Annotated in this window: 77 protein-coding genes; 37 read left to right on the forward strand and 40 right to left on the reverse strand. The window is 74.4% G+C overall.

The window, feature by feature from the left end; all coding sequences use genetic code 11:
- Positions 1 to 103: 103 nt before the first annotated feature.
- From ACIOGZ_RS36880 to ACIOGZ_RS36890, 3 genes are all read right to left on the reverse strand, one after another.
- The gene (locus tag ACIOGZ_RS36880; protein ID WP_363588763.1) at positions 104 to 1,363 is read right to left on the reverse strand and encodes a hypothetical protein; all 1,260 of its coding nucleotides are present in this window, start codon (positions 1,361 to 1,363) and stop codon (positions 104 to 106) included.
- A 205-nt stretch (positions 1,364 to 1,568) separates the two neighbouring features.
- A complete protein-coding gene (locus ACIOGZ_RS36885; protein ID WP_350887852.1) occupies positions 1,569 to 2,339 on the reverse strand; it encodes a lysophospholipid acyltransferase family protein in 771 nt (256 codons plus the stop codon).
- A 266-nt stretch (positions 2,340 to 2,605) separates the two neighbouring features.
- Positions 2,606 to 3,031, reverse strand: a complete 426-nt coding sequence (locus ACIOGZ_RS36890; RefSeq protein WP_363588760.1) for a DUF4395 domain-containing protein — start codon at positions 3,029 to 3,031, stop codon at positions 2,606 to 2,608.
- Positions 3,032 to 3,245: 214 nt separating this feature from the next.
- Here ACIOGZ_RS36890 and ACIOGZ_RS36895 point away from each other — a divergent pair, with 214 nt between their 5' ends.
- From ACIOGZ_RS36895 to ACIOGZ_RS36915, 5 genes are all read left to right on the forward strand, one after another.
- Positions 3,246 to 3,647, forward strand: a complete 402-nt coding sequence (locus tag ACIOGZ_RS36895) for a thioredoxin family protein (protein WP_363588758.1) — start codon at positions 3,246 to 3,248, stop codon at positions 3,645 to 3,647.
- 264 nt (positions 3,648 to 3,911) lie between these two features.
- Positions 3,912 to 4,697 (forward strand): electron transfer flavoprotein subunit beta/FixA family protein, encoded by a 786-nt coding sequence (locus ACIOGZ_RS36900; RefSeq protein WP_363588756.1) that lies wholly within the window; start codon positions 3,912 to 3,914, stop codon positions 4,695 to 4,697.
- 44 nt (positions 4,698 to 4,741) lie between these two features.
- Entirely contained in the window at positions 4,742 to 5,704 is a 963-nt protein-coding gene (locus ACIOGZ_RS36905) for an electron transfer flavoprotein subunit alpha/FixB family protein (protein WP_400989149.1), read from the forward strand.
- A gap of 180 nt (positions 5,705 to 5,884) precedes the next feature.
- Entirely contained in the window at positions 5,885 to 7,303 is a 1,419-nt protein-coding gene (locus ACIOGZ_RS36910) for an acyl-CoA synthetase (protein ID WP_363631565.1), read from the forward strand.
- A gap of 311 nt (positions 7,304 to 7,614) precedes the next feature.
- Positions 7,615 to 8,559: a C40 family peptidase gene (locus ACIOGZ_RS36915; RefSeq protein ID WP_400989151.1), complete on the forward strand. Its 945-nt coding sequence runs from the start codon at positions 7,615 to 7,617 to the stop codon at positions 8,557 to 8,559.
- Positions 8,560 to 8,664: 105 nt separating this feature from the next.
- Here the strand turns inward: ACIOGZ_RS36915 and ACIOGZ_RS36920 are convergent, their stop codons facing one another.
- Positions 8,665 to 9,567 carry a PfkB family carbohydrate kinase gene (locus tag ACIOGZ_RS36920; protein ID WP_400989153.1) on the reverse strand — a complete coding sequence of 301 codons (903 nt, stop codon included), beginning with the start codon at positions 9,565 to 9,567 and terminating at the stop codon, positions 8,665 to 8,667.
- A gap of 465 nt (positions 9,568 to 10,032) precedes the next feature.
- Between ACIOGZ_RS36920 and ACIOGZ_RS36925 the strand changes: the two genes are divergently transcribed.
- Positions 10,033 to 11,100: an NUDIX domain-containing protein gene (locus ACIOGZ_RS36925; RefSeq protein WP_363588746.1), complete on the forward strand. Its 1,068-nt coding sequence runs from the start codon at positions 10,033 to 10,035 to the stop codon at positions 11,098 to 11,100.
- A 141-nt stretch (positions 11,101 to 11,241) separates the two neighbouring features.
- Complete coding sequence (locus ACIOGZ_RS36930; RefSeq protein ID WP_400989155.1) at positions 11,242 to 12,081, forward strand: DUF4184 family protein; 840 nt, start codon at positions 11,242 to 11,244, stop codon at positions 12,079 to 12,081.
- Here ACIOGZ_RS36930 and ACIOGZ_RS36935 read toward each other — a convergent pair.
- On the reverse strand, positions 12,057 to 13,421 hold the full coding sequence (locus ACIOGZ_RS36935) for a dipeptidase (protein ID WP_400989157.1): 1,365 nt from the start codon (positions 13,419 to 13,421) through the stop codon (positions 12,057 to 12,059). The genes ACIOGZ_RS36930 and ACIOGZ_RS36935 overlap by 25 nt on opposite strands.
- Positions 13,422 to 13,824: 403 nt before the next feature.
- On the opposite strand from ACIOGZ_RS36935, the gene ACIOGZ_RS36940 reads away from it, so the two are divergent.
- Positions 13,825 to 15,120 carry a geranylgeranyl reductase family protein gene (locus ACIOGZ_RS36940; RefSeq protein WP_400989158.1) on the forward strand — a complete coding sequence of 432 codons (1,296 nt, stop codon included), beginning with the start codon at positions 13,825 to 13,827 and terminating at the stop codon, positions 15,118 to 15,120.
- A 154-nt stretch (positions 15,121 to 15,274) separates the two neighbouring features.
- Here ACIOGZ_RS36940 and ACIOGZ_RS36945 read toward each other — a convergent pair whose 3' ends face one another.
- The 3 genes from ACIOGZ_RS36945 to ACIOGZ_RS36955 all read right to left on the reverse strand — a co-directional run bounded on the left by ACIOGZ_RS36945 (position 15,275) and on the right by ACIOGZ_RS36955 (position 19,052).
- Positions 15,275 to 17,578, reverse strand: a complete 2,304-nt coding sequence (locus tag ACIOGZ_RS36945; protein ID WP_400989160.1) for a glycosyl hydrolase family 18 protein — start codon at positions 17,576 to 17,578, stop codon at positions 15,275 to 15,277.
- 210 nt (positions 17,579 to 17,788) lie between these two features.
- Complete coding sequence (locus ACIOGZ_RS36950; RefSeq protein ID WP_400989162.1) at positions 17,789 to 18,775, reverse strand: ArsR/SmtB family transcription factor; 987 nt, start codon at positions 18,773 to 18,775, stop codon at positions 17,789 to 17,791.
- Between the two features lie 112 nt (positions 18,776 to 18,887).
- Positions 18,888 to 19,052: a hypothetical protein gene (locus ACIOGZ_RS36955; RefSeq protein ID WP_400989163.1), complete on the reverse strand. Its 165-nt coding sequence runs from the start codon at positions 19,050 to 19,052 to the stop codon at positions 18,888 to 18,890.
- A gap of 100 nt (positions 19,053 to 19,152) precedes the next feature.
- Here ACIOGZ_RS36955 and ACIOGZ_RS36960 point away from each other — a divergent pair, with 100 nt between their 5' ends.
- Positions 19,153 to 20,400, forward strand: a complete 1,248-nt coding sequence (locus ACIOGZ_RS36960; RefSeq protein ID WP_400989164.1) for an MFS transporter — start codon at positions 19,153 to 19,155, stop codon at positions 20,398 to 20,400.
- A 169-nt stretch (positions 20,401 to 20,569) separates the two neighbouring features.
- On the forward strand, positions 20,570 to 21,343 hold the full coding sequence (locus tag ACIOGZ_RS36965) for an enoyl-CoA hydratase family protein (RefSeq protein ID WP_063350153.1): 774 nt from the start codon (positions 20,570 to 20,572) through the stop codon (positions 21,341 to 21,343).
- Between the two features lie 212 nt (positions 21,344 to 21,555).
- Here the strand turns inward: ACIOGZ_RS36965 and ACIOGZ_RS36970 are convergent, their stop codons facing one another.
- Entirely contained in the window at positions 21,556 to 22,317 is a 762-nt protein-coding gene (locus ACIOGZ_RS36970; RefSeq protein WP_363631559.1) for a maleylpyruvate isomerase family mycothiol-dependent enzyme, read from the reverse strand.
- 168 nt (positions 22,318 to 22,485) lie between these two features.
- Here ACIOGZ_RS36970 and ACIOGZ_RS36975 point away from each other — a divergent pair, with 168 nt between their 5' ends.
- Positions 22,486 to 23,241, forward strand: coding sequence for a DapH/DapD/GlmU-related protein (locus tag ACIOGZ_RS36975; protein ID WP_363588732.1), 756 nt, complete (start codon positions 22,486 to 22,488; stop codon positions 23,239 to 23,241).
- A gap of 51 nt (positions 23,242 to 23,292) precedes the next feature.
- Here ACIOGZ_RS36975 and ACIOGZ_RS36980 read toward each other — a convergent pair whose 3' ends face one another.
- Positions 23,293 to 24,723 carry a PucR family transcriptional regulator gene (locus tag ACIOGZ_RS36980; RefSeq protein WP_400989166.1) on the reverse strand — a complete coding sequence of 477 codons (1,431 nt, stop codon included), beginning with the start codon at positions 24,721 to 24,723 and terminating at the stop codon, positions 23,293 to 23,295.
- A 114-nt stretch (positions 24,724 to 24,837) separates the two neighbouring features.
- Here ACIOGZ_RS36980 and ACIOGZ_RS36985 point away from each other — a divergent pair, with 114 nt between their 5' ends.
- On the forward strand, positions 24,838 to 25,824 hold the full coding sequence (locus ACIOGZ_RS36985) for an esterase/lipase family protein (RefSeq protein ID WP_400989168.1): 987 nt from the start codon (positions 24,838 to 24,840) through the stop codon (positions 25,822 to 25,824).
- A 94-nt stretch (positions 25,825 to 25,918) separates the two neighbouring features.
- Here the strand turns inward: ACIOGZ_RS36985 and ACIOGZ_RS36990 are convergent, their stop codons facing one another.
- Together ACIOGZ_RS36990 and ACIOGZ_RS36995 are read right to left on the reverse strand one after the other, a co-directional pair.
- Positions 25,919 to 26,500, reverse strand: a complete 582-nt coding sequence (locus ACIOGZ_RS36990) for a HutD family protein (protein ID WP_371521136.1) — start codon at positions 26,498 to 26,500, stop codon at positions 25,919 to 25,921.
- A gap of 108 nt (positions 26,501 to 26,608) precedes the next feature.
- A complete protein-coding gene (locus ACIOGZ_RS36995; protein WP_400989169.1) occupies positions 26,609 to 27,880 on the reverse strand; it encodes an MFS transporter in 1,272 nt (423 codons plus the stop codon).
- Between the two features lie 17 nt (positions 27,881 to 27,897).
- Here ACIOGZ_RS36995 and ACIOGZ_RS37000 point away from each other — a divergent pair, with 17 nt between their 5' ends.
- A complete protein-coding gene (locus ACIOGZ_RS37000) occupies positions 27,898 to 29,175 on the forward strand; it encodes an ROK family protein (RefSeq protein ID WP_371521142.1) in 1,278 nt (425 codons plus the stop codon).
- A gap of 141 nt (positions 29,176 to 29,316) precedes the next feature.
- Positions 29,317 to 30,516, forward strand: coding sequence for a PLP-dependent cysteine synthase family protein (locus ACIOGZ_RS37005; RefSeq protein ID WP_400989171.1), 1,200 nt, complete (start codon positions 29,317 to 29,319; stop codon positions 30,514 to 30,516).
- A 74-nt stretch (positions 30,517 to 30,590) separates the two neighbouring features.
- Here the strand turns inward: ACIOGZ_RS37005 and ACIOGZ_RS37010 are convergent, their stop codons facing one another.
- From ACIOGZ_RS37010 to ACIOGZ_RS37030, 5 genes are all read right to left on the reverse strand, one after another.
- Positions 30,591 to 33,044 carry a right-handed parallel beta-helix repeat-containing protein gene (locus tag ACIOGZ_RS37010; protein WP_400989173.1) on the reverse strand — a complete coding sequence of 818 codons (2,454 nt, stop codon included), beginning with the start codon at positions 33,042 to 33,044 and terminating at the stop codon, positions 30,591 to 30,593.
- A gap of 243 nt (positions 33,045 to 33,287) precedes the next feature.
- Positions 33,288 to 34,166 carry an MOSC N-terminal beta barrel domain-containing protein gene (locus ACIOGZ_RS37015; protein WP_363586879.1) on the reverse strand — a complete coding sequence of 293 codons (879 nt, stop codon included), beginning with the start codon at positions 34,164 to 34,166 and terminating at the stop codon, positions 33,288 to 33,290.
- A gap of 199 nt (positions 34,167 to 34,365) precedes the next feature.
- On the reverse strand, positions 34,366 to 35,157 hold the full coding sequence (locus tag ACIOGZ_RS37020; RefSeq protein ID WP_400335348.1) for a DUF6643 family protein: 792 nt from the start codon (positions 35,155 to 35,157) through the stop codon (positions 34,366 to 34,368).
- 345 nt (positions 35,158 to 35,502) lie between these two features.
- Positions 35,503 to 35,952: a large conductance mechanosensitive channel protein MscL gene (mscL, locus tag ACIOGZ_RS37025; RefSeq protein ID WP_363586878.1), complete on the reverse strand. Its 450-nt coding sequence runs from the start codon at positions 35,950 to 35,952 to the stop codon at positions 35,503 to 35,505.
- A gap of 206 nt (positions 35,953 to 36,158) precedes the next feature.
- Entirely contained in the window at positions 36,159 to 37,289 is a 1,131-nt protein-coding gene (locus ACIOGZ_RS37030; protein WP_363586877.1) for a glycosyltransferase family 4 protein, read from the reverse strand.
- A 318-nt stretch (positions 37,290 to 37,607) separates the two neighbouring features.
- On the opposite strand from ACIOGZ_RS37030, the gene ACIOGZ_RS37035 reads away from it, so the two are divergent.
- Positions 37,608 to 38,858, forward strand: a complete 1,251-nt coding sequence (locus ACIOGZ_RS37035; protein WP_400989176.1) for a glycosyltransferase family 4 protein — start codon at positions 37,608 to 37,610, stop codon at positions 38,856 to 38,858.
- 139 nt (positions 38,859 to 38,997) lie between these two features.
- Positions 38,998 to 39,672 carry a thiol:disulfide interchange protein DsbA/DsbL gene (locus ACIOGZ_RS37040; protein ID WP_363586875.1) on the forward strand — a complete coding sequence of 225 codons (675 nt, stop codon included), beginning with the start codon at positions 38,998 to 39,000 and terminating at the stop codon, positions 39,670 to 39,672.
- 54 nt (positions 39,673 to 39,726) lie between these two features.
- Here ACIOGZ_RS37040 and ACIOGZ_RS37045 read toward each other — a convergent pair whose 3' ends face one another.
- Positions 39,727 to 40,473: an SAM-dependent methyltransferase gene (locus ACIOGZ_RS37045; protein WP_400811656.1), complete on the reverse strand. Its 747-nt coding sequence runs from the start codon at positions 40,471 to 40,473 to the stop codon at positions 39,727 to 39,729.
- 57 nt (positions 40,474 to 40,530) lie between these two features.
- Positions 40,531 to 41,679, reverse strand: a complete 1,149-nt coding sequence (locus ACIOGZ_RS37050) for a glycosyltransferase (protein WP_400811653.1) — start codon at positions 41,677 to 41,679, stop codon at positions 40,531 to 40,533.
- A 57-nt stretch (positions 41,680 to 41,736) separates the two neighbouring features.
- On the opposite strand from ACIOGZ_RS37050, the gene ACIOGZ_RS37055 reads away from it, so the two are divergent.
- A complete protein-coding gene (locus tag ACIOGZ_RS37055; protein ID WP_400989177.1) occupies positions 41,737 to 42,522 on the forward strand; it encodes a glutamate racemase in 786 nt (261 codons plus the stop codon).
- 411 nt (positions 42,523 to 42,933) lie between these two features.
- On the opposite strand, the gene ACIOGZ_RS37060 is transcribed toward ACIOGZ_RS37055, so the two are convergent.
- The gene (locus ACIOGZ_RS37060; protein ID WP_363624803.1) at positions 42,934 to 43,959 is read right to left on the reverse strand and encodes a polysaccharide deacetylase family protein; all 1,026 of its coding nucleotides are present in this window, start codon (positions 43,957 to 43,959) and stop codon (positions 42,934 to 42,936) included.
- A gap of 372 nt (positions 43,960 to 44,331) precedes the next feature.
- Between ACIOGZ_RS37060 and ACIOGZ_RS37065 the strand changes: the two genes are divergently transcribed.
- The 3 genes from ACIOGZ_RS37065 to ACIOGZ_RS37075 all read left to right on the forward strand — a co-directional run bounded on the left by ACIOGZ_RS37065 (position 44,332) and on the right by ACIOGZ_RS37075 (position 45,999).
- Positions 44,332 to 44,604 (forward strand): hypothetical protein, encoded by a 273-nt coding sequence (locus ACIOGZ_RS37065; protein ID WP_400989179.1) that lies wholly within the window; start codon positions 44,332 to 44,334, stop codon positions 44,602 to 44,604.
- A 323-nt stretch (positions 44,605 to 44,927) separates the two neighbouring features.
- Positions 44,928 to 45,437, forward strand: a complete 510-nt coding sequence (locus ACIOGZ_RS37070) for a sugar transferase (protein ID WP_400811645.1) — start codon at positions 44,928 to 44,930, stop codon at positions 45,435 to 45,437.
- 73 nt (positions 45,438 to 45,510) lie between these two features.
- Entirely contained in the window at positions 45,511 to 45,999 is a 489-nt protein-coding gene (locus ACIOGZ_RS37075) for an NUDIX domain-containing protein (RefSeq protein ID WP_363586869.1), read from the forward strand.
- 119 nt (positions 46,000 to 46,118) lie between these two features.
- On the opposite strand, the gene ACIOGZ_RS37080 is transcribed toward ACIOGZ_RS37075, so the two are convergent.
- Complete coding sequence (locus ACIOGZ_RS37080) at positions 46,119 to 46,526, reverse strand: PTS fructose transporter subunit IIA (protein ID WP_363586889.1); 408 nt, start codon at positions 46,524 to 46,526, stop codon at positions 46,119 to 46,121.
- A gap of 443 nt (positions 46,527 to 46,969) precedes the next feature.
- Between ACIOGZ_RS37080 and ACIOGZ_RS37085 the strand changes: the two genes are divergently transcribed.
- The 3 genes from ACIOGZ_RS37085 (at position 46,970) to ACIOGZ_RS37095 (ending at position 50,049) form a co-directional block, all read left to right on the forward strand.
- A complete protein-coding gene (locus ACIOGZ_RS37085) occupies positions 46,970 to 47,233 on the forward strand; it encodes a DUF397 domain-containing protein (protein ID WP_400811641.1) in 264 nt (87 codons plus the stop codon).
- A gap of 718 nt (positions 47,234 to 47,951) precedes the next feature.
- A complete protein-coding gene (locus ACIOGZ_RS37090) occupies positions 47,952 to 48,446 on the forward strand; it encodes a hypothetical protein (RefSeq protein WP_063350170.1) in 495 nt (164 codons plus the stop codon).
- A gap of 319 nt (positions 48,447 to 48,765) precedes the next feature.
- Complete coding sequence (locus ACIOGZ_RS37095; RefSeq protein ID WP_400989180.1) at positions 48,766 to 50,049, forward strand: acyl-CoA dehydrogenase family protein; 1,284 nt, start codon at positions 48,766 to 48,768, stop codon at positions 50,047 to 50,049.
- Between the two features lie 36 nt (positions 50,050 to 50,085).
- On the opposite strand, the gene ACIOGZ_RS37100 is transcribed toward ACIOGZ_RS37095, so the two are convergent.
- Positions 50,086 to 51,303 (reverse strand): phosphotransferase, encoded by a 1,218-nt coding sequence (locus ACIOGZ_RS37100; protein ID WP_363586867.1) that lies wholly within the window; start codon positions 51,301 to 51,303, stop codon positions 50,086 to 50,088.
- Positions 51,304 to 51,776: 473 nt separating this feature from the next.
- Here ACIOGZ_RS37100 and ACIOGZ_RS37105 point away from each other — a divergent pair, with 473 nt between their 5' ends.
- Positions 51,777 to 53,258: a hypothetical protein gene (locus ACIOGZ_RS37105; protein WP_363586866.1), complete on the forward strand. Its 1,482-nt coding sequence runs from the start codon at positions 51,777 to 51,779 to the stop codon at positions 53,256 to 53,258.
- A gap of 97 nt (positions 53,259 to 53,355) precedes the next feature.
- Here ACIOGZ_RS37105 and ACIOGZ_RS37110 read toward each other — a convergent pair whose 3' ends face one another.
- The gene (locus ACIOGZ_RS37110) at positions 53,356 to 53,886 is read right to left on the reverse strand and encodes a hypothetical protein (RefSeq protein ID WP_363586865.1); all 531 of its coding nucleotides are present in this window, start codon (positions 53,884 to 53,886) and stop codon (positions 53,356 to 53,358) included.
- A 286-nt stretch (positions 53,887 to 54,172) separates the two neighbouring features.
- On the opposite strand from ACIOGZ_RS37110, the gene ACIOGZ_RS37115 reads away from it, so the two are divergent.
- Positions 54,173 to 55,684: a HEAT repeat domain-containing protein gene (locus tag ACIOGZ_RS37115; RefSeq protein ID WP_363631543.1), complete on the forward strand. Its 1,512-nt coding sequence runs from the start codon at positions 54,173 to 54,175 to the stop codon at positions 55,682 to 55,684.
- A 125-nt stretch (positions 55,685 to 55,809) separates the two neighbouring features.
- On the opposite strand, the gene ACIOGZ_RS37120 is transcribed toward ACIOGZ_RS37115, so the two are convergent.
- From ACIOGZ_RS37120 to ACIOGZ_RS37130, 3 genes are all read right to left on the reverse strand, one after another.
- Positions 55,810 to 56,652 (reverse strand): undecaprenyl-diphosphate phosphatase, encoded by an 843-nt coding sequence (locus tag ACIOGZ_RS37120; RefSeq protein ID WP_400811720.1) that lies wholly within the window; start codon positions 56,650 to 56,652, stop codon positions 55,810 to 55,812.
- A 262-nt stretch (positions 56,653 to 56,914) separates the two neighbouring features.
- Complete coding sequence (locus tag ACIOGZ_RS37125; RefSeq protein ID WP_363631541.1) at positions 56,915 to 57,628, reverse strand: class I SAM-dependent methyltransferase; 714 nt, start codon at positions 57,626 to 57,628, stop codon at positions 56,915 to 56,917.
- 130 nt (positions 57,629 to 57,758) lie between these two features.
- Entirely contained in the window at positions 57,759 to 58,295 is a 537-nt protein-coding gene (locus ACIOGZ_RS37130; protein ID WP_363586861.1) for a PadR family transcriptional regulator, read from the reverse strand.
- 145 nt (positions 58,296 to 58,440) lie between these two features.
- Between ACIOGZ_RS37130 and ACIOGZ_RS37135 the strand changes: the two genes are divergently transcribed.
- The 3 genes from ACIOGZ_RS37135 (at position 58,441) to rox (ending at position 61,809) form a co-directional block, all read left to right on the forward strand.
- Positions 58,441 to 59,205, forward strand: a complete 765-nt coding sequence (locus ACIOGZ_RS37135) for an alpha/beta fold hydrolase (protein WP_400989191.1) — start codon at positions 58,441 to 58,443, stop codon at positions 59,203 to 59,205.
- Positions 59,206 to 59,234: 29 nt separating this feature from the next.
- On the forward strand, positions 59,235 to 60,176 hold the full coding sequence (locus ACIOGZ_RS37140) for an aminoglycoside phosphotransferase family protein (RefSeq protein WP_363631540.1): 942 nt from the start codon (positions 59,235 to 59,237) through the stop codon (positions 60,174 to 60,176).
- A 205-nt stretch (positions 60,177 to 60,381) separates the two neighbouring features.
- Positions 60,382 to 61,809 (forward strand): rifampin monooxygenase, encoded by a 1,428-nt coding sequence (gene rox, locus ACIOGZ_RS37145; RefSeq protein ID WP_400989181.1) that lies wholly within the window; start codon positions 60,382 to 60,384, stop codon positions 61,807 to 61,809.
- Between the two features lie 74 nt (positions 61,810 to 61,883).
- On the opposite strand, the gene ACIOGZ_RS37150 is transcribed toward rox, so the two are convergent.
- The 5 genes from ACIOGZ_RS37150 to ACIOGZ_RS37170 form a co-directional block, all read right to left on the reverse strand.
- Positions 61,884 to 62,747, reverse strand: a complete 864-nt coding sequence (locus ACIOGZ_RS37150) for a biotin-dependent carboxyltransferase family protein (RefSeq protein WP_400989182.1) — start codon at positions 62,745 to 62,747, stop codon at positions 61,884 to 61,886.
- A gap of 73 nt (positions 62,748 to 62,820) precedes the next feature.
- Complete coding sequence (gene pxpB, locus ACIOGZ_RS37155) at positions 62,821 to 63,447, reverse strand: 5-oxoprolinase subunit PxpB (protein WP_363586857.1); 627 nt, start codon at positions 63,445 to 63,447, stop codon at positions 62,821 to 62,823.
- Entirely contained in the window at positions 63,444 to 64,220 is a 777-nt protein-coding gene (locus ACIOGZ_RS37160) for a 5-oxoprolinase subunit PxpA (RefSeq protein WP_363586856.1), read from the reverse strand. The genes pxpB and ACIOGZ_RS37160 overlap by 4 nt, the downstream gene beginning before the upstream one ends.
- A 140-nt stretch (positions 64,221 to 64,360) precedes the next feature.
- Positions 64,361 to 64,897, reverse strand: a complete 537-nt coding sequence (locus tag ACIOGZ_RS37165; protein WP_363586855.1) for a hypothetical protein — start codon at positions 64,895 to 64,897, stop codon at positions 64,361 to 64,363.
- Between the two features lie 234 nt (positions 64,898 to 65,131).
- A complete protein-coding gene (locus ACIOGZ_RS37170; RefSeq protein WP_400989183.1) occupies positions 65,132 to 66,172 on the reverse strand; it encodes an IPT/TIG domain-containing protein in 1,041 nt (346 codons plus the stop codon).
- Positions 66,173 to 66,366: 194 nt separating this feature from the next.
- On the opposite strand from ACIOGZ_RS37170, the gene ACIOGZ_RS37175 reads away from it, so the two are divergent.
- The 4 genes from ACIOGZ_RS37175 (at position 66,367) to ACIOGZ_RS37190 (ending at position 74,264) form a co-directional block, all read left to right on the forward strand.
- On the forward strand, positions 66,367 to 67,911 hold the full coding sequence (locus ACIOGZ_RS37175) for a hypothetical protein (RefSeq protein WP_400989193.1): 1,545 nt from the start codon (positions 66,367 to 66,369) through the stop codon (positions 67,909 to 67,911).
- A 66-nt stretch (positions 67,912 to 67,977) separates the two neighbouring features.
- Positions 67,978 to 68,853 carry a hypothetical protein gene (locus ACIOGZ_RS37180; protein ID WP_350884249.1) on the forward strand — a complete coding sequence of 292 codons (876 nt, stop codon included), beginning with the start codon at positions 67,978 to 67,980 and terminating at the stop codon, positions 68,851 to 68,853.
- 43 nt (positions 68,854 to 68,896) lie between these two features.
- Complete coding sequence (locus ACIOGZ_RS37185; RefSeq protein ID WP_400989185.1) at positions 68,897 to 73,489, forward strand: hypothetical protein; 4,593 nt, start codon at positions 68,897 to 68,899, stop codon at positions 73,487 to 73,489.
- Positions 73,490 to 73,499: 10 nt separating this feature from the next.
- Positions 73,500 to 74,264: a metallophosphoesterase gene (locus ACIOGZ_RS37190; protein ID WP_400989187.1), complete on the forward strand. Its 765-nt coding sequence runs from the start codon at positions 73,500 to 73,502 to the stop codon at positions 74,262 to 74,264.
- A 24-nt stretch (positions 74,265 to 74,288) separates the two neighbouring features.
- On the opposite strand, the gene ACIOGZ_RS37195 is transcribed toward ACIOGZ_RS37190, so the two are convergent.
- Positions 74,289 to 74,639: a hypothetical protein gene (locus ACIOGZ_RS37195; RefSeq protein ID WP_350884255.1), complete on the reverse strand. Its 351-nt coding sequence runs from the start codon at positions 74,637 to 74,639 to the stop codon at positions 74,289 to 74,291.
- Positions 74,640 to 74,813: 174 nt separating this feature from the next.
- A complete protein-coding gene (locus ACIOGZ_RS37200; protein WP_063350185.1) occupies positions 74,814 to 75,509 on the reverse strand; it encodes a FadR/GntR family transcriptional regulator in 696 nt (231 codons plus the stop codon).
- A 166-nt stretch (positions 75,510 to 75,675) separates the two neighbouring features.
- Here ACIOGZ_RS37200 and ACIOGZ_RS37205 point away from each other — a divergent pair, with 166 nt between their 5' ends.
- Both ACIOGZ_RS37205 and ACIOGZ_RS37210 read left to right on the forward strand, forming a co-directional pair.
- Entirely contained in the window at positions 75,676 to 76,230 is a 555-nt protein-coding gene (locus ACIOGZ_RS37205) for a gluconokinase (protein ID WP_400989189.1), read from the forward strand.
- Positions 76,231 to 76,232: 2 nt separating this feature from the next.
- On the forward strand, positions 76,233 to 77,621 hold the full coding sequence (locus ACIOGZ_RS37210; protein WP_363586884.1) for a gluconate:H+ symporter: 1,389 nt from the start codon (positions 76,233 to 76,235) through the stop codon (positions 77,619 to 77,621).
- 643 nt (positions 77,622 to 78,264) lie between these two features.
- Here the strand turns inward: ACIOGZ_RS37210 and ACIOGZ_RS37215 are convergent.
- The 5 genes from ACIOGZ_RS37215 to mmuM form a co-directional block, all read right to left on the reverse strand.
- A complete protein-coding gene (locus ACIOGZ_RS37215) occupies positions 78,265 to 79,860 on the reverse strand; it encodes a glycerol-3-phosphate dehydrogenase/oxidase (protein ID WP_363586849.1) in 1,596 nt (531 codons plus the stop codon).
- Between the two features lie 173 nt (positions 79,861 to 80,033).
- Complete coding sequence (glpK, locus tag ACIOGZ_RS37220) at positions 80,034 to 81,554, reverse strand: glycerol kinase GlpK (protein WP_363586848.1); 1,521 nt, start codon at positions 81,552 to 81,554, stop codon at positions 80,034 to 80,036.
- A 94-nt stretch (positions 81,555 to 81,648) separates the two neighbouring features.
- A complete protein-coding gene (locus ACIOGZ_RS37225; protein ID WP_400335378.1) occupies positions 81,649 to 82,386 on the reverse strand; it encodes an MIP/aquaporin family protein in 738 nt (245 codons plus the stop codon).
- Positions 82,387 to 82,666: 280 nt separating this feature from the next.
- Positions 82,667 to 83,431, reverse strand: coding sequence for an IclR family transcriptional regulator (locus tag ACIOGZ_RS37230; protein WP_363586846.1), 765 nt, complete (start codon positions 83,429 to 83,431; stop codon positions 82,667 to 82,669).
- Positions 83,432 to 83,602: 171 nt separating this feature from the next.
- A complete protein-coding gene (gene mmuM, locus ACIOGZ_RS37235) occupies positions 83,603 to 84,547 on the reverse strand; it encodes a homocysteine S-methyltransferase (RefSeq protein WP_363586845.1) in 945 nt (314 codons plus the stop codon).
- Positions 84,548 to 84,708: 161 nt separating this feature from the next.
- Between mmuM and ACIOGZ_RS37240 the strand changes: the two genes are divergently transcribed.
- Genes ACIOGZ_RS37240 through ACIOGZ_RS37250 form a run of 3 tightly spaced genes read left to right on the forward strand, consistent with a single transcriptional unit; the run spans position 84,709 to position 88,372 of the window.
- Positions 84,709 to 85,611, forward strand: a complete 903-nt coding sequence (locus tag ACIOGZ_RS37240) for an NUDIX domain-containing protein (protein WP_363586844.1) — start codon at positions 84,709 to 84,711, stop codon at positions 85,609 to 85,611.
- Between the two features lie 33 nt (positions 85,612 to 85,644).
- The gene (locus ACIOGZ_RS37245) at positions 85,645 to 86,217 is read left to right on the forward strand and encodes an NUDIX domain-containing protein (RefSeq protein WP_363586843.1); all 573 of its coding nucleotides are present in this window, start codon (positions 85,645 to 85,647) and stop codon (positions 86,215 to 86,217) included.
- Positions 86,218 to 86,263: 46 nt separating this feature from the next.
- Complete coding sequence (locus ACIOGZ_RS37250) at positions 86,264 to 88,372, forward strand: acetoacetate--CoA ligase (RefSeq protein ID WP_400989190.1); 2,109 nt, start codon at positions 86,264 to 86,266, stop codon at positions 88,370 to 88,372.
- Positions 88,373 to 88,438: 66 nt separating this feature from the next.
- Here the strand turns inward: ACIOGZ_RS37250 and ptsP are convergent, their stop codons facing one another.
- Together ptsP and ACIOGZ_RS37260 are read right to left on the reverse strand one after the other, a co-directional pair.
- Positions 88,439 to 90,109 carry a phosphoenolpyruvate--protein phosphotransferase gene (gene ptsP, locus ACIOGZ_RS37255; protein WP_363586841.1) on the reverse strand — a complete coding sequence of 557 codons (1,671 nt, stop codon included), beginning with the start codon at positions 90,107 to 90,109 and terminating at the stop codon, positions 88,439 to 88,441.
- 99 nt (positions 90,110 to 90,208) lie between these two features.
- Positions 90,209 to 90,658, reverse strand: a complete 450-nt coding sequence (locus tag ACIOGZ_RS37260) for a PTS glucose transporter subunit IIA (protein WP_363586840.1) — start codon at positions 90,656 to 90,658, stop codon at positions 90,209 to 90,211.
- Positions 90,659 to 91,157: the final 499 nt, after the last annotated feature.

The following is a 91,157-nucleotide window of genomic DNA, read 5'->3' on the forward strand; positions in this document are numbered from 1 at the left end:
GGTACTGCAGGGGGGACCCTGTGGGAGAGTAGGACGCCGCCGAACAATCATTCACAGAGAACCCCCATCCGGGAAACCGGATGGGGGTTCTCTGCGTTGTGATTCACTCGTCCTGGAGTTCCTCGTCCTCTTCCCACGGCCGCGATTGTGCCTGGGCTGATGCCCGGCCATCGGGTTGAGGTGGTACCGCCGCCGTTCCCCACGCCGGCCGGGTCAGCCAGGCGTCCCTGTCGTTGGTGAGCCGGGCGATGCCCGTCCCGTCCGGCCGCATGGTGTAGAGGTCGGCCTCGGAGCCGGCGGGGGCCTCGGCGAACACGATGGACTTGCCGTCGGGCGCGTAGGACGCGGTGCCGTAGAAGACGTTGGATGGGGCGGGGGTCAGCGCGCCGATGGCGGTGCCGTCGGGGTGGACGGTGTAGATGCCGCCGCCGGGGGCGTCGGTGCGGCCGGCCGGGTAGGTGGTGAAGAGGATCTGGGTGCCGTCGGGGGACCAGTTGGCGCGGTCTCCGGCGCGCAGTTCCCAGGGGGTGAGCTGCCGTAACCCGGTGCCGTCCGCGGCGACGACGTAGATGGCGCGGCTGTTGGCGGGCTGACCGGTGGCACCGGTGCGGTACTCGAAGGTGAGCTGCTTGCCGTCGGGGGACCAACTGGGGTTGCTGACCTGCCCGGAGTACGGCTTGTCGTTGGTGAGGAAGGTGAGCCGCTGGACGTCGGTGCCGTCGGGGCTCATCAGGTAGAGGTCCGAGTACTGGATCTGGTTTCTGTCGGCCGGGTCGAGGGCGCCCCAGGAGCGGCTGAAGGCGAGTTGCTTGCCGTCGGGTGAGTAGGCGGGGGCGCGTTCGTCCTCGTTGGTGCAGTCGGCGGTGCCGGTCTCGCAGAGCTGGTCGATCTGGTGGGCGCCGTCGCCGTTGGTGGAGACCGTCCAGAGGCGGGCGGCGCCGCTTCGTGGGTCGGTCCGGTCGAAGGTGATCGTGCTGCCGTCCGGGGACCAGTCGGGGCGGTCGTCGCGGGTGCGGTCGGGCGGCTGGGTGACCTGGTGCCAACCGGTGCCGTCGGGTGCGAGGGTGACGATGGCGCTGGTGGTGCGGGCGGTGTTGAGGAAGACCCCGCCGACGATCAGACCGTTGTGTGCGGTGGCCGCAGGCGTTCCGGCGGCGGCGCCGACCACGCCGGGGCTCGCGGCGGCGGTCGTCGACTCGGCTGCGGTGGAGGGGGCGTCCGCCTGGATCTCGGACAGGGGGATCTCACCGGGTTCGGCGCCGCACCCGGTCAGCAGGGCGCTCAGCAGCAGAAGGCCCGCACCGGCGCTGGCGCGGGTGCGGGCCTCGGGTGTGGACCTGGGGGACTGCCGTGTGCGGGTCATCCGTGTCATTTCCGCTCCGACCTTTCCGACCTCTCCGGCGTTCGCTCCGTCTCCGATGCAGGACGAAGGCCCCTCAAAGGGGCTGTCACTGTGTCAGACGGGGAGCGTCGGCGACCGGGCGACACGCGACGCCTGGCGTTCGGTCGGTCACACGGAGTAGAAGGTCTCGGGAGGGCGGCGCGGGGTGGAACCGGGGCGGGGCTGGTCAGCCCCGGGCGGCGCGGCGCTCGGCCTTGGCGAGGGCCTCCGCCTCGTCCTCGGCCTCGGCGACCTCCAGGGTGGGCGCGGTGCCGTCGAGGTGGGTGGGCAGCCACCAGGTGTCGTCCGGGCCGGAGGGCTTGCCGGGGTACTCGCGCTGGGCCTGGTCGAGCATCTCGCTCATGGCCGCGCGCAGCCGCCTGGTGACCATGACGGGCTTGTCGTTCGGGCCGAGGTGAATCGGTTCGCCGATCATGATGGTGACGGGGACGTGGCGCTTGGTCAGGGTCTTCGGACGGCCCTTGGTCCAGAGCTGCTGGGTGCCCCAGAGGATGACGGGCAGCAGCGGGGTGCCGGAGTCGGCGGCCATCCGGGCGGCGCCGGTCTTGAACTTCTTCAGCATGAACGAGCGGCTGATGGTCGCTTCGGGGAACACCCCGACGACCTCGCCGGCCTTGAGGGCGCGCACGGCGGCCTCGTACGCGGGCTGCCCGTCGGTGCGGTCGACCGGGATGTGCTTCATGCCGCGCATCAGCGGGCCGGAGACCCGGTGCTTGAAGACGTCGTCCTTGGCCATGAAGCGGGTCTTGCGCTTGCCGCCGCGGTAGGCGCCGAGGCCGGCGAAGAGGAAGTCCAGGTAGCTGATGTGATTGCTGACCAGTACGGCTCCGCCCCTGGCGGGGATGTTCTCGGCGCCTACGATCTTGATCCGCACGTCGAGCGCACGGAAGGCGGTGAGTGCGGCGCCGATCACCGGCGGGTACACGAACTCTGCCACGGTCAGTCCTGACTTCCACGGGCCGGAGCCCGGTACGGCGGGTACCCGCGTCGCTGAGCGGGGCCGACCGGAGCGCGGCACGCCGCGGCGGTCACGGGTGATTCACGGAGATGATCCCCCGAACGAGTGCCTGCTGTCACCTGAGCCGTGCGGTCAAGCGGATATTCGCGGTGTGATCTCCGTGATGAGTTCGGGTGGGAACTTTTCCCTCCCCGGCGACCTGGAGGCCCGGTCCGTCCCGGAGGCCCAGGGGGCCCAAGGGGTGGCTAGGCTCCGGCGCCGAGGCGCCCCTGGGCGCGGCGGACGAAGGGGTAGACCTCACGGCCGAGGCAGTAGCCGAACGCGGCGTTGAGGAAGGCCGCCGCCAGGGCGAAGGCCGTGGCCAGTAGGCCGAGCCAGGCCACCCCGGTGAGGAAGCCGAGGGCGCCGACGGCGGCGAACACCAGGCCGACTCCCTGCGCGAAGCGGGGTGGCCGCTCGTCCTCGGTCTCGGAGGGCGGGGCCAGTCGGGGGAGGAGGAAGGTCTGGTAGAGCCAGTCGTAGGGGGAGAGCCGCAGGCCGCCGAACGCGCCGAGTGCGAAGACGAGGGCCTGGACGGCCAGCAGCACGTCACTGCCGGTGATGAGGGCGGCGGCCAGCACGACCGAGGTGAGCGCGGCGGCGAAGCGGGGACCGCGGGGATCGATCTGCACGAGGGCTCCGGGAGGGTCGCGACGGGCGGCGGCGGGGCGCGTCAGCGACAGCGGGTGGTGGTGGCCCGGCCCAGGTCGACGACGCGGCGGGAGGTCAGCAACGGCGGTGCGGTGCGGTCGGATTCCACCCGGCGATCGTACGCGGGCCCGGCCCGGTGGTCGACCTCCCTTTCGAGGCCCGGGGCCGCTGCCGCAGACTGGGGACGGCCGGTTGGTGGTGTGCGTCGTCGTGTCGGCGCCGGCGACCACCTTCGGGCTGCTACGGGCACGGCACGACGGGAGGCTGAGGGTGCGCACCAACGGCGGGGCGGTACGGCTGTCGGAGGCGGAGCTGGGCGGGGCGCTCGGCGAGCGGGCGACGCTGGTTCAGTTCTCGACGGCGTTCTGTCAGCCGTGCCGGGCCACCCGCCGGGTGCTCGCGGAGGTGGCCGGCATGGTCGACGGGGTGGCGCACGTCGAGGTGGACGCCGAGGAGCGGCTGGAGCTGGCTCGGCGGCTGGAGATCCTGCGGACGCCGACCGTCCTGGTGCTGGACGGGGGCGGCCGGGTGGTGCGCCGGGCGGCCGGACTGCCGCGCAAGGTGGATGTGATCGCGGCGCTCGGCGAGGCGGTGTGAGCCAGGGCCCCGGCGATCCTGCGGCGGATATGTAGTCCGATCAGGTGGTGTCGGGGCTGCCCTGGGGCAGGATGGGCGCAGACGGAAGTGCAGCCGCCCGGCCTAAGCTACTGGCCAGTAGTGACCACTGGACTACTGCCGAGTATGCTGCCAGGAAGTTCCGGACCGGCACGGGAACCCGCTGCCCGGAGCGGGCGCGCACCGTGTTCGCGCCCCGCTTGCACAGCCGCAGCCGCCGGACGAGACCAGTACAGGAGACAGGCCGTGAGCTTGAGGATCGTTGTCTGTGTGAAGTACGTGCCGGACGCGACGGGTGACCGTCGGTTCGCGGACGACCACACCACCGACCGGGAGGGCGTGGACGGCCTTCTGTCGGAGCTCGACGAGTACGGCGTGGAGCAGGCGCTGCGGATCGCGGCGGCGAACGAGGGTGCCGAGGTGACGGTGCTGACGGTCGGGCCGGACGACGCGAAGGACGCGCTGCGCAAGGCGTTGTCGATGGGTGCGGACAAGGCCGTGCACGTGAACGACGAGGACATCCACGGTTCGGATGTGATCGGGACGTCGGCGGTGCTGGCGAAGGCGTTGGAGAAGACCGGGTTCGACCTGGTGATCGGTGGGATGGCGTCGACGGACGGTTCGATGGGTGTGCTGCCGGCGCTGCTGGCGGAGCGGCTCGGTGTGGCGCAGGTGACGCTGCTGTCGGAGGTGTCGGTCGAGGGCGGTGTGGTGCGGGGTCGTCGTGACGGTGACGCGGCGACGGAGCTGGTGGAGGCGGCGCTGCCGGCGGTGGTGTCGGTGACGGACCAGTCGGGTGAGGCCCGGTACCCGTCGTTCAAGGGGATCATGGCGGCGAAGAAGAAGCCGGTCCAGTCGCTGGATCTGGACGATCTGGGCATCGGGGCGGACGAGGTCGGTCTGGCGGGTGCGTGGACGGCGGTGGAGTCGGTGGCGGCGCGTCCGGCGCGGACCGCGGGCACGGTCGTCAAGGACGAGGGCGAGGGCGGCAGGCAGCTCGCCGGCTTCCTCGCCGACCAGAAGTTCATCTAGTCCCCCCGTTCGCGCATCCAACGATCGATCAGGAGCAACGAATCATGGCTGAGATCCTGGTTCTGGTGGACCACGCCGACGGTGTGGTCCGCAAGCCGGCCCTCGAACTGCTGACCCTGGCCCGCCGGATCGGCGAGCCGTCCGCGGTCGTGCTGGGCGTCGGTGCCGCCGCCGCCGACCTCGCGGCCAAGGCCGCCGAGTACGGCGCGGCCAAGGTGTACGTCGCCGACGGCGCGGAGTTCACCGACCAGCTGGTCGTCCCGAAGGTGGACGCCCTTACCCAGATCGCCAAGGCCAACGACGCCGCCGCCGTCCTGGTCACCTCCTCCGGCGAGGGCAAGGAGGTCGCCGCCCGCGTCGCACTGCGGCTGGGCTCCGGCATCATCACCGACGCCATCGACCTGGAGGCCGGTGACGGCGGCCCGGTCGCCACCCAGTCGGTGTTCGCCGCGTCCTTCCAGGTGAAGTCGAAGGTGACGAAGGGCGTGCCGGTCATCACCGTCAAGCCGAACGCGGTGGCCCCCGAGGCCGTTGCGGGCGCGGGCGCGGTGGAGAACGTGGCGGTGGAGTTCACCGGCAACGCGGCCAAGGTCACCTCGCGCACCCCGCGGGTCTCGACCGGTCGCCCGGAGCTGACCGAGGCCGCGATCGTGGTCTCGGGCGGCCGTGGCGTCGGCGAGGCGGCCGGCTTCGGCGTCGTCGAGGAACTCGCTGACGCGCTGGGCGCGGCCGTCGGCGCTTCGCGTGCCGCCGTCGACGCGGGCTGGTACCCGCACAGCAACCAGGTCGGCCAGACCGGCAAGCAGGTCTCGCCGCAGCTGTACATCGCGGCCGGCATCTCCGGCGCCATCCAGCACCGGGCGGGCATGCAGACCTCGAAGACCATCGTGGCCGTCAACAAGGACCCGGAGGCCCCGATCTTCGAGCTGGTCGACTACGGCGTGGTCGGCGACCTGTTCGCCGTGCTGCCGCAGCTGACCGCCGAGGTGAAGGCCCGCAAGGGCTGATCCCCGCACACGGCAGTGGGAGGGCGTGGCACCGGGTACCCGGTGCCACGCCCTCCGGCGTTTCCGGCACAGGTCGGTACAAGCCAGGTGGGCGGCGGCTGGTGACCGCTGCCCACGGACGGTCCGGGTGCGGCCCGTAGAGTCGGCGCGACAGCGTGAGACGAGGGCGAGGACGGAAGCATGGCACTGCTGACCGCACTTCAGGGCGATTACGGGGACGCGGCGGACGCGCTGCGGATCGACGGGCGGGCGCTGTCCCGCGAGGAGCTGCTGGGCGCGGCGACCGCCGTCGCTGACCGGGTGGCCGGTGCGCCCGCGCTCGCCGTGCTCGCCCGGCCCGCCGTCGAGACGGTCGTCGCCGTGGTCGGCGGCCTGCTGGCGGGCGTGCCCGTGGTGCCGCTGCCGCCCGACTCCGGGCCCAAGGAGCGCGAGCACATCCTGCGCGACTCGGGTGCGGTGCTGCTCGCGCACGCCGTGGGCGACGCGGTGCCGGGTGAGGTGGAGGGGGTGCCGGTCGACCCGGCGGACCGCGCCGCCACCACGTTCGCCGAGCCCGCGCCGGACGCCACCGGCTTCGTCCTCTACACCTCCGGCACCACCGGGGCGCCCAAGGGAGCCGTGATCCGGCGCCAGGCGATCGCCGCCGACCTGGACGCGCTCGCCGCGGCCTGGCAGTGGACCGCCGAGGACACCCTCGTCCACGGCCTGCCGCTGTTCCACGTCCACGGACTGATCCTCGGCGTCCTCGGCGCCCTGCGGACCGGCAGCCGGCTCGTGCACACCGGGCGGCCCACCCCGGAGGGGTACGCGGCCGCGAGCGGCAGCCTGTACTTCGGGGTGCCGACCGTCTGGTCCCGGGTGGCGGCCGACCCCGGGGCGGCGGGTCGGCTGGCCTCGGCCCGGCTGCTGGTCTCCGGCAGCGCGCCGCTGCCGGTACCGGTGTTCGAGAAGCTGGCCGCGCTCACCGGGCACGCCCCGATCGAGCGCTACGGGATGACCGAGTCGCTGATCACCGTCAGCACCCGGGCGGACGGCGAGCGCCGGCCCGGCAGCGTCGGCCTGCCGCTGGACGGGGTGCGCACCCGGCTGGTCGGCGAGGACGGCGCTCCGGTGCCCTCCGACGGGGAGAGCGTCGGAGAGTTGCAGGTCGCCGGGCCGACCCTGTTCAGCGGGTACCTCAACCGGCCCGACGCGGATGCCGAGGCCTGGACGGCTGACGGCTGGTTCCGCACCGGGGACGTCGCCGTGATCGGTGAGGACGGCTTCCACCGGATCGTCGGTCGCGCCTCCGTCGACCTGATCAAGAGCGGCGGCTACCGGATCGGCGCCGGTGAGGTGGAGGCCGCGCTGCGCGACCACCCCGCGGTCGCCGACGCGGCGGTGGTCGGTGCGCCGGATGAGGACCTCGGGCAGGCCGTCGTCGCGTACGTCATCCCGGACGGCGCCGTGACGGGGGAACAGCTGACGGCCTTCGTGGCGGAGCGGCTGTCCGCGCACAAGCGGCCGCGCCGGGTCGTGCTGGTGCCCGAACTGCCCAGGAACGCGCTGGGAAAGGTGCTGAAGAAGCAGCTGCTGGCGGAGTCGGACCAGCAGGGGTGAGGGGGCGTCGGGCAAGCAGCCCGATGACTGGCCTTCACCCTGATACCCCGTCGGTGCTCACCGGCCGTGAACCCTTCCATTGGCTCACTCCACTGCGCGCCGTGAGCGGACGCGTGCCTACCGTGACACGCAGGCAGAACTGAATCCCCGCCCGGCATGCCGCGGCTCCCGGTCGCACGACCGGAGGCCGTGGCATGCCGGGCGGGGTCTGCCGAGCCGTGCGTGCCGTCTCACCGGGACGTGCGTGTCCGTAGCCGATTCCGCAGCCGCCCCCGTGGCGGCAGTTCGCAGCAGTGAGGGAAGACAGCAGGATGACCACCGTCAACACCGGCGCGCCGGGTGCCGCCGACGAACCGACCGGGCAGCACGCTGCCGCCACCGTCGACCAGCGGGCGGCCACCGTCAGCCCCGTCAGCCCCGTCAGCCCCGTCCGTCCCTCGCGGGCCGCGCGGGTGCGTCGGGGGATAGGCATGGTGGCCGTGATCGTGGCCGGTGCGGGTGTGATCGGCGTCGGCCCCGGCGTCAGCCCCGCCGCCGCCGCCGAGTCGGCACCGGCGCACGCTGGGTGGGACGGCTCGCGGTACTGGTTCAAGAACAGTCAGGGGCAGTGGCGCTGGACCACGCACTACGACGTGTACGTGGCGCGGACGGGGGGCGGATCCTCCTCCGCAGCGAAGGCCCCGTCGACGGGCGCGAAGTCGAGCGGGGGGATCAAGCAAGGCTGGGACGGGTCGCGGTACTGGTTCAAGAACAGCAAGGGGGAGTGGCGCTGGACCACGCACTACGACGTGTACGTGGCGCGGACGGGGGACGGGTCCCCGTCGTCGTCCGGGTCGTCCTCGTCGTCCTCGTCGGGTTCGTCGGGCTCGGCCGCCGGCGAGGTGGCGGGGGACCAGGGCGTCGAGTCCGCCGTGCAGTTCGCGCTGAGCCAACTGGGCAAGCCGTTCCGGACCGCGGGCAACGGGCCGGACGGGTACGACTGCTCGGGCCTCGTGCAGCAGGCCTTCCGACGCGGCGGGGTGAACCTGCCGCGGGTGGCCAACGACCAGTACGCGGCGACCACGCCCATCAGCGCCGGCCAGCTGCGCCGGGGCGACCTGCTGTTCTGGTCCCCCAACGGCACCAAACGGGGCATCCAGCACGTGGCGATCTACCTGGGCAACAACCAGTACGTCGAGGCGGCGCGGCCGGGCACGCTGATCCGGATCTCGGGGATCAGCAGCGGCTACTACCCGTCGTACATGGGGCGGCCGTAGGCCGAGTGCTGCTAGGCACGTGAGCCGGGGCGTTCGGGAGTTGTGGCCCGGGCGCCCCCACCGGGGGTGAGCCCGGCCCGCCCGGGCCCGTCGGGAAGCGGCTGGTCAGAGGTCGGTCGGGCGGGGGAGGGCGCCACGGGCGCCCAGGGCGGTGACGGCGAAGGCGCCGGCGGCCACGGCGGTGGCGGCCGCGGCGGGGAGGGAGGCGCCGCGGGCGAGTCCGGCGGCGAGGGCGCCGCAGAAGACGTCGCCGGCACCGGTGGTGTCGACGACCTGGACGGCGGGGGCGGGCAGTCGGGCCGACCGTCCCTCGGTGGCGACCAGCGCGCCCTCGCCGCCGAGGGTGAGTACGACGCCGTCGGCGCGGCGGGCGAGGGCCCGGGCGGCCTCCTCGACGGTGGGGGCACCGGTCAGCTGGCGGGCCTCGACGGCGTTGGCGACGACCAGGGGGCGGCGCCCGGTCGGACCGGTGTCGGGGAGCGAGCCGGCCGGGGCGGCGTTGTGCACCCAATGGGTGCCGTCGGCCGGCAGGGCGGCGGCGGTCGCTCGGATGCACTCCTCGGGGACCTCGCCGCTGGTGAGGAGCACGTCGACGGGGAGCAGGTGCAGGCGGGCGAGTGCGGCGGTGACCTCGGCGGCGGTCAGGTGGGCGTTGGCACCGGGGACGACGACGATGCTGTTCTCGCCGGCGGGGTCGACCATGACGATCGCCTGCCCGGTCGGCGCGTCGGGGTGGGTGAGCACGGAGGCCGTCTCGACTTCCGCGCCGCGCAGGTCGGTGAGCGCGGCTTCGCCGTCGGCGTCGTGCCCGACCTTCGCGACCAGGTGGACGGCGGCGCCCATGCGCGCCGCCGCCACCGCCTGGTTCGCGCCCTTGCCGCCGAACCCCTGGGTGGCGGCGGTGGCGAGGACGGTCTCGCCGGGGGCGGGGAGGACGGGGCAGCGGAGGATGCGGTCGGCGTTGATCGAGCCGATGACGATGACGCGGCCGGCTGGGAGCAGCTTCATCGTTCCTCTGTACGTGCTGGGGTGCGCGCGGCGCAAGCGGGCGCCGGGGGGCGCGCGAGGGGCGCGGGGAAGAATATGTCGACCGGTCTACTGAATTATGCAGACCGGTCTAGATATTGCCGGGAGAAATCTGTCGGTCGGTCTACATAGTCGGGTGGAGGGGGTGATGCGAGGTGATCTGGGGTGATGATGGCGCACAGGAAGTCGGACGGGCCGACTTCCTGTGCGCGCAGGGTGTGAGCAGGGTGCAACTTTGATGTAGACCGGTCTACATATTTCTCCCGGAAGGCGGCTGGCCTGGGCACATGCCCCTGTCAAGGGGCGGAGTGGGGCGCAACGGCGGGCGCGGTGGGGAGGTATGGGGAGCGGCGTGGCGCGGGTACCACCACGGGTGGCGCTGGTTCGGCCGACGGGGGCGCTGCCCGGTGCGAACGGCATCGGGGCAAGTCGAGGGCAGGGGACGTTGTGATCGTCTGGGTCAATGGCACATTCGGGGCGGGCAAGACGAGTGCCTGCCGCGAGCTGGTGGAACTGCTGCCCGGGAGCGTGCTCTTCGATCCCGAGCTGGTGGGCTTCGGCCTGCGCCGGATGCTCCCGGCCGACCGGCTGGCGACGGTGTCCGACTTCCAGGACCTGGCGGCCTGGCGCCGGCTCGTCCCCGAGACGGCGGCCGCGCTGCTCAGTGAGGTCGCGGGCCCGTTGGTGGTCCCGATGACCCTGCTCAGGGAGGACTACCGGGACGAGATCTTCGGCGACCTCGCCTCCCACGGCATAGCGGTGCACCACTTCGTCCTGGACCCAGAAGAAACGATCCTGCGTCACCGCATCGCCCACCGCGACGAGTGCCCGGGAGATCCGGAGGCCAGCGAGCGGGTCCGCACGTGGTGCTTCGAGCACGTGGCCCGCTACCGGGCCGCCCGGCGCTGGCTGGTCGAGGACGCCCGGATGCTCGACACCAGCGAGCTCACCCCCCGCGAGACCGCCCACCGGATCGCCGAACTGGTCCGCGTCGGCGCCGCCCGCTGCCCGATCGTCCAGACCCCCGACCCGACCGGGGACACCGTGGCCTCCGCCGTCCTGTTCTTCGACGAACAGGACCGCGTCCTGCTGGTCGACCCCGTCTACAAACCCGACTGGGACTTCCCCGGAGGCGTGGTCGAACGCGGCGAGGCCCCCACCGACGCGGCCCTGCGCGAGACCGCCGAGGAACTGGGCCTGCGGCTCGACCCGACCGGGCTGCGCCTGCTCGCCGTCGACTGGGAGCCGCGCACCGGCCCGCGCCGCGGCGGCCTGCGCCTGATGTACGACGGCGGCCAACTGGACGCCGCCTCCCGCCAGAACCTGCTGCTCCAGGCGGAGGAGCTGCGCGACTGGCGCTTCGTCACCCTGGACGAGGCCGCCGACCTGCTGCCCCCGAGCCGCTACCGCCGGCTCGCCGCCGCCCTGGACGCCCGCCGCAGCGGCGAGTTGCGCTACCTGGAGGCGGGCCGCCGGGTCGCGCTCGGCCTGGCCAGCACGGCGGACGCGGCGTAGCCGCCTGGGGTGCCTGACGAGCCCGGGTGCCGGGCCGCCCCGGGTGCCGGGCCGTCCAGAGGCGGTGGCCGCTGTCCAGAGGCGCTGGCCGTTGGCCCAGGTCGTTGGCCGATGGCTCGGCAGGGGCGGGAGGATGGGGGCATGCCGTTCACACTGAGCCACCCCGCCGCCGTCCTGCCCCTGCTGCGCGCCGCCGGGGAGCGCGGGCCGCTGGTCGCCTCGGCGCTGGTCGCCGGATCGATGGCGCCCGACGTCCCGTTCTTCGCCGAGTCGCTGCTGCCCGGGGTGTACGGCCACGGCGGTCTGACGCACCGCTGGTGGGCCGTGCCGACGCTGGACGTGGCGATCGCGGGCGCGCTGGTGGCCGGCTGGCACGGTCTGCTGCGCGCGCCGCTGGTGGCGCTGCTGCCCGACCGGTGGGCGGGCGCGGCCGAGGCACTGACGGTCCGGCGGCCCGCCGGAGCCGGGGCTGGTGCGGGGGCGGCGTGGTTCGCGGCGTCGGCGGCGATCGGTGCGGCCACCCACGTCGGCTGGGACGCGTTCACCCACGAAGGTCGGCTGGGTGTCCGGCTGCTGCCGGTGCTGGACCGGGAGGTGGCCGCGGTTCCGCTCTACTCGGCGCTGCAGTACGGCAGTTCGGCGCTGGCCCTGGCCGCGATGGCGGGCTGGGCGGCGCGGGCGGCGCGGGGCGTGGAGCCGGTCCGCCCGGCCGTGGCACTCGCTCCCCGGGCGCGCCGCGCCGCCGTCGCGGCCCTGGGCGCGGCGACGGCGGTCGGGGTGCTGCACCGGCTGGTCCCGCTGCGGCGGAACCTGATCCCGGAGTTCTGCTTCGGCGCCGGGGCCGGGCTCGCGGTGGGGGCGGTCGGTTACGCGGTGGTGGCGGGTGCCGCCCGCAGGTTCCGGGGCGGGCGGCCGGTGCCGGGGACCGCCGACGGCGGCCCCCGGACCAACGTGCGTCAGACCGAGCGCAGTTCGGCGTAGCGGCGGAGGAACAGGGCCTCGGAGAGGGCCATCCGCTCCAGCTCCTGCGGGTCGACGCTCTCGTTGACCGCGTGGATCTGGGTGGTCGGCTCCTCGACGCCGATCAGCACGATCTCGGCCTTCGCGTAGAGCGAGCGCAGCGTGTTGCAGAGCGGGATCGAGCCGCCCTCGCCGGAGGCGACCATCTCGGTGCCGAAGGCCTCGGCCATGGCCTCGCCCATCGCCTCGTACGCCGGGCCGGTGGTGTCGGCGTTGAACGGGGCGCCGGTGCCCTGGCGTTCGACGGTCAGACGGGCGCCGAGCGGGACCTGCGCCTCCAGGTGGGCGACCAGCGCGTCCTGGGCGGCGGTCGGGTCGCTGCCCGGCGGGACGCGCAGGCTGACCAGGGCCTTGGCGGCGGCCTGGACGGAGGAGGTGGCGCCGATCACCGGCGGGGCGTCGATGCCGAGGACGGTGATCGCGGGGCGGGCCCACAGGCGGTCGGCGATGGTGCCGGTGCCGGTCAGGGCGACGCCGTCGAGCACCTTGGCGTCGGAGCGGAACTGCGCCTCCGAGTACTGGACACCGCTCCAGGTCTGGCCGCCGGTCAGTCCGGCCACCGCGACGTCGCCGTGCTCGTCGTGCAGCGAGGCGAGCATCCGGACCAGTGACTGCAGCGCGTCCGGGGCGGCGCCGCCGAAGGCGCCGGAGTGCAGGTTGCCGGCCAGGGTGGTGACCGCGACCTCGACGACCGTCATGCCGCGCAGCGAGGCGGTCACGGTGGGCAGGCCGGGGGCGAAGTTGCCGGTGTCGCCGATGATGATGGCGTCGGCGGCGAGCAGTTCGGGGTGGGCCTCGGCGTAGCGCTCCAGGCCGCCGGTGCCCTGCTCCTCCGAGCCCTCGACGATGATCTTCAGACCGACCGGGTAGCCGTCGCCGTACACCTGCCGCAGGGCTCGCAGGGCGGTCAGGTGCATCAGGATATTGCCCTTGCAGTCGGCGGCGCCGCGCCCGTACCAGCGGCCGTCACGCTCGGTCAGCTCGAAGGCGGGGCTGAGCCAGGCGCTCTCGTCGAGCGGGGGCTGGACGTCGTAGTGCGAGTAGAGCAGCACGGTCGGCGCGCCCTGGGGGCCGGGCAGTTCGGCGTAGACGGACTGGGTGCCGTCCGGGGTGTCCAGCAGTTGGACGTTGGTCAGGCCCTCGGCGGCGAAGGCGTCGGCGACCCAGCGGGCGGCCTTCTCGCACTCCTCGACCGGGAACTGGCGCGGGTCGGCGACCGAGGGGAAGGCGACCAGTTCGGCGAGGTCGGTGCGGGCACGGTCCATCAGGGACCGGACGGCGTCGGCCAGCGGCTGTGACATCGGGGCTCCGAGGGGAAGGCTTCGCCCGAGGGGTGGTGCGGGCGGAGGGGGCGGTTTGGGTACCGCCGATCATAGGCGGACTCGAACAGTCCGATCGGGTGGTTTTGCCCGGCGATCCCGCCCGGCGCACCGTCTGGTGGATCGGCCCGATGGATCGGCCCGGGTTCGATCTGAGTTCGGTCCGGGTTCGATCCGGGTTCGGTCTGGCGTTCGGGGCGGCGCGGCCAGCGGCGGGCTCGGCGGACGCATAGGATTGCTCGACGTGACTGACTCCGGAAGCTCCGATTCCCGCAGCCCACTCGACACCGAGGTCTCGCCGCTCGACGCCGAGGTACCCGGACGGCCGTCAGGCCGGTCGTCAGGTCAGCCGTCAGGCGAGGCGTCCGAGGGGGCGCCCGAGACGGTGTCCGAGACCGGGACCGAGACGGTGTTCGAAGCCGCGACCGAGGCTGGGACAGAGACCGAAGGCGCGACCGAAGCCGAGACCGAGACCGCGCCGAGGGTCGGTCGGTCGGCGCCCGAGCCGCTCGACGGCGTCTGGGACGTGGTGGTGGTCGGCGCCGGACCGGCCGGAGCCTCGGCCGCGCACGCCGCCGCCGTCCAGGGCCGGCGGGTGCTGCTCCTCGACAAGGCCGAGCACCCCCGTTACAAGACCTGTGGCGGCGGCATCATCGGCCCGTCCCGGGACAGCCTGCCGCCCGACTTCCGGCTGCCGTTGCAGGACCGCGTGCACGCCGTCACCTTCGCCTACGACGGGCGGTTCACCCGGACGCGTCGGTCCCGGCGGATGCTGTTCGGCCTGGTCAACCGGGACGAGTTCGACCTGCGCCTGGTGCAGGCGGCCAAGCAGGCCGGGGCGGTGCTGGTCACCGGAGTGACCGTCACCGGCGTCGAGCAGCGTGGCGGCGAGCACCGGACGGCGCTGGTGACGGCCGCCGACGGGCGCACCTTCGAGGCGCGCGCGGTGGTCGGCGCGGACGGCAGCGCGAGCCGGATCGCCCGGCACGTCGGCGTCACCTTCGACCAGATCGACCTCGGCCTGGAGGCGGAGATCCCCGTCCCGCCGCAGGTCGCCGCGGACTGGTCGGGCCGGATCCACCTCGACTGGGGCCCGCTGCGCGGCAGTTACGGCTGGGTGTTCCCGAAGACCGAGTCGAGCAGTCTGACCGTCGGCGTCATCTCGGCGCGCGGCGACGGCGAGCGGACCAAGCAGTATCTCGCCGACTACATCCGGCGGTTGGGGCTGTCCGGCTTCACCCCGAGCGTGGAGTCCGGGCACCTGACCCGCTGCCGGGCCGAGGACTCGCCGCTCTCCCGCGGCCGGGTGCTGGTCGCCGGGGACGCGGCCGGACTGCTGGAGCCGTGGACCCGCGAGGGCATCTCCTACGCGCTGCGCTCGGGCCGGCTGGCCGGCGAGTGGGCGGTGAAGGTCGCGGAGGCGGGCAAGGCGGCGGACGTGCGGCGCGAGGCGTTGAACTACGCGTTCGCCATCAAGGCCGGGCTGGGCGTGGAGATGCGCGCCGGCAAGCAGCTGCTGGGCGCCTTCGAGCAGCGCCCGTACCTGTTCCACGCGGCGGTCTGCCTGGTGGCGCCGGCCTGGCGGGCCTTCGCCCGGACCACCCAGGGGCACACCTCCTTCGCGCAGGTGCTCCGGCAGTACCGGGCGGCCAGGAAGCTGGCGGCGATGGCGTCCCGGTGACGGGAGGCGCATTCGGCCTTGGAGGCCCGTCAGGCTCGTCAGGTACGTGAGGCACCTGAGGCGCTTGAGGCACCTGAGGCGCGGGCCGGCGCTCCGTCGTTCTCGGAGCGCCGGCCCTTGCTGCCCTACCGACCCAACGGGCCATGCCCTCCGGCTATTTGAGACCGGAGTCGAGTGCGTTGATGAGCGTGCCGGAGGGGGTGTCGCCGGACATCTCCCAGATCATGCCGCCGAGCAGGTTCTTCGACTTGAGGTAGGCCGTCTTCTGGGTGATCGACCAGGCGTCGTCGAAGGTCCACCACTGGCCGCCGGCTCCGGTGTAGCCGTACGTCGCAATGGACTTGGGGTCGTGGTACACGGTCAGGTTGGGGACGCCGGTGATGAGGTTGTTGTAGCCGCGGGTGCCGGCCTCCTCGCTGAACTGGCCCGGGGCCGCGCCGTTCGCGGACTGCCACACGCCGGAGGCGCCGCCGTCCGCCACGCCCTGCCAGCCGCGCCCGTAGAACGGGAAGCCGATGGTGAGTTTGCGCGGGTTGACCCCGGCGCCGAGGTAGGTCTGGACCGCCGCGTCCACGCTGAAGTGGAAGTTGTACGGGTCGTTCGGGTCGGCGTAGAGGTTGGCCTGGGGGCCGGTGCGGTTGGGCTCCCAGGAGTTGTCGCTGCCGGAGCCGTGGAAGTCGTAGCCCTGGACGTTGGCGATGTCCAGCGAGCTGAAGATCTTCGTGAGGTCCCAGCCCGCGGCGACCTTCGCCGGGTCGGCCGGGGTGAAGGCGGTGAGCAGCTTGTGGGATCCGCCCAACGCGTCGAGCTGCTTGCGGAATTCGGCCAGCAGCAGGGTCAGGTTGCCCTTGTCGTTGGCGCTCCAGTGGTTGCCCGCGTGGCCGTCGGCGGAGCCGGGCCACTCCCAGTCGAGGTCGATGCCGTCGAAGATCCCGGCCGCCACGCCGTCGCCGCCGGCGCCGTTGTAGACCGGCAGGTTGCCCTTGATCCACACGTCGAGGCAGGACTTGACGAACTTCTGGCGGGACGCGTCGGTGGCGGCGACGTCCGAGAAGTACTTGGAGTACGTCCAGCCGCCGAGTGAGACGACCACCTTCAGGTTCGGGTACTTGGCCTTCAGCTTCTTCAACTGGTTGAGGTTGCCGCGGAGTTTGCCCCAGCCGTCGTCGGCCACGCCGTCCACCGACTGGTCGGCGCTCATCGGGCGGGCGTAGTCGGCGTCGGCGTCACCGGCGCCGGTGCCCTGGTCCGGGTCCTGCGGGTTGGCGGTGGTGCCCTTGGTGACGCCCGCCAGACAGGTCAGGTTGACCGGATCGATGTTCTCGAAGGCGTAGTTGACGACGTCGAGCTTGGCCGCGCTGCCGGAGGTGTCGAGGTTCTTGACGAAGTACTGGCGGCCGTAGATGCCCCACTGGACGAAGTAGCCGACCCGGGCGTACTTTCCGGCGCCGACCAGGTCCGAGGTGGTGGCGGTGAGCGGGGCGGAGGCGGGAGAGGCGTTGTCGGCGGGGTCGCGGGCCTTCACGGTGAACGTGTAGGTGGTGGACGGGGACAGGCTGCCGACCGTCGCGGTCAGGGTGCTGCCGCTGACCGTCGCCACCAGCGTGCCGCCCTGGTAGACGTCGTACGCGGCGACCCGGACGTTGTCGGTCGCGGCGTTCCACGCGAGCGTGACGTCCGACGAACTGATCGCCGTGGTCCGGAGGTTGGTCGGCGCGGTGGGCGGGACCGGGTCGGTCGACGGGTCGAAGGTGGCGGCGGTGACGGGCGCGCTGAGCGGTCCGGTGTTGCCGCGGCTGTCCTTGGCCCGGACGGACAGCGTGTAGGTGGTGGCCGGGGTGAGCCCGGTGAGCAGGGCGCTGGTGGTGGTGCTGGAGCCGACCACGACGGCGCCGTTGAGCACGTCGTAGGAGGCCACCGGGAAGTCCCCGCCGGTGGCGACCGGCCAGGTCAGGGCGAGCGTGTGCGCGGTGGACTCGGTGACCGCCGGGGTGCCCGGCGCGGACGGTGGGACGTCGGCGGTGCCGTCGCACTTGTCGCCGTTGATGCGGCAGTTGGTGGGGGTGGCGACCGGGCCGTTGCCGACGAACCAGAAGCTGTACGGCTCGGTGGTGCTGTGGGCGTTGACGGTGGCGTTGTAGAACGCGTTGGTCGCGGTGACGTGCCGGCCGTTGACGGTGGCGGTGCCGTTGTAGCTGTTGCCGATGGTGACGCCGGCCGGCAGGTCGAACTCCAGGGTCCAGCCGGTCACGGCGGTGGCGTTGTCGTTGTGGACGATGTAGGTGCCCTGCCACCAGGAGCCGTTGTCGGCGGTGGTGAAGGAGGCGGTGAGTTTTCCGGCGGCGTTCGCCGGGGCGGCCAGCGCGGTGAGCGCGGCGAGGGGCAGGACCAGGACGGAGAGCAGTGCCAGCAGTCTGCTGCGCACGCGCGGGCGCCTGGCCCGGGATCGAGCGGACATGGTTCTCCCTGTGGCTGTGGGGGTTGGACAGGGTGACGTAGAACCGCGGTGCTTGGTGCGTGTGCGATGGGTGCCCGCGCCGTGGGGAGACGGGGCATGGGCACTGTAGGAGGACTGGACCAATGCGTCAACAGGTCTGTACCACTGGGGAGTTGGGGGACCAGCCGCCGTGGTGCGGGCCGGTCGGGGGGAAGACGAGGGCGAACTCCGTCACCTGTTCGCCCCCGTCAGCTCGTCCCCGAGCGGGCTGCGCAGGTACAGCACCGAGCGGCCGTGCCGGGCCCGGGTGACCAGGCCGGTGGCGGCGAGGACGGACAGGTGCTGGCTGACCGCGCCGGGGGTGACGCCCAGCCGGTAGGCGAGGTCGGTGGTGGAGGCGGGTTCGGCGAGCAGGGCCAGCAGCCGGGCCTTCGGCGCGCCGACCAGCGCCTCCAGGGCGCGCGGCGGCACCGGCGTCCCCGGGCCGGCCATGCCCGCCTGGCCGCGCGCCGGGTAACTGATCTGCGGCGCACGCTCGTTGCTGATCATCGTGATCGCGCCGCGGGCGAAGAAGGTCGGGATGAGGACGAGGCCGCGGCCGTCCACGGCGGTCTCCGCGTCCCAGTCCGTCCACCGGCGGTTGATCGACAGGACGCCGTCCTCCCAGTGCAGCCGGTGGTCCAGGTCGGCGAAGAGCGCCGCCGCGCCGTGCCGGGAGAGCAGCCGGGCCCGGTAGACCAGGTCGGCGTCCAGGACCGCACGGGCCTGCGGCCACCAGGACGGCGCGAGGCAGACCTCCCAGTACTCCTCCAGCGCGTCGGCGATCCGCTGCAACAGCCCTGCCGGGTCGGCCAGTCCGGCGGCGAGCGCGGCGGGCAGGGGCCGCCCGTGCGGCAGGAAGACCTGCTCCAGTTCGGGGCGCAGCTGCTCCGGCGGCAGCGCGCGGACGGTGGCCAGCTCGGTGCGGAAGTCGGCGGCGGGCGAGGCCGGGCGGGGCGTCAGGAAGTCGGGGATCCAGCGGTTCCCGGCGATGAGTGACAGCAGCAGCGTGGAGTCCAGCCGTTCGAAGGCGGGCCGGAGCCGTTCGAAGGCCGGGGTCTGGAGCTGGTAGACGCCGGGGTGGGTCCACATGCGCAGGCTGAGCGAGGCCTCCTGGATCGGGGAGACGGCGAACCAGGTGGTGGCGAGGTCGGCCAGGCCGAGCGTGAAGCGGTGCACGGGGGCGGTCTCCTGCGACGCGGCGCGTGGGCGCCGGGGCTGGGGCGCGTGGGGCGCGTGGTTTTAGCCAGAGCCTAAAGGAGTACCGGACCCGGGCCGCCAGGCGGTGTGATCAGCACATGACCACCACCTCGCCGGCGGAGACGTCCGGACCCGACCCCGCCATGCCCGGAGGCGCCGCCATCACGGCAAGCACGGCAAGCACCGCAAGCACCGCAAGCACCGCAAGCACCGCAAGCACCGCAAGCACCGCAAGCACCGCAACGATCGCAGACACCGCAACGACCGGAAACGCCGCAACGACCGCAGACCCCGGAGACGTCGCGGACCCAGGAGGCCCCGCAGGCCCGCAGGCCGGCGGCGGGCTCGTCAGCGCCGTGCGACGGCGGCTGCACCCCGACCCGATGGTCCGGCGGCTGGCCGGGCTCACCCTGGTCAACACGATGGGCAGCGGCCTGTCCCTGTCCGTCGCGGTGCTGTTCTTCACCCGGGTGCTCGGTCTGAGCGCCGCCCAGCTGGGGCTCGGGCTGACCGCCGCCGGCCTGTGCGGGGTCGTCGCGAGCGTGCCGGCCGGGCGGGCCGCCGACCGTTGGGGCGCCCGGCCGGTGCTGGTCGTGCTGGTCGCGGCGCAGGCGGTCGGCACCGCCGGGTACACGCTCGTGCACAGCTATCCGGCCTTCGTGGTGCTGGCCTGCGGGGTCTCGGCCGCCGACCGCGGGTCCGCAGCCGTACGGAACGCGCTCTACGCCGAGGTGCTGCCGCCCGACCGCCGGGTGGCGGGCCGGGCCTACCTGCGGGTGGTGACCAACGTGGGCCTCTGCCTGGGGACGGCCGTCGGCGCGATCGCGCTCCAGGTGGACACCAGGCCGGCCTATCTGACGGCGATTCTGGCCGACGCCGCCTCCTTCGTGGTCGTCGCCGTGCTGTTCCACCGTCTCCCCGTCCTCGCGCATGCGGCCCCGGTCGCGCCGCCCGTGGGACCGGAGGCCGACGGGGCCGGTCGGGGCAAGCGGCGCAATCCGGCGCTGCGGGACGGCCCGTTCCTGGTCGTGACGGTGCTGAACGCGGTCCTCGCCCTGCAGTTCGCCGTCCTGGAGGTCGGCGTGCCGCTGTGGATCATCCATGACACCGAGGCGCCCCGGATCACCGTCGCGGGCACCCTGATCGTCAACACCCTGCTGGTGATCGCCCTCCAGGTGCGGGCCACCCGGGGGACGGAGGACCGGTCGACGGCCGCCCGGCTCTGCGGCCGCGGGGGGCTGCTGCTCGCCGCCTCGTGCCTGGTCATCGGCCTCGCGCACGGCCTGCCCGCGATCGTCGCCGCCGTGGTGGTGCTCGGCGGCATCGCGTTGCAGTCGCTGGGCGAGGTGTTCGGCCAGGCCGGCGGCTGGGCGCTCAGCTACGACCTCGCGGGGGAGCGTGACCACGGCGCCTATCAGGGCGTGTACAACGCGGGTTCGGCGGCGGCGATGATGGCCGGTCCGGCGTTGGTCAGCACCGCCGTGATCGGGTTCGGTCTGGCCGGTTGGGTCGTCCTGGGCGCGGTACTGGCGGCGGCGGGCCTGGCGATGGGCCCCGTCGTCCGGTGGGCCGGGCGACGGGGAGGGTACGCCGAGGGCCGGTGACGCGGCCGCTCCCGGACGGGCGCGAGGGCCTCGATCCCGATCGGCACCTCGGGCAGGATTGGCTCTGGCCGAGGGGCGGGTGGGCGTGCCAGAGTCGTCCGGGCGCGGCCCGGGCACCCGGGCGGCACCGCAGTCCGACCCACCCTCAGCCGGAAGGCAGGCCCCGCCGATGACCAGCGCAGAGCCCCTCGTCCGCGTCACCACCGCCGACGCCGTCACCACGATCACCCTCGACTCGCCGCACAACCGCAACGCACTCTCCACCCGGCTGATGGCCGAACTGCACGCCGGTCTGGCGGTCGCCGCGGCCGACCCGGAGGTCCGGGCCGTGGTGCTCGGGCACACCGGCAAGGTGTTCTGCGCGGGTGCGGACCTGTCCGAGGCGACCGGCGCGGACCCGACGGTCGGCCCGCGCGGCCTGGTCGAGCTGCAGCGGGCGATCGTCGACTGCACCAAGCCGGTGATCGCCGTGATCGACGGGCACGCCCGGGCCGGCGGCCTCGGCCTGATCGGCGCGGCGGACCTCGCCCTCGCCGGGCCGGCCGCGACCTTCGCGTTCACCGAGGTCCGGCTCGGCCTCGCGCCCGCCGTGATCTCGCTGCCGCTGCGCCCCAAGCTGGACCCGCGCGCCGCCTCCCGCTACTACCTCACCGGCGAGGTCTTCGACGCCGCCGAGGCCGCCCGGATCGGCCTGATCACCCGCGCCACCGAGTCCGCCGAGGACACCGGGGTCGCGTTGAAGGGCCTGCTGGACGCGCTGCGCCAGGGCTCCCCGCAGGGGCTGGCGGAGTCCAAGCGGCTGGCCAACGCCGAGGTGGTGCGGTCCTTCGAGCGGGACGCGGAGGGGCTGGTGGAGCTGTCGGCGCGGCTGTTCGGGTCGGCGGAGGCGCAGGAGGGGATGCGGGCGTTCCTGGAGAAGCGGCCCGCGCGCTGGGTGCGCTGACCCCGGGCCACTGCGCACCCCTGGCCACTCCACCCCGGGCCACTGCGCACCCCTGGCCACTCCACCCCGGGCCACTGCGCACCCCTGGCCACTTCACCCCGGGCCACTGCGCACCCCTGGCCACTCCACCCCGGGCCACTGCGCACCCCTGGCCACTCCACCCCGGGCCGCTCCCAGCGCGCGGCGCGCCGCGAGCTACGTGCGGCGCGGCCTCAGCCGATGACCGCGCTGGTCCGCCAGAGTTCGAGCAGCGCCTCGTCGCCGTCGAGTTCGACCTGCGCGGGTCCGACCGGGAGCCGGTTCCACAGCAGCAGGTACAGGTCGTGGGCGGGGCCGGTGAGGGTGAGGTCGGCCGGTTCGGCGGCGCCGCCCGTGCCGACGGCCGGCGGCTCCTGGGTGATGGTCAGCTGCCAGGAGCCGGGGCCGTCGGTGGTCCGGACCCCGATGGTGCGGGTCCGTTCGCTGCGCAGCCGGGAGCGGCTGCTGGCCACGAAGCCGCTCAGCAGTTCGTCGATGCCGTCGAGGGCGAGGGCGGTGTCCACCCGGGGGCCCTCGGTGCCGGCCGCCGCGTCGGCGTCGGCGCGGTGGACGGCGGTCTCGTGCGCCTGGCGGCGGGCCCAGAACCCGAGCGGGCTGGGCGACGGCAGGAAGCTCCAGCACTCGACGTCGGCCGGGGCCCGGGTGAGCGTGTCCACCAGGGCGGCGTGGCCTTCGCGGAACCAGTCCAGCAGTGCCGCGTCGGACGGCGCCGGCCCGATCACGGCCCGGCTGCCGTCCTCGTCGAGGGGCGCGCGCAGGCCCTGGGAGGGGTAGGCGGCGGCCCAGCGGTGGACGTTCCCGACGTGCCTCAGCAGGTCGTTCAGGTTCCAGTCCGGGCAGGTCGGTACGGGGGCGGCGAGGTCGGTCCGGGCGGCGGCCTCGGCGAGCAGGGTGCCCTCGCGGCGCAGGGCGTCAATGTGTTCGGTGATCTCCATGGGAGGGAGTGTGGCACCGGAGCCCGCCGTCGGTCGCGGTTTTCGGACCCGCCCGGGCGGAGGGCCAGGCCTGGCCGTGGGAGGCCGCAGGCCAGGGCGGGTGCGGGACCGGTGTGATGTTGACCGCCCGGCCGCCGGTCGGACCCTACGGGCCGGTAACGTGAGCTCATGCCGATAACCCGTTCGCTGCTCTCCGCGGTCCGAGCCGGTGGCCGCCGTGCCGCCGGCCGCCTCGTCCACCGGGGCTGGCGCTGGGTACAGCGGACCGGCGCGGTCACCCGGCAGAGCCCGGGCCCGTACCGGTTCGGCGAGTTGGGCGACGGTACGACACTGGCGTTCCCGCTCGGCGCGGTCTTCAACGAGCAGTGGATCACCATCGGGCCGTTCTCGATCATCGGCGAGCGGGTCACCATCAGCGCCGGTTTCCTGCCCGGCCTCGACCTCGGGCCCGAGCCGATCGTGCGGATCGGCGGCGGCTGCGTGATCGGCCGGGACAGCCACATCGTGGGCCACCAGTCGATCGTCCTCGGCGACGACGTGTGGACCGGGCCCGGCGTCTACATCTCCGACCAGGCTCACGAGTACCGGTCCACCGACCTGCCGATCGGCAAGCAGTGGCCGCGCAACGAACCGGTGGAGATCGGCGCCGGGAGCTGGATCGGCACCGGCGCGGTGATCCTGCCGGGGGCCCGGATCGGCCGCAACGTGGTGGTCGCGGCGGGCGCGGTGGTGCGCGGCGAGGTGCCCGACCACAGCGTGGTGGCCGGAGCGCCGGCCAAGGTGGTCCGCCGGTGGACGGCCGAGGAGGGCTGGCAGCCGCCGCTGCGCCACGACGCGCCCCAGCCGGTGCCGGACGGCGTGACGGCGGAGCAACTGCGGGCCCTGGTGGGGTGGGACCTGCGGTTGCCGGGGGAGCGGGACTGATGCACCCGCGCCGCCGTCCCGGTGGCGCGGGTGTCGTCGGCCGGACACGCCCTAGCGGACTGCGGGGGCCTGTTCGGCGGCGCGGGCGGCGATGGCGGCGGTGATCCGCAGGACGTCGGCGGGGCGGGCGGGGTCGAGGCCGGTGAGGGCGGCGATCCGGCGCAGCCGGTAGTCGACGGTGTTCGGGTGCAGGTGCAGGGCGCCCGCGGTGTGTCGCCGGTTGAGCCCGCCGGCCAGGTGGGTGCGCAGGGTGGTGAGCAACTCGCCGCCGTCGGCGAGCGGTTCGATCAGTGCGGCGAGCCGGGGGCGGGCCTGGCTGGGGCGGGTGAGCTGGTATTCGAGCAGGACGTCGTCGAGCCGGTACAGGCCGGGTGGACGGTCGAACGCGCGGGCCACGTCCAGGACTTCGTACGCGAGCGCGGCCGCGCTCGGCACTTCGCCAGGTGCGGCGGCCGCCGCTGCGGCCAGGACGGGGACGCCCCCGGCCCGGGCGGCCGCGGCGACGGTGGCGGCCAGGTGCTGCCACGGGAGCTCGGCGGGCGTGCCGGGTCGCCCGGGCGCTCGCTCCGGCCGGGCCTCCGGGGGCGAGCCGAGCGGGACGAGTGCGAGGCCGCCCGAGGGGGTGAGCGCGGTGATCGCCGACTGCCGCGTCCGGTGGTCGAGTTCGGCGACGAGCCGGCGGAGCTTGCGGCGGCCGGCGATGCCCGGGTCGACGCCGGGGGCGTGCTCGTCGGGGTGGTCGGCGACGGACAGGCACAGGACGGCGTACCGGGGCGGTAGTCGGAGTCCGGCCCGGGCGGCGGCCTCGTTCGCCGGGGCGCCGGCGAGCAGCGCGGTGAGCAGCGACTGCCGGGCGGCTGCGTGCCGGTCGCCGGCCGGGCGGCGTTCGTCGAGGTAGCCGGCGCCGGCGGCGGTGGTGGCCTGGCGGAGCTGGTCGAGCAGCAGCCGGTTGAGGACGAGCAGGTCGGCGGCGTCGCCGTCGCGGGCGTGCCGGGTGACGAACTCCCAGCAGACCTCCAGCCCGAGATGGTGGGCGAGCAGGACGGCGTCCAGCGGCAGGCCCTCCTCGGCGCGGCGGGCGGCGGCCTCCCGGACGGCGGCGAACTCCTCGTCGGGGGTGGGGAGTCCGGTGCGGACGGCGTGGGCCAGGGCGCGGATCCGGCGCTCGGTGTCGCGGGTGAGTTCGCCGGTGAGCTGTTCGCGGGGCAGGCGGTGGTACACGGGCACGCGGTCCAGCAGTGCGGCGACCACGCTCTCGGCCAACTCGCCTACACCGCCCAGGAGTCGCTGGTCGGCGGGCCGGCCGCCGATCACCGGGACGCGCCAGCCGGGCGTCCGGTCGGCGGTGTGGTCGGGCGCGCGGACGGGTGTGCGGTCGGGCATGCGGCCGGGGGTGGCGGTGGGCGCGGAGTGCGGCTCGCAGCGGGGTGTGGCGTCGGGTGAGCGGCCGGGCGAGGCGGCGGGTGCGTTGTGACCGGTCACAGAGAACACCGTCCAGGTCTGGGGAACGCCCAAGGGCCGGGCCGGAGGGGCGACCGCATGATGGAGCCACTCGGGTTACCTGTTGGTAACAAACTTCCGCCGTGGAGGCAACAGTTGAGAACCCCACTTCTCCGCTTCTCCGCAACTCCCGTGCGCCGCAGGCTCGGCGGGGCCATCGGCGCTACCGTCCTGGCGGGCGCGCTGCTGGCCGGCGCGTCGGCCGCCCCGGCGAGCGCCGCGACGTCCCCCTCCGTCGCGCCCGCCGCCGCCCGCTCCATCACCTCCGCCGCCGCCTCCGCCGAACTGCCGCCCGACGGTGACTCGGTGGCCTCGCCGCCCGGCGCCAACGACTGGAACTGCCGCCCGAGCGCCGCGCACCCCGATCCGGTGGTCCTCGTGCACGGCACCTTCGCCAACCGCTACGAGAACTGGCTCGCCCTCTCCCCGCTGCTGAAGGGCCTCGGGTACTGCGTCTTCGCGCTCGACTACGGCACCATCCCGGGCGTCACCTCCAGCGGCAGCGGCCTGCTGCTGCCGATCGGCGGCCTGGGCCCGGTGCCCGAGTCGGCCGCCCAACTCGGGCGGTTCGTCGACCTGGTGCTGAAGGCGACCGGCGCGGCCAAGGTCGACATCGTCGGGCACTCGCAGGGCGGCATGCTGCCGAACTACTACCTGAAGTTCCTCGGCGGCGCCGCGAAGGTCGGCCGGCTGGTCGGCCTGGCGCCGTCCAACCACGGCACGACGCTCGACGGGATCACCAAGCTCGTGCCGTACTTCCCCGGCGTCGCGGACCTGATCTACACCGTCTGCCAGGCCTGCCGCGACCAGGCGGTGGGCTCCGACTTCAACCGCACGATGGCCTCCCGCCCGGACACCGTGCCGGGCGTGACCTACACGGTGATCTCGACCGTGTACGACGAGGTCGTCACCCCGTGGCGGACCCAGTTCCTGACCGGCCCGGCCGTCGACAACGAGGTGCTGCAGAACCACTGCCCGATCACGCTCGCCGAGCACGTGGCGATCGCGTTCTCGCCGACGGCGCTGCACCTGGTGACCAACGCCCTGGATCCGGCGCACGCCACACCCGTGTTCTGCGGCTGATCCGCACCCGTCGGAACGCCGCGGCCCGGGAGGGAGACCTCCCGGGCCGCGGCGTTCCGGTGTCCGGGCGCCCGCGCGTCCCGCTTCCCCGGCGTCAGCGCGACGGGCGGAGCGTGACCACGGCGGTGACCCCGCCGGTCCGGACCCGCACCTCGCGCGGGCCGGCCCCCTCCAGCAGGGCGGCGTCGTAGCGCTCCAGCACCGCGTCGCCGTCGACGGCGGCCGAACCGGTGAGGCAGACCAGCAGGACGGTCGCCCCCGGCGGGACGTCCACGGCGGCCGGTGCGGTCAGCACGTCCACGGCGGCGTCGACCCGGCCGCGACGGGTCATCACGTTGAAGTCGACCACCGGGCCGGCCGACAGCCGACAGTCCGTCACGGCGTCACCGGAGAAGGCGAAGGGGCGGAAGGGTTCGTCGACCAGGTGCTCGGCGCCGTCGACGGTGAGCGTCATGCCGGGGCCCTCGACCAGGGTGATCACCCGGTCGACGCCGGGGAACGGCGAGAACGGCCCGGCCGACGCGACGTCCGCGAGGCTGACCCGCCAGTCGAAGGCGTCCAGCCCGGCCCCGGCCGGGAAACCGGCGACCTCCCTGGTCACCCCGCCCCCGTTGAGCCATGCCGTGGCCGGGCGCTCGTCCGCCCGCAGTACCTGGATCCGTCCGCTGCTCGTCATGGCCCGCATCCTGCCACCACGTCCGCGCGCGGCCGCGTCGGGAGCCGCCCGGGGCCGTCGGCGGTGGGGGCGGTCGGACCGGCCGTGCCGACGACCCGGGCGCTCCCGTCAGCGCCGACGGACGGCCAGCGGCAGGAGCGCCCCCGCCGTGGCCGCCACCGCGACGGTGGTCAGGGCCATCGGCAGCCCCGCCGCGTCGGCGAGGAAGCCGATCACCACCGGGCCGATCAGCATGCCGCCGTACCCGAGCGTCGAGGCGAACGCGACGCCCTGCGGGCCGCCCGCCGCACCGGCCCGGGCGATCGCGAGGGGGAAGAGGTTGGCGAGGCCGAGGCCGGCCAGGACCAACCCGCAGACGGCCAGCGGCACCACCGGGGCGAGGGCGGCGACCAGCATGCCGGCCGCCGCGGTCAGGCCGCCGAGCAGCATCAGCCGGGTCTGGCCGAGCCGGATGGACAGCCAGGTGCCGCCGACCCGTCCGCTGGTCATGGCGAAGGCGTACGCGGCGTACCCGGCGGCGGCCGTCCCGGGGCTGGCGTGGACGTCGTCGGTGAGGTGGAGGGTGGTCCAGTCGGCGATCGCGCCCTCGCCGTACGCGGTGCACAGCGCGGTGAGGCCGAGCAGCAGGACGAGCAGCCGCAGGTGCGGGGCGGTGCGGCCGGCCGTGGTGCGGGTGCCGTGGTCGCTCGTGGTGTCGCCGGTGGTGCCGCCGTCGCCCGTGCGGCCTGGCGCGACCAGCGGCGCGGCCGGGCTGCGCAGCAGGACGACGCCCGCGGCGGCGGTGACGGCGAGGCCGAGCAGACCGCCGAGCGCGAGCGCCCAGGTGGTGCTCAGCGCACCTGCGAGGAGCCCGCCGAGGCCCGCGCCGAGCAGACCGCCGAGGCTGTACCCGGCGTGGAAGCTCGGCATGACGGGCCGTCGCAGTTGCGCCACCAGGTCGACGGCGGCGCTGTTCATCGCGACGTTGGCGCCGCCGTACCCGGCGCCGAAGAGCAGCAGCACGCCGCCGAGCGCGGCGACCGAGTGGGCGTGTGCGGGCAGCGGGACGGCGAGGCTGAGCAGGGCGAGCGAGCCGACGGTCACCGGGCGCGAGCCGTACCGCAGGCACAGCCGCCCGACGAGCGGCATGGTGAGGACGGCGCCGATCGACAGGCAGAGCAGGGCCAGCCCGAGGGCGCTGTGCGAGGCGTTGACCTGGCTGCGGATGTCCGGGATGCGGACCACCCAGGCGGCGAAGAGGAAGCCGTCGACGGCGAAGAACGCGGTGAGCGCGAGCCGTGCCGAGCCCCAGGGGCTGTCCGTTCCGGGGGGTGTGCTGCGAGACTGGGGGGAGGTCTGGTCGGGTCGAGGACGCGGGCGGATTTTGTTTCGAAGCGGCACAAAGTCACAATAGGGGCGTGCAGCTCTCACCTTCAAGTCCGCGACCAGGTTCCGGAACCGACCTCGAAGCGCAGCGCGACGCCCACCGCCGCGCGGCCCCCGATCGCGGTCGGACGCTGCTCGGCCCCGCGCTCTCGCTCATCCACACCGGACAGACGCCCACCCGCTCGGCGCTCACCCGCGCACTGGACGTCACCCGGGCCACCGCCGGGGCCGTCACGGCCGAACTGGAGGCGCTCGGGCTGATCACCGTGGACTCGCGCCCGGCCGGCGGCGGACGCGGACGCCCCTCGCACCGGCTCGCGATCGACCCGCAAGGCCCGGTCGTGGTCGCCGGGCAGATCCACGCCGACGGGCTGAGCGTCACCCTGGCCGGCCTCGGCGGGCTGCTCGACCCGCCCGTCCACCTGCCGCTGCCCGCCGCCACCGACCCGGTCCGGATGCTGCGCGCCGTCGCCGAGGCGGGCGCCGAACTCGCCCGCGCGACCAGCCGGCGCTGCCTCGCCGCCGCGCTCGCCCTGCCCAACCCGGTCACCGAACCCGACGGCGCCGCGCTCGCCGCCCTGCACTTCGCCTGGCCCAGCGGCACCCCGGTCGCCGACCTGTACGACGTCGAGGTGGGTCGTGCCGACCACGGCCCCGGCGCCCGTCGGCCGCTGCCCACCGCCCTCGCCAACGACGCCAACCTCGCCGCGCTCGCCGAGTACCGGCACGGTGCCGGGCGCGGCGCCCGGCACCTGCTCCTCGTCACCTCCGGCCATCGCGGCGTCGGCGGCGCGCTGGTGATCGACGGCCACCTGCACACCGGCAGCGCCGGGCTGGCCCTGGAGGTCGGCCACCTCACCGTCGACCCGCAGGGCCGGCTCTGCCCGTGCGGCAACCGGGGCTGCCTGAACTCCGAGACCGACCCCGACGCCCTGTTCGCCGCCGCCGGGCTCACCCCCGAACCGGGGCGCCCGCTGCTCGACCAGGCGCGCGAGCTGTGCCGGGCGGCCGCCACCGACGAACGCGCGCGGGCCGCCGTGGAACACGTCATCGACCGGCTCGGGCTCGGACTCGCGGGCGTCGCCAACATCCTCAACCCGGACCGGGTGGTCCTCAGCGGGCTCCACCTCGACCTGCTGGAGGCCGCGCCCGAGCGGCTGCGCGCGGTGGTCGCCGAGCGCAGCCTGTGGGGGCGCAGCGGACGGGTGCCGATCGTCGGAGCGGAGCTGGCGCACGGTGCACTCGCGGGTGCGGCGGAGCTGGGCTGGGGGCCGTACCTGGCGGACCCGCAGTCGGTGACGGCGGGCTGATTCCGGGGCCGGGCGTCGGGCTGGGGGCGACAGGTCGGACCAGGGCGATAAGCGGAAGCTGGGACTGCGAAAACGGTCACTTATCGTGACTCTCCTACACTCGTAGTGAGCAGTGGGGGGTCGTAACGAGGGAGAGTGGCCATGAGCACCCAACCCGGCGGGACCCAGTCCGGCGGAGCGGGCGGCATCGAGCCGACCGCGGGCGTCGAGCCGACCGTCGGCGTCGAGCCGATTGCGGGCGTCGAGCCGACCGTCGACGTCGACCGGACCGACCCGCAGTACCGCGCCTGGCTCAAGGAGGCGGTGCGCAAGGTCCAGGCCGACGCCAACCGCTCCGCCGACACCCACCTGCTGCGCTTCCCGCTGCCGGGTGAGTGGGGGATCGACCTCTACCTCAAGGACGAGTCCACCCACCCGACCGGCTCGCTCAAGCACCGCCTGGCCCGCTCGCTCTTCCTCCACGGGCTCTGCAACGGCTGGATCCGCCCCGGCAAGCCGGTGATCGAGGCCTCCAGCGGCTCCACCGCCGTCTCGGAGGCGTACTTCGCGCAGCTCGTCGGGGTGCCGTTCATCGCGGTCATGGCCAAGAGCACCAGCCAGGCCAAGATCGACCTGATCGAGTTCCACGGCGGCGAGTGCCACCTGGTCGACCGCTCGGACGAGGTGTACGAGGCCTCCGCCCGGCTCGCCGAGAGCACCGGCGGGCACTACATGGACCAGTTCACCTACGCCGAGCGGGCCACCGACTGGCGCGGCAACAACAACATCGCCGAGTCGGTCTTCGCCCAGCTGCGCCTGGAGCCGCACCCCGAGCCGGCCTGGATCGTCGCCACCGCCGGGACGGGCGGCACCTCGGCGACCATCGCCCGGTACGTGCACTACATGCAGTACGACACCCGGATCTGCGTCGCCGACCCGGAGAACTCCTGTTTCTTCGACGGCTGGGTGCACCACGACCCGGACGCCGTCTGCGAGCGGGGCTCGCGGATCGAGGGCATCGGACGGCCCCGGATGGAGCCGAGCTTCGTCCCGGGGGCGATCGACCGGATGATGAAGGTGCCGGACGCCGCCTCCGTCGCCGCCGTGCGGGTGCTGGAGCAGGTGCTCGGGAAGAAGGCGGGAGCGTCCACCGGGACGGGGCTGTGGAGCGCGCTGAAGATCGTCGCCGAGATGCGGGCGGCGGGGCGGCGGGGCAGCGTGGTCGGTCTGATCTGCGACCCGGGCGACCGCTACCTGGACAAGTACTACTCGGACGACTGGCTGGCCGGCGAGCGGATCGACATCGCGCCGTACCGGGCCGTGTTGGAGTCCTTCCTCGCCGGTGGCGCCTGGACGGGCTGACGCCGAGGTCGTCGCCCGCCCGCCCGGCGCCGAGGTCGTCGCCCGCCCGACGCCACGGCGCCGAGTCGCCGGCGTCAGGGCAGCGGTGCGCCCGGCAGGTCGGCCGGGACGAGGAGTTGGAGCTCCTCCGTCGACGGGTCCGCGAGGTGGGCGACCCGCATCGCGTGCCGCTCGACCATGGTCTCGAAGACCTGCCGTGCGGTGCGCCCGTTGCCGAAGTTGGGGCCGCGCTCCAGCCGGGCGAAGTGGTCCAGCAGCACGCCCTCGGTCGCCTCCGCGAGCGCGTACTCGTGCTCGGCGCACTGGGCCCGGGCGATCTCCAGCAGCTCGTCCGCCGTGTAGTCGGGAAAGGTGATGGTGCGTGAGAAGCGGGACGAGACACCGGGGTTGGCGGAGAGGAAGCGCTTCATCTCCAGGGTGTAGCCGGCCACGATGACGACCACTTCGTCCCGGTGGTCCTCCATCAGCTTGACCAGGGTGTCGATGGCCTCCCGCCCGAAGTCGCGCGCGCCGTCCTCGGGGGCGAGCGCGTACGCCTCGTCGATGAAGAGCACCCCGCCGCGCGCGCTGTCGAAGGCCGCGGCGGTGCGGATCGCGGTGGAGCCGACGTGCTCGCCGACCAGGTCGACCCGGGCCACCTCGACCAGGTGTCCGCGCTGGAGCACCCCGAGCGAGGCGAGGATCTCGCCGTAGAGCCGGGCGACGGTGGTCTTGCCGGTGCCGGGGGCGCCGGTGAACACCAGGTGCCGGCGCAGCGAGGGCGCCTTGAGCCCGGCCTGGCGGCGGCGCTTGCCGACGGAGATCAGGTCGATGAGCGTGCGCACCTCCTGCTTGACGGTGGCCAGCCCGACCAGTGCGTCCAGTTCGGCGAGCGCCTCGTCGGCGGGCCGGCAGTCCGGGATCGGGGCGATCGCCGAGGTGGCGGCAGCCGCAGCGGACGTCGCGACGGCGGTGCCGGCCACCCCGCCCACACCGGCCCTCCCGGCCAACGGGGCGGTGGCAGAGGCCAGTTGGGCGGTCCGCGGGCCCGGTACCTCGGCCGCGCCGGCCGCCGGTCCGACGTCGTCCGAGGTGCAGCCCTCGGCGACCGGCCCGGGCTCGGAGAACTCGAAGCCGGCCCGCTCGTTCTGTTCGGCCCGGCAGCGGGTCAGCTGGGTGCGGCAGCCGTCGATGATGTGGAAGCCGAAGCCCTTGCCGTGCGAGACCCGGCAGTCCTCGAAGGTGCCCCGCCCCTGCGCCGAGACGTACACGCCGGCGTCGGTGCTGGCCCGGACGGTGCAGTCGCGCAGCACCGGGTCGGCGCCCTTGGTGACGATCACCCCGGTGGCCACGTCGGAGATCTCGCAGCCGGTGAGCAGGCCGCCGCTGCCGTGGTCGCGGAACCACAGGCCGGTGCCGGCCTCCTGGACCCGGCAGCCGGTGAGGGTCACCGCCGCGCCGCCGCTGACCGAGACCGCCGAGCTGCGGATCCGGCTGAAGGAGCAGTCCGCGGCGATCGCGGCGGAGTCCCGGTCGAGGACGAACAGCGCGTCCGGCAGGTCGTACAGCGAGCAGTCGGTGAGGGTGAGCCGGGCACCGTCGCTGACCCACAGCGCCGGGTACTCGCCGGTGGAGCCGTGGATCTGGCAGGACTCGGCGACGGCCTCGGTGCCCTGGTCCCAGACCGAGAGCGCCCCGCGCCCGAAGTCCCGGACGGTGCTGTGGTCGAGGCTGAGCCGGGAGCGGCCGCGCAGGTCGGCGCCGTTCTCCGGCAGGTCGTGCACCCGGCAGCCGGTGAGGACGAGTTCGGCCTCGCCGTCCAGGGTCAGCCCGTTGCTGGTGACCCGGTGGATCTCGCAGTCGACGAGCCGCCCGCGGGCCTGCGACTCGGCCTGGACGCCGCTGCCGCGGATCTCGTAGATCTCGCAGCCGGTCAGTTCGGCGGCGCTGCCAGGGTCGGAGAGCAGGACGCCGGCGCCGGCGGCGTGGTGGATCCGGCAGCGGTCGAGGGCGGCGGTGGCGCCGCCGAGGACGGCGAGTCCGGCCTGCCCGGCGGCGGCGACCTCGCAGTCCTCCAGGGCGGCGGCGGTGCCGGGGCCGCGCAGGCGCAGCCCGAGTCCGGCCGGGTTGGCCACGACGCAGCCGCGCAGGGTGGGCCGGGCGCCGTCGGTGATCTCGATGCCGGTGGCGGAGCGGGTCTCGATCCGGCAGCCGCTGAGCGCGGGCGCGGTCTGCGGCCCGGTGATCAGGACGGCCGGGGTGGAGCTGTCGCCGCCTTCGACGACGAGGTCGCGGACGGTGGCGTCGGCGGTGACGGTCAGCGCCACTCCGGACGGCGGGTCGATCCGGACGGTGCCCGGGCCCTGGGCCGGGACGATCGTCACGGGCTTGTCCAGCAGCACGTTCTCCCGGAACGTCCCCGGCCGGACGGTCACGGTGTCGCCCGGTTCGGCGGCCGCGAGGGCCTCCGCGAGGGTGTCGTACTCGCCTGCGCGGCGGCGCCAGCGGGATGCGCTGTCCTGGGTGACCCGGACCCTGTGCTCTGCCATGACGGTCTGTCGTCCCCACCTTCGTCGAGCCGGCGTTCAACGGGCCGTACGCGCGGGCCGCCCGCCCACCGTAGCGCGCCTCCACGGGTGGTCCGGTCGGCCGCGGTCGCGCGGGCACCGGGGGCTCGCGCCTTCGCCACAGGTTCCGACCACATGTTCAACGAGCGCGCACACCCGTGGTTCCGAGCCGGGGTCGCGCCGCGGGGGCGGCCGGGGGAGCCGGTGAACCGGCGCGCCGCCGGTTCACCCCCGCGCGTCGGCGGGCCACTGCGCCCCGTCCTCCAGCACCTCGACCCGGTCGCCGACGCGCAGCGTGCCGAGCACGTCGCCGGTGGTGCCGGCCGGCCGTTCCGGGATCAGGTTCTGCCCGAACGCGGCCTTCTTCAGCAGCCGGTGGTGCCGGGCCAGGGTGCGCAGCGGTTCGGGGCCGCGCCGCTCGCCGCTCTCCTGGTCGGTGGTGGTGATGACGCAGCGGCCGCAGGGCTTGACCACCTTGAAGGTGAGGTCGCCGATCCGGATCCGGCGCCAGCCGTCCTCGGCCCACGGCTCGGCGCCGCCCACCACGGCGTTGGGGCGGAAGCGCTCCATCGGCAGCGGCTCGTGGCCGTCGGGGTGCTCGGCGGCGATCAGCTCGTTGAGCCGCTCCAGCGAGGCGGTGGTGGTGAGCAGCAGGGGGAAGCCGTCGGCCATCGAGACGGTGGTGCCGGGCTCGGCGTAGTCGGGGTCGGCCGGCCGGGCGTGCGGGTCGTCCAGGTGGACCAGGCGGTAGTCGCCGAGGTGTTCGACGATCCACCGGTGCACCTCCTTGGCGGCCTCGGCGGCGCGGAAGCGGGTGCCCCAGACCTCGACCTCGGCGAGCGGGTCGCCGGCCGCGACGGCGGGCGCGGGGACCTCGATCCGGGAGCCGCCGGGGGCGGTGAGGGAGAGCGCGCCGTCGGGCAGCAGGTCGGGCCTGATCTGGCCGAGGGCGGCGTTCTCGCGCTGGCTGACGAAGCGTCCGGTGGCGTCGGCGAGCATCCAGCGGCGGTCTCCGGCCAGGCCCCAGGGTTCGACGGCGGCGGTGTCCGGGCTCAGGCGGTACATGGACTTGACGGGGTAGACGTGGAGTCCGGTGAGCTGCATCCCCCCATCCTGCCAGCCGGTTCCCGGCGGTCCGCAGGAGCCCCGTACGCGCACGGACTGCCCGGGACGCCGTGGGGGGCGTTCCGGGCAGTCCGTGGATGACCCGTTTCTCCGTACGCCCGGCGCGGGGAGCGCGCCGGGTGGTGCTCAGGTGGTGCGGGTGCGGGCCGGGTGGGGTCCGGCCCTGGAGGTCAGTGGCTCAGTAGCCCTGGCCCTGCTGCTGGTAACCGCCCTGCTGGCCCCCCGCGTTGTAGGCGTTGTTGCCGGGCTCGCCGTACGGGCCCGGGCGCTGCGGCTGCATCGGGCGGACCGGCGCCATGGCCGGGCGCAGCTGGGCGCCGCCGAAGCCCTGGTCGCCGCCCTGGCCCTGGAAGCCGGGGCCGGCCGGGCCGGGGCCGCCGAAGCTCTGCGGACCGGCCTGCGGCTGGCCGCCCGGCTGCCCGGGGCCGAACGCGCCCGGACCGCCGATCGGCTGCGCGCCGAAGGACTGCTGGCCGCCCTGGCCGCCGATGAAGGTGTTCTGGCCGCCGAAGCTCTGGCCGCCGGTCGGCTGGTAGCCGCCGCTGGCGGTCTGCGCGAAGGCCGGTGCGGCGGGCTGCGGCCGCTGGTACTGCTGGGGGGCGCCGTAGCCGGGGACGGGCGGCTGGGGCGCGGAGGCGTACGCCGGCGCTGGCTGCGCGGGGATGTACGCCGTGGCGGGACCGGCGGAGGGGCCGCTGCTCGGGCCGGGGCCCAGGGCGAGGCGGGCGGGCGGCAGCGCGGGGAGGTTGCTGCCGGCGCTCTCGTACCCGTTGCCGTACCGGTTCTCGTAGGACGGGCCGGCGCTGGCCCCGTAACCGGACGACATGGCCGGCGGCAGGGCCGCCGGCACGTTGATGGGTGCGATCTGGGGGACGCCGCGCTCAGCCACGAGGCTGTCGTAGATCGGCGTGCCGGAGGAGAAGGACGGAGAGGGGTAGCCGACTCCGTCGTAGGAGCGGGGCGAGGTCATGGGGCATACGGTAAGCCCACAACGCGCCTGCTGAGGAGAGCGGGAGGGGGAGCAGTTCGACTGTTTACACAGTCTTCGCTCGCACAAAGGTTTCGAAAGTAGGAAGAACGGACATACCGGCGTTCAGTTCCGGACAACCTTGGCGTGCCGTCAGTGATCGAACAGTACCCGGACGGCGGCGCGGCGAACCCTTGCGGTGACCGGGCGGTGGACGGTTCGGGGCCCGCCGGAGAAACTTTTGCGGACAGGGCGTGCGCCGGCGCATTCGAGCCCCCGCCGACGGTCCGACGAGGGCTCGTGAATGTTTCGGGAATAAAGTCCCCGTCAGCGGCCTCGGGCCCGTGGTCAGCTCGCCTGCAACGCCTGCGCCTGCGCCGGGAGACCCGGCCGGCCCGAGACCTCCGAGGTGCAGAAGGAGCAGCGGGTCGCCGCGGCCGGAATCGGGCTCAGGCACTCCGGGCAGTCGACCTTCACGACCGGCGCCGGCTTGGCCGACTCGAAGCGCGCCTGCAGCTTGCCGACCGGCAGCACCACGGCGAAGTAGATCACCGCGGCGACCAGCACGAACCCGATCAGCGCGTTGACGAAGACCCCGTACGGGAACCGGGCGCCGGCCACCTCGAAGGTCTTCTGGGTGAAGTCGCCGACGGCGCCGGTGGCGACCCCGATGAGCGGGGTGAGGAAGGCGGTGACGAACCCGGTGACCACGGCGGTGAAGGCCGCGCCGATCACGATGCCGACTGCGAGGTCCACCACGTTGCCGCGCAGCAGGAAGCTGCGGAATCCCTTGAACACCGGGTGACTCCAAATCCGTACGGGGAAGGGGGAGATGAGGCAGCGTGACGGGCGCCCCGGCCGGACATCCTGCCGACCGGGCCGGGCCGAGGTCCAACCGCGTTCACCCGATCCGCGTAACGGGCCGCAGGACTCGCCGGCCGGTTCCGGGCGGAGCCCGGGCGCTCCGCGTACGGGTCGATCCGGCCGCCGCCGGGCCGGAGGGGTCAGAGCGGCCGCACCCGCAGCGCGCGCTCGTAGAACTCGACCATGTGCGCGGACACCTGGGACAGCGTGAACGAGGCCAGGAACCGCGCCCGCGCGGCCTTCGCCCGCACCCGCGCCGCCGCCCGGTCGTCCAGCGTGTCGACGACCGCCGCCGCCAGTTCGGCCGGCCGCTCCGGTGCCACCAGCCGGGCGTAGTCCTCCGAGCCGACCGTCTCGCGCAACGCCGGCACGTCCGCGCAGACCAGCGGCACCCCGACGCCCATCGCCTCGATCGCCGTGCCGCCCTGGCCCGCCCAGCGGGACGGCACGGCGAGCACGTCGGCAGCGGCCATCAGATCGGCCACGTCCTCGCGCGGCCCGAGCAGGCGGACGCTCCCGGCGGACTCGGCGAGCGCCCGCAGCCGTGCGCTCTCCGGGCCCGCCGCGCCGGCGAGCAGCAGGACGGCCCCCGGCTGCGCGCGCCGGACCGCCGGCCAGGCCGCCAACAGCACGTCCAGGCCCTTCCGGTGGTGCTGGCCGGCGGCGGCCAGCACCACCGGCACGTCCTGCGCCAGCTCCAGGGCACCGCGCACGGCGGCCCGCCGCTCCGGGGTGGCCGTGCCCAGCAGCTCCGGGTCGAGCCCGCGCGGCACCACGTCGATCCGCCGCCGGGGGATGCGCAGCCGCCGCGCCATCGTGCCGGCCACGTGCCGGGTGAGCGCGTGGAAGCGGCGGGCGCCCTGGGCGGTGGCCGCGTCCAGGGCCTGCGCGGTGCGCATCCGCCAGGGGCTCGCCCCGTGCGCCGCCGACTGCTCCGGTCCGTACGCCGGGTCGAGCAGGCTGGAAACCACCGGGGTGCGGGCGGCCAGGGCGGCGGCCCGGCCGAGCACGTCCGAGGCGTGGCGGGCGGTGTGGACGAGATCGGGCCGGCGTTCGCGGATCAGCCGGCGCAGCGCGGCGGCGGTGGCGGCCCCGGTCGGTCGGCCGACGCCGAACACGGCGGCGCCCGCCGCGGTCAGCTCCGGCTGCCAGCCGCCGGGGGAGTCGTAGAGGTAGGCGACGTCCAACGTGACGCCGGCGCGCACCAGTTGGGGAGCCATCGAGACCAGGGCGCGCTCCGCCCCGCCGGCCCGGTTCACACTGTCGACCACCAGAAGCACCTGCACCGGCCACCCCCGCCCGCTGCGGGCGCGTCCGTTCTCCCGTGCCGGACGCCCCCTGACTGGTGATCAGCATCGCAGGTGGCCGTCAGGCCCGCCAGCCGTACGGCGGCCGGGGTCGGACGCCGGGGTGCGGCGAGGCGAGGCGGGGCAGGGCGAGAGGGGGCGGAACAGGGCGCACGACGGGAGCAACCGGCGCACGGCCGCAGTCGAGCAGCGCACATCAGGTGTATTCACGCGGGCGCACGGGCCACCACCAGGTTGCGCGAAGGGGCTGTACGGCGCGGGGCGCTGTGCCAAGGTCGGTCCATGCCCGACCATACGTCGGCCGACCCGGCCGGAACCCGTCCCCGCGTCCTGCACCTGATCAGTGATCCACGCCGCGGCGGCGCCCAGAACTTCGCCCGTGACCTCCACCGGGAACTGCGCCGCCGGGGCCAGGCCTCCGCGCTGTGCGCCCTCGCCCCGCACCCGGCCGCCGGGCCCGCCCTCCCCGGGCCCCGCGCCGCGGACCGCACCGGAGTTCGCGCCGGCGCCGGTTCGGGCGCCCGCCCCGACGGGCTCGACCGGCAGCCCGACCCGCACCCCGGCGCCTGCGCCGACGAGGAGGACTTACGCGCCGCCGTCCTCGGCTCCGGCCGCCTGCGCCCCGGCACCCTGCGGGCGCTGCGCGCGGCCGCCCGCGGCGCCGACGTGGTCCTCGCCCACGGCTCCGACACCCTGGCGGCCTGCGCCCTCGCCCTGGCCGGCACCCGCACCCCCTTCGTCTACGTCTCCGTCGGCCACCCCCGCTACTGGACGGCGAACCGGCTGCGCCGGGTGCGCGGCGGCGCGCTGATGCACCGCGCGGCAGCCGTCACCACGCTCACCGACGAGGCCCGCGCCGTCCTGGAGGGGCAGTTCCGGCTGCCCGACGGCAAGGTCCACGTGATCTCCAACTCCCGGGCCGCCGAGAGCTATCCGCCCGCCGACGGCCGGGCCGACCGGCGCGCCGCCCGGCACGCGCTCGGCCTGCCCGCCGACGTCCTGCTGGTCGCCTGGATCGGCGCGATCTCCCCGGAGAAGCGGCTCGACCTCGCCCTCGACGTCCTGGACCGGCTGCCGGACGTCCGGCTGGCCATCGCCGGGGACGGCCCGCTGCGCGAGACGCTGGCCCGCCACCCGGCCGCCGCCCGCGCTCACTTCCTCGGCGCCCTGCCCGACCCGGCGCCGCTCTACCGGGCCGCCGACGCGCTGCTGCTCACCAGCGACAGCGAGGGCGTGCCCGGCGCGCTGATCGAGGCCGCGCTGGCCGGCGTGCCCGCCGTCGCCACCGACGTCGGGTGGGTGCGCGAGGTGGTCCGGGACGGTGCCACCGGCGCGCTCGTCGCCCCCGGGGACCCGCTCGCCCTCGCCGAGGCGCTGGCCAAGGTGCTGGCGTGCAACCGTGCGGGCCTCGGCGCGGCCGCCCGGGCGCACGCGTTGGAGCACTTCGAGCTCGGCGCCGTGGTGGACGCCTGGCAGGGGCTGGTCGCCGAGGTGTGGGCGGGGGGTGGCCCGGGGGTGCGCACCGGTCCGTGACAGACCCGCGGTGGCGGGCCGGGCCGGGCGTCGAGTCGCGCGCCGGGCCGGGCGCCGGGCTGGGCCGATCGGGCGAATCCGGGCCAGCGCGCCCGGCCGAACTCGACGGTAACGAACCGCCGCCAGCACACTGCCCGGTGTGAACTCGAAGTCGCTGCTGCGGTCCACCGTCCTGTTCGCCATCGCCGCCGGGATCGCCGTGTCCCCCCTCCAGGCAGGCGCGGTGAGTCACCAACCCCCCTCCGAGGGATCCCAGTTCGTCAAGCTCGACCATCCGCAGCCGGTGCGCGAGAGCGTCCGCACGGAGGCGGCCGAGTTCTTCTGGTACGACTGCGTCCACTCCCAGCAGCTCGAACAGCCCTTGCAGGCCTGGGCCGAGAAGCACCGTGCGGACGTCGCCCTGCGGCGCGTCCCGGCGATCTGGCCGGGCAGCCCGGACGAGGGCGCCCAGCGCGGCCATGCGCGCCTGTACTACACGCTGGAGCGCCTGGGCCTGGTCGAGCGTCTGCAGAGCAGCGTCTTCCGCTCGGTGCACACCGACCAGACCGACCTCACCACCGAGGCCACCGCCACCGACTGGGCGGTGCGCCACGGCGTGGACGCGCAGCTCTTCCGCCGGACGTACCGCTCCGACGAGGTGGCGCGGTCGGTCGACGAGGCCGCCGTCGAGTTCGTCCGCTACGGCGTCAACGAGCTGCCGACGGTGGTCGTCCAGGGCGAGTACCGGACTTCGCCGAGCAAGGCCGGCGGCGTCGAGGCGATGCCCGAGGTGCTGGACTACCTGGTCCAGCAGGAGCAGTTGCGCGGGCACTGAGCCCGCCGCGGGCCGGGACCGAACAGCCCTCCGGCGGCCCGCCCCGCCGGGCGGTCAGTCCCGGCGCAGCAGGTACGTCACGAAGCCGAGCGTCCCCCGGTAGCCGTGCAGCCACTCCCGCCGGTGCCGGTCCGCGGCCTCCCGGGCGGCCGCCGCGTCGGGGTCGTCCGGGTGCTCCAGCGCCCACTCGGCCAGCGTGCCCGTCCACGCGAACTCGTAGTCGTCCCACTCCTGCCGGCTGCTCACGTACCCGGACACCGGTGTCCAGCCGTCCGCCAGCACCCGGTCCGTGGTGGTCGCCAGGTCCGCGTAGTCGTCCCGGGCCGCGCCCAGCCCGTCCAGGGCCGCCCGGGACGGCTCCCGCTCCCAGAAGCCCTCGCCGACCAGCACCCGCCCGCCCGGGGCCAGGTGCTCGCGGGCCGCCGCCAGCGTCGGCAGCAGCCCGCCGAAGGCGTGGGTGGCACCCACGCACAGCACCAGGTCGAAGGGCTCGACCGAGCTGAACTGCCGTGCGTCCACGTGGTGCAGGCCGATCCGGCGCACCACGCCGAGCGCGGTCGCCGCCTCCCTGGCCCGGGTCAGCGCCGCCGCGTCCAGATCCACCCCCACCGCCCGCCAGCGCGGACGCGCCGCCAGCGCCCGGACCAGCCACGCCCCCTCGCCGCAGCCGAGGTCCAGCGCCCGGCCGTCCGCCGCTCCGGCGGTCGCGCGCTCCAGCAGCAGGGCCACCGACTCGTCCGTCAGCGGCGCCGCGATCGGGTGGTGGGCATGGGCGAGACGGGAGATCCTCTGACGGTCCATCCGAGCAGTATGGAGCCGACCGGACTGCCGCGCCCGCGAATTCGGGCCCCGGCACGCTCAGGCCCGTGAGTACGTCCGGCCCTTCCACGCCGCGCCCCGGCCCCGCCAGTGCTGCACCGCCGAGTCCACCGTCATCAGCAGGTACAGCCCCGCCGTGAAGGGCAGCAGCAGCACGGCCGGCGCCGGCTGCCGGTAGTACCGCACCATCGGCAGGTAGGTGCCCGCCATCAGCGCCCAGGCCGCCCCGCCCGCCACCGCCACCGCCGGCGCCCCCGCGACCAGCCCGGCCGCCACGGCCACCGGCGGCACCAGGTACACCAGCCCCAGCCCCAGCACCGTCCCGAGCAGCAGCAGCGGCGAATGCCGCAACTGGGCGTAGGCGCTGCGCGACACCATCCGCCACAACTGCTCCAGCCGCGGGTACGGCCGGACGCTGTCCACCGCCCCGGCCAGCCCCAGCCAGGTCCGCCCGCCCGAGGACTTCACCGCCCGCGCCAGCGACACGTCGTCGATCACCGCGCCCCGGATCGCGGCCACCCCGCCGGCCCGCTCCAGCGCCTCCCGCCGCACCAGCGAGCAGCCGCCCGCCGCGGCCGCCGTCCGTCCACCGGGCCGGTTGCTCCGGCGGAACGGGTACAGCTGCGCGAAGAAGTAGACGAAGGCCGGCACGATCAGCCGCTCCCAGCCGGTCTCCACCCGCAGCCGGGCCATCTGCGACACCAGGTCCAGCCCGTTGCTCTCCGCCGCGGCCACCAGCTCCGCCAGCGAGTCCGGCCCGTGCGCGATGTCCGCGTCCGTCAGCAGCAGGTACTCGACGTCCGGACCGGCCAGCTCCACCCCGTGCCGCAGGGCCCACAACTTGCCCGTCCACCCCGGGGGCAGCGGGGGAGGAGTCGTGACGGTCAGCTCCAGCCCGTCCATCGTCCGCAGCTCCGCCGCCACCGCGCCCGTGCCGTCCGAACTGTGGTCGTCCACCAGGATCACCCGCGCCCGCCCCGGGTACTTCTGCGCCAGCAGCGTCGGCAGGCTCACCGGCAGCACCTGCGCCTCGTCCCGGGCCGGCACCACCACCACCGCCCGCGGCCAGCGCACCGGCGGACGGCGCGGCGGAAGCCGCACGTCGGTGCGCCAGAACAGCCCGTGGCAGCACGCCAACCAGAGCCAGACCAGCAGGGAGAACGCGGCGATCCACAACAGGACGGTCACTCCCGCAGTTTGCCGCAGAACCGGCCGGATCGGGCGGATCGACTAAAGTCTTGCCCCGTGAAGATCGCACTGATGGACTCCGGAATCGGCCTGCTGGCCGCCGCCGCCGCCCTTCGGAAGCTGCGCCCGGACGTCGATCTGGTGCTCTCCTCCGACCCGGCCTCGATGCCCTGGGGGCCGCGCACGCCCGAGGAGGTCACCGACCTCGCCCGAGGCTGCTCGCTCGCCGCCGCGGAGCTCGAACCGGACGCGCTGGTCATCGCCTGCAACACCGCCTCCGTGCACGCGCTCGCCACCCTCCGGGCCGAACTCGAACCCGGGCTGCCCGTCGTCGGCACCGTCCCGGCGATCAAGCCCGCCGCCGCCCTCGGCGGCTCCGTCGCCATCTGGGCCACCCCGGCCACCACCGGCAGCGCCTACCAGCGCGGCCTGATCCGCGACTTCGGCGGCACCGCGGACGTGACCGAGGTCACCTGCCCCGGCCTCGCCGACGCCATCGAACACGGCGACGACGCCGGCATCACCGACGCCATCGCCGACGCCGCCGCCCGCACCCCCGCCGGCACCGCGGCGATCGTCCTCGGCTGCACGCACTACGAACTGGTCGACGACCGCATCCGTGCCGCCGTCGCCCCCACCGCCTCCCCGGTGCTCACCCTGCACGGCTCCGCCGAAGCCGTCGCCGCCCAGGCCCTGCGCCGCGTCACCGACCCCACCCGTACCGGCGCCGGCACCATCACCGTGCTCCACGCCGGCGCCCCCGCCGCCCTCCCCCCGGCCGCACTCCTCTACCCCCAGGGGCGCACCCTCGCCGCCCTGATGCGCAGCACGCTGCCGGCGTGACCGCCACCCTCACCGCCGACGGGCCAAGTTTCGCCCGCCGGCAGTCCGCCCTTCAGCCCGAGCGGAAGGCCGCCGCAGCTGATCCCCATCCGGGGCAGCCGCGGGCAGGTTCTCTGTCATGAGTTGAGGGGCAAATCTTTGCCCTCCAACTTCCGGGGGTTGGTCGAGGAGCCCCGTGGTGGCCGGCTGCCCCTGGATCGCCGCCCCGGCTGCGGCGGCTGATGCGGGAGGTCGGCCTGACCGACGTTCTGTGCCCGTGGGGCAAGAGTTTGCCCCACGGGCGGGTGGTTGGCCGCTGAGGCGGGGCCAAATTTCGCCCCCCAGGCGTACCGTGCCGATCGCCGGCGGGGCTCATTTTTGCCCCCGAATGTCTTTGAGTGCCCCTGCGTTCCCCTTGCGTGCCCCGGCCGGTCAGGCGACGGCTTGGCGGCGCCAGCGGCGGTAGGCGGGTTCGAGGCCGGAGAGGATGGTGTCGAAGCGGCGGGTGCTGGTGGTGGAGTCGACCTGGAGGCGGCTGATCTGGAGCGGGTGGGAGGGGATGCGGGGGCCGAGCCGGTGGTCGGAGAGGAAGCCGAGGCGGTAGCCGAGTTCCTGGAGGACGGTTTCGGCACGCGGGTCGTGCCCGCCGTCCGGGTAGGCGAAGGCGGTGGGGGGTTCGCCGAGCCAGCGGGTGAGGGCTTCGTGGGCGCCGGTGATCTCGGCGCGGACGGTGGCGTCGTCGCAGCGGCCGAGGCAGGGGTGCCCCTGGGTGTGGTTGCCGATGGCGACGCCGCCGTCGCGCAGGGCGAGCAGGTCGGCGGGGGTGAGCTGCTCCTGGCGGGGTGGGCGGCGGTCGGCGCTGACCCGGAGCTCGTGCAGGCTGCGCCGCCGGTCGGGGTCGGGCATGGCCTTGAGCCGGGGGAGCAACTGGGAGGGGTGCCCGCAGTCGAGCGAGCGGGCACGGCCGCCGTGCCGGGCGAGGAAGTCGGCCTCGTGCCACCAGAAGGGGCGTTCGGTGCCGATGAGCTCGGAGATGACGAAGGCGGTGGCGGGGATGCCGCGGGCGTCGAGGGCGGGCAGGGCGTGGGTGAGGACGCTGCGGTCGGCGTCGTCGAAGGTGACCAGGACGCTGCGGGGCGGCAGTGGCCGCTGTTCGGTGACGGCTTGGAGGACGGCGGTGAGCGAGACCGGGGTGGCGAGTCTTCGGAGCCGGTCGAGCTGGGCGCCGAAGGACCGGTGGTCGGTGACGCCGTGGTAGGCGAGGACGGCGAGGCGTTGTGCGGCGCGGGCGCGGAACAGGGGTTGGACGGGGGCGAACCGCAGCCATTCGCCCCGCGCGTCTGCCCGGCCCCGGTCGGCGGTCGGGTGGCGGCGGGTGGCCGTCGGCAGCGGGCGCACGAACGGGACGGGCCTGGTGGGGGCCATGGAGATCGACGTGGTGGACTGGGACTGCGGCACGGTTCCCCCTCGGTCGCCGAGCGGCGTGGCGGTACCGCCGGAGGACGGAGCCCGGCCTCCGACCCCAGGAGGAGGCGGCTCCGCCTCCTGGGTATTCCGGTCCGCGGTGGGGGCTCGCACCCTTCCCGCGAACGGCTCCTGGATCGCTCAATGCCATTGAGACCGCTGCACCGAGTGGATGGTTGTACCGGGGGGACGAGGATTTTTCGTGGACTGATGTGAACTGATGTGGACTGATTGTGGAGCCGGAATGCACGATCGGGGCCGGGCCGCGGGGGGCTCGGGCGAGGTCGGCGGGCCGGTCGCACCGGGTGGTCGAACGTTCACTCCCCGCGGGCTGCCTCCGGCGTTCGCCGGGGGTACCTTGGGCTCATGGCAGATGCGGACCGTGATCCCTTCCACCTGCACGGCGCGACCAGGATGGCCCGTGCGTGGAGTGGTGGTGCCCTGGTCACCCACCAGCTTCCGCTGGCGATGGTGGGTTTGGCCTGCCTCGCGCTGGGCATTGTGGTGGCGGTGATCGTTCCGGACAGTGACGGTCCGGCCTGGGCGATGGCGGTGGCGGGCTGTCTGGCCGCGGGAGTGCTGCTGCTCGGCCGGATCGCGTTCGGGCTGCTGCGGTACCGCCGCCGCGCCGTGCTCTGACCGCCTCGGCGGCCGGCCGGCCTTCGGTGAACGGCTGTACTTCGATTGCCCTCGGCATTCCAGGTGGCAGGTCGAGCAGCAGATCGAGCAATATTGGTCAGATCGACCGAATTTCGGCCTGTCGGACAATCCTCTGCCCACTTCTTTCACCATTCCCGGGCGACGGCTCCGAGGCGCCCCTACTGTGAATGCGTTCTTGCGGCTCGACGGTGCCGTGGAGGGGAAGAGATGGGCGGCAGCGCCACGTCCGATCCGGGCGGAGATCCGGGCGGAGGACCCGGCGGGAAGCCGGACGGCGCACCGCGCACCACCGTGCCCGCCGGATGAGGCGCGGCGGGGACCTCGCCCTCGCCGCCCTGGCGGGGATCGTCGCGCTCCCGTTGGCCCTGGTGATCGCCGCCCTGCTGCGCTGCACGGCGCGCGGCCCGGTGCTCCTGCGGCTGTCCCGGGCCGGACGGCACGGCCGGGAGTTCCAGGTCCTCCGCTTCCGGACCAGCCGGGGAGGGCGGTTCGGCGCCCTGCTCCGCCGGACCGGCCTGGACGAGTTGCCCCGGCTGTGGAACGTCGCCCGCGGCGAGATGGGGGTGATCGGCCCCCGGCCAGTCCGCCCCGACCAGGCGGTCCGCTACTCCCGCCGCGAGCGCGGCCGGCTCGACGTCCGGCCCGGACTGACCGGCTGGGCCCAACTCCAGGCCCGCCACCCGCTCGCCCGGCCGGACTGGGCCGAACTCGACCTCTGGTACGTGGAGCACCGCTCGCTCCGGCTCGACCTGCGGATCCTCGGGCTGACCGTGCTGGCCCTGCTGCGCCCGGAGGGCGGTCTCGCGCGATGAGCCTGCGCGCCGCGGGCCGCCCGTCGGTGGCGTCGGCCCGGGGCCCCGCCGGACAGGGCCTAGGCTGCGGCGCATGGCCATTCCCCCGTTCCTCGCCGATCTCCGAGCCCTGGTGGGCACCCGTCCGCTCTGGCTGACCGCCGTCGTCGCCGTCGTCCTGGACGACCGCGGCCGGGTGCTGCTGGCCCGACGGGCCGACGACGGGAGGTGGGCGCCGGTCGGCGGCATCCTCGACCCCGGTGAGCAGCCCGCCGACGGCGTGGTGCGCGAGTGCCTGGAGGAGAGCGGGGTGGTGGCGGTGCCCGAACTGCTCGCCTCGGTCACCGTCTCGCCGCAGGTCACCTACCCGAACGGCGACGTGACGCAGTACCTGGTGCTGACCTTCCGGTGCCGGGCGGTCGGCGGCGAGGCGAGGGTGAACGACGACGAGTCGCTGGAGGTCGGCTGGTACCCGCTGGACGGGCTGCCGCCGATGATCGAGGTCGAGCACGAGCGGCTGCGCCACGCGCTGGAGTGCGAGGGGTCGACGGTCTTCGTGTGGGAGGGCAAGGAGCGCCCCTGACCGGTGCACGGCGGACGGCCCGCATCCCCGCCTCCCCACCCCGGGTGGGCCGGGAGCCCGGACCCTTCGCCGATGGTGGCGGCCCGGTCACCCCAGGCGGCGGGAGTTCGCGAGGTCGCTCAGCCCTTGCGCTGCCGGTAGGCCTCCTCCGCGGCGTCCAGGACGGCGGCGAGGTCGCCGCCCGCGGTGGCGGTGGCGGTGGCCGCCACCGCGCCCTCGACGAACGGCGCGTTCGCGAAGCGGACCGGGAACGGGAGGCCGTGCTCGTCGGCGTCGGACAGCAGGGCGCGCACGGTGGTGACGGCGCTGCCCAGGTCGGCGAGCACCACGACCCCGTGGCCCTGGTCGACCCGGCGGGTGGCGGCGGCCACCAGGACCGCGCTGATGCCGGGACCGCCCTGGTCCCCGCCGGTCGCGGCGATCGGGGCGGGGGAGTCGGATCCGGTCAGTGAGAGCGCGAGGGTGCGCACCGCGATGGCCAGTTCCTGGCTGTGCGACACCAGGACGATCCCGACCCGGCCGTGCACGGGGGGCCGGCCGGAGGCGGGCCGGGGCAGCGTGGCGGGCGCGGGTGGCGTGCGGGGCGCAGGGGGGTGGGCCGAGGGGGCGTCGGAGATGGGGATGACATCGGCGCGGGTGCCGTCCCGGCGGCTCATCGGCTGCTCCCTCTGGGCGGTGGTGGGCGGTGCTGGGCGAGGTGGTGCGGGCCGCATCCGGTGCGCATCGGGTTCCGCGGGGCCGGGGCGGGGCCGGGACGGGCCGTCGAGGGCCCGCGTACGGCCGGCGGGGGGTGGTCCCCCGCGTTGCCAAGCACTCTGGCAGCTCCGGTGGCCCCCGTCGGGCGGGACACGCGTTGAGCGGGCCTCCGGCGGCGTCCGGGCCCGGCTGGTGGAGTCCTCGTCAACCCGCTGACCGGGGCGGGCGGGTGTGGTTAGGCTGGCCCGGAAAGCCGTCGGGAGGAGACCGGGTAGTGGCAGTCAACAGCGGGATCGACGTGGAGACGGGCGGCGCGGAGCCGCAGCTGGCGCCGAGCGGGAAGCCGAAGGTGGACTTCACCGGGGCGAAGTGGCTGTGCAGCAGCCAGGGCGTCGGGGATGTCCAGATCGCGTTCGTGGACGGGTACATCGGGATGCGGGACGGCCGTCAGGAGGACGGTCCGGTCCTGGTGTTCACGCCGGGGGAGTGGCGGGCCTTCGTGCTCGGTGCCCGGGACGGCGAGTTCGACCTCACCTGAGCCCGCGCGACCGTCGCACGACCGCGGAGCGGGCCCCGTCGGAACGGGGCCCGCTCCGCGGTCGATTTCGGCCCCGAACATCACAACTGATGATCTATTGAACGTGCCCCGTCAGAATTTCTGTTGACTGTTAGACAAACGCAGCTCAGAGTATGAGCACAGGCAGACGCCGTGCCCACCGCCCCCACGCGGCCAGACACGGCGCCTGCTGTGCGACCCGGCAGTGTTGCCAGGCCATCCTCCCAGTCATCCCCTGCGCACCGGGGTGCGCCGGCCGGTCCCGGCCCACGAGGGGCCGGCAGTCGCCGGGAGGCTGGCGTCGACGCCGAGAGCGACTCGGCGGCGACACCGTTTGCTCGGGACCCGCACGCCCCCACGCGGCGGCGTCCCGAGCAAGATCCGCGGGAGCGACGGGCCGGGGCCCCGCGGATCTGGCTTGTGGTGATGGAACTGTTGGCTTGTGTGCTGTGCTGTGTGCGACGACGAAGCTGGGTGCTCGGCAGTTCGGCACGACAATGTGCACAGTGAGGGAAACGCGTGTAGGGCCGCGTTGCGACATGCCGTCCCCCCGGAGGGTGAAACCCAGAACGGCTGTCGTGCTGAACCGAACGTAGCCCGGACGGTTGCTCAGAGTCAACATTGGTCTCTGAGCGTCGATCTCCCGACGGTGCCCCACCCACCTCGCGAGCGTGGTGTGCCGGGCACGTACGATGTTCCCATGTCTTTTCTCCGCCGTCGCTCCGGACAGCCCGCCGGCCCGGACTTCGACGTGCTCGCGATGGACCCGGGTGACTGGCCCGGCGACTTCGGTGCGGCCATGATGACCGGCCCGGACGGCTCCTGCCAGGGGATCTTCCTGCGCTACGACCTGTTCGGCGGCAGAGGCCCGGCGATGTTCATCGGCAACCTCCCCGAGGGCTCGCCCGCCCGGGAGACCGGCGACAGCGTGCCCTTCGAGGTGCGGCAGCTGCTCGCGGCGCTGGAGAACGACGAGCCGGTCGACTTCGTCTCGGCCGAGGACTTCCCGGTGATGCTCGGGGACGACCTGCTGATCGTGAAGAAGGTCAAGGTCAGCGAGGAGCGGGTGTTCTGCGCCCAGTTCGGGCGCAGCGACGGCGTCCAGGTCACCATCGCGTCCTGGGACCGACCGATTTCGGACGACCTGTATCAGCTGTTGAAGCCGCTCCCGGCCGACATGTTCCAGCAGGGCTGACCGGCCTCGACCAGGGCTCGGACGTAGCTTGACGGTTTCGATCACGGGTTCGTACAGTCGCGAACATGTCGTGCCGTCTCCCGCTGCTGACCCGTCGCAGCTATCTGGACCTGCGGCGCACCGCCAGCGCGGTGTGTCCGGGCCGCTGAGGGGGAATTCGTCCCCGAGGCGGCGGGCGGCCGGCCGTTCGTGGCCGGCGCCGAATCCGGGGGGCGGGCCGTGAACCGACCTCCGAGGCCGCCCGTCCGGTACCGCGCGCCCGTCCGGCGTGCCGCCCGCATCTGCCGCGCCCACGCTGCCGCCCGGAGGCCCCAGCACCATGACGACCACCGCCGCTGACCGTTCGCCCGCGGACCGCCCGTCCGACACCGCGGCCGCCGCCGTGCCCGGCGCCGCCGCGGGAGCGTCGGATTCCGGCCACCCCGCGCCCGATCCCGCGCCCGACCGCTCGGCCGTCGTCGCTGCCCTCGCCGGACTGCCCCGGGTGGTCGACCTGCTCTCCGCCCGCGCCGAGGAGCACGACCGCGACGCCACCTTCCCCTACCAGGGCATCGAGGCGGTGCACGAGGCCGGACTGCTCACCCTGACCGTCTCCCAGCGGTACGGCGGACCGGGCGGCACGCTCGCCGACACCGTCCGGGTGCTGGCCCAACTCGGGCGCGGGGACGCCTCGGTGGCCGTGGTCACCGCCTTCACGCTGCTCCAGCACGCCGAGCAGGCCCGCCGGGCGGCCTGGCCGACGGCGGGCTACCGGCGGCTGCTCACCGAGTCCCGGCGCGGGCCCGCCCTGGTCAACACGCTGCGCGCGGAGCCCGGCGGCCGGCCCGGAGCGCTGCCGGACACGGTGGCCCGGCGGGACGGCGAGGGCTGGTCGCTGACGGGCCGGAAGACGTACTGCACCGGCGCCGAGGCGCTGGCCTGGATGGCGGTGACCGCGCGGACCGACGAGGCGGAGCCGAGGGTCGGGACGTTCCTGGTCCGCGGCGAGAGCGAGGGCCTGGAGATCGACCCGACCTGGGACCAGGTCGGCCTGCGGGCCAGCGCCAGCCACGACGTGGTGCTGGAGCAGGTCCGGGTGCCGACCGAGCTCGCGCTCGGCCTCACCGCTCCCAAGGGCGGCGCGGCGGACGCGGCCGGGGCCGCCGAGCTCTCCCTCGCCTGGCACGATCTGGCGCTCTCCGCGGTGGCGATCGGGGTGGCTCGCGCCGCCCAGTCCTGGCTGATCCGTTTCCTCAACCAGCGCACTCCGGCCAATCTGACCGAGCCGCTCGGCACCCTGCCCCGCTACCGCTGTGCCCTCGGCGAGATCGAGGCCCAGCTGATCGGCGCCGAGGAACTGGTCGAGGGGCTGGCCCCCCGGGTGGACCGGGGAGAGCCGGACGCGGTCGCGCGGACCGGCCCGGCCCACCTGCTGGCCACCCGGGCCGCGACGACGGCGGTCCAGCAGGCGGTCTCGCTCACCGGCAACCCCGGCCTGAGCCGGCGTCACCCGCTGGAGCGCTACCTGCGGGACGTCCTGAGCAGCCGGGTGCACCTCGCCCCGGACGAGGCCGTCCTGGAGGCCGCTGGCCGGGCCGCCCTGGAGCGCGGCTGCCGGCCGTAGCGGATTCCGGGCCCCGGGGGCTCGGGGCCCGGAGCCTCAGCGGGTGCCGACCGCGGCCCGGACGGCCCGGCGGGCGAGCGCGGCGTCGTCGTAGAGCCGGCGGATCATGATCCGCTGCTCCTCGCCGGCGCCCGGCACGTCGTACAGCCGGATCTCCCGCATCAGCACCAGCACCAGGTTGACCAGGAACGCGTCCCGGGCCAGCGTGCCGCCGCTCTGGGCGAGTTGGCTGATCTGGCGGCGCGCCGCGGTGTCGCCGGACAGCACGCTCCACAGCACCGCCAGGTCGTAGCCGGGCAGGTACCAGCCGGCCTGCTCCCAGTCGACCAGCACCGGGCCGGACGGCGCCAGCAGCATGTTGCTGAGCAGGGCGTCGCCGTGGCAGAGCTGGAGCGGGGTGTGGCCGAGGCCGTGCAGCAGGCCGCGCAGGTCGCCGGCGTCCCGGTCGGTGAGCTGGCCCACCGAGTGGTAACGGGCGATCTCCATCGGGTAGTCCATGCGTGGCTGGAACACGTCGGTCGGCGGCCGCCACAGGTTGAGCGTCCGGACGGCGGTCAGCAGCGCCCGCACCTCGCCCGGGGTGGGCGCGTTGACCGGGTGGCGCTCCCGCGCCGCCGGGCGCCCGGGAACGCGCTCCATGACGAGCACGCAGCGGTCGTGGTCGGCGGCGACCAGCCGGGGCAGCCGCACCGGCGGGCGGTGCCGGACGAACGCCCGGTAGACCGCGACCTCGTGGTGGAAGTCGGCCACCAACTGCTCGAAGTACCCACTCCGCACCGCCTGCGGCGCCAGGCACTTGGCGACCACCGGGGCCCGCCCGATGGTGCCCGCCACCAGGATGTGGCGGCTGCCCTCGCGCAGCACCTGGCGCGGGGTGAACGCGGGACATATCCGCGCGACACTCGCCAGCGCGGCCCGCACCGCCGGGGTCTGCAGCGCCGACGGGTCGATCCGTTCGGGGCCGGCGCCGACCTGGCCGGGCCGGTGCGGCGGGCGCAGCACCCGGCCGTCGGCCTGGCGGGCGAGCGGGAGCCGGCCGCCGACGGGCGGGGCCGCTTCGGGGCCGCGGAGCCCCAGCGCCGTACGGCCGGACGGGACCCGGGCGTCCGTGGACCGGCCGTCGGTGCCGTGCGGAGCCACCGGGCGGCTCGACGGGGGCACCTGCTTCGGCCCGGGGCGCCCGGCGGCTGCGGTGGGGGGGCGCAGCGCGGTGCGGGTCGCGGTCGGCGAGGGGGTCGTCGCTGAGGAGTACATGGGGTGAGGGTGGTCCCTTTCTGTCCGTCGGCAGGTGCGCCCCGCGGTGCGGGGAGGGCCGGTGCCGCGTGCTTCCTGGCGTGACGGCGGCCCTGACTCGGTGCGGTGGGTGGTGCGCGGGCGCCGGGCACGGACGCGGGGTCGTGAGACCCGGACGACGGCGGTGCTCCGGCCGTCCGCACCCTGGGGAGTACGGTCGGCCGGACTGCCGTGGCCGTGCCCGGCGCCCCCGCGCCACCCGGCCGCGCCACCCCCTCGGGTGAGGACCGGGAGCGTCCCGTGCCACGGTCGGGGGACTGCCCCGACGCCGGTGGGACGCCGCCCGACCCGGGGGCGAGGTGGCGCACCCCTACAACACACCCGCGGCGCACTGGCTTAGTAGTCTGGCGGGCCCTGGCGAACGGTGGCGAATGCTCGCCTGGCACTTGCCGGAGCCTCTAGCCTCGAATCAGCCGAGGAACCTGGGGGCTTCGTTGAGCAGGGAACCCAACACCCGACTCGCTGACTTGTTCGTCCTGACCGGTTGGTCGAAGGGCGAACTCGCGCGGCTGGTCAACCGTCGGGGTGCCGCGATGGGACAGCAGCAGTTGTCCACCGACACGTCGAGGGTACGGCGCTGGATCGAGCAGGGGGAGATCCCCCGGGATCCGGTGCCGAGGGTGCTGGCGGCCGTGTTCACGGAGCGGCTCGGCCGTGTCGTCACCACTGAGGACCTCGGTCTGGAACGACACCGGCCCACCAGGTCCGGAGCGGCGCAGTCCGCAGCAGTGCCATGGTCGCCGGATCGAACGGCCGCGGTCCTCACCGAGTTCACGGGAATGGACCTCATGCTGAACCGACGTGGATTGGTGGGCGCGGGTGCCGCGCTCACGGCCGGAACGGTCATCGCCGATTCGTTGAAGGGCTGGCTCGGGGGGGACGCGGTCGCGTACGCGGCCTCGGTCCCCGGGCCGCGCCAGGTGATCACCCAGGGCGGGGTGCGCCCCGCGGTGGACGTGTACGACGCGGGCCCGGTCGGGCTCGACGAGGTGGAGTCGCTGGAGCGCTCGGTCCTGGTGTTCCGCGCCTGGGACGCGGCGCGCGGCGGCGGGCTCCAGCGCAAGGCGGTGGTCGGTCAACTGAACGAGGTGGGAGGCCTGCTGACGCATCGACATGCCCCGGCGGTGGAGCAGCGGCTGTGGCTGGTCGCGGCCAACCTGGCGGTGCTGGCGGGCTGGATGTCGCACGACGTGGGCCTGGAGCCCACCGCCCAGCGGTACTTCATGATCGCGGCGGAGTCGGCCAAGGAGGCTGGCGACCGGCCGCGGGCCGGCGAGGCGATCTCCCGGGCCGCACGGCAGATGGTCCACCTGGGCCGGGCCGACGACGCGATCGACCTGATGTCGGCGGCCAAGGCGGCCGGCGGCCGGGTGCTGCCGAGAACGCGCGCGATGCTGAACACCGTCGAGGCCTGGGCGCACGCCTCGATCGGGCACTCCCAGGACACCTGGCGGCTGCTCGGCGAGGCCGAGGACCTGTTCGCCGAGGGCGCGCCGGAGCCGCCGCCGTCCTGGATGCAGGTGTTCGACGAGGCCGAACTGCGCGGCATGCAGGCGCTGGTGCTGCGCACGCTGGCGGAGCACGACCCCTCGGCGGCGGCGCAGGCGCAGCGGCACGCGGAGCGGGTGATCACCCTGCGGGAGGGCACCGGGCAACTGCGCTCGGCGCTGTTCGACCGGATCACCCTGGCCTCGGTGCACTGGTTGAGCGGCGAGCCGGACGCGGCGGAGTTCCAGGCCAAGATGGTGATGAACCTGATCGGCCAGAACTCCTCGCACCGGACCTGGGACCGGTTGCGCGAGATGTACCGGCTGACCGCGCGCTACCGGGGCCTGCCGGTGGTGGACGAGCTGCGGGCCGAGTTGGGGCGGGAGTTGCGGGCGGCGGACGCGAAGAAGCGGCCGAAGCGGTCCTGAGGCCCGGAGGCCCGGAGGCCCGGAGGCCTGAGCCTTGGGTGTCCTGAGCCTTGGGTGTCCCGAGGCCCGGAGGTTCTGAGGCCCCGGCGGGCTCCGGTCAGTTCGGGGGCGCCGGCCGCAGCAGCATGCGCAGGGCGGTGACGGTGCCGTCCGTGCCGAGGACGGGCTCGCCCGCGCACTCGACGCTGGCGTGCGGGGCGCCGTCGCGGCGGATCCGCAGGGTGCCGGCGGAGGTGCGGCCGTGGACCAGGGCGTCGGTCATCATCCGGCGCAGCACGGGCCGGTCGGCCTCGGGGAGGCGGTCGGGCAGCCGGTCGAGGCTGAGCGGGCCGTTGCCCGGGTCGCAGCCGAGGAGCTGGTAGGTGTCCGCGTTCCAGTGGACGCGGTCGGTGAGGAGGTCCCATTCGGCTGAGCCGATGAGGTGGTCGCGGACGCCGCCGGCGTCGGGTCCGTCGCCGAGGTCGGGGTTCTTGGACGGCTCCTGCGCCGTGCCGTCCACTCTGCCGTCCGTTCCGCTGTCGGCGTCGCCGCTCGGCTCGCCGCGCGCGCCGTCGTCCGTCGCGCTCGCCGGGGCGCCGTCCACCGTGGCGGTGTCCGGCGGGCGGGCGGCGCCTGTGGGCATCTTCATGGCGGGTCCATCGCTCGGGGGTGGCCCGCCGCGTGCGGGCCGTCGGTGGTGAGAAGACTGTGGCACAGCGCCCTCGCCCCTGCGGGCGATTTGGACATAACGCAGGCAAAATTCCCCTGGCATATGCCACTGTGGCAGCAGCCGTCGTCGCCCTGTGTGCGGAAGGTGGCGCGAGGCGGTAACCTTCGGTGATTCCGGCGCCCGGGCGCCCACCGCAGTACCGACCAGAGACCCCGGCGACGGAAATCCCGTTGCCACTACGACCGCCGCAACGGATGCTGACCTCATGTTCGAGCCAGTGATAGCACCCAGTGCCAGCCTCCTCGGCCTCCTGCAGCGAGGCCGCGGTGACGGGCAGCTCCACGCGCTGGCCGCCGACCGTACCGAGGCCATCGCCGCGCTGGAGGAGTGCGTCACCAGGGATCCGCGAGCCGACTGGCAGGTCGAGAGCCGCTCCCTCTACTACGCCCGTCTCTACATGGAGCTGGAAGCGCCCCTCGACGGCATCGAGGACCATCTCCACTCCGCCGAGGACCTCGTCAGCGACGACGAGAACCGCACCGGCCTCGCCCTCTCCGTCCTGGGCCACCTCGCCGCGTACGGCCGGCGCGACGCGCTGCTGATGCTGCGCGAGTACACCGCCACCGGTGCCAACTGGGCCTGGGCCCTCGACGAGCTCGCCCTGCGCGACGACGACCGCGGCCTGCTGCTGCTCGGCACCGCCGTCCTGGACCGCTTCGCCCCGGGCCCCGAGGGCGACGCCGAGCTGCGCGAGTTCATCCGCAACGCCTACGAGCCCCGGCCCTGGCGGCTGTGGGCGGCCTACCACCCGAGAGTGGCGGCGGCCAGCGAGCAGTCACCCTTCGACCTCTGGCAGCGCCAGCTCAACCGCGGCGGCGTCACCCCGGGCTGGTCCACCGCCGACGTCCTGGCCTGGGCCGACCAGGGGAGCCTGGGCGCCCTCGGGGCCGGCGCCTTCCTCGGCGGAGCCGACAGCCGGCCCGAGCCCGCGCCCGAACCCGCCGATCCGGCCGCGCCCGACGCCGTGGACCGCCGGGCCGCCGCCGCCGCCCGCTGCCTGACCGCCGTCGTCCGGCCCGAGGACCGCCCCGTTGTGCTGGAGGCCGCCCGCGGCGGCCTGCCCGGCGCCCGCCGGGCGGCACTGCGCTACCTGGTCGACCAGCGGGACCCGGCCGCCGTCGAGCTGATCGAGGCCGCCGCCGTCGACGTCGACGACCGGATCGTGCGCGCGGCCCTGGAACTGGTCGGCCGGATGCGCGGCCCCGAGGTCCTGGCGCAGGCCCGCCGCTGGGCCGACCCGGCCACCGGGGGCGCGGACAGCGCGCTTGGCGAGGCCGCCGTCAAACTGCTCGCCGACGCCGGGGAGCCGGCCGACGCGCCGTTCGTCGTCGACGGCCTGCGCCGCTGGGTGTCCGTCCGCGGGGTCAGCGGTACCGGGCTCGGTTCGCTGGTCGACGGTGCGGGGCGGCTGGTCGCCGCCGACGCCGTCCCCGTGCTGCGCCATATCTACGGGGAGGCCGCCTCCTCCGAACTGCGCGGCCGTGCCGCCCGGGCGCTCGCCGTGACCGATGTGCACTTCCCCGAGGGCCCCGCCGTCGAGTGCCTCTGGGACTGCGAGGAGGCCACGCGGGAGCTCGCCGCGCGCCATGTCGCCACCACGGGTGACGCGCGCGTGCTGGAGCGCCTGCGCCGGCTCGCCGCCGATCCGGCCGAGGAGGCCGAGGTCCACGCCGCCGTCCGCGGCCGGCTGACCGCCGCCCGGGAGTTCGGGCGGTAGGTCCCGGCAGTCCGGTGGCTGCCTCCCCGCTTCTGGCGAACGACGGGCCGGGACACCCCCTCGGGTGTCCCGGCCCACTGCTGTTCCGGGGGCGTGCTGGAACGCGGTCCTGGTGGAACGCGGTTCTACTTCACGACGCCCGCGTCCGGGGCCAGCACGCCGCCGGCCACCAGTCCGATGATCAGGACGCCGAGCAGCACCCGGTAGACCACGAACGGCAGAAAGCTGTGGTGCGAGATGTACTTGAGGAACCAGGCGATCGCCGCATAGCCGACCGCGAAGGCGATCGCGGTGGCCAGGATGGTCGGCCCCCAGGCCGGTGCCGGGCCCTCGCCGATCTTGAACAGCTCCAGCGCCCCCGAGGCGAGCACCGCCGGGATCGCCAGCAGGAAGGAGTAGCGGGCCGCAGCCTCCCGGCTGTAGCCGAGCAGCAGGCCCGCGCTGATCGTGCCGCCGGAGCGGGACACCCCCGGGATCAGTGCGAGCGCCTGGGCGAGGCCGTAGGCGCACGCGTGCGGCAGGGTGAGGTCGGTGATCGGCCGGGCGTGCCGGACCGCGCGGGTGCGGTCGGCGAAGGCCAGCAGCAGGCCGAAGACGATCAGCGTGGTGCCGATGATCCGCAGATCGCGCAGATGGGTCTCGATGGTGTCCTGGAACAGCTTGCCGAGGATGCCGATCGGCAGCGTGCCGATGATCACGAACCAGCCCATCCGGGCGTCCGGGTCCGAGCGCAGCGCCGGGCGGAACAGTGACAGCGTCCAGGTCCGCACGATCGAGACGATGTCCCGGCGGAAGTAGATCAGCACCGCGGTCTCGGTGCCGAGCTGGGTCACGGCGGTGAAGGCCGCGCCCGGGTCGTCCCAGCCCAGCAGGGCGGAGAAGACCCGCAGGTGGGCACTGGAGGAGACGGGCAGGAACTCGGTGAGTCCCTGGATCAGGCCGAGGACGGCCCCGTGGAACCAGTCGATCACCAGACACCCACCGGGGGTATCCGTGGGTCGTCGTACATGTGCGGTCCTCGCAGGTCGGAGCGGGCGTGCGGGCAGGCGGGCAGGCCGCGACCCGCACGGCCCTCGGGCCGCGCACGGGCGGGCGCGCGGCCGATGGTACGGGGTGAAGATGACTATTCTTTGTTCACCTTTTGACCCGGCTTTGCCCGCCGGCGCTTCCGTGCCCCGCCGACTCGTCCGCCTGCCCTTCCACCTGCCCTTCCGCCTGCCCTTTCGCCGCTCAGCCGGCGGGTCGGACGCGGACCCAGGTGCGGTCCTCCGTCAGGTAGCTCTCGACCGTCAGACCGGCGTCCGCCAGCGCCCGGTCGAACGCGGCGGTGGTGAGCGGCCGGGAGCGGAAGGTGTGCGTCCAGCGGCCGTCCGGGAACTCGTACTCGGCGTGGACGGAGTTCACGCCGTCCCCTACCGGCGTCGAGGAGACGATGCGCGACACGCCGTCGGTGCCGAGCCTGCCCTCGCGCGGCACGTTGAGGTGCCAGTCCTCGCCCTCCCGCTGCATCAGCACGCAGCCGTCCGCGGCGACGTGGCGGCGGCAGGTCTCCAGCAGGCCCTGGCGGACCGCCTCGTCGCCCGCGTGGATCAGGAAGGAGGCGAGCAGGACGACGTCGAAGCGCTCGCCGAGGTCCAGCCGCTCGATCGGGCTGCGCACGGTGCGGATGCCCGCGCGCACCCTGGCCAGCATCTCGGCGGACTCGTCCACCGCCGTCACGGTGAAGCCGCGGTCGGTCAGCGGGTGCGTCATCCGGCCGACGCCGCAGCCCAGTTCGAGGATGGTGGCGCCGGCCGGCACCGCGGCCTCGATCACGTCCGGGGCGTCGCCGACGGGGAGCCGGGCCCAGAGCTCGACGGCGCAGCCGTCCGGGGTGATCGCGCCCGGGCCCGTTCCGTCGTGTCCCTCGCGTCGTACGTTGCCGGTGTGCGTGTCGTTACCCATGGGCGTCATCGGAACACGGGCAGGGCGGGGAGGGAAGGCACCGCAGCGGGTTTTCGGTCAGTCCGTCAGTCCGTGAGTCCGTCAGCCCGTGAGTCCGTCAGCCCGTGGGTCTCGTTGGCCCGTGGGTCCGTCAGGCCGTCGGTACGTCCTCCAGTTCGGTCAGGGTCGAGTGCAGCCAGGCGAGTTCGGCCTCGCTGGTGGCGCGGGCGATCAGCAGCAGGCCGCGGCGGAACGGGTCGGCGAACTCCTCGGCGCCGACCGGGCGGTCGCCGTCGTAGAAGAAGCTCGCCGGCTCGGAGAGGAAGGCCAGTCGGCGGCGGAGCACGGCGGCCTGGGCGGCGGGGTCGGCGAGGTGGCGCAGGAAGGCGAGCAGGGTGAACCAGCGGTTCTCGTCGCTGATGTCCAGCGGCTCGGGCGCGCGCAGCTGGTCGAGCAGTGCGGCGCGGCCGGCCTCGGTGAGGTGGAGGGTGTGCCGGGGTGCGGCGGCGCTGCCGGGCTCGGTCTCGCGGACCAGCAGGCCGTCGGTCTCCAGGCGCTTGATCGCCGGGTAGAGCGTGCCGTCGCTGATCGGGCGGACGTGCCCGGTGAGTGCGGCGAGGTGGCGGCGCAGCTGGTAGCCGTGCAGCGGGCGGTCGTAGAGGAATCCGAGGATCGCGAGCTTCAGCATGGGGCCACTCTCGCAGATTCGTCCCTCGAAGCCTCGGTATATCGGTTCCGTGATACCTCGATGTCGAGGTATGGTCTGGGCGTTCCCAGCCCCTGATGTCTCAGCCCTTGATGTCCCAGCCCCCGCTGGAGGAGGAGTCCCCGTGCTGCGCCACGCCCCCGTCACCCCGAACGGCGACCGGATCCGATGGGTCGAGCTGCCCGGAGTCGAGCCCGCCCGGCTCTACCTGCACGGCCTCGGCGCCAGCTCGCCCGCCTACTTCGCGGCCGCTGCCGCCCACCCGGGGCTCGCCGGGCGCCGCTCGCTGCTGCTCGACCTGCTCGGCTTCGGCCTCAGCGACCGACCCGCCGACTTCGGATACACCCTGGAGGGGCACGCCGACGCCGTCGCCGCGGCCCTGGCGGAGGCCGGGCTCGCCGGAGTCGAGGTGATCGGCCACAGCATGGGCGGCGCGATCGCCGTCGTCCTCGCCCACCGGCATCCGGCGTTGGTCTCCCGGCTCGTCCTGGTCGACGCCAACCTGGACCCGGTCACCCCCGGCCGCGGCCCCGGCAGCAGCGGTATCGCGAGCTTCACCGAGGAGGAGTTCCTGGCCGGCGGCCGGGACGAGGTCGCCACGTGGGTCGGCCCGTCCTGGTGGTCCACGATGCGCCTCGCCGGGCCCGAGGCGCTGTACCGCAGCGCCGTGCACCTGGCCCGGGCGACGGTGCCGACGATGCGCGAACTGCTGCTCGGCCTCGACCTCCCGCGCACCTTCCTGTACCCGGAGGCGGGCGGCGAGCCGCGCGGCGCCGACCAACTCCGGGAGGCGGGCGTCCGGTTGGCGGCCGTCTCGGACTGCGGGCACAACATCATGCTCGACAACCTCGACGGCTTCGTTTCGGCGGCCGGCCTCGAACCTCGACCGTAGGCTGGGGGAGTCGGAGAGGAGCCCGCACAATGCCCTTTGAAGTCCCGCCTGTTGAGGTCCCGCCCGGGCTGGCCGCGTCGCTGGAGCAGTCCCTCGGCCCGGACGGTCGCGCCTGGGTGGCCCGACTCCCCGCTCTGGCAGACGAGTTGCTCGACCACTGGGAGCTGCGCCTGGACGGCCCGCCCGCGCACGGCATCCACGCGCTGGTGCTGCCCGTGCGGCGCGCCGACGGCACGCCCGCGGCGCTCAAACTCCAGCCGGTGGACGAGGAGACGGAGGGCGAGCCGGTCGCCCTCCGGGCCTGGGGTGGGCGAGGGGCCGTTCGGCTCCTCGGCCACGAACCGGCTTCGGGCTCGATGCTGCTGGAGCGCCTCGACCCGGGGCGTTCACTGCTGGATGTCGCGGACGACCGGGAGGCGCTGCACGTCCTTGCAGGCCTGCTCGGGGAATTGACTGAACGTCAGGTCGAAGTCCCGGACCTGCGCCGGCTGGCGGACCTCGCCGACGATCTGCTCGCGCGGGCCCCGGCAGCGGCAGCGGCCCTCGCCGACCCGGCCGAGCGGCGCTTGCTCGCCGACTGCGCCGCGGCCCTGCGCGAGGCCCGCACCGAGCCCGGCGACCGGCTGCTGCACTGGGACCTGCACTACGGCAACGTCCTCGCCCCGCCCGAAAGCGGCGGCCGCGCCCCCTGGCTCGCCATCGACCCCAAACCGCTCGTCGGGCACCCCGGCTTCGAACTCCTCCCGGCGCTGCGCAACCGCTGGGCCGACGTCCTGGCCACCGGCGACGTCGCCCGGGCGCTGCGGTGGCGGTTCGACGTCCTGGTGGAGGCACTGGAACTGGACCGCGAGGCGGCGCTCGCCTGGACGCTCGCCCGGGTGCTGCAGAACGCCGTATGGGCGGCGGAGGACGGGGAGTCGGCGCTCGACCCGGGGCAGCGGGCGGTGGCGGAACTGCTGTCGGGGCGTTGAGCGGAGCGCACGCAGCGAGCGGAAAACAGCGAGCGGAAAACAGCGACCGGCAAACAATGACCGGAAACAACGAAGGCAAGGAGGTCGTCGACTCTCCTTGCCACTCTCAAGGTATAGCGCGCCGGGGGGCTTGCCGCAAGGCCCCGGTCGTGCCGCAGAATGACCGGCCGAAGCCGGGATCTGCGGGCATACCTGGGGGTTTGTGATGATTGACGTGATCGTGGTCGGTGCCGGGCCGACCGGGTTGATGCTGGCCGGCGAGTTGCGGTTGCACGGCGTGCAGGTGCTCGTGCTGGAGAAGGAGACGGTGCCGCCCCTGCCGGCCCGGGCGCGCGGACTGCACGCGCGCAGTCTTGAGGTGATGGACCAGCGCGGGCTGCTGGAGCGGTTCCTCCCGCTCGGCCGGAAGTTCGCGGTCGGCGGCTTCTTCGCCGGCATCGGCAAGGAGTGGCCGGAGCGGCTGGACACCACCCAGGCGTACGTCCTGGCCATCCCGCAGGCGGTCACCGAGAGGCTGCTGACCGAGCACGCCACCGAACTCGGCGCCGAGCTCCGGCGCGGCTGCGAACTGGTCGGGCTGAGCCAGGACGAGGACGGGGTGAGCGCCGAACTGGCCGACGGCACACGGCTGCGCTCGCGCTACCTCGTCGGCTGCGACGGAGGCCGCAGTACGGTGCGCAAGCTGCTCGGCGTCGGCTTCCCCGGCGAGCCCTCCAGGGTGGAGACGCTGCTGGGCGACATGGAGCTGGCCGAGGAGCCGGAGACGATCGCCGCCGTCATCGCGGAGGTCCGCAAGACCCAGCTGCGGTTCGGCGCCGTTCGCGAAGGGGATGGGGGGTACCGCGTCATCGTGCCCGCCGAGGGGGTGGCCGAGGACCGGACGGCCGCTCCGACCTTCGAGGAGTTCAAGCAGCAGCTGCGGGCCGTCGCGGGCACCGACTTCGGGGCGCACTCACCGCGCTGGCTATCGCGCTTCGGCGACGCCACCCGGCTGGCCGAGCGCTACCGGGTCGGCCGGGTGCTGCTGGCCGGCGACGCGGCGCACATCCACCCGCCGACCGGCGGGCAGGGGCTCAACCTCGGTGTCCAGGACGCGTTCAACCTCGGCTGGAAGCTGGCCGCCGAGGTCGATGGCTGGGCGCCGGAGGGGCTGCTGGACAGCTACCACGCGGAACGGCACCCGGTGGCCGCCGACGTGCTGGACAACACCCGCGCGCAGATCCACCTGATGTCCCTGGAACCCGGAGCCCAGGCGGTGCGCCGGCTGCTGGCGGAACTGACGGAATTCGAGGAGGTGAACCGGTACCTGATCGAGAAGATCATCGCGATCGGGGTCCGCTACGACCTCGGCGAAGGGCATGAACTGCTCGGCCGCCGGCTGCGCGACGTGGAGCTGAAGCGCGGCCGGCTCTACGGGCTGATGCACGGCGGCCGCGGGCTGCTGCTCGACCAGACCGGCGGGCTCTCGGTGGCGGGCTGGGCGGACCGGGTCGACCATGTCGTCGACGTCAGCGACGAGTTGGACGTGCCCGCGGTGCTGCTGCGCCCGGACGGCCACGTGGCGTGGGTCGGCGAGGACCAGCAGGGCCTGCGCGACCACCTGTCCAGGTGGTTCGGCGCCCCCGCCGCCTGAGTGCACCGCCGCGGCCTCGGCGGCGTGCGAACAGCCGTCGCGCCGGGAGCGCCGGAAGGCGTGCGGGCGGGCGCTCAGCGCTCCCGCAGCGGTACGAAGCGCACCGGCGTGCCCGGGCGTGCCTGGGCGGCCGCCGCGAGGTCGGCGGCGGGGACGACGCCGATCACCGGGTAGCCGCCGGTGGTCGGGTGGTCGGCCAGGAAGACCACCGGCCGCCCGTCCGGGGGGATCTGCACCGCGCCCAACACCATGCCCTCACTGGGTAGTTCACCCGCCCGGGCGCGGGTGATCGGCGGGCCCTCGGTGCGCAGCCCGATCCGGTTGCCGGCCGGGGAGACCAGGTACCCGTCGCGGGCCAGCCGGGTCAGCGCCGAAGGCTTGAACCAGTCCGCGTGCGGGCCCAGCCGCAGCCGCAGCACCAGTTCGGCCGGGGGAGCGGGCAGCGGCACCAGGTCGGGCCGGGGGCGGTCGGGCGGAGGCGGGCCGATCGGCAGCCGGTCGCCGGCGGCGAGCGGGGCCGGTCCGAGGCCGGAGAGCAGGTCCGTCGAGCGGCTGCCCAGGACCGACGGGACGGCGATCGCACCCGCGACCGCCAGGTAGCCGCGCACCCCGGCGGTCGCCGCCCCCACCTCCAGCACCGCCCCGGCCGGCACCGCGACCGGCGCACCCCACGCGGCCGCCCGTCCGTCCACCCGGACGGGCGAGGGTGCTCCGGTGACGGCCACGACCACCGGCCCGAGGGCGCGCAGGGCGACCCCGCCGAGCGTGGTCTCCAGCCCGGCGGCGCCCGGCTCGTTGCCGACGAGCCGGTTCGCGGCCCGCAGCGCGGGCTCGTCCAGCGCTCCGGCCCTGGGCACTCCGAGGTGGGCGACGCCGTGCCGTCCGAGGTCCTGGACGGTGGTCAACGGTCCGGGCCGCACCACCAGCAAACCGCTCAACGCCCCCATCCCGTCCGCCTCGTCCCCCGCCGTCCGGGGCCCGCGCGCCGCCCGTCGTGGGCCCGCACCCCCGCTACGCCCGTTCCGCCGTGAACCGCACCCGCACCCCGGGCGCCAGCAGCGCCGCCGGCTCGCGCCCGGTGTCCCAGAGCGCGAGCCCGGTGCGCCCGATCAGCTGCCAGCCGCCGGGGGAGGAGCCCGGGTAGACGCCGGTGTACGGGCCGGCCAGGGCGACCGAGCCGACCGGGACGCTGCTGCGCGGGGTGGCCCGGCGCGGGACCTCGTAGCGGGGCGGCAGCCCGGTCAGGTAACCGAAGCCGGGCGCGAACCCGCAGAAGGCGACCACGTACTCGGGCCCGGTGTGGATCCGTACGGCGGCCTCCTCGGACACCCCCCACAGCGCGGCGACCTCGGCGAGGTCGGCGCCGTCGTACACCGTCGGCACCTCCACCAGCGGCCCGGTCGCCGCCGCGGCCGCCGACGGACGGGCCGTGCGCAGCAGGGCCGCCAGCGCGTCGACGTCCGCGACGCCGTCCAGCAGCACCGTGCGCGCGGCCGGCACGATCTCCTCGACCGCGCCGAGCGCCCCGCTCTCCTGCCGCTCGCGCAGCCATCCGTACAGCGCGGCGACCTGCGCCGTGTCGTCGAGTTCGACCAGCAGTGCCCGCTCGCCGACCCGCCGGACGGCGGCGGGCGTCACGTGAACGCCTCCACCCGGACCCCGGCGGAGGCGAGGGCGCCGCGGATCCGCCAGGCGAGCTGGGCGGCGCCGGGGGTGTCGCCGTGGACGCACAGGGAGCGGGCCTCGACGGCGATCTGTTCGCCGCCGACGGCCTCCACCGAGGCGTCCCGGGCGATGCCGACGGCGCGGGTGATCACCGATTCGGGGTCGTGCACCACGGCGTCCGGGTCGCGGCGCGGGACGAGGGTGCCGGCCCAGGTGTACGCGCGGTCGGCGAAGGCCTCGGCGACGACCGCGAGGCCGACGCCCTCGGCGACGGCGAGCAGCCGGGAGCCGGGCAGTCCGAGCACCGGCAGCGGTCCGTCGCAGACCGCCCCGGCCCGCAGCACGCCGGCCACCACGGCCTCGGCCTGTTCGGAGTCGGTGACCACCCGGTTGTAGAGGGCGCCGTGCGGTTTGACGTAGGAGACCCGGGAGCCGGCCGCGCGGGCGAAGACCTGGAGGGCGCCGATCTGGTACGCGATCTCGTCGGCGAGCTCCTCCGGGGGGACGTCCATGGCCCGGCGGCCGAAGCCGGCCAGGTCGCGGTAGGAGACCTGGGCGCCGATCCGGACGCCGCGTTCGGCGGCCAGCGCGCAGACCCGGCGCATCGTCGACGGATCTCCCGCGTGGAAGCCGCAGGCGACGTTGGCACTGGTCACCACGGACAGCAGGGCCTCGTCGTCGGTCAGCGTCCAGCGTCCGAACCCCTCACCGAGGTCCGCATTGAGATCGATCACCGCATCGGCCACGCCCGTCCGCCTTCCAGCAGCTGTTGAGCCAGATGGTAGGGCCTGCGGATGAAGGCCGTTGCCCGTGACCCGGGCCCGGGGGGCCCACCGGCGTGCGACCCCTGGTCACACGCCCTGGGGCGGCGCCGGGCGGCTCCGGCTCAGGGCGCGGCCACCGGCCCCTGGAAGGAACGTTCCAGCGGGCGCAGCGCCCGCAGCACGATCAGCAGCGGGACGACACCGACGATTCCGAACGACATGTCGATGAATCGCCAGCTCAGGGGAATCCCCCGCAGCGGTCCGCAGACCAGGGCCAGGGGGATGACGGCGCCGCAGGCGAGCACCGCCCAGCGGATCACCCAGATGTTGCGGACCGGGTCCTTGATCGGGCCCCAGAAGGCGGCGGCGATCACCAGGTGGGCGAAGGCGAGCCAGTCGGTGCCGTAGGCCAGGAAGGGGTATCGGTCATTGGTCTCCGCGACGCCGGTGCGGACGCGTTCGATCCAGTCCAGTGCGGCCGGGAAGCGGTCGGCCAGCGGCGCGGCCGGCCCGGTCGCGAGGTCGGCCAGCCAGCGGGTCTCGGTCTCCAGCGGGAAGGCCGTCAGGCCGCTCAGCACCAGGCAGACCACGAAGATCCAGAGCCAGTGCCGGACTCTGCGCAGTACCGCCGCGGGACCGGTGCCCGGATTGGTGTCCATGGTGCGAACCTCCATGCCGAAGAGCAGGCGGGGTCTTGTCCCGTCTGTACGGAACCGACTCTAGACCCTGCTTTTGAACGCGTTCAACTAGCCCCTGACGTGCGGGCACGCCCCGGACGCCGGGCGGGCGCGCACCCCCGGACGCCGGGCCGGCGCGCCCCCGGACACGCCGATGCCCGGGTGCCGGAGCACCCGGGCATCGGAACCGCCGGGACCGCGCGGTGTACGTCGGGACTACGCGGTGTACGTGAAGGTCACCGGGGCACTGGTGCCGCCCGCCGTGGTCACCGTGACGTCCACCGGGCCGGGGCCCGCCGCCGCCGGGGAGGTGGCCGAGCAGAAGGACGGGCCGCAGGAGACGTGCGCGGCCGGCACCCCGCCGAACGCGACCGTCCCGTACGTCAGGTTGGTGCCCTGGAGGTACACCTGGGTGCCGCCGGCGGCCGGGCCGCCGGCGTTGGTCAGATTGCCGACCGTCGGCGCGGGCGGCGGCGGGGGCGGGGCGCCCGTGTAGTCGAAGGCGGCCGGCGCCGCGACCGTGCCGCCGGGGGTCACCACGGAGACGGGTGCGCTGCCCGAGCCGCCGGGCGTGGTCACCGTGCAGGCGGTGTCGGTGCAGGTGCCGGCCGCCGGGACGCCGCCGACCAGCACCATGCCGTGCGCCAGGTTGCCACCGCTGACGGTCACCGCAGTGCCGCCCGCGCCCGGGCCGGTGGTGGTGTCGAGGCCGTCGACCGTGGGCGGCGCCTGGACGACCGGCGCTGGGGTGGTCCCGTCGACCGACAGGGCCGTCACGTGGCCGGTCGGGTCGGTGTCGTTCGGATTGGACACGGTCACGACGATCTGGCCGGTCAGCTGCTGGGTGTAGTCGCGGCCCACGTTCAGCTTCATGAACTCGTAGCGCCCGGGCCTGCGGGTGCCGATGAGGACGGCGTCCAGGTGGCGCCCGTCGGGCGAGACGGACTCGGTGAAGGTGTAGTCGTACGGGGTGGAGAAGAACATGCCGAGCTCGGTGGTGAGCCCGGGCGGCAGGTCGACGGTGATGTGGGTCGGCCCGGTGAGGTCCTGGGTGCCGGCGGAGGTCCAGCCGACCGAGAGCTTGCCCGGTCCGGGAGGGGTGGTGCCCGGCAGGAAGCCGTTCAGGGCCGCGGTCACGTGCTGCCCCTGAACGGCGGGGGCGTCGGCGGGGGCGGCCGACGAGGCGGCGGCACCGGTGGCGAGGGTGGTCACGGACAGCGCGGCGGCGAAGCCTGCTTTGACCAGTCGAGTGATCATAGGCCGATCATCACGGTGGCGACGCGCCACCTTCACGGGTTTCCCGAATATCGGTTCGGGAATGGCGGAATCCCGTCGAAACCCCGTTCTGAATTCACCCCCGACACGCCCTCCGGCCTGCCGCGCAGCCCGCCCACAAGGCCCGTTTCGGTCGATGTCGGTGCGAACCTCTAATCTTGTCCACCGTGACCGCCATCGCTGACCCGCCCACCCTGCCCGGCCCCCGGCCGCCCGCCGGGTCCGTCGCGGCGAGGCCCGCGCCCGGCCCCGCCGCCGACGAGGGCCTGGCCCGCCGGCTCAAGGCGCTGGCCTGCACCGCCCCCCTGCACGACCTGGACAACCGCAAGGTCAACCTGGCGGGCGAGTACGGCGGCTACGCGATGGCCGAGGTCGGTCTCGCCGCGATCGACCTGGTCACCCTGCACATGGACTTCGACACCGGCGCCGACCGCGACATAGTGCTCGCCCGCCTGCTGCCCCGGGTCGCCGCCCAGGCCGCCGACCGCCCCGCCGCCGAGCACGAGCGGGTCGCCCGCTGGGTGCTGGAGTCGCTGATCAACGTCGGCAGCGTCGACCGGGGCTTCCGCGCCGTCTACGGCACCTTCGGCGCGGACGGCGCGTACGTCCGGCGCGACTACGACTTCAAGCTGATCGAGGAGGTCCCCGGCCCCGACGGCGGCGTCTACCTGCGCACCACCGACGAGGCGGTCAACGTCCTGGTCGGCGCGCTCGACACCGACGTCACCTCGGCCCAGATCGCCGCCGAGGTCAAGCTGGAGGTGCTGATCCGCCGCGGCCGCCTGGCCGACGCCCAGCTCGCCGCCGAGCAGGCCCGCTACCGCACCGTCCAGTACGCCGAGACGCTGCGCCGCGCCCTCGACGCGACCCGGCGCAACGTCCGCGCCGTCGACTGGATGTGCGCCATCCCCGACCTCATCGACGAGGCGCTGGACCACATCGCCGACCGCTACCGGCACGAGAACGCGATTCTCACCAACATCCGCAAGGCCCGCGACGAGGCCGAGCCCCACACCCCCGAAGGGGCCGAGCACAAGCGCCGCGCCGCCGAGCTGCTCGACATCGTCAAGGACTGCATCCGCCGGCACACGAAGCTGCAGACCCGCCTGCTGGAGGCCGGCCCGCTGTTCCGCGCCGAGCAGGACCGGCAGGCCTTCGCCACCCCCGGCGCCCGCAGCGGCATCGACCTCTACGGCCAGCTGCTCGCCCCCGTGCTGCGGCTGCCGGTCGAGCAGGCCGTCGGCCCCACCGGTGCCTTCTTCGCCCGCGGCGCCGGCCTGCGCACCCCCGTCTCCGTCCGGGTCGTCGACCTGGTCGACCTGCTGCTCACCCCGCCGGTCGAGCGCGAGCACCTCGGCGCCGAACTGCCCGACCCGGACCTGGTCGCCACCCCGGACGACAGCCGCTTCTCCGAAGCCCAGCTGGAGGCCGCGCTGCTCCTGCTCGACCTGCCCGCCGACGCCCCCCGCCGGCTCTCCGGCCTGCTCGCCGAGGCCCGCGAGCAGGACCCGGAGCTGCCGTACCTCGTCGCCCTGCTGGCCGTCCACGCGGCCAGCCCGCCGGTCGGCACCGCCTACCGGCAGGGCGAGGAGCGGCTGCTGTTCGCCGTGGACGACGGCACCCCGCTGCGCGACCCGCAGTTCGGCGGCGCCGACCTGATCGTCGGCAGCGCCCTGCTCGACGCGGCCGGCATGGCCGCCGACCGCAAGGACGCCGGCTGACCAAGCCGCCGCCTTGACGCACCACCAGATCGCCCGTACCAGCAACAGCCCCGAGGAGCACCGCCCGTGACGACCCACCACGACGCGTCCTGGGCGGCCGAGACCGAACCCGCGGCCCCCGCCCCGATCACCCCCGGCGACGTCGCCGACGCAGCCCGGCTGGTCTCCTTCGGCCTCCAGGCCAAGCTGCTCCCCGCCCGCGACGCCGAGTACGCCGAACTCGTCCGCCGCCACCGCGAGGACCCGCCGTTCGCCCGGCTCGCCGACGCCGTCGCCACCGGCATGGGCCTGGTCGTCCTGGAGGTCTCGCCGCGCGCCGGCATGGCCGTCGCCGCCGCCGAGGACTCGCTGTTCGCCGTCCGGATGGGCGACTACTCGCGCCGCGCCGCCACCGAGTCCACCGACCGCTTCCTGCACGGCCTGGCCCACCTCGCCGTCGCCGCGATGGCCTTCCCCCGGCCCGAGGACCTCGCCGACGACGGCTACCTCGGCCGGATCACCGTCAACGGCGTCGACGCCTTCGTCCGCCAGGCCTGCCGCCGCCTGGAGGAGCAGGCCGCGACCGAGGGCGACAACACCGACCCGCAGTCCGACGCCCCCGGCCTGGAGGCCGCCTGGCGGGTGTGGGCCCGGCGCACCGCCACCGGCGCCACCAAGGACGCCCGCCGGCTCTCCGGCTCCACCATCGGCATCGTCGCCAAGGCCGTGCTGTTCCTGGTCGACTCCGGCTTCCTGCAGAAGGTCTCCGACGACGCCGGCGGCACCTACCGCACCACCGCCCGCTACCAGCTCCAGGTCCGCGACCTGGCCGGCAGCGCGGCCATGGCCGAACTGCTCGACCTCGGCATCGTCCCGGTCTCCGACGGCACCGCCAGCCTGCTGCCGCCGGACACCGGCGACGAACTGGTGGCCGACGCAGGCCTGCCGTTCCACTCGCTCTGAGCCCGAGTCCCGACCACCCCCCAGCCACGGAGAACCGCCGCACATGTACGAGCTCAACCGGGTCCGCCTCTACTCGATCGGCCCGGCCGGCGCCCGCTACGCCGACACGGTGCTCGACCTGCGCGGCGTCGGCGAGCCCGTCGCCGACCCGGCCCCGCAGCAGATCGGCCTGTTCGGCGAGGACGCCGAGGGCCCGGTCCGCCGCCCCGCCCCGGCCGGCGTGCTCTTCCTGGAGAACGGCGGCGGCAAGTCCGTCCTGCTCAAGCTGATCTTCTCGGTGATGCTCCCCGGCCACCGCAACACCCTCGGCGGCGCCAGCTCCGGCGTGCTGCGCAAGTTCCTGCTCGCCGACGACTGCGGCCACGTCGCGCTGGAGTGGCAGCACACCGTCACCGGCGAGCTGATCGTGGTCGGCAAGGTCAGCGAGTGGCGCGGCCGCCAGGTCTCCTCCGACCCGCGCAAGTTCGCCGAGACCTGGTACTCCTTCCGCCCCGGCCCCGGCCTCACCCTGGACTCGCTGCCGGTCGCCGAACGGATCAGCCTGGCCGGCGACCAGAAGGCCCGCGGCCGCCGCCGCACCATGAAGGGCTTCCGCGACGCCCTCACCGAGGCAGGCAAGGCCCACCCGCACCTCGACCTGGTCTTCGAGGACGGCCACGACCGCTGGACCGAGCACCTCGGCGAACTCGGCCTCGACCCCGAACTCTTCCGCTACCAGCGTGAGATGAACGCCGACGAGGGCGAGGCCGCCGGCCTCTTCGCGGTCAAGCACGACAGTGACTTCACCGACCTGCTGCTGCGCGCCGTCACCGACACCCGGGACACCGACGGCCTCGCCGACCTCGTCCACGGATTCGCCGCCAAGCTCGGCCGCCGCGCCGAACTCACCGCCGAACGCGACTTCACCGCCGGCTCCCTCGACCTGCTGGAACGCATCGTCGAGGCCACCGGCGCCCGCGAGAGCGTCCGCGAGGCCCACCGCACCGCCGAACGCCGCACCCGCCGCCTCGCCCACGCCCTCACCTCCCGCGCCGCCGCCGAACGCGACCGCGCCCAGGACCTCGCCATCGAGGTCGCCGCCGCCGCGGGCGCCGTCACCGCCGCCGAGGCCGACCGCACCCGGCACACCCTCATCACCGCCGAACTCACCCACCGGCACGCCACCCTGGGCCTCGCGGCGGCCACCGCCGAGGCCGCCGCGCTGCGCCGCGAACTCATCGACGCCCGCACCCTGCACGCTGCCTGGCAGGCCGCCGAGACCGTCCTGCGCCAGCGCGCCGCCGCCGACCGGGTCACCCGGGTCGCCGCCGCCATCCGCGAGGCCGAACTCGACGCCGCCCCCGCGCTCGCCGCCCGCGCCCGCGCCGCCACCGCCCTGGCCCGCGCCCTGGAGGGCGCCGCCGCGGCCGCCGAGGCCCGCGCCGACACCGAGGAGCAGCGCGCCGGCGAGCTCCAGGACGACGGCGCCAAGGCCCAGTCCGACGCCACCGAGGCCGCCACCGCCGCCCAGAAGGCCCGCAGCGAGGTCGACCACCTGCGCCAGCGCCTCGCCGAGGTCGAGCAGGAGACCGCCGCCGCCGTCGAGGCCGGCTTCATCGACGCCGACGGCGACGTCGACCCGGCCCGCGCCGCCCTGCACGCCGCCGACGTCGAGAAGGCCGCCGGCGCCGCCCTCGCCCAGGCCCGTACGACCGCCGAGGCCTGCGCCGCCCGGCTGCGCGAGGCCGCCGCCGCCACCGGCCGCGCCGAACTCGCCGCCGAACGCGCCGGCGACGCCCGCACGGCCGCCGCCCGGGCCCTCGCCGCCGAGCAGCGCACCGCCGCCCTGCTCGCCACCGAGCAGCGCCTCTCCGACCTGCTCTCCCTGACCCCCGCACCCACCGACTGGAGCGACGACGGGTCAGGGGCCGAGGAGGACGCCGGCTTCCTCACCCCCTCCGTCCTCGACCGCAACGCCGAGTACCTGCGCGAACTCCTCGACGAGTCCATCGCCACCGCCGAACGCACCCTGTTCGACCTGCGCACCGCAGCCGCCGACGACTCCCGCATCCTCGCCGCCCTCGGCGACGGCGGACTGCTGCCGCCCGGCCCGGACGTCCTGGCCACCGTCGAGTACCTCGCCGAGCACGGCATCCCCGCCCTGCCGGGCTGGCGCTACCTCGCCCAGTCCGTCGACCCGGCCGACCACGAGGCGATCCTCGCCGCCCGCCCCGAACTCGTCGACGGCGTCGTCGTCACCGACCCCGCCTCGCTGGAGCGGGCCCGCGAGGCCTTGCAGGCCGCCGCCCTGCTGCCCCGCTCCACCGTCGCCGTCGGCGCCGCCGCCTCCCTGATCGCCCCGATCACCGACCAGCCCGCGTTCTTCCTGGTGCCGCCGAACCCGGCCATGCACGACGAGTCCGCCGCCGACGACGAGCGCCGCGAACTGCGCGCCCGGGCGGGCGCCCGCGAGGAGCACATCCGCGAACTCGCCGCCCGCCTCGGTGCCGACCGCGCCCTCGCCGCCCGCCTCGCCTCCTGGCACGCCAGCTGCCCGCCCGGCACCCTCGCCGAACTCGCCGCCGCCGCCGAGGCCGCCCGCGAGCACGCCGAGCAGGCCGCCGCCGCCCTGGCCACCCTGCGCGCCGACCACGACGAGGCCGAGACCGACCACGCCGCCGCGGCCGCCGCCCACGAGGAGCACCGCGAGGCCGCCCAGCGCGCCCGCCGCCGCGCCGACGCCCTCTCCGGCCTCGCCTTCCGGCTGCGCGAGCGCGCCAACTGGGCCCGCCGCCAGCGCGAACTCGCCGAGGACGCCGCCGAGTGCGACCGCCGCCAGGCCGTCTGCGCCGAACGCGCCCGCACCTGCGACGAGGACCGCCGCGCCGCCCAGCGCGCCGCCGACGACGCCCGCCGCACCGCCCGTACCGTGCGCGCCGAACGCGCCGAGATCCCCGCCGCCGAGCAGGCCGACGAGCCCTCCGAGACCGCCCCCGCCGCACTGCCCGCCCTGCGCGAGGCCTACCGCGCCGCCTCCCAGCTGTACGAGAAGGTCGGCGTCGGCGCCGACCTGCGCGCCGAGCAGGCCCGCGCCGAGGGTGACGAGGCCGCCGCCGCGACCGAACTCGACCGCCTCACCAACAAGGTCCGCACCCGCGCCGAGGAACTCCTCGGCAGTCCCGACGGCGCCGACGGCCCGGCCCGCCAGGCCGCGGCCGCCCGCGCCGAGGACCTGGTCGCCACCATCGAGGCCCGCTCCGCCGCCGCCAGCGAGCAGCTCGGACGCCTGCGCGGCGAGGCCGAGCGCTCCGCCCCCGCCGACGGCGAGGCGCACACCGAACTGCCCGAGGACCTCGTCCCCGCCGACCCCGAGCACGCCCAGGTCCTGCTGCGCACCGCCACCAGCCGGCTCGCCGAGCGCCGGGAGGCTTTGGACGCCGCCCGCACCGCGCACGCCGACCTGCAACGCACCTTCGACGCCGCCCAGTCGGCCGCCGCCGACTTCGACGAAATCGCCGGCCAGCTGCGCGACGGCCTGCGCGAGCAGCAGGAGGACGACGGCCAGTCCGTCGAGCCCTACCTCGGCTCGCTGCCGGAGGCACGCGGCACCGCCGCCGAGGCCCGCCGCGCCCTGCGCACCGCCGCCGGCGAGCTGTCCTCCGCCGAACTCGCCGTCCGCGACGCCTCCGACGCCCTCGTCCGGCACGCCAACGCCGCCCGCTACGAGGCCGTCCGCACTCCCGCCCGCCAGCAGATCCGCGAACTGCCCGCCGCCGCGCTGCCCGAGCACGCCGCTGCCTGGGCCGCCGCCTTCGCGCCCCGGCTGCGCGTGCTGACCGACGAACTCGCCCAGCTGGAGCGCAACCGCGGCTCGATCGTCGACCGGCTGCGCGGCCTGGTCGAGTCCTCGCTCACCACCCTGCGCGCCGCCCAGCGGCTCTCCCGGCTGCCCGAGGGCCTGGGGGAGTGGTCCGGCCAGGAGTTCCTGAGGATCCGCTTCGAGGACCCGGACCACGCCACCCTGGTCGAGCGCCTCGGCGAGGTCATCGACGAGGCCACCCGCGCCGCCGTCCGCAAGAACAGCGACCTGCGCCGCGACGGCATGTCCCTGCTGCTGCGCGGGGTCGCCGCCGCGATCGGCCCGAAGGGCGTCAGCGTCGAGATCCTCAAGCCGGACGCGGTGCTGCGCGCCGAGCGGGTCGGCGTCGGCCAGATGTCCGACGTCTTCTCCGGCGGCCAGCTGCTCACCGCCGCCATCGCGCTGTACTGCACGATGGCCGCGCTGCGCGCCAACGACCGCGGCCAGTCCCAGCTGCGGCACGCCGGCACGCTGTTCCTGGACAACCCGATCGGCCGCGCGAACGCCACCTACCTGCTGGAGCTCCAGCGGGCCGTGGCCGATGCGCTCGGCGTCCAACTGATCTACACCACCGGTCTGTTCGACACCACCGCGCTCGCCGAGTTCCCGCTGGTCATCCGGCTGCGCAACGATGCCGACCTGCGGGCGGGCCTCAAGTACATCTCGGTCGAGGAGCACCTGCGCCCCGGCCTGCCCGCCCCGCAGGACCCGGACGGCCCGGCCATCCACGGCGAGATCACCGCCACCCGGATGTTCAAGCGTCCGGCCGAGGTTCCGGTGCAGTCCGCAACTGACTAGCGTGGCGTCCATGCTGACGATCGCGCACTTCAGTGACATCCACCTCGGGCAGGAGCACCGCCGGGACGGCGGCAGGCGCGCCCTGCGGCGGGCCGGGCAGGTGATGGCGTACCTCGACGCCCTGCCCGGCCCGCTGGACGCCGTGCTCGTCACCGGGGACCTCGCCGACCACGGCCTGGCCGCCGAGTACGAGCAGGTGGCCAAGGTGCTGGACTCCCGGTACCCGGTGCTCACTTGCCCCGGCAACCACGACCGCCGGGCGCCCTACCGGGAGGTGCTGCTCGGCGAGGCCCCCGCGGACGGCCCGGTCAACCGGCTGCACCAACTGCCCGGCGCCGACGTGCTGATGCTGGACTCCTCGATCCCGGGCCGCGACGACGGCCTGCTGGACGAGGAGACGCTGGCCTGGCTGGACGCCGAACTGGCGGCCGGCCGCGCCGACCTGCCCGCGCTGGTGGCCTTCCACCACCCGCCGGCCATCCTGCACCTGCCGAACGTCGACCCGATCCGCCAGTTCGGCGAGGAGGCGCTCGGCGCGGTGCTGGCCCGGCACCCGCGGGTGGCCGGCCTGCTCTGCGGCCACTCCCACACCGGCGCCGCCACCACCTTCGCCGGACTGCCCCTGCTGGTCGCCCCGGGTGTGGTCTCCACCGTCACGCTGCCCTGCGAGGGCGGGCCCGGCATCTCCTTCACCCAGCCGCCGATGCTCGCCTTCCACGTCCTGGACGACACGGGCCGGCTCACCACCCACTACCGGGCCGTCCCGGAGGACTGACCCGCGGCGCCGGCCGCGGGTGTCCTACGCGGCCGGCAGCCGCGGCTGACGCTGCGGCCCGCCGGGGCGGGGGAGCGGCCGGGCGGCCAGCGGGTCGGGCGCCCGGCTGCCCGCCATCGGGTGCGCGGAGCCGGGCGCGCGCTGCCGCTGGGCGGCGACCTGGCGCGAGATCAGGATCTCCAGCAGGCACCACATCGTGCCGAACACCCCGAGCCCCATCGCCATCAGCGCCGGAGTCATCAGCCAACTGTCCGCGTACGAGGCGAGCGTGGCGACGACCACGCCGACCAGCGTGAAGGACAGGCAGAGCACCGCCCGGACGGCGGCGGCGCGCACCTCGTCGGGCAGGCGGCGACGGCGGCGTGGCACGGACATCGATCGACCCCCAGGCGCGGACTCGGCGGCGGACACGGGACGGGCGCACGCGAAAAGCGCCCCCTCGCCTCACTCTGCCCCGTCGAACCAGGACTATGCGTCCGAATCCACCGAACTGCCGTCAAAGCGCGTGATCCGGGCAGCCGGCAGCGGGCGGCCCGCTGCCGGGGGAAGTCAGCCCAACTGCTGGTTGAGCTCCTCCAGGGCGCCCGCCACGATCGTCCGCATGGCCTGCTCGGCCTGGACGGCGTCCCCCGCGCAGATCGCGTCGGCGACTTCGCGGTGCAGCCGGATCGCGTACGGCTCCGGCTGATGGGGCATCAGATGGTACTCGGTCCGCCCGGTGAGCACCGCCCCCACGGTGTCGCCGAGGTGGGCGAACATCTCGTTGCCGGAGGCGCGCAGCACGGTGGCGTGGAAGTCGATGTCGTGCCGGAGGAAGGTGGTGAGGTCGGCGGCCCGCGCCGAGACGGTCAACTCCACGGCCAGTGAGCCGAGTTGGCGCCGGTCGTCGTCGCTCGCGTGCACCGCGGCGAGCGCGGCCGCGGCCGGCTCGACGGCCACCCGCAGCGAGCCGAGCGAGCGCAGCTGGGCCGAGCGGTCCGCGCCGGCCAGCCGCCAGCGGATCACCAGCGGGTCGAAGACGTCCCAGAGCGACCTGGGCTGCACGGTGATCCCGACCCGCCGCCGGGACGCCACCAGGCGCATCCCCTCCAGGATCCGCACCGCTTCCCGGACGACCGTCCGGGACACCCCGAACCGCTCCTCCAGCTCCTCGCCGCGCAGCACCGCGCCCTCGGGAATCTCCCCCGACGCGATCGCCGGCCCGAGCTCGTCAAGCAGCCGACCGGGCAGCCCCTGGATCTCCATCCGCCCAGCGTAGACGCCCACCCCGCCGCCACCACCGGCGCGTACCGGGTCCTGCGTCCTGCGATCTACCCCACAGCCCAAAAGTATGACGATTTGGTTTCCGCCACTTGAATACGTCATATCTTTGAGGCGATAGTGGCGGCCAGGCAACGAAGGAGCACCACCCATGGCTCTCAGCGTCGAGAACCACGACCTCCCGGACACCCCTCTCACCATCGTGGTGATGGGCGTCTCCGGTGTCGGCAAGACCACCCTGGCCCGCCTGCTGGCCGAACGCCTAGACCTCCCCTACGCGGAGGCGGACGACTTCCACCCGGCGGCCAACATCGCCAAGATGTCGGCCGGCATCCCGCTGGACGACGAGGACCGCGCCCCCTGGCTGCGCGCCCTCGGCGCCTGGCTCAAGGAGCGGGCCGAGGGCGGCACCGGCGGCGTGGTCACCTGCTCGGCGCTGAAGCACCGCTACCGCGACACCCTGCGCGCGGCCTGCCCGGGCGCCTACTTCCTGCACCTCAGCGGCGGTCACGAGCTGGTCGAGGACCGGCTCGCCCACCGCACCGGCCACTTCATGCCGCCGTCGCTGCTCGACTCGCAGTACGCCGCCCTGGAATCCCTGGGCGCGCACGAGCGCGGCGCCGTCCTGGACGTCGGTCCGTCCCCCGAAGAACTCGTCGAGATGGCCGTGGCGCTGCTGCGGCCGGTCAATGGAGACCTCGCGTGAGTATTGCCCCCACTCTGCTCGCGGCCGCCCCACCGGCCCTGCCGCACACCAGCAGCGACTCCCAGCTGCTGATCGCGGTCCTGCTCAGCATCGGTGTGATCGTCCTACTGATCACCAAGCTGAAGCTGCACCCCTTCCTCGCCCTCACGCTCGGCTCCGGCCTGCTGGCCGCCGTCGCGGGCGCCCCGTTCGACAAGCTGCTCAACAGCTTCTCCACGGGCTTCGGTTCCACCGTGGCCGGCGTCGGCCTGCTGATCGGGCTGGGCGCGATGCTCGGCAAGCTGCTCGCCGACTCCGGCGGCGCCAACATCATCGCGGACACCGTGCTGGCCCGGTCGGGCAACAAGGCGCTGCCCTGGGCGATGGCGCTGATCGCCGCCGTCCTCGGCCTGCCGCTGTTCTTCGAGGTCGGCGTCGTCCTGCTGATCCCGATCGTGCTGCTGGTCGCCCGCCGCGGCAACGTGCCGCTGATGCGGATCGGCATCCCCGCGCTGGCCGGCCTGTCCGTGCTGCACGGCCTGGTGCCCCCGCACCCGGGCCCGCTGGTCGCCGTCGACGCCCTGAAGGCGGACCTCGGCATCACCCTGGCGCTCGGCCTGCTGATCGCGGTGCCCACCCTGATCGTGGCCGGCCCGCTGTTCTCCCGGCTGGCCGAGCGCTGGGTCGGCCCGCTGGAGATCCCGAAGGCCACCGCCCCCGAGGAGACCACCAGGCCCGAGCACACGCCGTCCTTCGGCGCGGTGCTGGCGACGATCCTGCTGCCGGTCGTGCTGATGCTCGGCAAGGCCCTGACCGACGTGGTGGTCGACAACCCGAAGGCGATGGCCCAGCGGGTCTTCGACTTCATCGGTTCGCCGCTGATCGCGCTGCTCGCCGCGACCCTGCTCGGCATGCTGACCCTCGGCAAGGCGGCCGGCTTCGACAAGGCCCGGATCTCCGACACCGTCGGCAAGTCGCTCGGCCCGATCGCCGGCATCGTGTTCATCGTCGGCGCCGGCGGCGGCTTCAAGCAGACCCTGATCGACGTGGGCGTCGGCAACGCGGTGAGCGAGTGGTCCGGCAAGTGGCACATCTCGGCGCTGCTGCTCGGCTGGCTGATCGCGGTGCTGATCCGCCTGGCCACCGGCTCGGCGACGGTCGCCACCATCACCGCCGCCGGGATCGTCGCCCCGCTCGCCGCCGACATGTCCTCCACCCACGCGGCCCTGCTGGTCCTGGCGATCGGCGCCGGCTCGCTCTTCCTGTCGCACGTCAACGACGCCGGCTTCTGGCTGGTGAAGGAGTACTTCGGGATGAGCGTCGGGCAGACGCTGAAGTCCTGGTCGGTGATGGAGACGGTGATCTCGGTCGTCGCCATCGCCCTGATCATGCCGCTCAGCCTGATCATCTAGGCCGGACGGCGCCCGCCGCCGCCGACATCCGCCGAGGGGCGGTACCCGTACGGGTACCGCCCCTCGGGCGTGTCCGACGACCGGGACTCAGCCCAGCAGCCCCGACAGCACGGCCGCCGTCGCGTCCAGCAGGTCCTCCGCGGCCGCGCCGCCCGCCGCCGTCCGGGCCAGCAGCCCCCGCGCGCGGCCAGGACCACCTCGGCGGTCTGCCGGGCGGTGGCGGGCGGCGGTACCAGCTCGGGCAGCGCCCGTTCCAGGACGGCGGCCGGGTCCAGCCCGCCGCCGACGTGCTCCGCTCGGCCACCACGACCGCCGCCCGCTCGGCCTGGAGGGCCGGATCGGCACCCTCGCCCCGGGTGCCCACGCCGACCTCCTCCTCGTCGACGGCGACCCGCTCGCCGACCTCACCGTCCTCACCCGCCCCGACCGCCGCCTCCGCCACGTCATCAAGGCGGGCACGCCGATCTGAGCGGCCGGCCGGGAGCCCCTTCGTACCCCGCCCGCGAGCCGGGCGCACGAAGGGCGGGCACCCGGAGAACCCGGGTGCCCGCCCTTCGCGAGGCTCTGCCCAGCTGGCTGTGCCTACTGGTTCCGCGCTTCGCGAGGCTGTGCTTACTTGGTTCCGCGCTTCGCGAGGCTGTGCTTACTTGGTTCCGCGCTTCGCGAGGAAGGCCTCGACCTCGTCCCGGATCTCCGGCGTGTCCAGCCCGCGCACGGTCATCGTGGTGCGGCGCCGCAGCACGTCGTCCGCCGTGTACGCCCACTCGCTGTCGGCCGCGTAGGCGACCTGCGCCCAGACGTCCGGGCCGTCCTCGTGGATCGGCCGGCCCAGCTCCGGGTTCTCGTCGATCATGCGGGCGATCTCGAAGGACAGCGTGCCGTAGTGGCTGGCCAGGTGCTTGGCCACCAGCGGCTCCATCCGGGAGCCCGGGTCGCGGTCGATCAGCAGCCGGTGCGCGACGGCGTTCGGCGCGCCGACGCCCGGCAGCGGCACGGTCGCCGCGATCGGGGACATGTCCTCGCCGAGGCTGGTGCCGGGCACGTGCGCCAGCTTCTCCAGCACGGTGCGGCCGATGTGGCGGTAGGTGGTCCACTTGCCGCCGGCGACCGACAGCATGCCGCCCTTGCCCTCGGTGACGACCGTCTCGCGCTTGGCGGCGGCGGTGTCGCCCGGGCCGCCGGGCAGCACCCGCAGGCCGGCGAAGGAGTAGGTGATCAGGTCGCGGTCGAGGTGCTCGTCACGGATGGCGTGCGCGGCCTCGCCCATGATCTGGTCGATGTCCGCCTCGGTGGCCCGGACGTCCTTCGGGTCGCCGGTGTACTCCTCGTCGGTGGTGCCGAGCAGGACGTGGTCCTCCCACGGGATGGCGAAGGAGACGCGGTACTTGTCGATCGGGATGGTCAGCGCGGCGCGCCACGGCGAGCGGCGCTTGACGACGACGTGCGCGCCCTTGGAGAGGCGGATCGACGGCGCGGCGCCGGCGTCCTCCATCTTGCGCAGGTGGTCCACCCACGGGCCGGTGGCGTTGAGCACCAGGCGGGCGTCGATGCCGAACTCGGTGCCGTCCAGGCGGTCGCGCAGCTCGGCGCCGGTGACCCGGCCGGCGGTGAAGCGCAGGCCGGTGACCTCGGCGTGGTTGAGCACCACGGCGCCGGCGTCGACGGCGGCGCGCACGGTCATCACGGCGACGCGCGAGTCGTTCATCTGGTGGTCGCCGTAGACGGCCACCGAGCGCAGTCCCTCGGTGCGCAGCGCGGGCACCTGCTGGGCGGCGTGCGCGGCGGTGGAGACCCGGCCCATGCCGTCACGGAAGGCGGACAGCGCGGAGTACAGGAAGACGCCGGCGCCGAGCTTGGGCGCGCTGTGCGGGCCGCCCTTGTAGACCGGCACGAAGAAGGTCAGCGGGTTGACCAGGTGCGGCGCGACGTCGGTGGCGAGCGCGCGGCGCTCCTTGTGGTTCTCGGCGACGAGCTTGACCGCGCCGGTCTGCAGGTAGCGCAGACCGCCGTGGACGAGCTTGGAGGAAGCGCTGGAGGTGGCGCCGGCGAAGTCGCCGCCGTCGACCATGGCGACCTTGAGTCCGGCCTGGGAGGCGGTCCAGGCGACGGCCGTGCCGAGGATGCCGCCCCCGATCACCAGCAGGTCGTAGGTGGCCTTGCCGAGCAGCTCACGGGTCTCGGCGCGGGAGGCGGTGTGGCCGGCGGTGCGCTCGGCGCCCAGGGTCGGGATGGTTGCCATGGTGGTTGTGTACGGCGCGCGGGTCAGGCGGCGCCGTTACTCCTCTCGTGTGCGGTGCGGCCTCTGCTGAGAGGCCGGTCGGCCCGGTGCGGCGGGCCGGTGAAACGCGGTGACACCCGCTGCCGGAACGGCGGGCGGCCGGTCGGGGCTCGGGGCCCCGACCGGCTTGTCGGTCAGTCGGTCTCTTCTTCCTCCACCCACCCCATGGTGCGCTCCACGGCCTTGAGCCACTTCTTGTACTCGCGCTCCCGGGTGGCCTCGTCCATGCGCGGGGTCCATTCGGCGGCGCGGTGCCAGTTGGCCCGCAGGGTGTCGAGGTCGTTCCAGAAGCCGACGGCGAGTCCGGCCGCGTAGGCGGCGCCGAGGGCGGTGGTCTCGGCCACGTACGGGCGCTCGACCGGGGCGTCCAGGACGTCGGCGATGTTCTGCATGAGCAGGTTGTTGCTGGTCATGCCGCCGTCGACCTTGAGGGCGGTGAGCTCGACGCCGGAGTCCTTCTGCATGGCGTCGACGACCTCGCGGGTCTGCCAGGCGGTGGCCTCCAGGACGGCCCGGGCCAGGTGGCCCTTGGTGACGTACCGGGTCAGGCCGGCGATCACGCCGCGGGCGTCGGAACGCCAGTACGGGGCGAACAGGCCGGAGAAGGCCGGGACGAAGTAGGCGCCGCCGTTGTCCTCGACGGTGTTGGCGAGGGTCTCGATCTCGGCGGCGGTGGAGATGATGCCGAGCTGGTCGCGCAGCCACTGGACGAGCGAGCCGGTGACGGCGATTGAGCCTTCCAGGGCGTAGACCGGGGCCTGGTCGCCGATCCGGTAGCCGACGGTGGTCAGCAGGCCGTGGTACGAGTTGACGATCTTCTCGCCGGTGTTGAGCAGCAGGAAGGTGCCGGTGCCGTAGGTGGACTTGGCCTCGCCCTCGTCGAAGCAGGTCTGGCCGAACAGCGCGGCCTGCTGGTCGCCGAGCGCGGAGGCGACCGGGACGCCGGCCAGGTCGCCGACGGCCTCGCCGTAGACCTCGGCGGAGGAGCGGATCTCCGGCAGGACGGCCATCGGCACGCCGATCGATTCGGCGATCTTCTCGTCCCACTGCAGGGTGTGCAGGTTCATCAGCATGGTGCGGCTGGCGTTGGTGACGTCGGTGACGTGCTTGCCGCCGTTGACACCGCCGGTGAGGTTCCAGATCACCCAGGTGTCCATGGTGCCGAACAGGATGTCGCCGGCCTCGGCGCGCTCGCGCAGGCCCTCGACGTTGTCCAGCAGCCAGCGGATCTTCGGGCCGGCGAAGTAGCTGGCGAGCGGGAGGCCGGTCTCGCGGCGGAAGCGGTCCTGGCCGACGTTGCGGCCGAGCTCGCGGCAGAGGCCCTCGGTGCGGGTGTCCTGCCACACCAGCGCGTTGTGGACCGGCTCGCCGGTGTTCTTGTCCCACAGGACGGTGGTCTCGCGCTGGTTGGTGATGCCGATCGCGCGGATGTCGTCCTTGGTCAGGCCGGCCTTCTCCAGCGCGCCGCGGACGACCGACTGCACCCGGGTCCAGATCTCGGCGGCGTCGTGCTCGACGTAGCCGGGCTGCGGGAAGATCTGCCGGTGCTCCTGCTGGTCGACGGCGACGATCCGGCCGTCGGCGCCGAAGATGATGCAACGGCTGGAGGTGGTGCCCTGGTCGATCGCGGCGATGTAGTTGCCAGTGGAGGTCATCAGAGGGTCCTCGGCTCAGGATTCGGGGGTTACGGGGTGGGTGGGCCCGACACAGTGGTCGGTCCCCGTGCTCGGCGGGTTCGAACCCGGCCCGTCAGAACATCGCGTTGTACAGACCGCCGGCCAGTGCGCCGCCGATCAGCGGGCCGACGACCGGCACCCAGGCGTACGACCAGTCGGAGCCGCCCTTGTTCGGGATGGGCAGCAGCGAGTGCACGATGCGCGGGCCGAGGTCGCGGACCGGGTTGATCGCGTAGCCGGTGGGGCCGCCCAGTGAGAGGCCGATGCCGACGACCGTGAGGGCCACGATCAGGGTGCTGAGGCCGCCGGCGGCCAGACCGTCGTTCTTGCCGAGGGTGAGGATCGCCATGCAGAGGATGAAGGTGCCGATGACCTCGGTGACGACGTTCTGGATCGGGTTCCGGATCTCGGGCCCGGTCGAGAAGATGCCGAGGGTGGGCTCCTCGTTGGCCTGGAACTGGCCGAGGTAGGTGAGCCAGACCAGCACGGCGCCGATCATCGCGCCGAGGAACTGGGAGCCGAGGTAGAGCGGCACCTGGCTCCAGTCACCGCTCTTGATGGCGAGCGCGACGGTGACGGCCGGGTTGAGGTGGGCGCCGGACTTCGGAGCCGAGATGTACGCGGCGATCAGGACCGCGAAGCCCCAGCCGAAGGTGATCGCCAGCCAGCCGGCGTTGAGGGCCTTCGACTTCTTGAGGGTCACGGCGGCGCAGACGCCGCCACCGAGAAGTATCAGGGCGGCGGTGCCGAGGGTTTCGCCGACGAAGACGTCGCCGTTGGAGAACGCGGACACAAAGACTCCCTTGTCCATATGGCCCGGAGGTGTGGGTGGGGGCGGCCGGCCGATCGTTGTGCGGGTGAGCGCATCGGGGGAGTGATCTTCCCGGCCATCGTTCGACAATGTCGACCGTTATGCGGAAGCTTCCTCCCCTGGTTGCCCTCACGTCAAGGCAGGGTTACGGAGCTGTGACCCTTCCCCCGAAGTTACCCAGCGGAGCGGGCCAAACCAGGGCAAAACGCCAAGGCGCGGACAGGCCGATGCCCGTCCGCGCCTCAGCGTGACGATGTGGCCGCCGGTGCGGCCTCGGGTTTCAGAAGCGCCCGGCGCCCAGATCGCGGGAGATCGCCCGTGCCGCGCTGCGCACCGAGGCCACCAGCGACGGCTTCACGAAGCCGTCCTCGCAGACCCGCTCCACCGGGCCGCTGATGCACACCGCGCCCACCGGGTTGCGCCGCCGGTCCTGGATCAGCGCGCCGATCGAGGCCACGCCCTCCCAGGTCTCCTCGATCGAGTCCGTCCAGCCGCGCTCGCGGATCAGCGCGCACTCGGCGTCCACGTCGGCCGCCTCGGTCAGCGTCCGCAGGGTGTACGACTCGTACGGCCCGTCGCCCAACTCGCCGCGCGCGACCGGGTCGTAGGCCACCAGCACCTTGCCCAGAGCGGTGCTGTGCAGCGGCTGCATCGAGCCGACCTCCAGCACCTGCCGGGTGTCGTCCGGCCGGAAGACGTGGTGCACGACCAGCACGCCCTGCTGGTGCAGCACCCCCAGGTAGACGGTCTCGCCGGCCGCCCGGGCCAGGTCGTCCGCCCAGACCAGCGCCCGTGCCCGCAGCTCGTGCACGTCCAGGTAGCTCTGCCCCAGCCGCAGCAGTTCGGCGCCCAGCTGGTACTTGCCGCTCTCCGGGTCCTGCTCGACGAACCCCTCCTGCTGGAGCGTGCGCAGGATGCCGTGCGCGGTGCCCTTGGCGAGGTCCAGCGACGTCGCGACCTCGGACAGGCCCAGGCGGCGCTCACCGCCGGCCAGCAGGCGCAAGATCGCGGCGGCCCGGGAGAGCGACTGGATCGGGCCGGGCATGGGGACCTCCGCGCTGACAGGCGGTCGACATTGTCGACCGCGGTGGTAACGGGACGAGTCTGCCAGGCCGTCGCCGGTCCGTGCACCTTCCCCCTCGGTAACCCGCGCTCGGCCGTTTGTTAACCTCCGCCCGCCCGCCGACCCGCCGCGCCGCTCACCCCCGGACGTCCCTCACTCCTCGACGCCGTTCGAGCGCCCCCGCCGCACCGCGACCTCCGCCGCCAGCGCGGCGATCCCGTCCGGCCCCACCCGGCAGCAGCCGCCCACCAGCCGTGCGCCGCCCGCCAGCCAGCCGCCCACCCGGGCCGAGCGGAACGTCGGCTCGCCGCGCCAGTCCCGGCGCGCGGCGTCCCACTCCTCCCCGCTGTTCGGGTACACCACCACCGGCTTGCCGGTCACCTCGGCCGCCAGCGCCACCGCCCGGTCCGCGTCCTGCGGGGTGCAGCAGTTCACGCCCACCGCCAGCACCTCGTCCACCTCGGCCGCCAGCGCGAACGCCTCCGCCAGCGGCTGGCCCGCCCCGGTCCGGTCGCCCGCCACGCTGAACGACAGCCAGGCCGGCACGCCCAGCTCGCGCACCAGCTCCAGCAGCGCCCGCGCCTCGTCCGCGTCCGGCACCGTCTCCAGCGCCAGCACGTCCGGCCCGGCCGCCGCCAGCGCCTCCAGTCGCGGCCGGTGGAAGGCCACCAGTTCCGCGGTGCTCAGCCCGTACCGGCCCCGGTACTCCGAACCGTCCGCCAGCACCGCCCCGTACGGCCCCACCGACGCCGCCACCCAGCGCCGCCGCCCGCCCGGCTCGGCCCGCGCCGCCTCCCGGGCCAGCTCCACGCTGCGCGCCAGCAGCCGCGCGGCCTGGGCCCGGCCCGTTCCGCGCCGGGCGAAGCCCTCGAAGCTCGCCTGGTAGCTCGCCGTGATGGCGACGTCCGCACCGGCCGCGAAGTACGCCCGGTGCGCCGCCACCACCGCCTCCGGCGCGTCCGCCAGCAGCCGCGCCGACCACAGCTCGTCGAGGAGGTCGTGCCCGGCCGCCGCCAGCTGGTTCGACATCCCGCCGTCCAGCACCAGCGGACCGGCCGCCAGCGCCGCGGCGAAGTCCGGCGGGGGAGCAGTGGGCATGGGGCCTCCTCGGGCGCGGTCGTTCCTGGTCACAGCCTAGAAGCCGGGCATCCCCGCGGACCCGGAAAACCATTTGCCGCCGGGGAACGGAATCGCTACGTTGTGCTCAGCCAGAGAACGACAGCACCCCGTACGGCGGCGAGCGCGGAGAGGAGCCGGTGATGGAAGCGGACGACCCGGCCACCCCGCCCCCGACCACGCCCGCGAGCGAGCAGGAGTGGCTCGCCGTCTACGACCCGCGCGCCTACGCCCCGATCGCCGTCACCGTCGACGTGGTCGCCCTGACCTTGCGCCACGGCGGCCTGCACGTCCTGCTCGTCCAGCGCGGCGCCCCGCCCCACCAGGGCTGCTGGGCCCTGCCCGGTGGCTTCCTGCGCGCCGGGGAGGAGAGCCTGGACGAGGCCGCCGCCCGCGAACTGGCCGAGGAGACCGGCCTGCTCGGCGGCTCCGAGGTCGAGGCCGCGCTCTGCCGCGTCCACCTCGAACAGCTCGGCACCTACGGCGCCCCCGAGCGAGACCCGCGCATGCACGTCGTCTCCGTCGCCTACCTCGCCTTCGCCCCCGACCTGCCCGACCCGCAGGCCGGCACGGACGCCGCAGCTGCCACCTGGCACCCCGTCGCCGACCTCGACCTGGGCATACGGCCCTGCGGCCGACCCCGAGCCGCCGGTGCGCCCGCCGACACCCACGGGGGTGGTGTCGGCGGGCCCACCGGCCAGTCCTCCCGCACGCTCGCCTTCGACCACGCGCGCATCCTCGCCGACGGCCTCGACCGCGTCCGGGCCAAACTCGAGTACAGCCCGCTCGCCACCGCCTTCCTGCCCTACGACTTCACCATCCCCGACCTGCGCGCCGTCTACGAGGCCGTCTGGGACGAGAAGCTCCACCCCGGCAACTTCCACCGCAAGGTCCTCTCCGTCCCCGGCTTCGTCGAGAGCACCGGCGCCACCACCGCCCGCGGCGGCGCCCGCGGCGGCCCCCGGGCCCGCACCTACCACGCCGGCGACGCCAGCCTCCTGCACCCCGCCCTGCTCCGCCCCACCCGCGACGGCGAGCTCCGCTGACGGCAGCCGCGCGCACCCGGCTACCATCCGGCCATGACCACTGACGACCCGACACGCGCGGTCAACCAGCCGTTCTCCCACTGCCACTTCTGCGGCACGCCCTACCCGGCCGGCACCGACCACTGGCCCCGCACCTGCCCCGGTTGCGCCGAGATCAGCTACCGCAACCCGCTGCCCGTCGTGGTCACCCTCCTCCCGGTCACCCGCCCCGACGCCGACCCCACCCTCGTCGTCATCCGCCGCACCATCGAGCCCGGCTACGGCCAACTCGCCTTCCCCGGCGGCTACGTGGACTACGGCGAGAGCTGGCAGCAGGCGTGCGTGCGCGAACTGCGCGAGGAGACCGGCATCCTGGCGGACGCCGCCGACATCACCCTGGTCGCCACCGACTCCGACGCCAGGGGCGGCTTCCTCTGCCTCTTCGGCCTGCTCCCGGCCCGTCCGCTCGCCGACCTCCCGCCCTCGCGCCCCACCGACGAGACCGACGGCTGGCAGCTCGCCGCCCCCGACACCCCGCTCGCCTTCCCCTTCCACACCCGGGTCTCCCGCTCCTGGTTCGGCGGCGAGTTCAGCGGTGAGTCCGGCGGCGGGATCTCCGGCCGCTGACCGGCCCGGCACCCACCGGGCGGACCCTGGCGCGGCGGCCGCTCGCATGGCATGGTCTGCACCGACAGCCCAACCGGACGGGCCTGCCACAAGCACTCCCGTCCCCACCACCGGCCGGGAGACCACCACCGTGAGCACCCCACCCCAGGACCAGCCGCTCTGGCGCCCCAACCCCGCTCGCGCCGCAGCCACCAGCCTGGTGGCCTTCCAGGCCTGGGCCGCCGAACACCACGGCGCCCCGGCCGCCCCGCTCGCCCCGGCCGCCGACGACCAGCAGGCCGCCCAGCGCTACGCCGACCTGCACGCCTGGTCCACCGCCGACCTCGACCGCTTCTGGACCGCGATCACCCAGTGGTTCGACGTCCGCTTCACCCAGGCCCCCGAGGCCGTCCTCGCCGACCCCGCCATGCCCGGCGCCCGCTGGTTCCCCGGCGCCCGTCTCAACTACGCCGAACACGCCCTGCGCGCCGCCGAGGACCCGGCCAACGCCGACCGCCCGGCCGTCCTGCACCTCGACGAGACCACCGAGCAGCCGGCCGTCCTCACCTGGTCCGAACTGCGTCGCCAGGTCGGCTCGTTGGCCGCCGCCCTGCGCGCCCGGGGCATCGGCCCCGGCGACCGCGTCAGCGCCTACCTGCCCAACATCCCGCAGGCCGCCGTCGCCCTCCTCGCCACCGCCGCCGTCGGCGCGATCTGGACCAGCTGCGCCCCCGACTTCGGCGCTCGCAGCGTCCTGGACCGCCTCCAGCAGATCGAACCCGCCGTCCTCTTCGCCGTCGACGGCTACCACTACGGCGGCAAGGACCACGACCGCACCGAGGTCGTCGCCGAACTGCGCCGCGAACTCCCCACCCTGCGCACCGTCGTCCACGTCCCGCTGCTCGGCGCCCCCGCCCCCGAGGGCGCCCTGCACTGGGACGACCTGGTCGCCGCCGACGTCGAGCCGGTCTACGAGGCCGTCCCCTTCGACCACCCGCTCTGGGTGCTCTACTCCTCCGGCACCACCGGCCTGCCCAAGGCCATCGTCCAGAGCCAGGGCGGCGTCCTGCTCGAACACCTCAAGCAGGCCGGCCTCCACCTCGACCTCGGCCCCCAGGACCGCTTCCTCTGGTACACCTCCACCGGCTGGATGATGTGGAACTTCCTACTGGCCGGCCTCCTGGTCGGGGCCACGATCGTCACCTACGACGGCAGCCCCGGCCACCCCGACACCGGCGCCCTCTGGTCGGTCGCCGCCCGCACCCGCGCCACCGTCCTCGGCACCTCCGCCGCCTACGTGATCGCCAGCCGCAAGGCCGAGCTGCACCCCGGCCGCGACCTCGACCTCTCCGCCGTCCGCTGCATCGGCACCACCGGCTCCCCGCTCCCGCCCGACGGCTTCCGCTGGATCTACGAGGAGGTCAAGGAGGACGTCTGGCTCGCCTCCGTCAGCGGCGGCACCGACGTCTGCTCCTGCTTCGTCGGCGGCGTCCCCACCCTGCCCGTCCACCTCGGCGAGATCCAGGCCCCCTGCCTCGGCGCCGCCGTCGAGTCCTGGGACGTCCAGGGCCACCCGCACACCGACACCGTCGGCGAACTCGTCGTCACCAAGCCCATCCCGTCCATGCCCACCGGCTTCTGGAACGACCCCGAGGGCACCCGGTACCACGACAGCTACTTCGACATGTATCCCGGCGTCTGGCGCCACGGTGACTGGATCACCGTCACCTCCCGCGGCACCGTCGTCATCCACGGCCGCTCCGACTCCACGCTCAACCGCCAGGGCGTCCGGATGGGCTCCTCGGACATCTACGAGGTCGTCGAGCGCCTCCCCGAGATCGCCGAATCCCTGGTCATCGGCCTGGAGGAGCCCGACGGCGGCTACTGGATGCCGCTGTTCGTCGTCCTCGCCCCCGGCGCCGAGCTCGACGAGGGGCTGATCGGCCGCATCCGCACCTCGCTGCGCACCGAACTCTCCCCGCGCCACGTCCCCGACGAGGTCATCGCGGTGCGCGGCCTCCCGCACACCCTCACCGGCAAGCGCATCGAGGTCCCGGTCAAGCGGATCCTCTCCGGCACCCCGCTGGAGCAGGCCGTCAACCCCGGCTCCGTCGACGACATCGACCACCTGCGCTTCTTCGAGCAGCTTCGCCGCGACCGGCAGAGCCCCGCCTGACCGGACACGCCGAAGGGGTGCTCCCACCGGCCCGGTGGGAGCACCCCTTCCTGCTGTTCACCTGTCCTACTCGCCCGACAGCACCTGCTGCGCGGCGGCCCGCGCCTCCTCGGCGCTGTCCGTCGCCCGGGCCGCCTCGGCCGCCCGGCGGCACTGCGCCAGCGTGTACTTGGCCAGCGTCGACCGCACGTAGGGGATCGAGGCCGAGCCCATCGAGAGGCTGGTGACGCCCAGACCGGTCAGCACCACGGCCAGCAGCGGGTCGGCGGCCGCCTCACCGCAGACGCCGCAGCTCTTGCCGGTGGCCTGCGCCGCCTCGGCGGCCGCGGCGATCAGGTCCAGCAGCGCCGGCTGCCACGGGTCCTGCAGCCGGGCCAGCGCGCCCACCTGACGGTCGGCGGCGAAGGTGTACTGCGCGAGGTCGTTGGTCCCCAGCGAGAGGAACTCGACCTCCTGGAGGATCGACCGGGCCCGCAGCGCGGCCGACGGGATCTCCACCATCGCGCCGAACTTGGCCTCCAGCCCCGCCTCGCGACACGCCTGGGCGAAGTCCTTGGCGTCCTTGCGGTCGGCCACCATCGGGGCCATCACCTCAAGGTGCACCGGCAGGCCCTCGGCGGCCCTGGCCAGCGCCCGCAGCTGCGTCCGCAGCACCTCCGGGTGCTCCAGCAGGGTGCGCAGACCGCGCACGCCCAGCGCCGGGTTCGGCTCGTCGGCCGGGGTGAGGAAGTCCAGCGGCTTGTCCGCGCCCGCGTCCAGCGCCCGGACCACGACCCGGCCCTCCGGGAACGCCTCCAGCACCTTGCGGTACGCCTCGACCTGCTTCTCCTCGGTGGGCGCCTTCGCGGAGTCGTCCAGGAAGAGGAACTCGGTCCGGAACAGGCCGACGCCCTCGGCGCCGTTCTCCAGCGCGGCCGGCACGTCCGCCGGGCCGCCCACGTTGGCCAGCAGCGGCACGCGGTGCCCGTCGGAGGTCTGCCCCGGGCCGGAGGACGCGGCCAGCGCGGCCTTGCGCTGGGCGGCGACCGCCCGCAGCTCGTCCTGCTTCTCCTGCGAGGGGTCCAGCAGCACGTCACCGGAGCTGCCGTCCACGGCGACGACGGTGCCCTCGGCGACGTCCGTCGCAGCGGGCAGCGCGACCACGGCCGGCACGCCCAACGCCCGCGCCAGGATGGCGCTGTGGCTGGTCGGCCCGCCCTCCTCGGTCACGAAGCCGAGCACCAGCGTCGGGTCGAGCAGCGCGGTGTCGGCCGGCGCCAGGTCCCGCGCGAACAGCACGTACGGCTCGTCGCTGTCCGGCACACCCGGCATCGGCACGCCCAGCAGCCGGGCCACGATGCGGTTGCGGACGTCGTCCAGGTCGGCGACCCGCCCGGCCAGGTAGTCGCCGGCGGAGGCGAGCAGGGCCCGGTAGGCGGCGAAGGCGTCGTACACACCGCGCTCAGCGCTGCTGCCGACGGCGATCCGGCGGGACACGTCGGCCATCAGCTCCGGATCCTGAGCCATCAGCGCCTGGGCCTCCAGGACGGCCTGCGCCTCGCCACCGGCCAGGTTGCCGCGGGCGATCAGATCCGCGGCGACCGCCTCGACGGCGGCCTGGGCACGGGCCTGCTCGCGGGGGGCGTCCTCGGTCGGGATCTGGGTGGCCGGGGGTTCCAGCACCGCCGTCCCCATGTGCCGCACCTGGCCGATCGCGACCCCGTGGCTGACACCCACGCCGCGCAGCGTCTTCTTCATGTCACCTGTCTCCGCTGAGAGGAGCGGCCCCGCCGGGAACCGCTGTGTGCCGGGCCGCCCCGACAGCTCCTGCGGGGCGGGTGTGTGCAAAGTAAGAGGTCAGCTCCAGCTGAACAGGGCCTCGCCGGAGACGGCCTCGCCGTCCTCCCGCAGGTCGCCGAGCGAGTCGGCGTTCGCCTCCAGCGCCACGATCGGCGAGATGGGCGACTTGCCCGCGGCCTCGACGGCGGCCGGGTCCCACTTGATGACGGCCTGACCGCGGGTCACCGTGTCGCCCTTGTTGACCAGCAGCTCGAAGCCCTCGCCGTTCAGCTGCACGGTGTCGATCCCCAGGTGGGTCAGTACACCGTGGCCCTCGGCGTCCACCACGACGAACGCGTGCGGGTGCATGGAGACGACGACGCCGTCCACCGGAGCGACCGCCTCGGTCGGCCGGCGCTCCGGGTCGATCGCGGTGCCGGGGCCGACCATCGCGCCGGAGAACACCGGGTCGGGCACGCCGGCGAGCCCGACGACCTTGCCGGTCAGCGGCGACGTCACAGTGGTCATGGTTCTGCCTCCCAAGTGAGCGGTACAGCGAGCGGCCGCGAGCAGCGGCAGGACGATCGACTGAAGCCTAAATCATGTCAACTTCGGACATCTGCTGACATTCCCGGGCGAAGACCCACACCCAGTCCGGCTCGTCGTCCGGCGGCTCACCGACCGTTTAGTGGTCTAGTCCTCTTAGTCGATGCGCCGCACTCTACAGGCATCTTGGCGAATCGGGACCATTGCTGTATATGCTCGCGAGAGCAACAAATCATGCCGCCGACCGGGTGACACCGGGAGCGCCCCGATTCGCACTCCGGCGGGTGACCCGCTATGGTTGGCCGAGTCGCCGCGACTTGGCGGTTAACACCAGATTTCAGATGCGAAAACCTCCGGTAAACGGGGCGGAAAACGTCTGGTAAGCTGGAACACGAAAGAACGAAGCGCCCGGAGGGCCCGCTGGAAGGCGGTCCGAAGGAAGTGTCCGTTCCTTGAGAACTCAACAGCGTGCCAAAAGTCA

The sequence above is a fragment of the Kitasatospora sp. NPDC088160 genome (assembly GCF_044741445.1).
Taxonomy (GTDB): domain Bacteria; phylum Actinomycetota; class Actinomycetes; order Streptomycetales; family Streptomycetaceae; genus Kitasatospora.

Coding starts and splice junctions, on each gene's coding strand:
- ACIOGZ_RS36880 (WP_363588763.1), bottom strand. CDS start 1,363: ATGACCCGCACACGGCAGTCCCCCAGGTCCACACCCGAGGCCCGCACC.
- ACIOGZ_RS36905 (WP_400989149.1), top strand. CDS start 4,742: ATGGCTGAGATCCTGGTTCTGGTGGACCACGCCGACGGTGTGGTCCGC.
- ACIOGZ_RS36910 (WP_363631565.1), top strand. CDS start 5,885: ATGGCACTGCTGACCGCACTTCAGGGCGATTACGGGGACGCGGCGGAC.
- ACIOGZ_RS36915 (WP_400989151.1), top strand. CDS start 7,615: ATGACCACCGTCAACACCGGCGCGCCGGGTGCCGCCGACGAACCGACC.
- ACIOGZ_RS36920 (WP_400989153.1), bottom strand. CDS start 9,567: ATGAAGCTGCTCCCAGCCGGCCGCGTCATCGTCATCGGCTCGATCAAC.
- ACIOGZ_RS36930 (WP_400989155.1), top strand. CDS start 11,242: ATGCCGTTCACACTGAGCCACCCCGCCGCCGTCCTGCCCCTGCTGCGC.
- ACIOGZ_RS36935 (WP_400989157.1), bottom strand. CDS start 13,421: ATGTCACAGCCGCTGGCCGACGCCGTCCGGTCCCTGATGGACCGTGCC.
- ACIOGZ_RS36945 (WP_400989160.1), bottom strand. CDS start 17,578: ATGTCCGCTCGATCCCGGGCCAGGCGCCCGCGCGTGCGCAGCAGACTG.
- ACIOGZ_RS36965 (WP_063350153.1), top strand. CDS start 20,570: ATGACCAGCGCAGAGCCCCTCGTCCGCGTCACCACCGCCGACGCCGTC.
- ACIOGZ_RS36970 (WP_363631559.1), bottom strand. CDS start 22,317: ATGGAGATCACCGAACACATTGACGCCCTGCGCCGCGAGGGCACCCTG.
- ACIOGZ_RS36975 (WP_363588732.1), top strand. CDS start 22,486: ATGCCGATAACCCGTTCGCTGCTCTCCGCGGTCCGAGCCGGTGGCCGC.
- ACIOGZ_RS36990 (WP_371521136.1), bottom strand. CDS start 26,500: ATGACGAGCAGCGGACGGATCCAGGTACTGCGGGCGGACGAGCGCCCG.
- ACIOGZ_RS37005 (WP_400989171.1), top strand. CDS start 29,317: ATGAGCACCCAACCCGGCGGGACCCAGTCCGGCGGAGCGGGCGGCATC.
- ACIOGZ_RS37010 (WP_400989173.1), bottom strand. CDS start 33,044: ATGGCAGAGCACAGGGTCCGGGTCACCCAGGACAGCGCATCCCGCTGG.
- ACIOGZ_RS37015 (WP_363586879.1), bottom strand. CDS start 34,166: ATGCAGCTCACCGGACTCCACGTCTACCCCGTCAAGTCCATGTACCGC.
- ACIOGZ_RS37020 (WP_400335348.1), bottom strand. CDS start 35,157: ATGACCTCGCCCCGCTCCTACGACGGAGTCGGCTACCCCTCTCCGTCC.
- ACIOGZ_RS37035 (WP_400989176.1), top strand. CDS start 37,608: ATGCCCGACCATACGTCGGCCGACCCGGCCGGAACCCGTCCCCGCGTC.
- ACIOGZ_RS37045 (WP_400811656.1), bottom strand. CDS start 40,473: ATGGACCGTCAGAGGATCTCCCGTCTCGCCCATGCCCACCACCCGATC.
- ACIOGZ_RS37065 (WP_400989179.1), top strand. CDS start 44,332: ATGGCAGATGCGGACCGTGATCCCTTCCACCTGCACGGCGCGACCAGG.
- ACIOGZ_RS37070 (WP_400811645.1), top strand. CDS start 44,928: ATGAGGCGCGGCGGGGACCTCGCCCTCGCCGCCCTGGCGGGGATCGTC.
- ACIOGZ_RS37075 (WP_363586869.1), top strand. CDS start 45,511: ATGGCCATTCCCCCGTTCCTCGCCGATCTCCGAGCCCTGGTGGGCACC.
- ACIOGZ_RS37090 (WP_063350170.1), top strand. CDS start 47,952: ATGTCTTTTCTCCGCCGTCGCTCCGGACAGCCCGCCGGCCCGGACTTC.
- ACIOGZ_RS37095 (WP_400989180.1), top strand. CDS start 48,766: ATGACGACCACCGCCGCTGACCGTTCGCCCGCGGACCGCCCGTCCGAC.
- ACIOGZ_RS37100 (WP_363586867.1), bottom strand. CDS start 51,303: ATGTACTCCTCAGCGACGACCCCCTCGCCGACCGCGACCCGCACCGCG.
- ACIOGZ_RS37110 (WP_363586865.1), bottom strand. CDS start 53,886: ATGAAGATGCCCACAGGCGCCGCCCGCCCGCCGGACACCGCCACGGTG.
- ACIOGZ_RS37115 (WP_363631543.1), top strand. CDS start 54,173: ATGTTCGAGCCAGTGATAGCACCCAGTGCCAGCCTCCTCGGCCTCCTG.
- ACIOGZ_RS37125 (WP_363631541.1), bottom strand. CDS start 57,628: ATGGGTAACGACACGCACACCGGCAACGTACGACGCGAGGGACACGAC.
- ACIOGZ_RS37130 (WP_363586861.1), bottom strand. CDS start 58,295: ATGCTGAAGCTCGCGATCCTCGGATTCCTCTACGACCGCCCGCTGCAC.
- ACIOGZ_RS37140 (WP_363631540.1), top strand. CDS start 59,235: ATGCCCTTTGAAGTCCCGCCTGTTGAGGTCCCGCCCGGGCTGGCCGCG.
- rox (WP_400989181.1), top strand. CDS start 60,382: ATGATTGACGTGATCGTGGTCGGTGCCGGGCCGACCGGGTTGATGCTG.
- ACIOGZ_RS37165 (WP_363586855.1), bottom strand. CDS start 64,897: ATGGACACCAATCCGGGCACCGGTCCCGCGGCGGTACTGCGCAGAGTC.
- ACIOGZ_RS37170 (WP_400989183.1), bottom strand. CDS start 66,172: ATGATCACTCGACTGGTCAAAGCAGGCTTCGCCGCCGCGCTGTCCGTG.
- ACIOGZ_RS37185 (WP_400989185.1), top strand. CDS start 68,897: ATGTACGAGCTCAACCGGGTCCGCCTCTACTCGATCGGCCCGGCCGGC.
- ACIOGZ_RS37190 (WP_400989187.1), top strand. CDS start 73,500: ATGCTGACGATCGCGCACTTCAGTGACATCCACCTCGGGCAGGAGCAC.
- ACIOGZ_RS37195 (WP_350884255.1), bottom strand. CDS start 74,639: ATGTCCGTGCCACGCCGCCGTCGCCGCCTGCCCGACGAGGTGCGCGCC.
- ACIOGZ_RS37200 (WP_063350185.1), bottom strand. CDS start 75,509: ATGGAGATCCAGGGGCTGCCCGGTCGGCTGCTTGACGAGCTCGGGCCG.
- ACIOGZ_RS37205 (WP_400989189.1), top strand. CDS start 75,676: ATGGCTCTCAGCGTCGAGAACCACGACCTCCCGGACACCCCTCTCACC.
- ACIOGZ_RS37215 (WP_363586849.1), bottom strand. CDS start 79,860: ATGGCAACCATCCCGACCCTGGGCGCCGAGCGCACCGCCGGCCACACC.
- glpK (WP_363586848.1), bottom strand. CDS start 81,554: ATGACCTCCACTGGCAACTACATCGCCGCGATCGACCAGGGCACCACC.
- ACIOGZ_RS37225 (WP_400335378.1), bottom strand. CDS start 82,386: ATGGACAAGGGAGTCTTTGTGTCCGCGTTCTCCAACGGCGACGTCTTC.
- ACIOGZ_RS37230 (WP_363586846.1), bottom strand. CDS start 83,431: ATGCCCGGCCCGATCCAGTCGCTCTCCCGGGCCGCCGCGATCTTGCGC.
- mmuM (WP_363586845.1), bottom strand. CDS start 84,547: ATGCCCACTGCTCCCCCGCCGGACTTCGCCGCGGCGCTGGCGGCCGGT.
- ACIOGZ_RS37240 (WP_363586844.1), top strand. CDS start 84,709: ATGGAAGCGGACGACCCGGCCACCCCGCCCCCGACCACGCCCGCGAGC.
- ACIOGZ_RS37245 (WP_363586843.1), top strand. CDS start 85,645: ATGACCACTGACGACCCGACACGCGCGGTCAACCAGCCGTTCTCCCAC.
- ACIOGZ_RS37250 (WP_400989190.1), top strand. CDS start 86,264: ATGGCATGGTCTGCACCGACAGCCCAACCGGACGGGCCTGCCACAAGC.
- ptsP (WP_363586841.1), bottom strand. CDS start 90,109: ATGAAGAAGACGCTGCGCGGCGTGGGTGTCAGCCACGGGGTCGCGATC.
- ACIOGZ_RS37260 (WP_363586840.1), bottom strand. CDS start 90,658: ATGACCACTGTGACGTCGCCGCTGACCGGCAAGGTCGTCGGGCTCGCC.